This window comes from Labrenzia sp. OB1, assembly GCF_001624695.1.
Classification (GTDB): Bacteria; Pseudomonadota; Alphaproteobacteria; order Rhizobiales; family Stappiaceae; genus Roseibium.
Genome location: NZ_JSEP01000008.1, coordinates 115,344 through 230,686 on the forward strand (window position 1 = coordinate 115,344; position 115,343 = coordinate 230,686).

General features: G+C 58.6%; 99 protein-coding genes, 2 tRNA genes and 1 riboswitch (2 of these 102 cut by a window edge). Of the genes, 35 read left to right on the plus strand and 66 right to left on the minus strand.

The window, feature by feature from the left end; all coding sequences use genetic code 11:
* The 4 genes in view from OA90_RS12800 to OA90_RS12815 are tightly spaced (at most 31 nt apart) and all read right to left on the minus strand, a layout consistent with a single transcriptional unit that may run on beyond the window.
* Positions 1-126, minus strand: the 5' end (the start) of a protein-coding gene (locus OA90_RS12800; protein WP_068411872.1) for a VOC family protein. It extends 414 nt beyond the left edge of the window; the window shows 126 of its 540 coding nt (coding positions 1-126); it begins with the start codon at positions 124-126; its stop codon lies off the left edge, out of view.
* Between the two features lie 8 nt (positions 127-134).
* The gene (locus OA90_RS12805; protein WP_068411875.1) at positions 135-1,412 is read right to left on the minus strand and encodes a TRAP transporter large permease; all 1,278 of its coding nucleotides are present in this window, start codon (positions 1,410-1,412) and stop codon (positions 135-137) included.
* On the minus strand, positions 1,409-1,924 hold the full coding sequence (locus OA90_RS12810) for a TRAP transporter small permease (protein WP_068411878.1): 516 nt from the start codon (positions 1,922-1,924) through the stop codon (positions 1,409-1,411). The genes OA90_RS12805 and OA90_RS12810 overlap by 4 nt, the downstream gene beginning before the upstream one ends.
* Positions 1,925-1,955: 31 nt before the next feature.
* Positions 1,956-2,990 (minus strand): TRAP transporter substrate-binding protein, encoded by a 1,035-nt coding sequence (locus OA90_RS12815; RefSeq protein ID WP_208986111.1) that lies wholly within the window; start codon positions 2,988-2,990, stop codon positions 1,956-1,958.
* Between the two features lie 190 nt (positions 2,991-3,180).
* Between OA90_RS12815 and OA90_RS12820 the strand changes: the two genes are divergently transcribed.
* Positions 3,181-4,212: a LacI family DNA-binding transcriptional regulator gene (locus OA90_RS12820; RefSeq protein ID WP_156510478.1), complete on the plus strand. Its 1,032-nt coding sequence runs from the start codon at positions 3,181-3,183 to the stop codon at positions 4,210-4,212.
* Between the two features lie 208 nt (positions 4,213-4,420).
* Here OA90_RS12820 and OA90_RS12825 read toward each other — a convergent pair whose 3' ends face one another.
* The 4 genes from OA90_RS12825 to OA90_RS12840 all read right to left on the minus strand — a co-directional run bounded on the left by OA90_RS12825 (position 4,421) and on the right by OA90_RS12840 (position 14,647).
* Positions 4,421-11,356: an SIR2 family protein gene (locus OA90_RS12825; protein WP_068411885.1), complete on the minus strand. Its 6,936-nt coding sequence runs from the start codon at positions 11,354-11,356 to the stop codon at positions 4,421-4,423.
* A gap of 204 nt (positions 11,357-11,560) precedes the next feature.
* Complete coding sequence (locus OA90_RS12830) at positions 11,561-12,283, minus strand: GntR family transcriptional regulator (RefSeq protein WP_068411888.1); 723 nt, start codon at positions 12,281-12,283, stop codon at positions 11,561-11,563.
* Positions 12,280-13,455 (minus strand): acetylornithine deacetylase, encoded by a 1,176-nt coding sequence (gene argE, locus OA90_RS12835; RefSeq protein ID WP_068411891.1) that lies wholly within the window; start codon positions 13,453-13,455, stop codon positions 12,280-12,282. Before argE ends, OA90_RS12830 begins: the two co-directional genes overlap by 4 nt.
* Before the next feature lie 7 nt (positions 13,456-13,462).
* Positions 13,463-14,647, minus strand: a complete 1,185-nt coding sequence (locus OA90_RS12840) for a M24 family metallopeptidase (RefSeq protein ID WP_068412349.1) — start codon at positions 14,645-14,647, stop codon at positions 13,463-13,465.
* A 173-nt stretch (positions 14,648-14,820) separates the two neighbouring features.
* Between OA90_RS12840 and eutB the strand changes: the two genes are divergently transcribed.
* The 6 genes from eutB (at position 14,821) to paaK (ending at position 21,093) form a co-directional block, all read left to right on the plus strand.
* On the plus strand, positions 14,821-15,828 hold the full coding sequence (gene eutB, locus OA90_RS12845) for a hydroxyectoine utilization dehydratase EutB (protein ID WP_068411894.1): 1,008 nt from the start codon (positions 14,821-14,823) through the stop codon (positions 15,826-15,828).
* Entirely contained in the window at positions 15,818-16,813 is a 996-nt protein-coding gene (locus tag OA90_RS12850) for a cyclodeaminase (protein ID WP_068411897.1), read from the plus strand. Before eutB ends, OA90_RS12850 begins: the two co-directional genes overlap by 11 nt.
* Positions 16,814-16,854: 41 nt before the next feature.
* On the plus strand, positions 16,855-18,222 hold the full coding sequence (locus OA90_RS12855) for an aspartate aminotransferase family protein (RefSeq protein ID WP_068411900.1): 1,368 nt from the start codon (positions 16,855-16,857) through the stop codon (positions 18,220-18,222).
* Between the two features lie 280 nt (positions 18,223-18,502).
* Positions 18,503-19,297 (plus strand): 2-(1,2-epoxy-1,2-dihydrophenyl)acetyl-CoA isomerase PaaG, encoded by a 795-nt coding sequence (gene paaG / locus OA90_RS12860; RefSeq protein WP_068411903.1) that lies wholly within the window; start codon positions 18,503-18,505, stop codon positions 19,295-19,297.
* Positions 19,298-19,317: 20 nt separating this feature from the next.
* Positions 19,318-19,743: a hydroxyphenylacetyl-CoA thioesterase PaaI gene (gene paaI / locus OA90_RS12865; RefSeq protein WP_068411906.1), complete on the plus strand. Its 426-nt coding sequence runs from the start codon at positions 19,318-19,320 to the stop codon at positions 19,741-19,743.
* Positions 19,744-19,782: 39 nt separating this feature from the next.
* Complete coding sequence (gene paaK, locus OA90_RS12870; RefSeq protein ID WP_068411909.1) at positions 19,783-21,093, plus strand: phenylacetate--CoA ligase PaaK; 1,311 nt, start codon at positions 19,783-19,785, stop codon at positions 21,091-21,093.
* Between the two features lie 170 nt (positions 21,094-21,263).
* On the opposite strand, the gene OA90_RS29770 is transcribed toward paaK, so the two are convergent.
* The 9 genes from OA90_RS29770 to OA90_RS12910 all read right to left on the minus strand — a co-directional run bounded on the left by OA90_RS29770 (position 21,264) and on the right by OA90_RS12910 (position 28,769).
* Entirely contained in the window at positions 21,264-21,395 is a 132-nt protein-coding gene (locus OA90_RS29770) for a hypothetical protein (protein WP_279625813.1), read from the minus strand.
* Positions 21,396-21,475: 80 nt separating this feature from the next.
* Positions 21,476-23,530: a phenylacetic acid degradation bifunctional protein PaaZ gene (paaZ, locus tag OA90_RS12875; protein WP_068411912.1), complete on the minus strand. Its 2,055-nt coding sequence runs from the start codon at positions 23,528-23,530 to the stop codon at positions 21,476-21,478.
* A gap of 58 nt (positions 23,531-23,588) precedes the next feature.
* The gene (locus tag OA90_RS12880) at positions 23,589-24,662 is read right to left on the minus strand and encodes a ferredoxin--NADP reductase (protein WP_068411915.1); all 1,074 of its coding nucleotides are present in this window, start codon (positions 24,660-24,662) and stop codon (positions 23,589-23,591) included.
* Between the two features lie 34 nt (positions 24,663-24,696).
* Positions 24,697-25,212, minus strand: a complete 516-nt coding sequence (gene paaD, locus OA90_RS12885) for a 1,2-phenylacetyl-CoA epoxidase subunit PaaD (RefSeq protein WP_068411918.1) — start codon at positions 25,210-25,212, stop codon at positions 24,697-24,699.
* A gap of 4 nt (positions 25,213-25,216) precedes the next feature.
* Positions 25,217-25,993: a 1,2-phenylacetyl-CoA epoxidase subunit PaaC gene (paaC, locus tag OA90_RS12890; RefSeq protein WP_156510479.1), complete on the minus strand. Its 777-nt coding sequence runs from the start codon at positions 25,991-25,993 to the stop codon at positions 25,217-25,219.
* Positions 25,993-26,277: a 1,2-phenylacetyl-CoA epoxidase subunit PaaB gene (gene paaB, locus OA90_RS12895; protein WP_068411922.1), complete on the minus strand. Its 285-nt coding sequence runs from the start codon at positions 26,275-26,277 to the stop codon at positions 25,993-25,995. The genes paaC and paaB overlap by 1 nt, the downstream gene beginning before the upstream one ends.
* Before the next feature lie 23 nt (positions 26,278-26,300).
* Positions 26,301-26,780 carry a DUF3291 domain-containing protein gene (locus tag OA90_RS12900; RefSeq protein WP_068411925.1) on the minus strand — a complete coding sequence of 160 codons (480 nt, stop codon included), beginning with the start codon at positions 26,778-26,780 and terminating at the stop codon, positions 26,301-26,303.
* Between the two features lie 6 nt (positions 26,781-26,786).
* A complete protein-coding gene (gene paaA, locus OA90_RS12905) occupies positions 26,787-27,779 on the minus strand; it encodes a 1,2-phenylacetyl-CoA epoxidase subunit PaaA (RefSeq protein WP_068411928.1) in 993 nt (330 codons plus the stop codon).
* A 111-nt stretch (positions 27,780-27,890) separates the two neighbouring features.
* Positions 27,891-28,769, minus strand: a complete 879-nt coding sequence (locus OA90_RS12910; protein ID WP_068411931.1) for a PaaX family transcriptional regulator C-terminal domain-containing protein — start codon at positions 28,767-28,769, stop codon at positions 27,891-27,893.
* A gap of 182 nt (positions 28,770-28,951) precedes the next feature.
* On the opposite strand from OA90_RS12910, the gene OA90_RS12915 reads away from it, so the two are divergent.
* On the plus strand, positions 28,952-30,109 hold the full coding sequence (locus OA90_RS12915) for a zinc ABC transporter substrate-binding protein (RefSeq protein ID WP_068411934.1): 1,158 nt from the start codon (positions 28,952-28,954) through the stop codon (positions 30,107-30,109).
* Between the two features lie 54 nt (positions 30,110-30,163).
* Here OA90_RS12915 and OA90_RS12920 read toward each other — a convergent pair whose 3' ends face one another.
* Entirely contained in the window at positions 30,164-32,161 is a 1,998-nt protein-coding gene (locus tag OA90_RS12920; protein ID WP_208986112.1) for a L,D-transpeptidase family protein, read from the minus strand.
* A gap of 498 nt (positions 32,162-32,659) precedes the next feature.
* On the opposite strand from OA90_RS12920, the gene OA90_RS12925 reads away from it, so the two are divergent.
* Positions 32,660-33,136: a hypothetical protein gene (locus OA90_RS12925; protein ID WP_068411940.1), complete on the plus strand. Its 477-nt coding sequence runs from the start codon at positions 32,660-32,662 to the stop codon at positions 33,134-33,136.
* 45 nt (positions 33,137-33,181) lie between these two features.
* Here the strand turns inward: OA90_RS12925 and OA90_RS12930 are convergent, their stop codons facing one another.
* Positions 33,182-33,736 carry a single-stranded DNA-binding protein gene (locus OA90_RS12930; protein WP_068411943.1) on the minus strand — a complete coding sequence of 185 codons (555 nt, stop codon included), beginning with the start codon at positions 33,734-33,736 and terminating at the stop codon, positions 33,182-33,184.
* 739 nt (positions 33,737-34,475) lie between these two features.
* On the opposite strand from OA90_RS12930, the gene uvrA reads away from it, so the two are divergent.
* From uvrA to trmFO, 4 genes are all read left to right on the plus strand, one after another.
* Positions 34,476-37,364, plus strand: coding sequence for an excinuclease ABC subunit UvrA (gene uvrA, locus OA90_RS12940; protein ID WP_068411950.1), 2,889 nt, complete (start codon positions 34,476-34,478; stop codon positions 37,362-37,364).
* Between the two features lie 236 nt (positions 37,365-37,600).
* Positions 37,601-37,753 carry a DUF1127 domain-containing protein gene (locus OA90_RS28005; protein WP_082837017.1) on the plus strand — a complete coding sequence of 51 codons (153 nt, stop codon included), beginning with the start codon at positions 37,601-37,603 and terminating at the stop codon, positions 37,751-37,753.
* A 423-nt stretch (positions 37,754-38,176) separates the two neighbouring features.
* Entirely contained in the window at positions 38,177-38,326 is a 150-nt protein-coding gene (locus tag OA90_RS28010) for a DUF1127 domain-containing protein (protein ID WP_082837018.1), read from the plus strand.
* 362 nt (positions 38,327-38,688) lie between these two features.
* Positions 38,689-40,107, plus strand: coding sequence for a methylenetetrahydrofolate--tRNA-(uracil(54)-C(5))-methyltransferase (FADH(2)-oxidizing) TrmFO (gene trmFO, locus OA90_RS12950; protein ID WP_068411957.1), 1,419 nt, complete (start codon positions 38,689-38,691; stop codon positions 40,105-40,107).
* Positions 40,108-40,160: 53 nt separating this feature from the next.
* Here trmFO and OA90_RS12955 read toward each other — a convergent pair whose 3' ends face one another.
* The 5 genes from OA90_RS12955 to yajC all read right to left on the minus strand — a co-directional run bounded on the left by OA90_RS12955 (position 40,161) and on the right by yajC (position 44,413).
* Complete coding sequence (locus OA90_RS12955; RefSeq protein ID WP_068411960.1) at positions 40,161-41,012, minus strand: phytoene/squalene synthase family protein; 852 nt, start codon at positions 41,010-41,012, stop codon at positions 40,161-40,163.
* 27 nt (positions 41,013-41,039) lie between these two features.
* On the minus strand, positions 41,040-41,417 hold the full coding sequence (locus tag OA90_RS12960; protein ID WP_068411963.1) for an Mth938-like domain-containing protein: 378 nt from the start codon (positions 41,415-41,417) through the stop codon (positions 41,040-41,042).
* 12 nt (positions 41,418-41,429) lie between these two features.
* Positions 41,430-42,380 (minus strand): protein translocase subunit SecF, encoded by a 951-nt coding sequence (gene secF / locus OA90_RS29485; RefSeq protein ID WP_068411966.1) that lies wholly within the window; start codon positions 42,378-42,380, stop codon positions 41,430-41,432.
* Between the two features lie 16 nt (positions 42,381-42,396).
* A complete protein-coding gene (gene secD / locus OA90_RS29490) occupies positions 42,397-44,007 on the minus strand; it encodes a protein translocase subunit SecD (protein WP_068411969.1) in 1,611 nt (536 codons plus the stop codon).
* 73 nt (positions 44,008-44,080) lie between these two features.
* The gene (gene yajC, locus OA90_RS12975) at positions 44,081-44,413 is read right to left on the minus strand and encodes a preprotein translocase subunit YajC (RefSeq protein WP_068411972.1); all 333 of its coding nucleotides are present in this window, start codon (positions 44,411-44,413) and stop codon (positions 44,081-44,083) included.
* A 241-nt stretch (positions 44,414-44,654) separates the two neighbouring features.
* On the opposite strand from yajC, the gene OA90_RS12980 reads away from it, so the two are divergent.
* A complete protein-coding gene (locus tag OA90_RS12980; RefSeq protein WP_068411975.1) occupies positions 44,655-45,527 on the plus strand; it encodes an ATP-binding protein in 873 nt (290 codons plus the stop codon).
* A 74-nt stretch (positions 45,528-45,601) separates the two neighbouring features.
* Here OA90_RS12980 and OA90_RS12985 read toward each other — a convergent pair whose 3' ends face one another.
* From OA90_RS12985 to nagZ, 11 genes are all read right to left on the minus strand, one after another.
* Positions 45,602-47,014 (minus strand): M23 family metallopeptidase, encoded by a 1,413-nt coding sequence (locus tag OA90_RS12985; RefSeq protein ID WP_208986113.1) that lies wholly within the window; start codon positions 47,012-47,014, stop codon positions 45,602-45,604.
* 284 nt (positions 47,015-47,298) lie between these two features.
* Positions 47,299-47,994, minus strand: coding sequence for a protein-L-isoaspartate(D-aspartate) O-methyltransferase (locus tag OA90_RS12990; protein ID WP_082837019.1), 696 nt, complete (start codon positions 47,992-47,994; stop codon positions 47,299-47,301).
* Positions 47,995-48,014: 20 nt separating this feature from the next.
* Entirely contained in the window at positions 48,015-48,773 is a 759-nt protein-coding gene (surE, locus tag OA90_RS12995) for a 5'/3'-nucleotidase SurE (RefSeq protein ID WP_068411982.1), read from the minus strand.
* A 99-nt stretch (positions 48,774-48,872) separates the two neighbouring features.
* Positions 48,873-50,153, minus strand: a complete 1,281-nt coding sequence (serS, locus tag OA90_RS13000; RefSeq protein ID WP_068411985.1) for a serine--tRNA ligase — start codon at positions 50,151-50,153, stop codon at positions 48,873-48,875.
* A gap of 74 nt (positions 50,154-50,227) precedes the next feature.
* On the minus strand, positions 50,228-51,061 hold the full coding sequence (gene tatC / locus OA90_RS13005) for a twin-arginine translocase subunit TatC (protein WP_068411988.1): 834 nt from the start codon (positions 51,059-51,061) through the stop codon (positions 50,228-50,230).
* Positions 51,058-51,495, minus strand: coding sequence for a Sec-independent protein translocase protein TatB (tatB, locus tag OA90_RS13010; RefSeq protein ID WP_068411991.1), 438 nt, complete (start codon positions 51,493-51,495; stop codon positions 51,058-51,060). Before tatB ends, tatC begins: the two co-directional genes overlap by 4 nt.
* Before the next feature lie 41 nt (positions 51,496-51,536).
* Complete coding sequence (locus OA90_RS13015; protein ID WP_068411995.1) at positions 51,537-51,761, minus strand: twin-arginine translocase TatA/TatE family subunit; 225 nt, start codon at positions 51,759-51,761, stop codon at positions 51,537-51,539.
* A gap of 201 nt (positions 51,762-51,962) precedes the next feature.
* Complete coding sequence (locus OA90_RS13020; protein ID WP_068411998.1) at positions 51,963-53,102, minus strand: ABC transporter ATP-binding protein; 1,140 nt, start codon at positions 53,100-53,102, stop codon at positions 51,963-51,965.
* Complete coding sequence (scpB, locus tag OA90_RS13025) at positions 53,102-53,722, minus strand: SMC-Scp complex subunit ScpB (protein ID WP_244274621.1); 621 nt, start codon at positions 53,720-53,722, stop codon at positions 53,102-53,104. The genes OA90_RS13020 and scpB overlap by 1 nt, the downstream gene beginning before the upstream one ends.
* Positions 53,723-53,801: 79 nt before the next feature.
* Positions 53,802-54,641, minus strand: coding sequence for a ScpA family protein (locus OA90_RS13030; protein WP_082837027.1), 840 nt, complete (start codon positions 54,639-54,641; stop codon positions 53,802-53,804).
* Between the two features lie 81 nt (positions 54,642-54,722).
* On the minus strand, positions 54,723-55,742 hold the full coding sequence (gene nagZ, locus OA90_RS13035) for a beta-N-acetylhexosaminidase (protein WP_068412004.1): 1,020 nt from the start codon (positions 55,740-55,742) through the stop codon (positions 54,723-54,725).
* 118 nt (positions 55,743-55,860) lie between these two features.
* On the opposite strand from nagZ, the gene OA90_RS13040 reads away from it, so the two are divergent.
* Positions 55,861-56,874, plus strand: a complete 1,014-nt coding sequence (locus tag OA90_RS13040; protein ID WP_068412007.1) for an alpha/beta hydrolase-fold protein — start codon at positions 55,861-55,863, stop codon at positions 56,872-56,874.
* Here the strand turns inward: OA90_RS13040 and OA90_RS13045 are convergent.
* Together OA90_RS13045 and OA90_RS13050 are read right to left on the minus strand one after the other, a co-directional pair.
* Positions 56,823-57,788, minus strand: coding sequence for a DMT family transporter (locus OA90_RS13045; RefSeq protein ID WP_082837020.1), 966 nt, complete (start codon positions 57,786-57,788; stop codon positions 56,823-56,825). The two genes, OA90_RS13040 and OA90_RS13045, sit on opposite strands and share 52 nt — an antisense overlap.
* A 94-nt stretch (positions 57,789-57,882) precedes the next feature.
* Positions 57,883-58,425 carry a TetR/AcrR family transcriptional regulator gene (locus OA90_RS13050; protein ID WP_199823695.1) on the minus strand — a complete coding sequence of 181 codons (543 nt, stop codon included), beginning with the start codon at positions 58,423-58,425 and terminating at the stop codon, positions 57,883-57,885.
* Between the two features lie 133 nt (positions 58,426-58,558).
* Here OA90_RS13050 and OA90_RS13055 point away from each other — a divergent pair, with 133 nt between their 5' ends.
* Positions 58,559-59,326: an SDR family oxidoreductase gene (locus OA90_RS13055; protein ID WP_068412016.1), complete on the plus strand. Its 768-nt coding sequence runs from the start codon at positions 58,559-58,561 to the stop codon at positions 59,324-59,326.
* 203 nt (positions 59,327-59,529) lie between these two features.
* Here the strand turns inward: OA90_RS13055 and OA90_RS13060 are convergent, their stop codons facing one another.
* From OA90_RS13060 to OA90_RS13070, 3 genes are all read right to left on the minus strand, one after another.
* Positions 59,530-61,935, minus strand: a complete 2,406-nt coding sequence (locus OA90_RS13060) for an SPOR domain-containing protein (protein ID WP_199823696.1) — start codon at positions 61,933-61,935, stop codon at positions 59,530-59,532.
* A gap of 111 nt (positions 61,936-62,046) precedes the next feature.
* Positions 62,047-63,816 carry an arginine--tRNA ligase gene (gene argS, locus OA90_RS13065; protein WP_068412022.1) on the minus strand — a complete coding sequence of 590 codons (1,770 nt, stop codon included), beginning with the start codon at positions 63,814-63,816 and terminating at the stop codon, positions 62,047-62,049.
* Between the two features lie 102 nt (positions 63,817-63,918).
* Positions 63,919-65,136: a deoxyguanosinetriphosphate triphosphohydrolase gene (locus OA90_RS13070; RefSeq protein ID WP_068412024.1), complete on the minus strand. Its 1,218-nt coding sequence runs from the start codon at positions 65,134-65,136 to the stop codon at positions 63,919-63,921.
* 153 nt (positions 65,137-65,289) lie between these two features.
* Here OA90_RS13070 and erpA point away from each other — a divergent pair, with 153 nt between their 5' ends.
* Both erpA and xth read left to right on the plus strand, forming a co-directional pair.
* Positions 65,290-65,631 carry an iron-sulfur cluster insertion protein ErpA gene (gene erpA, locus OA90_RS13075; RefSeq protein ID WP_068412027.1) on the plus strand — a complete coding sequence of 114 codons (342 nt, stop codon included), beginning with the start codon at positions 65,290-65,292 and terminating at the stop codon, positions 65,629-65,631.
* A 65-nt stretch (positions 65,632-65,696) separates the two neighbouring features.
* Positions 65,697-66,479, plus strand: a complete 783-nt coding sequence (gene xth, locus OA90_RS13080) for an exodeoxyribonuclease III (RefSeq protein WP_068412368.1) — start codon at positions 65,697-65,699, stop codon at positions 66,477-66,479.
* A 590-nt stretch (positions 66,480-67,069) separates the two neighbouring features.
* Here the strand turns inward: xth and OA90_RS13085 are convergent.
* Positions 67,070-67,912 carry a tetratricopeptide repeat protein gene (locus OA90_RS13085; RefSeq protein WP_208986114.1) on the minus strand — a complete coding sequence of 281 codons (843 nt, stop codon included), beginning with the start codon at positions 67,910-67,912 and terminating at the stop codon, positions 67,070-67,072.
* Positions 67,913-68,620: 708 nt separating this feature from the next.
* Between OA90_RS13085 and parE the strand changes: the two genes are divergently transcribed.
* From parE to OA90_RS13105, 4 genes are all read left to right on the plus strand, one after another.
* The gene (parE, locus tag OA90_RS13090) at positions 68,621-70,666 is read left to right on the plus strand and encodes a DNA topoisomerase IV subunit B (RefSeq protein ID WP_068412030.1); all 2,046 of its coding nucleotides are present in this window, start codon (positions 68,621-68,623) and stop codon (positions 70,664-70,666) included.
* Positions 70,667-70,770: 104 nt separating this feature from the next.
* Entirely contained in the window at positions 70,771-71,502 is a 732-nt protein-coding gene (locus OA90_RS13095; protein ID WP_156510480.1) for a sulfotransferase family 2 domain-containing protein, read from the plus strand.
* Positions 71,503-71,846: 344 nt separating this feature from the next.
* Complete coding sequence (locus OA90_RS13100; protein ID WP_068412036.1) at positions 71,847-73,301, plus strand: DEAD/DEAH box helicase; 1,455 nt, start codon at positions 71,847-71,849, stop codon at positions 73,299-73,301.
* Positions 73,302-73,422: 121 nt separating this feature from the next.
* Positions 73,423-74,484: a GGDEF domain-containing protein gene (locus tag OA90_RS13105; RefSeq protein ID WP_068412039.1), complete on the plus strand. Its 1,062-nt coding sequence runs from the start codon at positions 73,423-73,425 to the stop codon at positions 74,482-74,484.
* Between the two features lie 106 nt (positions 74,485-74,590).
* On the opposite strand, the gene tenA is transcribed toward OA90_RS13105, so the two are convergent.
* The 8 genes from tenA to OA90_RS13145 all read right to left on the minus strand — a co-directional run bounded on the left by tenA (position 74,591) and on the right by OA90_RS13145 (position 82,467).
* On the minus strand, positions 74,591-75,253 hold the full coding sequence (gene tenA / locus OA90_RS13110) for a thiaminase II (protein WP_068412042.1): 663 nt from the start codon (positions 75,251-75,253) through the stop codon (positions 74,591-74,593).
* A 41-nt stretch (positions 75,254-75,294) separates the two neighbouring features.
* The gene (gene sufA, locus OA90_RS13115) at positions 75,295-75,672 is read right to left on the minus strand and encodes a Fe-S cluster assembly scaffold SufA (protein ID WP_068412045.1); all 378 of its coding nucleotides are present in this window, start codon (positions 75,670-75,672) and stop codon (positions 75,295-75,297) included.
* A 73-nt stretch (positions 75,673-75,745) separates the two neighbouring features.
* Entirely contained in the window at positions 75,746-76,141 is a 396-nt protein-coding gene (locus tag OA90_RS13120) for an SUF system Fe-S cluster assembly protein (protein WP_068412048.1), read from the minus strand.
* 13 nt (positions 76,142-76,154) lie between these two features.
* Complete coding sequence (locus OA90_RS13125) at positions 76,155-77,411, minus strand: cysteine desulfurase (protein ID WP_068412051.1); 1,257 nt, start codon at positions 77,409-77,411, stop codon at positions 76,155-76,157.
* Positions 77,412-77,559: 148 nt separating this feature from the next.
* Positions 77,560-78,879 (minus strand): Fe-S cluster assembly protein SufD, encoded by a 1,320-nt coding sequence (sufD, locus tag OA90_RS13130; protein WP_068412054.1) that lies wholly within the window; start codon positions 78,877-78,879, stop codon positions 77,560-77,562.
* A gap of 14 nt (positions 78,880-78,893) precedes the next feature.
* A complete protein-coding gene (gene sufC, locus OA90_RS13135) occupies positions 78,894-79,649 on the minus strand; it encodes a Fe-S cluster assembly ATPase SufC (RefSeq protein ID WP_068412057.1) in 756 nt (251 codons plus the stop codon).
* Between the two features lie 64 nt (positions 79,650-79,713).
* Entirely contained in the window at positions 79,714-81,186 is a 1,473-nt protein-coding gene (sufB, locus tag OA90_RS13140) for a Fe-S cluster assembly protein SufB (protein ID WP_068412060.1), read from the minus strand.
* Positions 81,187-81,297: 111 nt separating this feature from the next.
* A complete protein-coding gene (locus tag OA90_RS13145) occupies positions 81,298-82,467 on the minus strand; it encodes a cysteine desulfurase family protein (protein ID WP_068412063.1) in 1,170 nt (389 codons plus the stop codon).
* A gap of 298 nt (positions 82,468-82,765) precedes the next feature.
* On the opposite strand from OA90_RS13145, the gene OA90_RS13150 reads away from it, so the two are divergent.
* Positions 82,766-83,434, plus strand: a complete 669-nt coding sequence (locus OA90_RS13150; RefSeq protein WP_068412066.1) for an alpha/beta hydrolase — start codon at positions 82,766-82,768, stop codon at positions 83,432-83,434.
* 459 nt (positions 83,435-83,893) lie between these two features.
* On the opposite strand, the gene OA90_RS13155 is transcribed toward OA90_RS13150, so the two are convergent.
* Positions 83,894-84,409, minus strand: a complete 516-nt coding sequence (locus OA90_RS13155) for a DUF2155 domain-containing protein (protein WP_244274611.1) — start codon at positions 84,407-84,409, stop codon at positions 83,894-83,896.
* Between the two features lie 141 nt (positions 84,410-84,550).
* Complete coding sequence (locus tag OA90_RS13160) at positions 84,551-87,481, minus strand: valine--tRNA ligase (RefSeq protein ID WP_068412072.1); 2,931 nt, start codon at positions 87,479-87,481, stop codon at positions 84,551-84,553.
* Between the two features lie 248 nt (positions 87,482-87,729).
* On the opposite strand from OA90_RS13160, the gene OA90_RS13165 reads away from it, so the two are divergent.
* Complete coding sequence (locus tag OA90_RS13165) at positions 87,730-88,155, plus strand: DUF1284 domain-containing protein (RefSeq protein ID WP_068412075.1); 426 nt, start codon at positions 87,730-87,732, stop codon at positions 88,153-88,155.
* Positions 88,156-88,240: 85 nt separating this feature from the next.
* Here the strand turns inward: OA90_RS13165 and OA90_RS13170 are convergent, their stop codons facing one another.
* From OA90_RS13170 to OA90_RS13180, 3 genes are all read right to left on the minus strand, one after another.
* The gene (locus OA90_RS13170; protein ID WP_068412078.1) at positions 88,241-89,017 is read right to left on the minus strand and encodes a DUF2497 domain-containing protein; all 777 of its coding nucleotides are present in this window, start codon (positions 89,015-89,017) and stop codon (positions 88,241-88,243) included.
* 285 nt (positions 89,018-89,302) lie between these two features.
* Positions 89,303-90,694, minus strand: coding sequence for a TolC family outer membrane protein (locus OA90_RS13175; RefSeq protein WP_244274613.1), 1,392 nt, complete (start codon positions 90,692-90,694; stop codon positions 89,303-89,305).
* Positions 90,695-91,014: 320 nt separating this feature from the next.
* A complete protein-coding gene (locus OA90_RS13180; RefSeq protein WP_068412378.1) occupies positions 91,015-91,677 on the minus strand; it encodes a protein-L-isoaspartate O-methyltransferase in 663 nt (220 codons plus the stop codon).
* A gap of 249 nt (positions 91,678-91,926) precedes the next feature.
* Between OA90_RS13180 and OA90_RS13185 the strand changes: the two genes are divergently transcribed.
* Positions 91,927-92,000: transfer RNA gene (locus tag OA90_RS13185), tRNA-Cys, on the plus strand.
* A gap of 280 nt (positions 92,001-92,280) precedes the next feature.
* Positions 92,281-93,411: a carboxylate-amine ligase gene (locus OA90_RS13190; RefSeq protein ID WP_068412093.1), complete on the plus strand. Its 1,131-nt coding sequence runs from the start codon at positions 92,281-92,283 to the stop codon at positions 93,409-93,411.
* Between the two features lie 31 nt (positions 93,412-93,442).
* Here the strand turns inward: OA90_RS13190 and OA90_RS13195 are convergent, their stop codons facing one another.
* Positions 93,443-93,679 carry a hypothetical protein gene (locus OA90_RS13195; protein ID WP_068412095.1) on the minus strand — a complete coding sequence of 79 codons (237 nt, stop codon included), beginning with the start codon at positions 93,677-93,679 and terminating at the stop codon, positions 93,443-93,445.
* Positions 93,680-93,868: 189 nt separating this feature from the next.
* Here OA90_RS13195 and cobD point away from each other — a divergent pair, with 189 nt between their 5' ends.
* Positions 93,869-94,870: a threonine-phosphate decarboxylase CobD gene (gene cobD, locus OA90_RS13200; RefSeq protein ID WP_068412097.1), complete on the plus strand. Its 1,002-nt coding sequence runs from the start codon at positions 93,869-93,871 to the stop codon at positions 94,868-94,870.
* Positions 94,871-94,879: 9 nt separating this feature from the next.
* Positions 94,880-95,857 (plus strand): adenosylcobinamide-phosphate synthase CbiB, encoded by a 978-nt coding sequence (cbiB, locus tag OA90_RS13205; RefSeq protein WP_068412098.1) that lies wholly within the window; start codon positions 94,880-94,882, stop codon positions 95,855-95,857.
* Positions 95,858-95,868: 11 nt separating this feature from the next.
* Here the strand turns inward: cbiB and OA90_RS13210 are convergent, their stop codons facing one another.
* Genes OA90_RS13210 through cobU form a run of 7 tightly spaced genes read right to left on the minus strand, consistent with a single transcriptional unit; the run spans position 95,869 to position 104,233 of the window.
* Complete coding sequence (locus OA90_RS13210; RefSeq protein WP_068412100.1) at positions 95,869-97,344, minus strand: cobyric acid synthase; 1,476 nt, start codon at positions 97,342-97,344, stop codon at positions 95,869-95,871.
* Positions 97,331-97,642: a YrhK family protein gene (locus OA90_RS13215; protein WP_082837029.1), complete on the minus strand. Its 312-nt coding sequence runs from the start codon at positions 97,640-97,642 to the stop codon at positions 97,331-97,333. Before OA90_RS13215 ends, OA90_RS13210 begins: the two co-directional genes overlap by 14 nt.
* 2 nt (positions 97,643-97,644) lie before the next feature.
* Positions 97,645-98,115: a GNAT family N-acetyltransferase gene (locus OA90_RS13220; RefSeq protein WP_082837021.1), complete on the minus strand. Its 471-nt coding sequence runs from the start codon at positions 98,113-98,115 to the stop codon at positions 97,645-97,647.
* An 18-nt stretch (positions 98,116-98,133) separates the two neighbouring features.
* Positions 98,134-98,772 carry a cob(I)yrinic acid a,c-diamide adenosyltransferase gene (cobO, locus tag OA90_RS13225; protein WP_068412109.1) on the minus strand — a complete coding sequence of 213 codons (639 nt, stop codon included), beginning with the start codon at positions 98,770-98,772 and terminating at the stop codon, positions 98,134-98,136.
* On the minus strand, positions 98,769-102,527 hold the full coding sequence (gene cobN / locus OA90_RS13230; protein WP_068412112.1) for a cobaltochelatase subunit CobN: 3,759 nt from the start codon (positions 102,525-102,527) through the stop codon (positions 98,769-98,771). Before cobN ends, cobO begins: the two co-directional genes overlap by 4 nt.
* A 42-nt stretch (positions 102,528-102,569) precedes the next feature.
* The gene (cobW, locus tag OA90_RS13235) at positions 102,570-103,685 is read right to left on the minus strand and encodes a cobalamin biosynthesis protein CobW (RefSeq protein ID WP_068412114.1); all 1,116 of its coding nucleotides are present in this window, start codon (positions 103,683-103,685) and stop codon (positions 102,570-102,572) included.
* Entirely contained in the window at positions 103,682-104,233 is a 552-nt protein-coding gene (gene cobU / locus OA90_RS13240) for a bifunctional adenosylcobinamide kinase/adenosylcobinamide-phosphate guanylyltransferase (RefSeq protein WP_068412117.1), read from the minus strand. The genes cobW and cobU overlap by 4 nt, the downstream gene beginning before the upstream one ends.
* Positions 104,234-104,265: 32 nt before the next feature.
* Positions 104,266-104,478: riboswitch (cobalamin riboswitch) on the minus strand.
* Between the two features lie 267 nt (positions 104,479-104,745).
* On the opposite strand from cobU, the gene OA90_RS13245 reads away from it, so the two are divergent.
* Positions 104,746-104,821: transfer RNA gene (locus OA90_RS13245), tRNA-Asn, on the plus strand.
* A 294-nt stretch (positions 104,822-105,115) separates the two neighbouring features.
* On the opposite strand, the gene OA90_RS13250 is transcribed toward OA90_RS13245, so the two are convergent.
* From OA90_RS13250 to OA90_RS13265, 4 genes are all read right to left on the minus strand, one after another.
* Positions 105,116-105,562, minus strand: a complete 447-nt coding sequence (locus OA90_RS13250) for a GNAT family N-acetyltransferase (protein ID WP_068412121.1) — start codon at positions 105,560-105,562, stop codon at positions 105,116-105,118.
* 181 nt (positions 105,563-105,743) lie between these two features.
* Positions 105,744-106,538, minus strand: coding sequence for an ABC transporter ATP-binding protein (locus OA90_RS13255; RefSeq protein WP_068412129.1), 795 nt, complete (start codon positions 106,536-106,538; stop codon positions 105,744-105,746).
* On the minus strand, positions 106,531-107,553 hold the full coding sequence (locus OA90_RS13260) for an iron ABC transporter permease (RefSeq protein WP_068412132.1): 1,023 nt from the start codon (positions 107,551-107,553) through the stop codon (positions 106,531-106,533). The genes OA90_RS13255 and OA90_RS13260 overlap by 8 nt, the downstream gene beginning before the upstream one ends.
* The gene (locus OA90_RS13265) at positions 107,550-108,539 is read right to left on the minus strand and encodes an iron ABC transporter permease (RefSeq protein ID WP_068412135.1); all 990 of its coding nucleotides are present in this window, start codon (positions 108,537-108,539) and stop codon (positions 107,550-107,552) included. The genes OA90_RS13260 and OA90_RS13265 overlap by 4 nt, the downstream gene beginning before the upstream one ends.
* 97 nt (positions 108,540-108,636) lie before the next feature.
* Between OA90_RS13265 and OA90_RS13270 the strand changes: the two genes are divergently transcribed.
* The 6 genes from OA90_RS13270 to OA90_RS13300 form a co-directional block, all read left to right on the plus strand.
* On the plus strand, positions 108,637-109,545 hold the full coding sequence (locus OA90_RS13270; RefSeq protein ID WP_244274615.1) for an iron-siderophore ABC transporter substrate-binding protein: 909 nt from the start codon (positions 108,637-108,639) through the stop codon (positions 109,543-109,545).
* A 181-nt stretch (positions 109,546-109,726) separates the two neighbouring features.
* Complete coding sequence (gene galE / locus OA90_RS13275; RefSeq protein WP_068412141.1) at positions 109,727-110,758, plus strand: UDP-glucose 4-epimerase GalE; 1,032 nt, start codon at positions 109,727-109,729, stop codon at positions 110,756-110,758.
* Positions 110,759-111,478: 720 nt separating this feature from the next.
* The gene (locus tag OA90_RS13285; protein WP_068412147.1) at positions 111,479-112,078 is read left to right on the plus strand and encodes a hypothetical protein; all 600 of its coding nucleotides are present in this window, start codon (positions 111,479-111,481) and stop codon (positions 112,076-112,078) included.
* A gap of 262 nt (positions 112,079-112,340) precedes the next feature.
* Positions 112,341-113,639: an FAD-dependent oxidoreductase gene (locus OA90_RS13290; protein ID WP_068412153.1), complete on the plus strand. Its 1,299-nt coding sequence runs from the start codon at positions 112,341-112,343 to the stop codon at positions 113,637-113,639.
* A 2-nt stretch (positions 113,640-113,641) separates the two neighbouring features.
* Positions 113,642-114,481 (plus strand): DUF1365 domain-containing protein, encoded by an 840-nt coding sequence (locus OA90_RS13295; RefSeq protein WP_068412384.1) that lies wholly within the window; start codon positions 113,642-113,644, stop codon positions 114,479-114,481.
* 19 nt (positions 114,482-114,500) lie between these two features.
* Positions 114,501-115,343, plus strand: the 5' portion of a protein-coding gene (locus OA90_RS13300; RefSeq protein WP_068412158.1) for a cyclopropane-fatty-acyl-phospholipid synthase family protein. Its footprint extends 387 nt past the window's final position; the window shows 843 of its 1,230 coding nt (coding positions 1-843); its start codon is at positions 114,501-114,503; its stop codon lies off the right edge, out of view.

Genomic DNA, 115,343 nt, shown 5'->3' on the forward strand with positions numbered 1-115,343 from the left:
AATCGGGACTTTGGGATTGTAGTACCATGGGCCGACGCCCATGATATCGTACCAGTGGGCCATCGCGGCCTCAATGTCGTCAACCACATAGCCAAGCTGACGGATCGGTCCCAGGAACCTGCTCATCTTTGTACCTATTGCATGAAGAGTTTTGGAAGCATCGTCGAGACGGCCGGAACGGCGGAAACGACGAGCAGTGACAGAAGAAGCGGAATGAAGAACGGCAGCACGCCGCGGATGACCGAATGGACGGGCATCTTTGCAACGATCGCCACCATGTAGAGGCTCATGCCGATGGGCGGCGTCAGCAGACCGATCATCAGATTGAGCACGAAGACGATGCCGAGCTGAAGCGGGTCGACGCCGGCCGCATGCATCGCGGGTGCGACGATCGGGGCGATGATCAAGATGGCTGCGATGGATTCCAGCACCATTCCGACGACAAGCAGCAGCACGTTCAGCAAAAGCAGCAGGACGAAAGGATCATCCGACAGACCCAGCAGGAAAGCGCCCGCCTTTGCAGGCACCTGATCCAGCGTGAGGACCCAGGCGAAAAGCGCCGCCGTGGAGACAATGAAGAGTACGCCCGCCGTCGCCTCTGCCGTTTCCTTCAGGCTCTCAAGGACCGCCCGTGGGGTCAGCGTTCTGTAGACGCAAAATCCGATAAAGAGAGCATAGGCCACAGTCACCCCGGCAACTTCGGTCGGGCCGAAATAACCGCTGATCAGACCACCGATCAGAAGAATGGGTGCCAGTAGCGCCGGTATGGAGACAAGCGCCTTTCGGGCTACCGCCCGCAAGGACGGGCTGACCGTATCCCTGGGCAGGTCGTAGATCCGGGCGACGATGGCGACCTGGATCATGAGGAAAATGGTGATCAGGACAGCCGGAACGATGCCGGCGATCAGCAACTGCACAGCCGAAACATTGGCGACGCTGGCATAGATGATGATCGGGATCGACGGCGGGAAAATCGGACCGATTGTGGCTGCCGCTATGGTGATCCCGGCCGCAAAATTCTTCTTGTAGCCTTGCGCCGTCATCTGATCGATCTGGATCTTGCCGAGCGCACCGATATCGGCGAGCGCCGCACCGGACACACCGGAAAAGATCAGGCTGACGAGAATGGAAACCTGTGCGACCGCGCCGCGGAACCTGCCGACGAGCAGACGCACCAGATCGAATATATGCGTGGTCACCCCCATCGCATTCAGCAGGCTCGCCGCAAGAATGAACAACGGAACCGCCAGCAGCGGCGTGGTGTCGAGGGAATTGACGGCACGCTGAGCCAGGACGTTGATCGGCAATCCGAACGCAACGATCACCACTGACGAGGCAAGACCGAGAGCCACAGCTATCGGCACTCCGATGAGCAGACAGAAAATGAACAGAAGAACGAGAACAAGGCTCATGGTTTTTGGCTGTTTTCCCCGTCCGGTGAGTTGCCGCTGAGAAGCTCGGCAAGTCGAACGGCGGATATCATCAGGAGGAGCGCGAAGCCGATCAGGGCCGGTGCGTAGAACACCCAGTTCGGCAGACCCAGCGACGGGGTGGAGAATTTCCAGGCCCGCGACAGAAAGGACTGAAAGCCGACGAGGGTGATGATTGCGAACGCCAGGACGGCGAATTCGCTGAGGCAGTTAAGGTAGCGGCCCAGTTTTTCTGGAAGGCTCGTCGGCACGATGTCGACGGCCACATGGCGACCCTGCAGGGCCAGAACCGGCACGCCCAGGAACACGAGCGAGACACCGCAGAAACGGGCCAGTTCATCCGCCCAGGGCATCCCAATATCAAGCATGTTGCGACCGGCAACCTGTGCGACGATCAGAATGGCCATGAGTGCCAGAAGGAATACGGAAACGGTCCGGCAAAGACGTGCGGAGAGCATCAAGGCCTTTCGGCTGACTGAAAGAATGCTGCTCATGACCGCCTGCTCTTTTCCGGACCGTCTGGTCTTACTTGATCGCTCTGATCTTGTCGTAGAGCGCACCGTATTTTTCGCCGAAGCGCTCATCGACAAGTTTTTGCACCGATTCCCGGAAGGCCTCGACCTGGAGCCCATCGTCCGGTCCGATCACGGTCATGCCAAGATCACGCAGCGCCTGCGTGTCCTTTTCCTCATTTTCCTCGATCGCCTTTGTCGCGCGCTCGCGGATTTCACTGGCGGCGGCAGTGATGGCTGCCTTTTGTTCATCGGACAGTCTCTGCCATGAGTCCTCGTTCATGACGACGACTTCGGCGTTGGACATGTGCCCGGTCTGCATCAGGTGAGACTGCACTTCGTAAAGCTTGACATTGAGAACCACGTTGACCGGGTTCTCCTGGCCAGCGACCACACCGGTTGCCAAGGCTGTCGGCACTTCGGACCAGTCGACGGGAACAGCTGCCGCGCCCAGGCCCTCGACGGCCGTGGTGTAGATCGGAAACGGTACGGCGCGGATTTTTTCACCGGCGAGATCTTCAGGAGACCGAACGGCCTTGTTGGCGGTCAGGTTCCGGCGCCCGAAATAATGGGCATAGATCACCCGGATGTTCGCGGCTTCGATCAGCCCCTCGTTCAGTTCCTGCATGACCGGCGAGTTAACGTCCATGACCTTCATGAGGTGGTCGACGTCGCGGTAGAGGTAGGGCGTGTCGAGTGCCGCAAACGGCTCATACAGGGATCCGATACCGCCGGCCGTGTTGTGGGAAAAGTCAATCGTTCCCAACGATACGGCTTCCGCCAGCTCCTTCAGCTTTCCAAGCTGGGAGGAAGGAAACACCTGCACTTCGATGTCACCGCCTGAATGTTTTCCGACGGCTTCGGCGAACCAGTCTGCCTGCGCACCAGCGACACTTGCCGGCTCGTTGTTGTGGGCATAACGCAGCGAAGTCGACTGTGCCGACGCCAGACTCGGCAGCATTACAGAAGCCGAAGCAGCCATGCAGAGCGCAAGCGCCGACCTGCGGGTCATACGGCCGGTGCAGTGAGCCAGGATATTACGTTTCATCATTTCCTCCCTTGATGTTTTTTGATGGGTCTTCTCTGGCTGCTCAAACTCCTCACAGCAGAAAAACCGATGACTTGACTTGAGGCTAGGAAACCGCATGCTTCTGGTCAAACAAGATTTTTTGAGGTTTATTGAGGTGTCTTCAAAACTGCCCGGCAAAATGCGCGCGCCTTCGGAACGGGTGCCTCTCATGAACGACGTCGCGGAAATGGCCAATGTTTCGCTTGCGACCGTCGACCGGGTCCTGAACCGGCGCAAGGGCGTCAGGTCGCGCACCGTCGAACGGGTGCTTCGGGCCGCGCTTGACCTCGGCTACATGGACGCGGCGGAACTCGAACGCCTGCAGAATCCGCGCCCGCCGAATATCGCCTTCCTGATCCCCATGGGAGGCAATCCCTATTTCCGGCTTCTGGGAGAAAAGCTGAAAGAAATAGCGCAGACGACGTCCCGCGATCAGACGCAGGTACGCTGCTTTTTCATCGAGAGTTTCAACGCCGCCGCTCTGGCCGCCGCGGTCCGCCATCATGCGAAATGGGCCGACGGCATCGCCTTCATGGCCATCGACCATCCGCTGGTGCGCGAAGCGGTCGAGGAACTCGGAGCAGCGGGATGCAGGATCGTGACGATCGTTTCCGACCTGCAGCATCCCGCACGTGAAGCCTATATCGGTCTTGACAATCAGACGGCTGGACGCACGGCGGCCTATCTGCTCGGACGCTTCTGCCGATCCGACACGGGCAGTGTCGCTCTTGTCGCGGGAAGCCGGAATTACCGGGCGCATGCCGAGCGGGAAATGGGCTTTCTGGGATTGCTGGAAGAAGAATATCCGAACCTTCGCATTGTCGGCATTCGCGAAGGACGTGACGATCGCGACCGGAATTACCGCCATACGATCTCTCTTCTGGAGCAGAACCCGGATCTGGTGGGGATCTACAATGTCGGCGGCTCTTCCGATGGTATCGCCAGGGCACTGAGAGAAAAGGAAAAGTCCCAGGAAGTCATCTTCATAGGACATGGACTTACGCCCGACACGCGCAGATTGCTTATCGAAGGGTCGATGGACGCGGTCATCAATTCCGATCCCGACGCCATCATCGAAGCGGTTCTCAGGTTGCTGGGCAAACCGAAAGACGAAAACCCCGCAGGGCCTGCCTCCGTCAAGATGGAAACCATCTTCCGCGAGAACATCCCGCAGTTCAGCCGGCCCAGGGATCAGTCATGAGGTGAACCGGGCCGGCCGTAGTCCTCGACAATCACCGGCGGGAGTTCACTACTGGGCATGTTGTGCTTTTGCTTCCCTCCAGACCTTCGAAAACCTTCCGCAGGTGGACGGAGATGATGATCACGACGTGTCTCAGCAAGCCATGATGGATTCCGGTCGTTCTGCCTACATGATTGGCCTGCAGAACAGTCGCCAGAAAGAAACCCACTCATGCATCCTCGACGTCCTGCCGCTCGGCCTCATCCCACACTTCGCGAATCCGCACCACCTCACTGCTGTGGCCACTGCGCTTGGCCATAGTGAGTGACGACATCAGCAGCCTTTTCGCTGAAGCCACCCTGCGCCGTGCCAGAAGCACGCGCGAATAGTCTGTCATGATCCTGTTAAGTCGCAGGGTCATGTCGTTTCTACGCGCTATGGCCATCGCCTTGGTCATTAACCGGCCCGAACTCGAATGGTCCCCGGCGTTGTAAAGCATCATTCCCTGGGCATGCAATGTGTCGACCAGCAGCGAATCCAGTCCCATGACCTCGGCATAGCGTTGCGCCTCCCGCAGCTTGACCCGGTCAGATAGCACCCGCTCCCAGGGTTGTTCCAAGTGACGCTGAGACACCCAGACTTCGCTGACCAGTATGAGGTGGCGAACATCCTCATGCCCGCCCTTTTCGGAATAGTCCCGTGCCCTGGCCAGATAGGACCAGGCTTCGTCCGCGTCATCCGGCGCGACCAGCAGAGCCAGATGGCGCAGAAAGATTGCCAGGGCACGATCTTCCTGATCGTTCGAAAGCGCCCGAGCGACCTTCAGCAATTCGAATTTTGCCTCGCGCCGTCGGCCCTGTAGCAGGGCGATAAGCCCGAGATATCCCTTTGCCAGATGCGCCACTCTCCTTGTTCCGTTGTCTTCGGTCGAAAGAATGGCCTTCAGGCGCGCCTCGGCACTGGCAAGCCGTCCCCGCTCGTATTGAATGATCGCCAGGTTGAGCGAGAGCATGTTGTGCATGCGTCCGCCGTCCAATTGCCCCTCGATTTCGCGATTGATGAAGATCGCTTGCCGTGCATGGCCAATCGCCTCGATGAGGGCGCCCTGCACGAGGCAGGTCACGGCGACCTCGTTATAGAGCCAGACAATCTCGTCGATATAAAGCGCATTGACCCGATACTTGTCCGGATCGGCATCGTATTTCCGCAGCGCCTCTTTCCCGGCATTCTTTTCTTGCTCTCCTTTCTTTCCCTGTTCGAGTTTCCTTTCCTGCTCGGTTTTCAGATCCATGGCGTCGCTTCTGGGCTGGTCATGCACAGCCCAGGCCTTGCGAAGAATCCAGCGCAGGCGGACACGGTAGGTCTCGAAGTGCCCGCGTTTGCGGATGAAATCTCTGCCGGTCATGTCCTCGTCGAAACGGGACACCGCAGCGATGGAAAAGCAGGTGCGCGCCAGGGAAAGTCCGGCCCGGAGCGCCTGCACCCGGGTAATCACGTCGTCAGTGTTGAAAATCGGCGCGTTGCGCGCAGCATCCTTGTGGCGGATATCCGGATATTGGCTAAGCCCAAGCAACAGCCGCCGAAGGAACAGGTAGCCTTCCGAAGACAGCCGCACCACCCTCGATGGCATCGATGCATAGAGCGTCGGCGAAAAACTGTTTGCCGAAACCGGTGGGGCCGTCAGGTGACCGAGGCCATGGAAACAATAGCCCTGGATCTGGCGATGGAGAGCATATCGAAATTCGCGCTCCGCGGCCCAGCCGTCGAAAGCCTGCCGAAGCGGCTCGTAGACTTCCACCGGCATCCGGTCGCCGGCGTTCTCCGAAACTTCATGCAAGCGTGCGAGCTTGTTCAACCGGACAAGCTTCGGATGCGGTTTCAATCGAAACACCAGGCCGCGCTCGCTCATGGCAGCCAGGGCCATTGCAACCATGCGCCGCCGGCTGAGATTGGGAACAAATTGCACCTTGTTGAAATAGTCGCGAATGTCCGGCAACCGGACCAGCACGTTGGGACTGACCGGACAGCCCAGAACCGCGATATTGCGCAAAAGCAATGTGTGCAATTCCCAGTCATTGTCCGGGTCGCCAATGATGGACGTTCGTCGGCAGATCGCCATCACCGTATCCAGGACCACATCCTCCTTTGCATTGGCACTGGTATTGCGCAGATCCGAAACAATCTTTTCCAGCATCTCGTTGACGATCTCGCCGCCCCGTACGAAAGAGCGGTTCGAAAAGACCAGATGTTCGGCAGCGGCGAGCAAAATGGTCAGACAGAACCTGTTGCCCGAAAGCAGGCTGGTGAGGTCCTGCCAGTCACGGCTGTCCTCGGAGCCATCGTCTGGAACGAACTCCCCAAAGAGCCAATTTTTGAACTGTTGAAACGTGTGCTGAGTGACCGGCTGGTCGAAGTCAAAGTCGCTTTTGGTACCTGTTTTGGCCGCGAAGTCCTCGAACGCCTCCCGTGCCGCCTCAGCCACACCGATGTGAAAGTCTCTTCGCGTCCTGAGGTATTCCGTATTCACTTCCGGCGGAAAATCCCTGTCCCAGAGCCCCTGCCGGTCCTCGCGAAGTTTATCGGCCAGGCCCTTGATCGTTTTGTCCAACTCTTTGGATTTCTCATTGGTAAACGGGTCGTCTTGCGAATCCGCAGCCGTTTCCCGCTGGCGGAGTTTTCTCGCCAGCAAAAGCGCGATGGCCAGGGTCGAAAAATTGTCGACCAGAAACCTCGGAGGGTCTATGTCCCTGGCAAAATGGACGTAAGTGAGATATTTTTTTGGGCGGGTCTCTCCGTTGGAGGCCTCATCGCCTGTAGTCGGGGTTTTTCCAGTTTTCTCATCCGGCTTTTCGATCCAGTCGACCTTGCCGACCTCAGCTCTCTTGCGGATGGCATAACGAATGTCTTCAGCAAGTTCAGGTGAAGCGCTCGTTCCGCGCGGATAGGTGTCACCGCCTTTCAGGAAGCCGCCCATCTTGCCGAGATCGCCGATCGCAATCAGGTCAAACGGCAGGTCCTCCTGTTCCTCGGCCCCTAGAAACCTTAGGTAGTCGGCGATTTCACAGTTCTTGGGCTGTTTCCTGTCATCGAAGAGCAATTCGACGGCGTTTATGCAGATGAGCAGTCGCGGATTTCCGGAAACAAGGAAAATATTGCGGCCCTGCGCTTCCTCCGCGGCTTCCTTGAAGGCCCGCATCAATTGCTTGAATTTTTCGGTTCTGGGCAGTCCGGAAATCTTGTTCCGCAGCCTTTCCGTTTCCTGCGCGACGCCCGTCACATTCGGATCTTCTTCCTTGCCTTGCCACAGAACCTCCAAGGCCGCCGTGTCTTCGCGCAGAAGGTCCCTGAGACGTTGGAACCGTTCTGCGTCATTGGGTCCTTTGCCGGGCCACAAAGTTCGCCTTTTAAGAATGCCGAGCAGGTCTTTGCCAAACCGGTTCCGCAAATGCTTGTGTTTCTTGAGTTCTGACCCGAAACTCTCCAAGAGCTCGTACTTTTTATCCAATGGCCTGTCGGGGCCGCCCCCGTTGCCGGCCCCGCCTGCAAACTCTTCAAAACCCGTCCAGCTTTGCTCCTCGTTCGGCTGTTGGCTCAAGAAAGTCTGAAAAGCGAACCAGACCTCGCTCTTCTCGTGCCTCTGCCGGGTCAGAAACTCCTCGAAAGTTACTCTGGCAAATTTTTTGTTGTGAGGGTTAGCAGCCACCTTCAATTGCGCGACCGCGCGGGTCAGATGTTCGTTGAGCATGTCGAACACTGATGCCACTTCGGTGGCGAAGCTCAGGTTTATGAAGATGCTAGATGTAAATGCAGGAAGGTTTTGCGAGGGCTTCGACTTGCCGGGCTCGCCATTTTCAGGCGGAATTTCCTGCTGGTCTGTTCCATGCGCCGCGCGAATGTAACTCGAAAGGCCCAGACGGGTGGCCAGGGTTGAGAAGAAAACCCCCTTGCCCTGCCCCCGATCAGCCGCGACGGCATAAATGACACGGCCGTTTTCTGTCCGGGGGGCATGGTCGGACTGGGCTACGTCATAGATGAATTTGTCGAAGACACGTACGCCTGTCTGAAATTCAGGAGGATAGGCCGTTTCGTCCTGATGATCGACGTTGTAGTCCGGTGCCGTGAGGAAATTGCAGCGCCGCATGTCGGTGATGATGCTTTCAACTCTGTGGCGGATCACGCGTTGAGGCAGCCTGATCTCCTGACGGCGCTCCCCTTCACTCACGAGCGTTTCGCGGGCAATGCCGTTGTTGCAAACGACTTCCTTAAACGCCTCCGTGAGGGGGATTTTCTCATCGGTGATTTCTTCGAACTGGGATTCCCGCACAGGCGGGATCGTCTGCCAGTCCTTCCACCAGGCATGCCATTCCTTTTCCAGTCCCTCCAAAGACGCGTTCAGGCTGCTGGTCAGGAACGCTCCCTTCAGTCCGTTCAGCGCTTCCTTGTAGGCGTTCAGGCTGCGAAGCGCCTCGCAATAATCGGAATACTCTTGTTTTTTCACGGCCTGGCGCATCAGGGCTGAAAGTATCTGGCAATAGAATTTCGTAAATTCCGTCCCGTCGATCTTCTGATGACGGTGAGAACTGCCTTTCATCAGGCTTTGGTGCCGACGATTGGTGAAATGGCAATTCTGGATCTCAAATTGATCCACCAGTTCGTCATGTGTCACGAGAGTCTCACCGTCGGCGACCCCCTGAAACGCCTCGTCGGAAAAATCGAAGTTTTTCTTGTACTTTGGAGTGTCTGGATCGCAGTTTACGATCCTTGCCAAGAGGAATTTCAGCACAAAGACGTCCTTGGATTTGCCCTCACTTGATTTCGGCACGACCAGTTCCTTGCCGAGCTTCCCCATCTTGTCCCGAAGGGTTTTGAGTTCCAGCAGCGGCTCGTACCCCAGCGCTTTGTATTTTTGCTCGATCTCCTTGTTTGATTTTTTATCCTTTGCTTCCGGGGTTGCTTTCTGATGCTCCCGACTTTCGTCCTCCGCCCCCTCGTTTGCGATTTCTTTTAATTTTTTGAGCCTTCCTTCGGCTGCCTCTTCGAGGATCCCAATCAACTTCATGATCTCATGCAACCAGTCGATGGACTGATGACGAACGATCCTCACCTCTCCGCCATCAACTTCTCTGACCGGAACCTCTCCCCCACCGAAGAACATCGTGTGGGCGCCGTACCGCAGATAGAGACCCGCCGCCATTTTCGTCCGGCTGTCGAAATCCTTGTCCGCAGGAAGCAGCACGATCGAGCGGTAGCCGACGGACCGGTCCTGATCCGACATGAACTGGCGGAGCGGGCGCAACACATCCGCTTCCTCCATTCCGAGCCCAAGGAAAAGAATTGGCGTCGCCGCGAACGCCATGAGAATGCTTTCGTCCACCACCGACCTATCGGGGTCGTTGCGGAGATAGAGATCCATGTAGTCGCGTTCGGTCGCAACGATGCTGTCATTTCGCGTCGCCCGCCCGTGAAGGTGAAAGATGGAAACGTCCGCCCCGGTTCCTCCGGCGGAAAAGGCAAGCAGATCCGTCGCAGTCTTTCCCGCAAAGGTCTGGTCCCGCATCAGACCACCGAGACCATTTGTCCGGAAACGCTTTGGGTCGTCTGACGGAACGTCCTTGGGATCCAGCAATGCCTTGTGCGGGTCGAAGTGACGATACCCCTTGTCCTGATAAAGACGTTCGATTTCAAAGTCGTAATTGGTTGTCAGATACCGCCGGATACGAAGACCCTCGCTGATTTTTTCGAGGGGATCGAAACGTCGGGCCATGATCGACCTGCGCGACTGGAAATCCTCCGACGTCGGCAAGCCAAGATCGTCCGGTTTTTGTCTGTCACGGTCCTCCCCTGCATGGAAAAATGCCCCCGGGCTCTCAAGAAGTCTGTAGACAACCGGCAGCAGAAACCGCGAGGTGGGTGTCAGATAGATGCGATTGCTGTCGAGCAAGGCGGAACGGTTATCGTCCAAATAGTTTTCATAGAAATTGTCTATGATTTCCAGAAGACCGTGCCAGTTCTTCGGGATCTTGTCTTTGTCCTTCACTTCCTTAATCAACGTTTGGAGGCGAGCAATCTTGAACGGGGTCAGGACCTTGTAGCGGTCGGGGCTTTGCCTTATTCCATCGATGTTTCTTTTGAGATTGCTGTTTTTCGTGAAGGAAATGTCTTCGCGCAGGAGGGTGAGAATTTTTTCATCAGCCTCCGACTCCTTACGGCCGCTCCCCTTTTCGAATTCGAATGCGTGCTTCAGGAGTTCTTCGGCATGGGCGCATTCATCGACAAGCAGGTTCTTGGCCAGTTCATCGAATTCGAGAGAGGCTTCGGCGCGGCCGGCCTTGTCGTAATATTCTTTGAGGCTCTCAATGTAGGTCGCAAGCCTAGTGTCTTCGGCAGGGTCTTTTATAAAATACTTCCCTCTGATTTTCAGAAATTTAAAAAACACTTCCAGCTGATCGACCGATGCGCCTTCCGCCTTGCGTGCCACCGTACCAAAAACGATATTCGGATTGTCTACCGAAACGCCATTCGGATACGCACCTCCCCAGGCACATTCACCCTCTTCCAGAATGAACAGATACCGGTTTCTGACGAGGAGATCGTGCAGCTTCTTGGCGATTTCGAAAAGGACCGGGAGATCTTCCCCGCCAGGGAAACTACCGTTCTTGCTTGCCGACGCGACAAAGGTCGATCGCAGGTTACGCACATCCCAGGCGGCCCGCTGGATGATCTTCTGCCGGTACCTCAACCACTTCCGCGAGAGACGGATGGCGGTCAAGATCGTTTTCTTGTCTATCGTTTCACCGCCGGGCTCGAGCACCTCGACCTCTTTGGGATCAAGGTCATCTGTGTGCGTGCACAGTTCGTCCATGTAGGCAATCGAACGCTCCGCAACCTCCAGAAACTTTTCCGAGAGTATGCTAACGTGCACAAGTTGCTTGTCCTTCCATTCGTGCCAGCTCATCCGTCCGTAGGCTGCGGAAATTCCTGACCCAACGAAGGCCGTCACAGACCTGGAATTGAGTGCCTGGAACAGGAGCTGTTTGGCACGGCCCTCGATCAGCCTGCTGTCGAGCGTGTCGTCGATCTGGTGAATGGTATAGGGCCAATGGCGCAGTTCCTCGCCGATCAGGTCAAGATTGTTTACGTGCGCATCGGAGGATTTGTCAGTCATGAGCCGGCATCCAATTTCTGCTGGCCTGCCAGGAGGGCAGAAAACCGATTAAAAAAATAAATTGCCGGTTCGCATCCTCTACCGGCCTGACGTAGGCCAAGTCAAAAGTCGCGAACCGATAAGCAATCCTTACAAGTATTACGCTTTAACAATCCCGGCACAAGCTCCGGATGTACGAACAACCGGGATTTGGAGACGCCCTGATTAGTCGGCCAGCAAGCATTCGGCCTGTTGCATTTCCGTCAGGCGTTTGAAACCCATGGACAAATGCGCCCGCCGGATATGCGCGGCCGCGCCGACATCGTCCACCGTGACGGCATCTGCGATGGCGTGTATCTCATCGCTGAAGATGGAGACTTCCGCTGCAAGATCCCTGTCGGGGATCAGGGTGAGCCAGATGCGGCATGTCCGGTAGAAAAGCTTTTCGGACACGTCTCGCAGCGGCAGGTTGTCCGTCAATAACTGAAAGGCATGGAAAAAGTCGATATTCAGCCGGGCGAAGGCCTGGCGATGGGGCGTGGCGCGCAGGGTATCCGCCCTTGCCCGCATGCGGCTGAAAAGTGTTTTCAGGGTGTCGTCGGCTTTGCATGGCGCCAGTGTGCCGGTCAATTCGTTCAGTTCCATGCGCAGCTGGTAAACCTGGGCAAGCTCATCCAGATCGACATCGGTCACGAGTGTGCCGACACCCTGCTGGGAGAGCACGAGCCCGTCCGCCTCCAGGATCTGCAGCGCCTTGCGCAAGGGTGACCGGCTGATCCCGAATTCGCCTGCCAGAACTTCCTCGCTCAGCTGCGTTCCTGGCGGATAGTCGAGCATCGAAATCCGGTCGCGCAGGACCGTGTACATGATCTGGAAGCGCTCCTGCGCCGTCGCCGCCGCCTCAAGCTGACCGGCGATGTCCGGATCCTGTTTCTCGCTCCTGGTCATGCCGGGCGCACCAGGGTTCTTTCCAGACCCGAGAGCATGGAAATGCACTTATCAAGCTGCTCGAGCGATACGAATTCATCGGGCTGATGTGCCTGGGCTATGGATCCCGGCCCGCAAACGACCACAGACATGCCGAGCGCCTGAAACAGACCGGCCTCGGTCCCGAAGGCAACCACGTCACACAGATTTTCGCCAGTCAGCGCCGCGACGATGTCCCGGGCCTCGTTCTCGCTTGTCACGGCAAGGCCCGCGACCTCGCCGATGACTTCGGTAACGATATCGGCTTCGGGATAAATTTCCCGCATCTGAGGCAGCAAAACGTCTCGGCAGTAGGTTTCGAGGGCTGACTTGACCTCCCGCGCGTCGTTCTCGCGAACCGGCCGCATTTCCCACTCGACGCTGCAGTGGCGGGCAATCACGTTGCGCGCCGATCCGCCCTCGATCCTGCCTGTCTGAAGGGTCGTCCAGGGGGGATTGAACCGGGCACTGTCGGGTCCGCGCTTGCGCTTCAGATCGTCGGCAAGTTCCATCATCCTGCCGATGAAGGCCGCAGCGACGTGGATGGCATTGACACCCTTGTCCGGCTCGGATCCGTGGCCGTCGGTCCCGTGGAAAGAGGTCGTGTATTCATAACAGCCCTTGTGGCCCTCGATGACCCGCATATCCGTCGGTTCGCCGATAATGGCGACAGAAGGTCTGATATCCGTTTCCCTCAGTTCCTCGACCAGATGGCGCGCGCCGAAACAACCAACCTCCTCATCATAGGTCAGGGCGACATGCAACGGCCGCCTGATATCCAGCGCCGCATAGTCCGGCATCTTGGCGAGAACCGCTGCAATGAAGCCCTTCATGTCGCATGTGCCCCGGCCAAAGAAACACCCGTCCTCTTCGCGCAGCGCGAAAGGGTCGCCCCTCCATTGCGCATCGCCAGCCGGAACCACATCGGTGTGTCCGGAAAGCACCAGCCCGCCGGAAGTGCGCGGTCCCAGTGTTGCAAAGAGGTTGGCTTTACGGCCGCTCTCGTCATGTGAAATTTTCACATGCGCGCCGCTGTCCTCCAGAAGACCGGCGGCATAGTCGATCAGGGCCAGATTGCTGTCCGCCGATACGGTGGGAAAGGCGATCAGCCGGTCTAGAATTTCAACAGTCCGGGAAAGGTGGTCCAAGGCCATTGCCGCCTCAGGTCTTGACGAAGAGGCTGCGGGGGCGGTTGCACAGGCATTCAGCCGGTCCATCTTCGCGGATCAGGATGCTTTCGGTGATTTCCAGCCCCCAGCCGTCCATCCACAATCCAGGCATGAAATGAAAGGTCATTCCGGGTTTCAGGACCGTGGTGTCTTCTTCCCGGATGGAGACGGTGCGCTCCCCCCAATCGGGAGGATAGGAAATGCCAATCGGGTATCCGGCTCGGGCGCCGCGCTCAATGCCAGCCGCTTCCAGCGGTTTCGCCAACGCCCGGGCAATGTCGCCGGCCGTGTTGCCGGCACGCGCGGTTTCAAGTCCGGCCTCAAGGCCTGCGACAAGCGCTTTTTCCGCGTCGAGCATGTATTGCGGCGGTTTGCCGAGAAAAACGGTTCGGCACAGGGGCGCATGATAGCGGCGGAAACAGCCGGAAAGCTCGAAGAAGGTGGCCTCTCCCTCCTGCATGAACCGGCCATCCCATGTCAGGTGTGGTGCAGAGGCATCCGCTCCGCTCGGCAGCAGCGGCACGATTGCCGGATAGTCTCCCCAGGCATCGTCCAGACCCCGGATCGCGTCGGCATAGATTTCGGCGACGAGATCCGCCTTGCGCATGCCAGGCTCAACCCGCTCGAATACGCCATCCATGATCTTTTCCGATATGCGCGCCGCCTTCTGCATGAAAACCAGTTCCTCGCCGGATTTCACGCCGCGGAGCCAGTTCACCATGCCAGTTGCATCGGGGAAGTCCGCCTGCGGCAGTTCCTCACGCAATGTCAGATAAGCCTTTGCCGAAAAATAGTAGTTCTCGAGCTCCACACCGATCCGTTTTTCGGCGTAACCGCAGGCTTTGAGGAGAGCGGCAAGGTTTTGCATCGGGTGGCGGTCGGGAGACTGGATGTAGTTGTCCGCATAAGAGGCAACCTGTTCGTCATCCATCCAGACCGTACGCCGGGCTCCATTGGCATCCTGTGAGCGCCCCCACCAGATCGGGTCCTCCTCCAGGAACACCAGAACACCCTGATGGACATAAAACGACCAGCCGTCATAGCCGGTGATCCAGGACATGTTCGACGGGTCCTCGATGAAGAGGACGTCAATCCCGCGCCTGCTCATGTCGCCGCGGACAAGTTGGAGGCGTCGCTCGTATTCCGATTGGCTGAAAGGCAGATCCTGTCCGGGCATCATGTGTCCTTGAAGAGATATTTGTATACAAATAATCACAAACAGTGTTTTACGGGCAAGAAAAATCGCATCAACACCTAGTCCCTCTTGCGGCTTCTGTTTATTTGTACACAAATAGGCTTGAGGCAGCTCAAGAGCCTCAAACACGCACACGCCAGTTTTCCAGGGCTTCCATGCAAATTGCACTTGCAGACATTCTCGCCGCGCGGGAAGCGATTGACGATCAGGTCGTGCGGACTCCGCTTGTGCCGTCTGTCTTCCTTTCGCAAAAGACCGGTGTTCCCTTCCACCTGAAGATGGAAAACCTGCAGCCGACAGGTGCTTTCAAGCTGCGCGGTGCGACCAACGCCGCTCGGAACGTGCCTTGCGGGACAACCACCCTCACCTGTTGTTCCACCGGCAATCACGGCCGGGGCGTGGCTTATGCGGCACGGCAGTTGGGTCTCAAGGCAATTGTCTGCCTGTCTTCATTGGTGCCGCAGGCCAAGATCGACGGCATCAAGGCACTGGGCGCGGAAATCAGGATCACCGGCACAAGCCAGGACGATGCGCTGGCGGAGTGCCGGCGGTTGAGCCGCGAACCCGGCATCCATGAAGTTTCTCCCTTCGACGATCCCTATGTCATCGCCGGTCAGGGAACCGCGGGTCTTGAGATCCTGGAGGACCTGCCGGACCTTGCGACATTGCTTGTGCCGCTCTCCGGCGGAGGACTGGCGGCGGGAGTTGCTCTCGCCGCAAAATCCATCAATCCGGCCATTCGGGTGACCGGAGTGACGATGGATCGCGGCGCGGCGATGGATGAATCGATCAAGGCCGGCCATCCCGTGGAAATCGCGGAAGTTGGCAGCCTCGCGGATTCGCTTGGCGGCGGTATCGGGCTGGACAACAAACTCTCCTTCGGCATGTGCCGGGATCTTCTCGACGAGATCGTTCTTGTCTCCGAGGAGGAGATCTACAGGTCCATGCAGGTGCTTTATTTCGAGGAGCGCCTGGTTGCCGAAGGCGCTGCTGCCGTCGGCATCGCGGCGTGCCTTTCCGGTAAACTGCCGGATCTGGACGGACCGGTCGCCGCGATCATCACCGGACAGACTGTCGACATGACCCAGTTCACCGACATCATCTGCGGCAGGGATATCGTGCTTGGAGATAAATGTGTGAAGGGAGTGCGCTATGCCGCATGAAATCAGGCTCGTCACCGAAAAGGAACTGCGGCGGGTTGTCCAACTGGACCTGGACATCATCGACTGCATCGAAAGTGCGTTTTCCGCGCTAGCCACGCGGGACGTCGTCATGCCACCGGTGCTTTCCATGGCGCTCCCGCATGTGAATGCCGAAGTTGACGTCAAGACCGCCTATGTCCCCGGCCTTGACGGATTTGCGCTCAAGGTGTCTCCCGGCTTCTTCAACAATCCGTCGCTGGGGCTGCCGAGCCTCAACGGCCTCATGGTGCTTCTGTCGGCTCAGACGGGCCAGGTGCAGGCGGTGTATCTCGATAACGGCTATCTGACGGATGTTCGCACGGCCGCGGCAGGCGCCGTCGCCGCCCGCCATCTCGCGCCTGAAACAGTCACGACCATGGGTGTCCTTGGAACCGGTGTTCAAGCCGGATTGCAGGTCATCGCCGCGACAAAGGTCAGGCCGGTCGAAAAGGTTCTTGTCTGGGGACGCAGCCTGGAAAAAGCGAACCTGCTCGCAGCGGATTTGCGAACCACGCTCGGTGTCGATGCTCAGATGGTCCCGGATCGGCACGAACTCGTGGCCGCGTGCCAGCTTGTCGTGACCGCCACACCGGCAAGGGACGCAATTCTGGACGCGGGTTGCCTGCACCCCGGTCTGCATATCACGGCGATGGGATCCGATCAGGAAGACAAGAACGAACTTTCACCGCGGATCCTGGCGCAGGCGGACGTTCTGGTCTGTGACCGCATAAGCCAGTGCGCAACACTCGGCGAACTGCGGACCGCCCTTGAAAACGGGCTGATGACCCGGACGGGAAAAGCCGTCGAGCTTGGCGAGGTGATCGCAGGCGCCGCCGCAGGCAGAACGAGCAACGATCAGATCACCGTTTGCGACCTGACCGGGACCGGTGTCCAGGATACGGCAATCGCGACACTGACACTTGGGCGGGTAGTGAAAGCCCAGGCGGGAACAACACTCACAACCTGACCTGAAGCTTTGATTTCAGGGTCAGAAGAAAGGACCACAACATGCTCAAGAACGATCGACTGGATGCCTGGGACCGGGAAAATTTCTTCCATCCCTCCACTCACCTGGCGCAGCACGCGCGCGGTGAAAGCCCGAGCCGCATCGTCACAGGCGGCAGTGGTGTCTTTATCGAGGACCGGGACGGCACGCGCCTGCTCGACGCGTTTGCCGGGCTTTATTGTGTGAATGTCGGCTACGGGCGGACGGAAATCTCCGATGCCATCGCCGCCCAGGCCAAGGAGCTTGCCTATTACCACGCTTATGTAGGCCATGGCACAGAAGCCTCGATCACGCTGGCCAAAATGGTGATGGAGCGCGCGCCTGCACACATGTCGAAGGTCTATTTCGGCCTCGGCGGCTCCGACGCCAACGAGACCAATATCAAGTTGGTCTGGTACTACAACAACATTCTCGGCCGTCCGGAAAAGAAGAAGATCATTTCACGCTGGCGCGGCTACCACGGCTCCGGCCTGATGACCGGCTCGCTTACCGGCCTTGAGCTTTTTCACAAGAAGTTCGACCTCCCGCTCGACACGGTCCTGCATACGATCGCACCCGATTATTTCCGCCGCGAGGATCTGTCGATGTCGGAGGCGGACTTCGTCGGCTATTGCGCGGCGGAACTGGAAGCCATGATCGAACGTGAAGGTCCGGACACGATTGCCGCCTTCATCGGAGAACCGGCGCTCGGAACCGGGGGCATCGTGCCGCCGCCCGCCGGATACTGGGAAGCCATTCAGAAGGTTCTTAAGAAACACGATATCCTGCTGATCGCCGACGAAGTCGTCTCGGGCTTCGGCCGACTGGGAAGTATGTTCGGATCGGATCACTACGGGATTGAACCCGACTTCATTACCATCGCCAAGGGTCTGACATCGGCCTATGCACCGCTTTCCGGGTCGATCGTTTCAGATAAGGTCTGGAAGGTTCTGGAAGACGGTACCGATGAATTCGGCCCCATCGGCCACGGCTGGACCTATTCCGCGCACCCTATCGGAGCCGCCGCCGGTGTCGCCAATCTGGAGCTGATCGACAAGCTCGGTCTGATCCAAAACGCGAAATCCGCCGGTGCCTATTTCAAGAACGCCCTGCAGGGCGAACTCGGCGGTCACGCCAATGTGGGCGATATCCGCGGCGACGGGATGCTGTGCGCTGTTGAATTTGTCGAAGACAGGGACAGCCGGACCTTCTTCGACCCTGCACGCAAGGTCGGACCACAAGTGGCGGCCGCTCTTTTGAAGGAAGGCGTAATCGGACGGGCGATGCCCCAGGGCGATATCCTCGGGTTCGCACCGCCGCTGTGTATTACGGAAGCAGAGATCGACCAGGTCGTTGCCGCCACCGGCAAGGCAGTACGCGCGGTTCTTTAAAAGCAGTTAGGTCCCCGGAGCCCTGCGGGGGAATCGGTCCCACGTTGTCCCGGCGATGCACAGCGCTCACCGGGACAACATTCTGTTACGCTACGGATGTATCCGGCATTTTCCCGGACCGGATGTCCTGAACCATTGCGGCATGACCGCCGTTTTTCCGCTCTGCTCGACCTGTGTGAAAAAAGATGTATTCCGGCTTTGACCGGAGCCGTCCATCGTGCATTAATGTCACACAAATTTAGCACTTTCACAAAAACTTGTGACGCTTTGGGAGGAGCGAATGGCTGACACAGAAACGGTGCTGGCGGAGCGGCAGGACGGCTTTCTCCTTATAACGCTCAACCGCCCGGACCGGCTGAACGCCTTCAACGAAACCATGCATCATGAATTGCGCCAGTGCCTGGACGAGGCGCATTCGGATGATGACATTCGCGCTGTTCTGCTGACGGGTGCCGGGCGCGCCTTTTGCGCCGGTCAGGATCTCTCCGACCGGGACATGCGCGCAGGAGCCGAAGCACCGGATCTCGGGCATACGCTTGAAACCCTTTATAACCCGCTCGTGCGCCAGATACGTGCGTTGCCGAAACCGGTTGTCTGCGCCGTCAACGGCGTCGCTGCCGGAGCCGGCGCGAATATCGCGCTAGCCTGCGACATCGTCCTGGCAGCCCATTCGGCGCGTTTCATCCAGGCGTTTTCCAAAATCGGACTGGTGCCGGATTCCGGCGGGACATGGTTCCTGCCGCGGTTGATCGGCGAAGCGCGCGCCAAGGCGCTGGCAATGACGGCGGAACCACTCAGCGCCGAAATGGCGGTAAGCTGGGGCCTCATCTGGAAAGCCGTGCCCGACATGGAACTCCTCAAGGACGCAACAACACTCACCGGTCAACTCGCCGGCGGGGCAACCAAGGGCCTGGCGCTGACAAAACAGCTCATTCAGGATGCGTCGGTCCAGCCCCTCGACAGTCATCTCTATGCGGAACGCGATGCGCAACGTCAGGCCGGACGGACGTCCGATTACAGGGAGGGTGTCGCAGCCTTTCTGGAAAAACGCCAAGCCCGGTTCTCCGGTTCCTGACATATTCTTCGGAGAGTTGAATGACGCAAGAAGAACTCGCCAGGGCCTGTGCGCAACGTATGTGGTCGCAGGACACTGCATCGCAGGACCTTGGCCTCAGCCTCGACCATATTGCTCCGGGCCATTCGGTGATGTCGGTTACCGTTTCCAAAAGCATGACCAACGGGCACGGAACCTGTCACGGCGGCTATCTTTTCACCCTTGCCGACAGTGCCTTCGCCTTTGCCTGCAATACCTACAACCAGATCACGGTCGCACAGCAGTGCTCGATCACCTTTCTGGCGCCGGCCCATCTGGGCGACCGGCTGACCGCCACGGCGCGCGAACGGTCCCGGCAGGGCCGGTCCGGGCTCTACGATGTGACGATTGAAAATCAGAACGGCGATACGATTGCCGAATTCCGCGGCAATTCAAGAACAACAAAAGGCACGATATTGCCTGAGTAGGAGAGACGGACCCTTGCGTCCGGCTTTTGGGAGGACATCATGGAAGATCTGGCTCCGCGACCCGGCGATCTGGAACCTGTTGAAACGGCATCCAGGGACGAACTCTGCGCGTTGCAACTGGAGCGCCTGAAATGGTCGCTCAGCCATGCCTATGAAAACGTTCCCTTTTTCAGGGAGCGATTTGACGCCAAAGGTGTTCACCCCTCCGACCTGAAGACGCTGAGCGATCTCTCCAGGTTCCCATTCACGGCAAAGTCCGACCTCAGGGATCACTACCCTTTCGGATTGTTCGCAGTCCCGCGCGACAAGATCGTGCGGATTCATGCGTCTTCGGGAACCACCGGCAAGCCGACCGTGGTTGGATATACGGCCAACGATATCGAAATGTGGGCAAATCTCGTCGCTCGCTCGATCCGCGCTTCCGGCGGCCGCGCCGGTGACATCATCCACGTCGCTTATGGCTACGGTCTTTTCACAGGCGGTCTCGGTGCGCATTACGGCGCAGAAAAGCTGGGCTGCACCGTCATTCCCGTGTCCGGGGGAATGACCGAGCGTCAGGTCACGCTGATTCAGGATTTCAAACCCCGCATCATCATGGTGACGCCGTCCTATCTCCTGTCCATTCTGGACGAGTTCCGCCGCCAGGGGATCGATCCGAGGGAAAGCACGCTCGCCGTGGGTGTTTTCGGAGCCGAACCCTGGACAAATTCCATGCGCCTCGAAATCGAACAGGCCTTCGACATGCATGCCGTCGATATTTACGGACTGTCCGAAATTCTGGGTCCGGGCGTTGCCAACGAATGTGTGGAGACCAAGGATGGCCTGCATATCTGGGAAGACCATTTTTATCCGGAAATCATCGACCCGGAAACGGGCGAAGTCCTGCCCGACGGGGAGATAGGCGAACTCGTGTTCACCACCCTCACCAAAGAGGGGCTGCCGATGATCCGCTATCGCACCCGCGATCTGACTCGATTGCTACCGGGTACGGCCCGCAGCATGCGACGGATGGAAAAAGTCACCGGCCGCTCGGACGACATGATCATCCTGAGGGGTGTGAATGTGTTTCCGACACAGATCGAGGAGCAGATCCTGAAATGTGAGGGTCTGTCGCCGCATTTCCAGATCGAACTGAAAAAGACCGACCGCCTCGACGTCATGACGGTTCATGTTGAAGCGCTGCCCGGTGCCGCGTCGGAGGACCAGCGCGCGGGATCTACCAAAGAGCTGGCCCATCACATCAAGAGCGTCGTCGGCGTATCGGCTGCGATCAATGTTACCGAACCCGGCGCGGTTGAACGCTCAGTTGGCAAAGCCAAACGGGTGGTGGACAAGCGGCCCAAAAATTGATCAGGACAAATTATCGGTTTTAAGAGGGCTGCCGATGGAACCATCGAGCAGCTTTCTCGGTTCTGCCGCAGAAATCCAACGGGTCTCAAACTCCACCACCGCATAGAGCTTTTCGTTACGAAATGCGCTGACATTCCTTGTCGAGGTCCACAGGACGGGCTTGCTGCCCACTATCCAGGGGCCTCACGCGCCACAATGCGAGCGTCCGCCAGCGATTGCGCCCGGACGATCACTTCGCCCTGATTTTCCTCAAGATCCCAATTTGCGGCTGTGAGGGAGAGCTTGAAGATACGTGTTTTCATATGGGCTCAACCCGCCGGTGACAGAAAAGTTTACCGGAACATACAGCCGAAATCCTGTCCGCGCTCACCCCCTTCCCTGCTTACGACGCCCGGTTTCCCGTCCATTCCTTTGCAACAAGTGTCAGAACGTCGTAGTGCGCAACGGGTTCGTCCTTCTGGTTGGTCACGAGACAGTCCCATCTGACTTCGCCGTAATCAGCTGTAATCCGCGGCGAAATTTCCTTGGCCGTCAGTTGGGCCTTCAAGTCGTCCCCCGCATTCAACGGCGTGAGAAAACGCAGGTTATCGACGCCGTAATTGGCAAGGACAGGTCCTTCATCCGGATCGACAAAAAGCCCTGCGGCGAAGGAGACGATGAGATAGCCGTGCGCGACGCGGCCCTCGAAGAACGGGTTCCGCCTTGCAGCGTCTTCATCCATATGGGCATAGAAGGTGTCGCCGGTGAAAGTGGCGAAGTGTTCGATATCCTCAAGCGTCACGGTCCGGGACTTCGTTGTCAGCCGGTCACCGATCGTCAGTTCGGCAAGCGATTTGCGGAACGGATGCTGGCTGTCCGTGCGCCCCGGAGCACCTGTGACCCACCTGCCCGTCACGCTGCCCAAGAGATGCGGGGCTCCCTGAATGGCAGTGCGCTGCATGTAGTGCTTGATAGCCCGGATGCCGCCAAGTTCCTCCCCGCCTCCAGCCCTGCCGGGCCCGCCATGAACCAGCATCGGCAAGGGAGATCCGTGCCCGGTCGAGGATTTGGCGCTCTGGCGATTGCCGATCATCACGCGGCCATGGAACGGCGCCATGCCGAGAACCATTTCCTCCGCCACCGACGGGTCATCGGTAAAGACGGACGCGACAAGCGAGCCTTTGCCCTTGCGGGTCAGCTCAACCGCTTCCTCGATTTCGTCGTAGGGCATGAGTGTTGCCACCGGCCCGAAGGCCTCAATGGAATGTACCGCGTGCGAGGAAAGCGGATTTTCGCAATGGAGCAAGACAGGAGAAGCGAAAGCGCCTTCTTCCGGTAGGTCCCCGTTTCCGGGAGAAACCACTTCAGCTTCGGCCTTGAGATCCGCGACGCGTTCCAGAACCTCCTGCCGTTGGCCGAGTGAAGCCAAAGGCCCTATGGTGACGTTTTCCTGCCGGGGATCGCCGATCACCTGGCGGGAAAATCGCTGGTTAAGCACCTCCGCAACGGCGGAAACAGACGCTCTCGGAGCAATGATGCGCCGGATCGCGGTGCATTTCTGACCGGCCTTGGCGGTCATTTCCCGGGCGACTTCCTTTACGAACAGATCGAATTCCGGCTCGCCCGGTTTTGCGTCCGGGCCCAGGACGGCTGCATTCAGACTGTCGGCTTCCATGGTGAAGCGGACCGAATTGCGGACGATCGCCGGATGACCACGCAACATCTGACCGGTCGAGGCGGACCCGGTGAAGGTGACCACGTCCTGATCGCTGACATGATCGATGAGATCGCCTGCAGATCCGCAAAGCAGTTGCAGCGCTCCGTCCGGCAGTACTCCGCTTTCCTGGATATGCCGCACCATGCGTTCCGTCACATAGGCGGTCTGGCTGGCCGGCTTCACCAGACAGGGAACGCCCGCGATTAAAGCGGGCGCGATCTTTTCCAGCATGCCCCAGCAGGGAAAGTTGAACGCGTTGATATGGACGGAAATTCCGCGCAAGGGCGACAGGATGTGTTGTCCGGAAAATGTGTCGTCCCGGGAGAGCGGTTCGACCGCACCTTCCACAAAGACCCTCGTGTTCGGCATTTCCCGGCGCGCCTTGGATGAGAACGCGAAGAGCGTACCTATGCCGCCTTCGATGTCGATCCAGCTGTCCTTGCGGGTTGCACCAGTCGCAAAGCTCTCCTCATAGAAGAGTTCCTTGTTCTCCATCAGCGATTGCGCCAGCGCCTTCAGCATGAGGGCGCGCTCGTGATACGTCATCTTTCGAAGGGCCTTGCCGCCGGTCTCCCGGCCGTAGGCAAGCGCTTCGCCCAAATCGAGACCGGAGGCGTCGATGCTGGCGACAGGTTTACCGGTCGAGGCGTCGAGGAGCGCCTTGCCCTCGCCTTTTCCGGTTTGCCAGCGCCCGGCCAGCCAGCTTTCCAGAACGCGCACGTCTTTTGTGACCAAAGTCATGAAGCAAATCCAGTCTGAAGGTTGAAGGCCTCAGGGTACGGAAACCGTTCCCCTGTGTTCAGGCGTCGTAGGTGAGTACAAGGCGCTTGGTGAGCGGGCGGGACTGACAGGTCAGGATGTAACCGTCGCGGATTTCATCGTCCTCCAGCGCGTGATTGGCCGCCATTTCGACTTCCCCTTCCAGCAATCTTCCACGGCAGGTCGAACAGACACCGGCACAGCAGGAATATGGCGCATCGATATTGTTCCTGTGAGCGGCCTGGAGAATGCTCTCACCGGGCTCCATATGAATGTCCATCGTGGTGCCATCGAGAGTCAGCTTCAGGTCGGCTTCCCTGGATTTTTCATCAGCGGCAACTGCGGCCTGATTCACAGGAAGACGGCCCGGCTGGTCCGACTTGAAAAGCTCCTGTTTGATCCGGTCAGGGGCAACGCCGTGCTTTTCGAGCCCTTGGCGCACCGTTTCCATCATGCCATGCGGTCCGCACAGGAATGCATGATCGATGTCCTCGGGGTCGATGAGGGTTTCAAGCAGTTCATCGAGCTTGCGCTCGTTAACCCGGCCGGAAAACAGGTCGGTGTCCTGAGCGTCGCTCTTCAGGATATGAATGATCTGCAGGCGGCCCAGATACCTGTTCTTGAGACCTTCCAGTTCCTCGCGGAACATGATCGAGGAAACCTGGCGATTGGCGTAAATCAGCGTGAATTGACAGTTCGGCTCACGTGCCAGAACTGTTTTCAGGATCGACAGAACAGGCGTGACACCGGACCCGCCGGCAAATCCGAGATAGAACTTCGCGCTCTCCGGTTCGACCGGAGCGAAGAAACTGCCGAGCGGCGGCATCGCCTCGACTGTGTCGCCCGGTTTGAGGTTTTCATTGGCCCAGCAGGAAAACGCTCCGCCATCGACCCGTTTGATCCCCACCTTCAAGGCGCCTTCTTCGGTGCCGGCACAGATCGAATAACAGCGCCGGACCTCATGACCGTCAAAATCGCGTCGGAAAGTAAGATATTGTCCCTGGCTGAAACGGAATGCATCCGAGTCTTCCGCGCTCGGTCGCAAGGTCACGATGACGCTGTCGCGTGTGTCCGGCACCACCTCCGTGACGGTCAGGGCATGAAAGCGTGACATGTGGTTCCTCCCGGAAACAGCAGTGAACCTGCGGTTAGTGGCATTTGAAATAGTCGAAGGGTTCCAGGCAGGCCCGGCAACGGTAGGCGGCCTTGCAAGGGGTTGAACCGAACTGGCTAATCATTTCCGTGTTCTGCGATCCGCAGCGCGGACAGGCGACAACGAGGGTTCTGAGACCCGTCAGTCTGGCGACTCGCGCGTCGGTTCCCGCGCCTCTTTCATCCTGCGTCTCCGAAGGAGGAGCAATGCCGTATTCGCGCAGTTTTTCGCGCCCCTCGGCGGTCAGCCAGTCCGTCGTCCAGGCCGGACTAAGCTTCTGCTCCAGACGCAGGTCGTCGATGCCGCAGGAGCGCAGTTTGGTTTCGATGTCGAGATTGATCACCGACGTCGCCGGGCAGCCTGTATAGGTCGGCGTCACCGTGACCACGAGGGTATCCTCGTCCCAGCTGACATCGCGGATGATGCCGAGATCGGTCAGGGAAATCACGGGAATCTCCGGGTCGGGGACTTCCGAAAGCCACTGCCAGACCGTGTCCGTTGAAACCTGCATCACCTCACCACGTCGCACCGGGATAGGCCCTTTGCAGGAACTGCATCTCCGACAGGAGATGGCCGAGATGTTCCGAGTGCCGGCCGGTCAGGCCGCCCTTGTGGGCAAAATCCGATTGCGGCTGCGTCAGGGTCGCCTGCTTGAACACCGCGGCAACGGTGTGTTCCCACCCCGGCTTCAACATTTTCGGGTCGGGCGCCAAACCGGCAGCCGCCATCGCTTCGTCGACCGCATCGGCCGCGAACATTTCACCGACATAGGGCCAGAGCGTATCCAGAGCGTCCTGCATGCGCCAGTGGCTTTCAGGCGTTCCGTCTCCCAACCTGATCACCAGATCCGAGGACCGGTCGAGATGATAGGCCACTTCCTTGCCGGCCTTTACCGCGATTTCGGCGATCCGCTCGTCCGCGGAAGTCTTGAGCGCCTCCAGGAGAGCATCCTGCCAGACGTCAATCAGGAACTGCCGCATCAGGGTAGTGCCGAAATCGCCATTCGGCTGTTCGGCGAGCAGGATGTTGCGGAAGTCCCAGGTGTCGCGAAGATAGGCAAGCTCGTTTTCTCCGCGCCCCCGGTCTTCAACCTCGCCTGCATAGCCGAGCCAAAGACGCGATTGCCCGATCAGATCGAGCGCGATGTTCGCGAGCGCGATATCTTCTTCCAGGGCGGGTGAATGCCCGCACCATTCCGAGACCCGGTGGCCGAGAATGAGCGCTGTATCGCCTCTGCGCAGAAGCCATTCAAACAGAATATCGTTCGCGATATTATCGCCCTGGGTCATCATTACATTTTCCCGACTTCATCCGGAATGTCATAGAAACTCGGGTGCCGGTAGATCTTGTCCGTCGCGGGTTCGAACAGAGCGTCCCTGTTTGCGGGGTCGGACGCCGTTATCAGCGCGGAGGGAACCACCCAGATGGAAACTCCTTCCTTTCGGCGCGTATAGACATCGCGGGCATTCCTGATCGCCATTTCGGCGTCCGGGGCGTGAAGCGAGCCGACGTGCCTGTGATTGAGACCATGCTGGCCGCGAATAAACACTTCCCAGAGTGGCCATTCCTTTTTCATTGTATTTTCTCCCAGAAGGCCGGTTACGCTGCCGAAGTCTCACAGCGGGCGGAGCGCCACAGGTTGGCCGTGGGCACATGGTCCCAGCCAAAGGCCCGATCGGACGATCCGTGCGCATTCAGATAGGACAGCCTGTCCCAGGCTTCCTCCAAGGCAGGCTTGTGACCGATTTCCACCGGCCACATGACGAAATGCATCTTTTCCATCACCCCGAACCATTCGGCACGCCGTTCATAGATCCGTTTGTGGATGGTCTTGAAGACGAAATTCTCGAGACTTTCGACGTTCTCCCAGACCGAGAGATTCGGAATGATCCTCGGATCGTCGTCGACCACCACCGAATAGTCGCCAGCCTGCTCTTTCAGACGCCAGACGAAGCCTTCACTGCGCTCGGCGGCCGCATTCACCCGGTCGAGGTTGTTGACGAACCCGGCGACCTGCGGATCGTCGATGTCGTATTTGAGCCGGGCGACGTTCAATTCGGCGATATAACTTGCGGTCATCTGATCCTACTCCGCTGCCGTGCGGGCCGCAGCCCGTTTGTCCGCATGGGCCATGAGGCCGTCGCGCACCCAGGCACCGTCGTCCCAGGCCTTGATCCGGGCATCCAGCCGCTCCTTGTTGCAGGGTCCATTGCCCTTCAGAACCTCGAAAAATTCACTCCAGTCCGGCTCGGAGAAGTCGTAGCCGTCTTTTTCCTCGTTCCACTTCAGGTGATCGTCGGGAACGGTGAGGCCCAGAAATTCTGCCTGTGGCACTGTCTGATCGACGAATTTCTGACGCAGTTCGTCATTGGTGTTGATCTTGATCTTCCAGGACATGGACTGTGCGGAGTGCACGGAATCCTTGTCGGAAGGACCGAACATCATCAGTGAGGGATACCAGAACCTGTTAAGCGCATCCTGGGCCATCCTGTGCTGGGCCGGTGTGCCGTTCGCCATCTTCATCATGATGTCGAAGCCCTGGCGCTGGTGAAAACTCTCTTCCTTGCAGATCCGGACCATGGCCCGCGAATAGGGACCGAAGGAGGTTCGCTGCAGCGGCACCTGGTTCATGATCGCAGCGCCGTCCACCAGCCAGCCGACAGCGCCGATATCCGCCCAGGTGAGCGTCGGGTAGTTGAAAATGGAGGAATATTTCATCTTGCCGGCGTGCAGCAGTTCGATCAGTTCGTCCCTGGTGACCCCAAGCGTCTCAGCCGCGCAATAAAGATAGAGCCCATGCCCGGCTTCGTCCTGTACCTTGGCAAGCAGGATCGCCTTGCGTTCCAGGGTCGGGGCACGGGTAATCCAGTTGCCTTCAGGAAGCTGACCGACGATTTCCGAGTGCGCATGCTGGCCGATCTGACGGATCAGGGTCTTGCGATAACCCTCCGGCATCCAGTCGGTCGGTTCGATCTTCTCACCGCGATCGATGCGCTCCTGGAATACACGTTCCTCGTCGGACATTTCCGATATGTCGCGTACCCGGTTTGCGTCGGTAGTCACCATCTGGGCATACATGGCGCCTCCTCCCGTCATGTTGAAGATGAGGAAGGATACCGCACAAAGAATCACATAAAAAGCTATTTTATCAAATTTTTTGTGATGCTTTAAAAGGGCGCCGGATTTTGTTCACCACACAGGCTGCGGCCTGCTTCGTTTCACAAGCGAATTCAGCCGGGACTTTACGTCAGCCGTGTTCTTTGGCAGCGGACCATTGCGATTGAAAAGATGCTGACCGATGTAGTCGTCGGCGGGTGCTGACAGTCCGATATAAAGTTCTGCAAACAGGCGGTGAGCTATGGAACCCGGCCAATCCTGCCGCAAAACGGATGGCGGTAGCCGAGGGTCGTTCAGCCGTATCTCCCGATACGCATGAACCAGGGCAAGCCTGAGAAGGAGTGCCGAATGTCCGTCGAGATCCTCTTTCAGAATGTGTGCCATCGGCTGGAACTGACCGGCGAAATCCGCATAGGCCCGGGACAGTGCGTCGAGATTGAACGCGGTCGTGAGCAGCGCCTTTATTTCCGTTGAATCCGGCTGCAGAGCCGTGGAGCGAAAGGTTGCGCCGTTCTCCGGCAAGCCGGGCCGGTCGGCGGCAATATAAAAATCACCGCCGGCAGGTGCAAAACCATGGTTCATCAACTCGCTTTGCCGGGCTTCTCCCGCACAATGGGCAAGGATCCAGCCGCACTCGTCGTCGGCCGGGCCGAAAAACAACTCGGCAGCCATATGGTATTCGTCGCGTGCCCGGGGCGTCAGCGCATAGTAGCTGCGCCGCCCTTCCCTTTCCCCTTTCAACTGTCCGGTGGAGACCAGACGGGAAACCGCTGTGCGGACAAGAGATTCATTGACGCCGAATCCGGCGCACAGTGTGATGAGATCGCCCATCCAGAGGACTCCGCCGCGCGGTTCGACGATATCACCGTAAATGGTGACAATCAGCCGTGCGGCTTTGGGTGGAAACGGTCTGAGGTAGTTTTCCGTGTCGAGGTCTGTGCTGGCAGGCATGAAGCAACTGATCCGTCAGTGTTTTTATCACCTTATCCCCGCCTGCCCAACAAACCAAGACCTGCCCGGCGAACCACGTGTCGAGGTTCGGAAACAATTCGCAGATACGACCTTGCGCCTGAAAACAGAAAACGTTATACAATAACATGTTATAAAGTAACATTCCATCGGAACCCCACCCAATGAAGATCTTTTCCTTTCCCGAAGCGCCGCTGACCGTAACCAGACGCGGTCTTTTGCTGTCGAGTGTTGCGTTGTGTCTCGCCGCCACCGCGACGCCCGCCACCGCGGATGCGCCCGCCGTTGTCACGACTATCAAGCCTCTGCATTCCATCGCCTCCGCCGTAATGGAAGGGGTTGGAAAGCCGCACATCCTGATCGACGGGGCAGCATCCCCACATGGCTTCGCCCTCAAGCCTTCCCAGGCCTTTTTGCTGCAGGGCGCGGACGTGGTGTTCTGGGTCGGGCCGGATCTCGCACCATCGCTTGCCAAACCGATTTCCTCCATGGCGGAAGATGCACAGGTCGTCGAACTTATGGACGCGGCTGGCATTGAACAGCTTAAGATTCGCGAAGGCGCGAATTTCGACGCTCACGATCACGGTCATGAAGATGGCGAAGATCATCATGCGGATCATGAAGAGCACGAGGAGCATGCGGACCACGAAGGTCACGAAGACCATGAGGAGCATGCAGACCACGACGATCATGAAGACCATGAGGAGCACGCGGACCACGACGATCATGAAGACCATGAGGAGCACGCGGACCACGATGATCATGATGACCATGAGGAACATCACGCCGGACACGGCGAGGCATTCGATCCGCACATTTGGCTGAACCCGGAAAACGGCATTGCAATTGCCGGCATCATGGCCGAAACCCTTGCAGGCCTTGATCCGCAAAATGCCGACACCTACAAGAAAAATGCCGCAAGTTTCTCCAACCGCATTGAGGCGCTGGACCAAAAAATCGAAAAGCAGCTTGAGCCGCTTTCAGGCAGCAAGTTCGTCGTGTTTCACGATGCTTACCACCACTTCGAACATCACTTCGACATTGAGGCAACCGGAGCGATCACCTTGTCTCCCGAAGCACTTTCAAGCGCTGACCGGATTTCCGAAGTTCGTGAAGAAATCAAGGATCTTGGTGTGACCTGCGTATTTCAGGAACCACAATTCGATGCAAAACTTGTCGATGTGGTCCTTGAAGGCAGCACAGCGCGCAAGGCGACACTCGATCCGCTGGGAACCGACCTGACCAACGGCCCAGACCTCTATCCGGAACTGCTTGAGAATCTGTCGATGTCTCTTGCCGACTGTCTCGATAGCAAGTCCTGAAAAGAAAAAACCGCCGGACATCGTCCGGCGGTTGCCCTTAATTTGTGAAAAAGATCAGGAGGTTCTTGCCTTGGCACGCGCGGCTTCGGTTTTCTCGAGTGCCTTGAGTAGGTACCGGTCACGGTCATAGACGTCCGTGTAGTATGCTACGCCACCATCAAGTTCTGGCCATGCTGTGAAGTAGGAAACATAGACCGGGATATCGCCTGTAACCTTTTCCTGCTCGTTCTGACCCGCCGCAATCCGTGAAGTGACGTAATCCTTCGACTTTCCAAGGACCGCTGCCGCCATGGCCTTGGGGTCATGCAGGCGGATGCAGCCGTGGCTGAAAGCGCGCGCGTCCTTTTTGAACAGGCTCTTCGACGGCGTATCGTGCATATAGATGTGGTGCTTGTTCGGGAAGAGGATCTTCACCTCGCCGAGCGCGTTGGCTCTGCCGGGATACTGGCGAACATTCACCGATTGCTTTTTCGAGGCAACCGCATACCAGTCCACATTTGCAGAAGAGACCTTGCGGCCGCCCGGCGTTGAGACCTCGTAGCCGGCGCGATCGAGATAGCTCGGATCATTCGCAAGTTTCGGAAGCATCTCATTGACTATGATCGAATAGGGAACGCCCCAATAGGGGTTGTATTCGACGATCTCGATCTGGTCGTAGAAGAAGTTGGTCTGGTTGGATTTCTTGCCGACCACGACGCGCATCGACAAGGGAACTTCTCCGGGCGCCGTATATGTGGCCGTGTAGGCTGCCTGGTTGATAAAGACCTTGCGCTCTCCGAGTTCCTCTGGAATCCAGCGGCTGCGTTCCATCGCCAATTCTACCTTGGCAATCTTGGCCGCGTTGGTTTCGCCCACCATCGCCTTGATGGTGTTCTTGCCGACGATACCATCCGGCGTCAGCTTGAGTTCTTTCTGGAAAGCCTTGACCAGTTCCACCAGTTCCGTGGCGTAAAGCTCCGACCCGTCATAGGCATCCAGCGTCTCGGTATGGGCGGCCCTGAGTTCCGGAGACGCATTCTTTTCGATCGCCGCGATGATGTTCTTCATCTCCGGGCTGGTTTTCCCGGCCTTCAGAAAGGTGCCAGGCGCGATGACGATCTGGTCGGTCTCTTCGTCCTCGGCTTTCAGGAGCGCCAGTTCGACGGTCAGATTCCGGAAATGATCGTTTTGCGGCTGGGCGGTTTCAAGAACCTGCCTGGGGTTTTCGGTGGACGCGAAGCTTTCCAGCGCAGCGACCAGATCCACCTTGTGCCGTGGCAGATCGTGGTATTGCGAAATCCGGTTCGGATCGACCCGGCCCCGCTTTGCGTCGAGAACATATGTGAGTACCGCAGCGCTCAGATCCATTTCAAAGCGCATCAGCGCCACATCGCGCGCCGCCTCATCCTGACCGGCCGCCGACGGAAGCGCGACAAAATAGTCGTCCGGGTTCAATGCGTATTTGCCAGCCTCGCTCAAGCCCCTGCGGGCAGCTGCGGCCCGCGCCGTTACCTTGCCGTTTTCCACCCAGACAAAATCCGGATTTTCGCGGTAAAAGGCGACCACTGCTTCTCCCACTTCCGGCAGAACAGTCAATGTCATGTCCGCCAGCGCCGGACGCGCCTTGTCGAAGGCGGTCAGCACCACAGCCGCCGCCGGAGATGTGTCCGTGCTGACGGCGGCGGCCCCACCGGTCTCAGCCGTTTGGGCATCGGGCTGGATTTCGGCCGTTTTCTTTTCGGAAAGCTCGGAAAGGGAAACCTTCTTCCACACGTCCGCGGAATAGTTCAGGTATCGCGGAGCGGATACCTTTACCGCCGCCACCTTTTCGCGGAGCTCTCCCTGCCGTTCGCGTTCGCGCTGGCGGCGGTGTGCCTCTGGATTGAACAGGCGCTGGAACAGGCCCTGGGCGGAAACGGGTTCCACGGTCGCAATACCGAACCCGGAAGCGATCACCGTCGCCATCAGGCCCGCCTTGATGGAGTTGCCCATCACGGCCCGGGACCGCCTCGCCAAACCGCCGACGCAATTCCTGCCGGTTCCCTTACCCAGTCCCATTTCGTTCGCTCGCATTGTTTCAAACCCGCAATTTAAAAATTTGTCCGCGCCTGAAACCACACCCGGTCAGGCGGAAGTGTTCATTTTTCCGCGCTGACCAAAGGCGTCCCGGCTTCAAAGGCTACCGGGACTTGTGTCAGGTGCCGTGTCTTTTTGATGGCAAAGTTGCCGAAAACCGATTCCAGTCCCGATCATCAAATCGATTTTTACTATAACAGGCTTGCTGTGTTGGTTAAGGCTCGCGGCCATACACAGTTTTCGAAATCAAGATTGTGTGACGATTGTGCCGCGACGGATTATTCCTCCAGCACGCCAGGCCCAGTCATTTCAGGGCAGGTTGCTCAATTTTCCGCCGTAAAGTCAAGAAACCGGCGAATTGAGAAAGGCTGCGAGATGGTGACCGATATCTTTTCCTCCCGATTACGCCAAATCGTGACGCCTATCACGCGGCCGGAAGCCCGCTTCGCGTAAGTTAAGCTCACGAAAACGTGAAAGATCTCAAGGAGCGAGCGGATGCCGTTTCAATTCAACGTCGGGGATCATTCCTCGCCAATCTGGAATTACACCCGTTTCGACTCGGGTCAGTACAGCAAGCTGAAATGGGCGCGGAACAAGCTGTTCAAGATGGTGAAGACCATTCCGGGCTGCAATGCCTATTTCCGCACCCTGCCCAGGGGGCGCAGTCTGTCCGACATGATCGGCGACAGCAGTATCTGGGTAAATTACGGCCCGACCATTTCACCTCTCTACGGCGAAATTCACGTTCCAACCGGCGAAATCGCCGTAGGCGACCGGGCCTTCAACATGGGACGCTGGATGGTGCTGGCGACCATCATTCACGAGTTCGCGCACCGCAACGGCGCTCCGATCACCGGTGGCGATACCCGTGCAGAAGAAGCCGTCTATCACTGCGGCCTCGGCAATTCCAGAGAGTACTACGAAGGTGTCGACGATCCGAACACCCCCTATGACCCGAATGTGGGAGATTGAGGTCGCAGGACTGCCCGTATCGCCAGGGCGGCCCTGCATTCTCCGCTAGAATGGAATTTCGTCATCCATCGGTCCGGCGCCACCGCCGCCGGTAGGACCGCCGAAACCGCCACCGCCACCACCGGACGGACCGCCGAAGCCACCGCCACTTGATCCGCCGCCATAGCCGCCGGATCCACCAGATCCGCCACCGCCCTGTGGTTCGCTGCCGTAATCAGGCAGGCCGCCAGACTGGCCACCTCCCTCGCCACGCCCGTCGAGCATGGTCAGCGTAGAGTTGAAGCCCTGAAGCACGATTTCCGTGGAATACTTGTCCTGACCGGACTGATCCTGCCACTTGCGGGTCTGGAGCTGACCTTCGATGTAAACCTTCGCGCCTTTGCGGAGATAGTTCTCCGCAACCTTGCAAAGTCCCTCATTGAAAATCACCACCCTGTGCCATTCAGTCCGCTCGCGCCGCTCACCGGTGTTGCGGTCCTTCCAGCTTTCCGATGTCGCAATCCGCAGATTGGCGATCGGACGGCCGTCCTGCGTCCGGCGAATTTCGGGGTCGGCTCCCAGATTGCCTACCAAGATAACTTTATTGACGCTGCCCGCCATACCTTACTCCTAAGACTGTTCAGCGCGTTCCCACGCCTCAAAATTGGCCGTCACCTTACAGGATCGGCCTCTTGAGGCGCATGGATGCCCCCATAATCCACAAGGGATTTTTGTTCCTCAAATGTTCCACTTCCACGATCTCCCTGTCAAGGGCAACCGCAAACCTTGATACACAACGCAGGCGGTTGCGCACCGAAAGCTTCAGCCAAGCAGGCCCGCTCCGGTGACCCGCACGCGCCGCCAGTATGTCTCGCAGACAGAATACACTGAAATGTGCAAGGTTCCTCCGCCCATGACCGCCGGGATCGGCCATCCCACGGAATTTTCTGCGTCAAACGCAGCACATCTTCGATAATCTGCGGCTCTTCATATACCTCGCCGGCGCACAGGCCGCGATGGAACAGGAGGAAAGCCGCATGGAACAAGGAGCCTGCCCAGTTGCCTATCCTCCCGCTCGTCATGAAATCGGAACCGGCAGAACCGCGGTTGTCGAACCGGTATTTTTGGGGTAGACAGGCCTTCGTTCCTTTTTTGTTCTTTCCTGTAACCGTCGGGCGAGAGCCGGTCAAAGGAATGCACCACCCGGGATGCCGGGCAAACTCAGATGCGAGACTATACGATCGCGGGAAGCCTCGAATTTGCATAAGTTCTGCCTATATTGAAGATCGTGCCGGAGAAACGACCGGCTCCCCTACCAGGAACGCATGTGGATTGTTCACCTGCCTTGAAGCCGGACGACATGACTGATCTGAAACAAATATCAATCCGCGGTGCGCGGGAACATAACCTCAAGGGCATCGATATTGATTTGCCGCGCGACAAGCTGATCGTGATGACCGGGTTGTCAGGATCCGGAAAATCCTCGCTTGCGTTCGATACGATTTATGCTGAAGGCCAGCGCCGCTACGTGGAAAGCCTGTCGGCCTATGCACGCCAGTTCCTGGAGATGATGCAGAAACCCGATGTGGACCAGATCGACGGTCTTTCGCCGGCAATCTCCATCGAGCAGAAGACCACTTCCCGGAATCCGCGCTCCACGGTCGGCACGGTCACCGAAATCTACGACTACATGCGGCTGTTGTTCGCGCGCGTCGGCATTCCCTATTCGCCCGCCACGGGTCTGCCGATTGAAAGCCAGACGATCAGCCAGATGGTGGACCGGATTCTGGAACTGGAGGAAGGCTCTCGTCTCTACCTGCTGGCGCCGATGGTTCGCGGCCGAAAGGGCGAATATCGCAAAGAGCTGGCCGACCTCATGAAAAAGGGGTTCCAGCGCGTCAAGATCGACGGAACGTTCCATGAGATTTCCGAAGCCCCTGCCCTCGACAAGAAGTTCAAACACGACATCGATGTGGTCGTGGACCGGATTGTCGTGCGCGATGATATCGCCGGCAGGCTGGCCGACTCCCTGGAAACCGCGCTCAGGCTGGCCGATGGCATTGCAATCGCCGAATTCGCCGACAAGACCGGCGAGCAGGACGACGCAGAACGGCTGATCTTTTCGGAAAAATTCGCCTGCCCCGTTTCCGGCTTCACAATTGCGGAAATCGAGCCGCGGCTCTTCTCGTTCAACAATCCCTTTGGTGCCTGCCCGACCTGCGACGGGCTCGGCACCACACTCGCCTTCGAAGAAGACCTTGTAGTGCCCGATCACTCGCTTTCTCTGCGCGAGGGCGCCGTCCTGCCCTGGGCCAAGACCGGGTCGACGTCTCCTTATTACACACAGACCCTCGAAGCGATTTGCAGTCACTACAAGGTCACCATGGCGACGCCCTGGAAGGATTTGCCGGCGGACGTTCGAGAAGCAATCCTTCACGGAACGGGCAAAACCAAGATCGAGTTCGTCTACGACGACGGCGTGCGCAGTTACCGCACCGAGAAAACATTCGAGGGCGTGATCGGCAATATCGAGCGGCGCTGGCGTGAAACCGAATCCACCTGGGTGCGCGAAGAGCTTTCCCGGTTTCAGTCGGACCATGCCTGCCCGGCCTGCGACGGGTATCGTCTGAAACCCGAGGCCCTTGCCGTCAAGATCGCCGACAAGCATATCGGTCATGTTACGCAATATTCCATTCGCGAGGCGAGCAACTGGTTCGAACAGCTTCCGGCAAAGCTCAACACGAAACAGTCCGAAATCGCCGGACGTATCCTGAAGGAAATCCGCGAGCGGCTCAGATTTCTCAATGACGTCGGGCTTGAATATCTGACGCTGTCCAGAGCGTCCGGCACCTTGTCCGGCGGGGAAAGTCAGCGAATCCGCCTGGCGTCGCAAATCGGCTCGGGCCTGACCGGAGTTCTTTATGTTCTGGACGAACCGTCCATCGGTCTTCATCAACGCGACAATTCGCGGCTTCTTGAAACCCTGAAACACCTGCGCGACCTCGGCAATACCGTGATCGTCGTGGAGCATGACGAAGACGCGGTGCTGACCGCGGACTATGTGGTCGATGTCGGACCGGGCGCGGGTATTCACGGCGGCCAGGTGATCGCCAAGGGTACACCGGCGGAGGTCATGGCAAATCCCAATTCGCTGACGGGCGCGTATCTTTCAGGCACGAAGATGATCTCGCGCCCGGACAAACGGCGCAAGATCAACAAGAAGCGTCAAATCTCGGTGCGCGGAGCGCGCGGTAACAATCTCAAGGACATCGACGTGGACGTGCCGCTCGGCACATTCACCTGCGTTACCGGCGTATCAGGCGGCGGCAAGTCCACATTTCTGATCGATACTCTCTACAAGGCGGCCGCGCGGCGCCTGAATGGAGCGCGGGAAAATCCGGCGCCGCATGACCGTATTGAAGGCCTTGAGGTGCTGGACAAGGTGATCGACATCGACCAGTCCCCCATCGGCAGGACTCCCCGCTCCAATCCGGCCACCTACACCGGCGCGTTCACGCCGATCCGCGAATGGTTCGCAAGCATGCCCGAATCCAAGGCGCGCGGGTATCAGCCCGGGCGGTTTTCCTTCAACGTCAAGGGTGGGCGCTGCGAAGCGTGCCAGGGCGACGGCGTCATAAAAATCGAGATGCATTTCCTGCCCGATGTCTATGTTACCTGCGATGTCTGTAAAGGCAGGCGTTACAACAGGGAGACGCTGGAGGTCGAATTCAAAGGCAAGTCCATCGCAGATGTTCTCGACATGACCGTTGAGGAAGGTGCCAGTTTCTTTTCCGCGGTTCCTGCGGTCCGGGACAAAATGGAGACACTCGCACGGGTGGGCCTCGGCTATATCAAGGTCGGCCAGCAGGCGACGACTCTCTCCGGCGGGGAGGCTCAGCGCGTGAAACTCGCCAAGGAACTTTCCAAGCGGTCCACCGGGCGCACGCTCTACATCCTCGACGAACCGACCACCGGGCTGCATTTTCATGACGTCGCCAAATTGCTGGATGTGCTCCACGAACTCGTGGACCAGGGCAATACGGTTCTGGTGATCGAGCACAATCTCGAGGTCATCAAGACCGCCGACTGGATCATCGATCTTGGGCCGGAAGGCGGAGACGGTGGCGGCACGATTGTTGCGACCGGGCGTCCGGAAGATGTTGCCGAGGTCAAGGAAAGCTACACGGGGCACTTTCTCCAGGAGCTGCTGCAGCGCAGGCCGCAACGTGCTGTTGACGCCGCAGAATAGGCGTTCAAAACCGGATTCAAGAATTCAGTGTGCAATGCACACTGAATTCTATCGCAATGTTTTCATGTCTATTTCCTGAATTAGTGGCGATATCGCGCCAATTTTTTGCTGCATTGCACCAAACGCATGTCAGGCATGCAGAGATGGCACTTCTTTTATTTCACCCCCTGAATTATATCTTGGATCAACAGACGGCGTGAGGCGCTTCGGTGCCTCGCCTAATAAGGAACAAGAAAATGTTTGATACTGTGCGTCAGAAGTACAGCAACTGGGTGAGCTACCGCCGTGCGGTTGACGAATTGTCCCGCCTCTCCACCCGTGAACTGTCTGATCTTGGCATCAGCCGCAGCGACATCAAGTTCGTCGCACGCCGTTCCATGAACGGTTAAAAATTTAGAGATCGCGTCCCGAGGCATCCTCCTCCCAGCCAACGGACGTGTGACACGCAGGGCATCCTCCTCCCAGCCCTGTCACGTCGAAACGACGCCCGTCAGCACCTCCTCCCGCTGGCGGGCGTTCGTTTTTCTGGCTTGATTTCCTTTACCGCCCGATCCATCAGTCATGACAGCCCCGCGAGCACTTCTTCTCGCACATGCGAAGAACCTTGAGCCACACCCATGCAATTAACGCATGCTTATTAGCCCTCTTCAGGGTAATTAACCCCTTGTTAATATGCGATTTGTGCATATCTGCTTCGCGATTTGCCCTCTACCTCGCAGTGCACAAAACCCCTATCTTGCGATCATAAGAGATGAACGGGCCAAACGCCGATCCGCGGTGCCTTGGCCATGAGATAGCGAAAGGCCTAAACAATGCTCGATAATGTTGTTCGCAAATTCAATAACTGGAAACGCTTCCGTCAGACCTATGACGAGCTCTCCAACCTGTCCAATCGCGAATTGGACGACCTGGGCATCGCCCGCGCTGACATCGCCCGCTACGCGCGCATGTCTGCAAAATAATCAGCTTCGCAGTCTGGAGGGCTCCTCCTCCCAACCTTCAGTCTGCAAGTCTCTGCGCTTCGCGCGTGGAGTTTCAAAAAACACCTGCCGGGACCTCCTCCCTCCGGCAGGTGTTTTTTTATGGTTGAAACCGTTCAGGCGCGGATCCGCCAGAGCTTTCCCGCATTTGTTCCTCAAGACGGTTTCAAGGTCCGGCACGCCGGAATTTCGGCCGATCTCCGGCCCATGATTTATCGAATCGGTTCTGAGAAATCGTTGCGGCAGCCTGACATTGCCTGTAATCAGGTCCGCAAGGACAAGTGACCGCTGTATCTCGGCTTCAAGCCGATGCGGGCAGCGTGAAAAACTTCCAAGGACACTCCATGCCACCCATTCATGTAATAGGCGGCGGTCTCGCCGGTTCCGAAGCTGCCTGGCAGATCGCTCAAGCCGGACTGGACGTCGTCCTGCATGAGATGCGCCCTGTGCGGAAGACCGATGCTCATCAGACCGATGGACTTGCGGAACTCGTCTGTTCCAACTCCTTCCGTTCCGATGATTCCCAGCAAAACGCCGTCGGGCTGATCCATCACGAGTTGCGCCAACTCGGGTCGCTGATCATGTCTTGCGCCGACGCTCATCAGGTGCCGGCAGGCAGTGCCCTGGCAGTGGATCGTGAGGGGTTTTCCACCGCGGTTACGCAAGCACTCGAATCCCATCCAGGGATCACCATCGAACGCGGAGAAATTGCCGGGTTGCCGCCGGAGGATTGGGCCAGTGTGATTGTTGCAACCGGGCCACTCACGTCCCCCGCGCTCTCGAAAGCCATTCTGGAGAAAAGCGGCGAGGACGCCCTCGCCTTTTTCGATGCGATCGCACCGATCGTGCATTTCGAATCGGTCGATCTCTCCAAAGCATGGTTCCAGTCGCGTTATGACAAGGTGGGCCCGGGTGGAAACGGCAAAGACTACCTCAATTGTCCGTTGGACAAGGATCAGTACGACGCGTTCATCGATGCATTGATCGCCGGAGACACGGCTGATTTCAAGGAATGGGAAGCAAACACGCCGTATTTCGACGGCTGCCTGCCAATCGAGGTGATGGCGGCCCGCGGCCGGGAAACCCTGCGCCACGGCCCGATGAAACCGATGGGGCTGACCAATGCCCATAACCCGACGGTCAAGGCCTACGCCGTGGTGCAGTTGCGGCAGGACAATGCTCTTGGCACGCTTTACAACATCGTCGGGTTCCAGACGAAGCTGAAATACGGCGCTCAAGCCGAGATCTTCAAGATGATACCCGGACTTGAAAACGCCCGGTTCGCGCGGCTCGGCGGGCTGCACCGCAACACCTTCCTGAATTCTCCGAAGGTGCTCGACGGCAGTTTGCGCCTAAAGGCGGATCCACGCCTGCGCTTCGCCGGTCAGATCACCGGCTGCGAGGGCTATGTGGAATCGTCCAGCGTCGGTTGTCTGGCAGGACTTTTCGCCGTTATGGAGACGCGCGGACGGGAAATCGTTCCACCGCCTGTCACGACAGCGATGGGCGCCTTGCTGGGGCACATCACAGGCGGACACATCACCCGGGAAGACGGCGCGGGAAAACCCGGCTCTTTCCAGCCGATGAATGTCAATTTCGGGCTGTTTCCACCTGTCGAAGCGCCGACCACGGATGAAACCGGCAAACGCTTGAAGGGCAAGGACAAGACCAGAGCCAAGAAACTGGCGATGACCAACAGGGCAAAGACCGATTTCGAGGCCTGGCGGTCGAACCTGCCTGTCGTGAGAGCCGCGGCGGAATAATATTACGGCGGATTATGGCGAGCCGAGCGGCCGGGAAGACCTGTTGGGCGTGCTCAGAGCCTGCCGAAGACGTTGCCGGATGCCCGCCACAGGATCCACTGTCGACGCAACTGGGAAATCTCGGCGACCTGATGCAACGGGTCGAAACCGTCTACTTCAAGCTTTCGCAGAAACGGTTCGACAAGCAGCAGCGGCAGGAAAGCAGGCTGACAGGCCTTCAGGCCGACTTCGGCAGCCTGCCTGACGCGGGTCAGATGATGTCGGACATGGGCGCGCATTTCCGTCAAAACCGCAAGCAACTCGGGGGTCGTTTCTCCCCGAAACACGGTTTCGGGGTCGAGATTGTGGCGGGAGCGGACATCTCCCGGCAGATACATCTGCCTGCGCGCGGAATGCCAGGGCAAGGCGCGCATCAGGCCTGTCAGGCCGTAAGCGACGCCCGCATGACCGGCGATTGTTGCCGTTCCCAGATCCTCGCCGTTGGCAAGGACAAGGCAGCCAAGCTGGAAGAGGCTTGAAACCGTTTCCCCCGCATAACCTTCCAGGTCGTTCAAATCGGGCATGGGATCGTTGTAGAGATCAAAGATCCTTGCCTCCGTCATCGCAACGAGGGCCTGCCTGGGAAGATTGTAAGTATCAATCGTTCTCGAGAGAGCGCCGGCGACAGGGTTGGCTGCGGCTGCACCATGCTCCGTGCCTCCAAGCAGGTCGCGCCACCATTGCAGGCGGACCTCGCCAGGAAGCGGCTCGGACACGCTCTCCCGGATGCGGCCAATTTCTGCATTGAAGGCATAAAGCGCCATCATGGCCGGGCGGTGCGCCTCGGGCGCAAGCAGCGCACTCAGGTAGCGGTCGCGGTCGAAACGGCGCACCACTTCGGCGGCATGATCAAAATCGGTGGTCATAGGGCCTATATGGCCTTCACTTAAGGTTCAGTCCACTGCCAGAAGCGCGGCGGCCACCGCCCGGTCTTCGGAAAGCAGCACATTGTAGGTGCGTACGGCTGCCCCGGTCGACATCGGATCCGCCAAAATTCCGGCTTCCCGAAAGTCTTCCTTCAAATCCGCCGGAAGCAGTACCAGATCCGTTCCGGTCCCCACGAGCAGCACCTCTATATCGGCGATCTCCTCGAACACCTTCAGGAATGCCTGACGAGAGAACTCGGACGGATCGGTCAGGTCCCAACCGTATATCCCGCTCGGAACACATAACAATGCGCCGCGGTGGGACATCTGAGCGAACCGGAACCCGCCATCGCCATAAGCATCAAGCGGAGCCCGGCCCGGGAAATGGGCATCCCTGATTTCCATCGCGGGCTATCCTCAGACAGTCGCCTCTTCGCCGGATCCCTTTTCAGCGTCGTCACCCTTCGGTGTCAACGCGTCCGGGCGAAGGTTGAACAGAATCAGGAACGGTGCGGCAAGGAAGATCGACGAATAGGTGCCGATCACGATGCCGAAGATCATCGCCAGCGTGAAGGAGCGGATCACCTCGCCGCCGAAGGCGTAGAGCGCTATCAGTGCCAGAAGCGTGGTTACCGAAGTCATTGTCGTGCGCGACAGGGTCTCGTTGATCGACATGTCGAGCAATTCGGTCAGCGGGCGCTTCTTGTATTTGCGCAGATTTTCACGGATCCGGTCATAAACGACCACGGTATCATTGAGCGAATACCCAATAATCGTCAGGATCGCAGCGATGCTGGACAGAGAGAAATCCAGTTGCAGCAGAACGAACAGGCCGACGGTGATCACCACGTCGTTCGCCGTCGTCAGAATGGCACCGACAGCGAATTGCCATTCGAAACGGAACCATATGTAGAAAAGGATCGCCAGCAGGGACGCCGCCACCGCGATGGCGCCGGCCTGGGCCAATTCGCTGGAGACACGCGGTCCGACCACTTCCACGCGGCGGAAGTCGACATTGTCATCTTCGAAGATCGTCCGGATACGGGTGACGACCGACTGCTGCGCCAGTTCACCGCCGGGCTGTTCCTCCACACGAATGAGGATGTCGTCCGATCCGCCGAATTCCTGTACCTGGACATCGCCCAGGTCAAGCGTTGACAGACGTGAACGGATAGCGCCGATATCGGCCGGTCCGTCAGTCTTTATCTCGATGATCGTACCGCCCTTGAAGTCGATACCGTAGTTCATCCCGACCAGGAAGAACCCGGCAAGGGAAGCAATGACCAGAAGGATGGATAGGGGAAAGCTCACCTTCCGCAGCCACATGAACTTTATGTGGGTATTGTCCGGAACGAGTCTCAGCAACATTGGTTATTCTCCCGGATCAGATCGGCAACTTGGACGGACGGCGACGACGGACCCAAATGGCCACAAGCAACCGGCTGAACGTGAAGGCTGAGAAAACGGTGGTGAAGATCCCGATGGCCAGGGTCACGGCAAAGCCCCGAACAGGGCCGGAGCCGAGCTGGAACAGGATGACCGCTGCGATCAGGGTGGTGATGTTGGCGTCGAGGATGGTCCCCAGCGCCCTGCTGTAGCCGGCGTCGATCGCGGAGACAGCAGACCTGCCCGCCCTCGCCTCTTCGCGGATACGCTCAAAGATCAGCACGTTGGCATCCACGGCCATCCCGATCGTCAGCACGATACCTGCAATGCCGGGCAAGGTCAGTGTCGCCTGCAGAAAGGTCAAGGCGCCGAATATCAGGAAGAGGTTCGACATGAGCGCGAGGTCCGCGATGATGCCGAAGCGGCCGTACGCCAGAACCATGAATACGATGACCAACACGCCGCCAATGATCGATGCGAGCTTGCCGGCCTCGATGGAATCGGCACCAAGGCCCGGACCGATGGACCGCTCCTCGATCACCGTAAGCTTGGCAGGCAGTGCGCCAGCCCTGAGCAGAACCGCCAGGTCGTTGGCGCCTTCAACTGTGAAGCTGCCGGAAATCTGGCCGGATCCCCCGGTAATCGGCTCGCGGATCACCGGTGCCGAAATCACTTCGTCATCAAGGACGATCGCGAAAGGCCGGTTGACATTCTGCTGCGTTACCAGCGCGAATTTGCGTGCACCGGACTGGTTGAAGCGGAAGTTCACCACAGGTTCGTTAGAACGCTGGTCGAAACTGACCTGCGCGTCGACAAGGTCCTCACCTGACAGCAGCGGGGATTCCTCAAGAAGATAAGGGAACGGCGGATCGTCCACCGACATCATGATCACGGTGCCGACGGGCGGACGGTTCTGCATCGCCTGCTCACCGGACATGGACGTATCGACCATATGGAAGGTGAGCTGTGCCGTCTGGCCGACGAGATCCTTCAGGCGCTCGGGATCGTTCTCGCCCGGTGCCTCGACGAGGATACGGTCTGTACCCTGACGCTGAATATTCGGCTCGGTCGTGCCTATTTCGTCCACACGGCGGCGGATGACTTCGATGGACTGCTGCACGATGGCCGCCATCCGATCCTGCAGACCCTGTTCGGTATAGGAGAAGCGGACGAGACCGTCATCGGTGGCGGTCATCTCGAACTCATCGACCGGCTGACCGCCGAAAAGGTTGGAAACAAGCGGGTTGACCAGTGGCTGCAGGCGTTCTTCGGCCTCATCAAGCCGGGTCAGGTCCCTGATCCGCACCTGGGCGGCATCGCCCTGCACTCCGAGGCCCGTGTAGCCGATACGCGGTTCCTCGCGCAGGGTCGCCCGGATATCACTCACCAGCGCTTTCATGCGCTTCTGGATGTAGTCCTCCCGGTCCACTTCGTAGAGCAGATAGGCACCACCCTGAAGATCGAGACCCAGGACCATCTGGCTTTTCGGCAGAAAGTCCGGCCAGCTTTCAAGTTGCTTGGCAGAGAAGAAATTCGGCAGTGTCGAGAGGATGCCAGCGGCAACCACAAGCACGATCAGCGCGATTTTCCAGCGAGCGAAATAGAGCATGGTCAAGCCTTAAAAACTGCCAGGCCGATCGGAAACCGGCCTGGCGAACTCATCAAATCCGCGTTCTGAAGTGTTACGCGTTGTCTTTTGCAGGCTCGGTCTTGGAACGGACTTCCTGAACCATGGAGCGAACGACGCGCACCTTGACGCCTTCGCCGATCTCCACCTGAAGTTCGCCGTCATCAACGACCTTGGCAACCTTGCCGATCAGACCGCCAGTCGTCACGACGGTATCGCCGCGCCGCAAATTGGAAACCATTTCCTGATGCTGCTTTACGCGCTGGCGTTGCGGGCGAATGATCAGAAAATACATGATCGCAAAGATGGCCACGAAGGGCAGCAGCGACATGAGGAAATCCGGACCCGCGATTCCGCCGGACTGTGCATAGGCTGGGGTGATAAACATTCGTCTCTCCTAAGTGGCGCTCTTGCCGGTACGGGTCCATTTCCAGGACCTGAGGCCTAAACGCTCTAATTCTGGTGGCGGGACTATAACCACGGCGCGCCTCAATTCAAGCTTTGCAAGCTGTTTCCGGCGTACCAGTATGGGAATAACAGACGTTTTCGCGTTTCCCCGGCCGTGTTAATGCTCCAGCGACTTTCTTCAGGGCCTCACATGGGCCTTTTTGACGGGGCTTGCAAGACTAATGAGTGCACCTGACACCCTTTCCTTATTGAACGCGAAACTCGACACGCTGATCGCGTTGATCGGCCGTGCCGTCCCGGCGGCGGCGCGAAAGCCCGACTGGACCGCCGCGGATGCTTTTGTATGGGTCCCTCAGCCGGGTGAACTCCATGCAGTGCAGAAGGTCAACAGGGTCGACATCACCTTGCTGTGCGCGGTGTCGCAGGTGCGCGACCTGCTCCTCGATAACACAAGAAGATTCGCCAAGGGTCTTCCCGCGAACAACGCACTTCTGTGGGGCGCCCGGGGCATGGGTAAGTCGTCTCTCGTCAAGGCGGCGCATGCCGCGATCAATCGGGAAGATGTGCCCACGGCCCTCAAATTGATCGAGATCCACCGGGAAGATATTGAATCCCTTCCCGGGCTCATGGCAGAGATTCGCTCGGCCCCCTTCCGCTTCATCGTTTTTTGCGACGATCTCAGCTTCGACAATGACGACACGTCCTACAAATCGCTGAAAGCGGTCCTGGAGGGCGGGATCGAGGGCCGTCCGGAAAATGTGATCTTTTACGCCACGTCGAACCGCCGCCACCTTCTGCCGCGGGACATGATCGAGAACGAACGATCCACAGCCATCAACCCCGCCGAGGCGGTGGAGGAAAAAGTCTCGCTGTCCGACCGATTCGGATTGTGGCTCGGGTTCCACAAATGCAGTCAGGACGACTATCTCGAGATGGTGCGCGGCTACGCGGAGCATTTCGGACTGGATGTCCCGGCGGACGATCTGCGCGCGCAGTCCCTGGAATGGGCGACCACCCGGGGAAGCCGCTCAGGCCGTGTGGCCTATCAGTTCATTCAGGATCTGGCCGGTCGTCTGGGCAAGGTACTTTCCTAGGGCGTAAAGTCGAAAAACCCGGCGCATGGCCGGGTTTTGTCAAGTTTCCGGGAAGTTTATAGCCGCCGTCTCGATCAGCGTTGCGGCAGGTGTTTCAGGGGATCGACCGGCTTGTTGCCCTGGCGCAGCTCAAAGTGTACCTGCGGCTGGTTGACAGAACCGGTGGCGCCCGCGAGAGCGACAACATCACCACGCCGGATCTTGTCTCCGCGCTTGACCTTGAGCTCGCTGTTGTGGGCATAGGCAGTCACCCACCCCTCTCCATGACGGACCAGGATAAGGTTGCCGTAACCCTTCAGTTCGTTGCCTGAATAGATGACCGTACCGTCATCCGCTGCTTTCACGGGTGTGCCTTCGGGCACAGCCAGGTTGACGCCCTCGTTCTTGCCGCCACCCGGCTTTGCGCCGAAGTCGGAAATGATGCGTCCACGCACGGGCCAGCGGAAGGTTTCGGTGGAGACTTCCACCTCTTCCGTAACGCTTGCCACGACCGCTGGTGTCTTTATCGGCTCGCTCGGCGGCTGCTCGCGTGTCAGTGCCGGCTGCGGCAAGGCAGGAACGGCGGGTGTACCGGAGGGCGCAGCGGAAACTTTGCTTTGAACGACGGGATGACGAGGCGGTGTTGGAACCTGCGACGAAATCGAAGCTGTGGTCAGCACGCGCTCACTGCCGGCCGGCTTGCGTTTCGGCAAGGTGCTGACGCGTAACACGCGGTCTTTGTCGACCTCACCACGGCTGAGTTCCGCGAGAGTCGGTTGTTTGGCCGGACGCGGCATGGTTGCGGTGGACGTTGGCACGGCCCCGGTGACTGTAGTATCGTTACGGCTGACGGCCGGCAGCTTCACCCGGCCGGTTTCACCTTCGGTAACGCTCGTGGAAGCGTTGTTTTCCGCATAGACATAGGTGGGAACGATGATGCTCTGCCCCGGACGGACATTCTTGGGATCCTCGATGCCATTCACGGCGGCCAGTGCCTGGATCGGTACACCGTAACGGCGCGCAACGGAATTCAAATCATCTCCCTGACGGACCTGAACTCTGGTACCGCCGGCGGATGTCCAACCCTTCCAGCTTTTCGCCTGACTGGCTACCGCCACCTGTGCCGGACGGGACACTTCAGGCGCGGGCAAGGTGGCCACAGGAGCAGGCTTCAGCTGAACGGGCTTTGCGGCGACTTGCGGTCGCGCAGGCTGCGACAGCGGTACAGACTGGATAGCAGGAACTTTTTTGGAAATCGAAGCGGTCGTCACCGGCTGCGACGACGACTGCGGCAGGCCGGCAACCGACCCTCCCGGACCGTTGACGATATCCTGATAGGTGGGCTGGCTCTGGCCGCCGCTCAGGATATCACGCTGATTCTGGGTGTTTGCCGTGTAATAGGGGGATTCACCGAACCGTTCAGTCGCGCTGGAACATCCCGCAATTGACGCTGCAATCAGTGAGACAGTTGCCGCTTTTCCCAAAAGGTCCCCGCGGAGGGTACGCATCCGCTTCATCATCGCCTTAACTCTGACCGCTAACTATGGCTGTTATGGTTAAGAGTAGACGCCAGTAAGGTTTATAAAGGCTAAAGACCGGATCAGAATTCCAGGAGAAACCCGGCTGTCATAGTATTCCATCCGGTGAAAGAAACGTGCTGCGGGCTGTTTATAGTAAATTTGCAGAAGGCTGAACGTTCCCGAATCGGACCCTGCAGTGATCCGGGAATCGAAGCGTTTCCTGCGTCTTATACCTAGCTCGTCAAATAGGATCGTATTTGTTGAGCCTGGTACTACAGCTTCTTGGCAAGGCCGGGCTGTAACATCACGGTCCGCACGCTCATCAGATGCTCAGCCGTCATGACATTTTCGCTCTTGTGAAAGCGGATCAGCGACTGAGGCCGTTTCGCCTTGCCGATCGCAGCGATCAGCAAACCTCCGGGCTTGAGCGACTGCACCCAGGCGTCCGGCACCGTTTCGACCGCCGCAGTCACGACAATCCGATCGTAGGGCCCCTTCAGTTTCAGGCCTTCCAGTCCATCCATATGCCTGGCCTTGACGTTCTCGAGCCGCAGGGCCGCGAACCTGCTGGTCGCCAGATCGGTAAGCGTTGCAAAGCGGTCCAGGGTTTCCACCCGCGCCGCAAGGTGGGCCAGGATCGCAGACTGGTAACCCGATCCCGTTCCAATTTCCAAAACCGAGTGGTCCGGAGCAAGTCCGAGCGCCTGGACGGTAAAGGCAACCAGAGACGGAGCCGACACCGTCTGCCCGCATTCGATAGGCAATGCGGCATCTTCATAGGCAAGGCCATGATGACGCGCAGACAGGAACAGGCGCCTCGGCACCCGTTCGATTGCCGCAAGGACCTCTCTCGCTCCGACACCCCGCCGCCTCAAGCCAAGGACAAGCGCGGCGCGGGCCTCTGCCTCGTCCGGCAGTGGAAACGGATACGCCGGATTCTGGTCCGTGCCGGTCTTGTTGCCGGCCATTTACCGCTCCCCTTTCGGGATTATTGAAGTGCTGTTGCCAGCTGGCTTACCAGATCATGAGCTGTCAAATCTATGCGTAACGGTGAAACGGAAACATATCCATCGGCAATTGCATGAAGATCGGAGTTTTCGAGAACGGATTTACCCCGATCCTGAAACCGCAGCCAGAAATACGGATAGCCGCGGCCATCCGTGCGCTCGTCAATAGACAGTCCGGCCTGCGCATGATGGCCCTGGACCGTGACTTTCACACCCTTGACGGCATCTGCCGGACAAGGTGGAAAATTCACGTTCAGCAGCGAATAGCGCGGCAAATCGAAATCGATAAGCTGACGGAACAGTTCGGGCGCGTGTGTTTCCGCAGTGCTGTAGTCAGGCTCGGCGGACACGTCCCAGTCATAAGCCTGGGAAACTGCAATGGACCGGATGCCGAGGATAGCGCCCTCTATCGCACCGGCAACAGTGCCGGAATAGGTTACGTCCTCTGCCAGATTCTGGCCCCTGTTGATTCCGGACAGCACCAGATCCGGCGCCGCCGGCAATACCCTGTGCACTCCCATGATGACACAGTCCGTCGGCGTTCCCTTGAGTGCGAAATGCCGCTCGTCGATCTGCCGAAGCCGCAGAGGATCGCTCAAGGTCAGCGAATGCGCGACCCCGCTCTGGTCCGTCTCGGGAGCGATCACCCAGACATCGTCGGACAGAGTACGGGCAATACGTTCAAGAACCGCAAGTCCCGGCGAATGAATGCCGTCGTCATTGGTGATCAGAATGCGCATATGGAAGCGTTCCCCCGGAGTTTGAGACAGCGTCGTTTGATAACCCGCGATTTGACCGGTTCAACCCGCCTCCCCCAGTGGCGGCGGATTGACCGATCACTAGCCGATGTTGTCCAGACCACCCATATAAGGCCGTAGCACTTCGGGCACGGTGATCGTGCCGTCGCCGTTCTGGTAATTCTCCAGAACCGCGATCAGCGCCCTGCCCACGGCGATGCCGGAACCGTTCAACGTATGCACATGCAAGGGCTGTTTCGCTCCGGTCGGCCGGAAGCGTGCATTCATGCGTCTTGCCTGAAAATCCCCGCAGACGGAACACGAAGAGATTTCCCTGTAGGTGTCCTGCCCCGGCAACCAGACTTCAATGTCGTAAGTTTTGCGCGCGCTGAAACCCATATCCCCGGTGCAGAGGGTCATGACACGGTAGTGCAGACCGAGTTCCTGCAGGACCTTCTCGGCGCAGCCCAGCATGCGCTCAAGTTCATCGAGCGAATCCTCCGGCCGTGTCACCGACACCAACTCGCATTTCTGGAACTGATGCTGGCGCAGCATGCCGCGGGTATCTCGGCCAGCGGATCCGGCTTCGGACCGGAAACAATACGTCAGGGCGGAGACCCGTAACGGCAACTGGTCCTCTGTCAGGATCTCGCCTGCGACCAGATTGGTGAGAGGAACCTCGGCCGTCGGAATCAGGTAGTGATCCGTGGCGGTCTTGAAGAGGTCTTCTTCGAATTTCGGCAGTTGCCCTGTACCGTAAAGCGGATCGGAATGCACCAGAAGCGGCGGAGACACCTCGGTATAGCCATGTTCACGCGTGTGCAGATCGATCATGAACTGGCCGAGCGCCCGTTCAAGCCGGGCAATCTGTCCCTTCAACACGACAAAGCGCGAGCCGGACAGCTTTGCGGCCGTTGAGAAATCCATGCCGTTCAGGGCTTCACCAAGGTCGAAATGTTCCTTGGGAGGCTCATTGAATCTGAAAACCGGCTTTTCACCGTGCGTTCTGAGTACCACGTTTTCGGCTTCGTCCGCCCCGACCGGAACATCGTCATACGGCAGGTTCGGAATGACAGCCATCGCCGCTTCCAGAGCGGCATTGAGCTTGCGCTCTTCTTCTTCGCCCGACTGGATGAAGGCCTTGATCTGCGCGACTTCCTCGATCAGGTCCTGAGCACGTGCGTCATCGCCGGAGCCCTTGGCCTTGCCGATTTCCTTGGAGGCGGCATTGCGTCGTTCCTGGGATTCCTGAAGCTTGCCGATATGAGAGCGGCGGGATTCGTCCAGCGCGATCAGTCCGGCGGCGGAGGCTTCATGGCCCCGCTTTGCCAGGGCCTGGTCAAAGGCGGCTGCGTTTTCCCGTATCCACTTAATATCAAACATCTTCGATTCCCGAACGGCGGTCGTTATTCATGAATTCCGTCCGGCAAACGCGATACCAGCCTGGGAGGCCGGAGTTAAACCGCAGCGTCTTCCGCCTCGCTTGCGTCTTCCGCTTCGCTTGCAGCGTCCCGCTCGGCCCGTTTCCGCTCTATCAGTCTGACGGACAGAATGGAGACTTCGTAGAGAAGCAGCGTGGGCAGCGCAAGACCGATCTGTGAAATCGGATCGGGAGGTGTCAAAATTGCAGCAGCGGCGAAAGCGCCCACAATTGCATATTTGCGCTTGTGCTTGAGTGTTTCGGAACTCACCAAACCGGCGCGGCCGAGAAGCGTCAGCACAACGGGCAACTGGAAGACGAGGCCGAACGCGAAGATCAGCACCATGATCAGGCCGAGATATTCGCTCACCTTGGCCAGATGCTGGATCGCGACCTTTCCCGCACTCGCCATTTGTTCCTGGGACAGGAAAAAGCCCATCGCCATGGGCATGACGAGGAAATACACCAGACATGCCCCGATCAGGAACAAGACGGGCGTTGCGATCAGGAACGGAAGAAAGGCGCCGCGCTCGTTCTTGTAGAGACCAGGTGCGACGAACATGTAGATCTGGCTGGCGACGACAGGAAAGGCCAGGAAAAGCGCGCCGAACAAGGCCAGCTTGAGCTGGGTGAAAAACCATTCCTGCGGCGCGGTGTAAATCATCTCCACCGGATGCGCATCGCCGGCGGCACGCAGATAGGGGACGGTCAGGATGTTGTAGATATCGATGGCGAAATAAAAGCAGATCAGGAACATCACCAGGATTGCCGCGAGCGACCACATCAGCCGCTGGCGCAATTCGATAAGATGTTCGATCAGAGGTGCCTTCGAAGCATCGATTTCCGAAGCGTCGGTTTCGTCCTGGCTCATGCCTTCACATCTTCCGTCACCGGTTTTTTAGCCGGTTTTTTCCTGGTTGCGGCCTTTGGTTCCGATGACGGTTTTTCAACGGCCGTTTCGCCGGATGCCCGGAGCGATTGATCTTCGGAAACAGGTTCCGCCGCTGCGGCCTTGGGCTTGTCGGGCGGTTTTGCCGCATCCTCCTGGATGGATTTCTTGATATCGCCGAGAGGATCGAAATTGGCGGCTTTCTCGACCTGTTTCTTCATATCGGCGATATCGGCATGGCTTTCGGCTTCGCGCAGTGCGTCGTTGAACGTCGACTGGAATTCCCGCGACATGCGCCGCATCTTTCCCATCGTTTGCCCAAGCGTGCGCAGCATGCGCGGCAGATCCTTCGGCCCCACAACAATGATCGCCACGCAGGCGATCACCAAGAGTTCGGTCCACCCGATATCGAACATTTGAAGTTCCGCCCCTTAAGGAGACGCGATGCAGATTGAGATCAGCTCGCTTTGGTCTGATCTTCAGCTTTAGCGGTCGGTGCCGCTTCGCCGGTCTGATGATCGATTGTCTTCGGGGTATCGGCAGTGTCGTCTTCGGCCATGCCTTTCTTGAAGCTTTTGATTCCCTTGGCAACATCGCCCATGAGATCGGAAATCTTGCCTCGTCCGAAGAGCAGAACCACCACCACCGCGATGATCAAGATCTGCCAAATACTAATGCCCATACGCCAAACTCCTGATAAACGGCTTTAAAAGCCCTACGGCTCTTGTACAAAAAGGATTCCGCCCCTGCAACAGCGCGGCGGGAACAATCGCCGTTCTTAGACAGAATGATTAGCCGGGCGTGAGTATTCCCGGCGCAGATCCGCTTTTACGTCGTAACGCGTTCAAGCGGACTTCCTGAGTTCAACTCAACGCGACGCCCTCTAGATTTGGGATGCGGTCCTTGGAAAAACAAGCACGTCTTTCGGATCTGTGCTTACCCCCACATTCATTCCCCTCTCCCAAAGGCTTCCGGCGCGCACACGTGCGTGCAGCGGGTGCTCTAGACCTTCGACCACGATCGTCAACAGATCGACCTCGCCGACAAACCTTTTGGTGCTGATACGTCCGGAGACGCCGCACAGACCAGCCTCATGCACAAGAACACCCTGTGGACGCACGCAAACGTCGACCTTTTCGCCCCGCTCAAGTTCGGGACCGGCCAGAACACCCAGCGGTGTCTCTATGCCCGCCGATGTCACGACACCCTCAAACTGGTTCAGTTCCGAAAAGAAACGGGCCGAGAACAGATCAACCGGATCCTTGTAGAGATCCTCGGCCGTTCCGTGCTGCACCAGACGCCCGCGCCGCATCAGCGCGATGCTGTCGCCCATGCGCATCGCTTCTTCGGGGTCGTGGGTAACGATGATGCAGGTCGCGCGCGTCTCCCGGATGACCGCCAGGGTTTCGTCGCGAACGCTGTCACGAAGCCGTTTGTCGAGACCTGAAAACGGTTCATCCATCAACAGGATACCGGGTCTGGGGACAAGAGCCCTCGCCAATGCGACCCGCTGCTGCTCGCCGCCGGACAGCGAATGTGGATAGTCGGCAGAATAATCGGAAAGACCGACCCGTCCGAGCGCCGAGAGAGCAGCGGCCCGCGCTTCCTTTTTGGGCATGTTGGTGAGGCCGAACATGACGTTGGCGAGAATGGTCATATGCGGAAACAGCGCATAATCCTGGAACATAAGGCCGACGCCACGCTTTTCCGGGGGCAAGAACAGACTGTCTCCGGAGGTTTCGCGCCCGTTGATGAGCACCCGGCCGTGGCTCTGGCGTTCAACCCCGGCGGCAATGCGCATCAAGGTAGTCTTGCCGCAGCCGGAATGGCCGAGCAGGCAGAGGATTTCCCCCGGGGCGATGGACAGGCTCAAATCGCGAACTGAAGCAACGCCGTCGTAGTCGTGCGATACGCCTTCAAAAACCAGACCGGCAGCTATTGTTGCCCCGGCTGTTCCCGGCGCACCCCAATTCGTTATACGACCGCTGCCGTCGGTTCCGGTGATCTTGTGGTGTCTGGACATCAGTCTTCGGCGATCTCGTCCGCGTCTTCTTCAAACAGGGAACCTTCTTCCAGGGGATCTTCATCCTCTGTCAGCAGAATGTCGTCATTCGGCGTCGGTACAAGGAAGGTCGCCGGGACGGCGCTGTCCAGAAGTCCTGCGCCCTTCAGTTCTTCAAGCCCGGGAAGGTCCTTGACACTCTCCATGCCGAAATGGATCAGAAACTGTTCCGTGGTGCCATAAGTCACAGGGCGCCCGGGCGTTCGCCTTCGGCCGCGCATGCGAATCCATGTGGTTTCCAAAAGAACGTCCAGCGTTCCCTTGGACGTGGAGACACCGCGTATCTCCTCGATTTCCGCGCGCGTGACAGGCTGGTGGTAGGCAATGATCGCCAGCGTCTCGAGTGCCGCCCGGGAGAGCTTGCGCTGCTCCTCAACGTTCCGGTGCATCAGAAAAGCCAGGTCCTCTGCGGTCCTGAAGCACCACTTGCCGGCCACTTTGACCAGATTGACACCGCGTGCGGCGTAAATTTTCTGCAGTTCCTCCAGAAGCCCGAGCACGTCCGTGCCTTCCGGCACCCGCAAGGTAAGTTCTTCCAGGGACAATGGCTCCGAGGACGCAAAGAGCAGCGCTTCAATCATGCGCTGACCGGCAAGATCGACCGCGGGCTCACTCCCGTCCGCCTCATGCTCATGGTTCGGCAGATCCAGCAGATCGGTTTCAGATGTCATGATCCGCGTCCTTTGCAATCGAGCGGATGTAAACCGGGGAAAACGGCTCACCCTGCCGGATTTCCACCTGCCCCTCGCGGACCATTTCAAGACTGGCGGTAAAAGTGCTGGCGACGATCGTCGTCCATTCCTTTTCGTCGTAAAGATAGTCGCGCAGATAAGAATTCAGAGGCGCCCATTCGCTGACCCGGCCGACAAGCCTGGTCAGGATCTCGCGCGCTTCCTGCAGGGACCAGACAGTCCGTCGCAGGACACGCACGGAGGTGACCGACTGACGCTGGCGCTGTGTTGCATAGGCTGACAGAAGGTCATAGACCGACGCGTCCCAGATGCTCCGGTGTTGAACAGACATTGTTTCGGGAGCGCCGCGGTGAAAAACGTCCCTGCCCGCCCGGCTTCTGTTCATCAGTTTTTCCGAAACCTCGCGCATTGCTTCCAGACGGCGGAGACGGAAGGCGAGCGCGGCGGCAAGCTCTTCACCGGTCGGCTCGTCCTCGTCCTTTTGTTCCGGCAAAAGCAGCTTGGACTTCAAGAAAGCCAGCCAGGCCGCCATGACCAGATAGTCCGCAGCGAGTTCAAGACGCATCAGGCGGGCGGCAGCGACAAATTCGAGATATTGTTCGACAAGTTCCAGGATGGAAATACGCGCCAGGTCCACCTTCTGGGTGCGCGCCAGGCCGAGCAGCAGATCCAGCGGGCCTTCGAAGCCCTCAACGTCCACGACAAGCAGCGGGTCGGAAACCGCCCGCTCCTCATCTCTCGCGGCTGAACTCAAAAGATCGAAAGATCCATCGTTCGAAGCCTGAGTGTGTTCGTTCAACTCCGCCATCTCCACTCCGCCTGGACCGTCCTGCGTTCCGGTGAACACGGACTGCCGTAACATCTCAATTTCCATCGACCTTGCCGGGCGCTACATCCCCTGCCAACCGGTCAGGGACTGAAGCTCGCTCCAGGCTTCCTGCCTCCGGAACCCGGGCCGGGGCGGCTTCAATTCTCTTAGGGCGCGGTCGCACCGCCGCTTTGCGGCGCCTTCAAGCATCGGAACCGCTCTTGCAACATCGCGCATCTCGTTCATATCGCCATTACAGTGCAAAGCGATGTCACATCCAGCCTGAAGGATTTTTTGCGCCCGTTCGTCGAAATCGCCCCCAAGCGCCTTCATCGAGATGTCATCGCTCATAAGGCAGCCGTCGAAACCGATCTCGGTCCTGATTATCTCCTGAATAACCCTCTTGCTTTGCGTTCCGGGATTGGCGTCATCAATCGCCTCGTAGACAATATGGGCTGTCATGCCCAATGACACGCGGGAAAGCGCCTTGAACGGCCGGAAATCCACGCTTTCCAAAGATGATTTGCCGGCATCGACCCTGGGAAGCTCCAAATGGCTGTCGACACGCGCCCGGCCGTGTCCCGGGATGTGCTTGATCACCGGCAGCACACCGCCAGCCATCGCACCATCCACCATCGCCTGACCAAGCTTTGCGACAACATCGGGATCCGATGAAAATGCCCTGTCGCCGATTGCATCCACTGTCTCCGGGAAGCCCACATCGAGACATGGCAGGCAATCGACGGTGACGCCAATGTCATGAAGATCGGCGGCGATCAGACGGGCGCCGAGCCAGGCGGCCCGCAACGCCTGTTCCGGCCGGTTTTCGTACAGGTCGCCATAGAGTTTCGGGGCCGGATATTTCGGCCAGTTCGGAGGCTTGAGGCGCTGGACGCGCCCCCCCTCCTGATCGATCAGAACCGGTGCCTCCTGCCGGCCGACGGCAGTCCGGAAAGCTTGTGTAAGCTTCCTGACCTGATCCGGTGTTTCGATATTGCGGGCGAACAGGATCAGCCCCCAGGGGTCTTCCTCCCGGAAAAAGCTGATTTCATCGGCGGTAAGCACCGGTCCGGCGCACCCGGAAACGAAGGCCTTGGTCATGGGTCCGGCTTAGCCGCAGCGGCGGGGTCCGTCAAGAAACCCGTCGCCTCCCCTTGCGCCATCCCCGCGAACTTGCTTTCTAGGCGCCTTGTCTTTCTGCCATGATCGGAGCCTCCCAATGCGCGCGCGTCTCGATATTCCGGCCGGTACACTGCACCGGTTTTCCCACAGGTCCGAAATCCTGGGGCACAACCGGCTTGGCGACACAGCGACACGCGAAATCATCGTCTATACGCCCCATGGCCACGACGGCAACGGACTGCCTCTTCTGGTGGATATCGTCGGTTTCACCGCTGGTGGCCCCGCCCATGTCAACTGGAAGAACTTCGGCGAGAACGTTCCGGAACGCCTGGACCGGCTCATTCACGAGGGCCGGATGCCGCCGGTGGCCGTGGTGTTCCCGGACTGTTTCACGCGCCTGGGCGGGAATCAGTATATCGACAGCGACGCCATGGGTCCCTGGGGAACATGGCTGACGACGGAACTGCTGGAAGACGTCGAAGGACGCTTCAAATGCGGCGGTGACGGCAAACGCGGCCTCTTCGGCAAATCGTCCGGAGGCTATGGCGCGATCATCCACGCCATGAAACATTCAGACATCTGGTCGGCGGCCGCGTGCCACTCGGGCGACATGGCCTTCGAGCTTTGCTATCTCCCTGAAATGGCCAGCGCCCTGCGGGCCATCGCGAGGGCCGGCTCGATCGAGACATTCGTCACGGACTTCGAGAAGGGCCCGAAATACTCGGGCAGCGCCCTGCACGACCTGATGACGTTTGCCATGGCGGCAACCTACGATCCCGACCCCGATCCCGATGTGTTTTGCGGCATCCGCCTGCCCGTCGACCCCCATACCTGTGAACTCATCGAGGAGCGCTGGAACGCCTGGCTGGAATGGGATCCGGTGGTGATCGTCGACCGGCACCTTTATGCGCTCAGATCGCTCAAGGGACTTTGGATCGAGTGTGGCGAAGTGGATCAGTACAATCTGGTGTATGGCGCGCGCCGCCTGCACAAGAAGCTGGACGCGGCCGGGGTTGAGCACGTCTATCAGGAGTTCAACGACAACCATTCGTCGATTGACTACCGCCTCGACGAGAGCCTGCCTTTTCTGGCAAACAGCCTGCTGAGCTGACGGAGGCTTCCAGGCAATGGGCGCGGGAGTGTCAGAACCAACCCGCCCGCGACAATCAGACCGGCCCCGGCAACGGCCACCGGCGTCGGGACCTCGCCCCAGACCAGAAAGCCGAAGGCAGCGGACAGCACGAGAGAACCGTAATAGACTGGTGCCAGCGTCGCGGCGCCCGCACGCCGATAGGCGGAAATGTTGAGTGACTGACCGACGATCGCCAGTGGCCCCAGCCAGGCGAAGGCCAGCAAATCGGTCCAATCCAGACCTTGCGACCGGATCAACCAGATCACGGGTCCGGAGAGCAGAATGGCAGCAAACACATTTACATAGGCAAGGATCGTGACCGTGTCCTCCCGCTGGGCGATGTAGCGTATGATAAGGGCCTCGCAGGCCATGAAAACCGCCCCCGCCAGCGCCGCTGCCACGCCCGCAAGGGCAAGCTCGCCGTCATGGCTTCCAGTATCGGCCGCCCTGACGATAAGAAGGGCGCCGAGAACGCACAATCCGGCGGACACCCAATGGCGGCCGGAGATAACCTCCTTCAGGATCAGACCTGCCAGCACGATTGCGATGATGCCCTTGGTCAGTCCGATGGCGGTTGCATCCGCCAGGGGAAGCACGCTGGCGGCATAGATCACACAGCCGAGACCGCCCACACCGCAAAAGGCCCGCAAGACATGCAGTTTCCACAGAGCACTGGCGCGAAAGAATACGGGAACGCGCCTAACGGCCGCCACCGACAGAATCGTGATCGCGCCGCCCATGAACCTCAGCCAGACCAGAACCACGACCGGCAACGCACCGTCGGCGAGCTTCCCGGCTGCAAATATGGGCGTGAAGGCGGACATCCCGGCAACCGCCAGCAGCAACGCCAATGCGATGTTTTCAGGTCTGTGGTGGGCGGTTCGGAGAGACATTCGGCCGGTTACCTATAGCGTTTCAGTCACTTAAACTATTTCGCCTTGAACACTGTAGCGACCTCGGTCTGGTGACGGGTACGCCGCATGGTCGTCAGCCTTGCTCGCGCCCCCCTGGTCCTTCATCGAAATGCAATGCTGCCTCGACCAAATGGCGTAGTTGGCGTGCATAGACATCCGGTTCGACGGCCGCCATTCCGGGCAATTGCAGAGATTGTCGAACCATCGATGCACCAAGCAAGACGGCGACGAACATGGCCAGCCGGTTGGAGGCTTGCGGACCGCCTATCCGGGCCTCCAAAGGATCAAGCACTGTATGGCGCAGGGTCTGGCGAACCAACTCGCCGACCTGCGGGTCATTGGCGTTCATGACAATCATCCGGATGACCGAGGTCTGATGTGCATCGGATTCCGGGTTGGCATATTTCTCGATGACGACCTCGACGGGATCCTTGTCCGGCGAGATCAGCTCGGGCCAGTCAAAAGCTGTCGTCAACGTTGCCTTGAACAGCCCGAGCTTTCCGCCAAAATACCGCGAGATGAGTGCGACATCCACGGAGGCCACCTGTGCGATCCTTCTCAGTGATGTATTGGAATAGCCCTGTTCCCAGAACGCTTGAGTGGCTGCCGCAATCAATTTGGCGCGGGTGATATCCGAATTTCCCATATCTTCAAGCTATAAACGCACGACGAATTATCAACAAGCATTGACATTTCCAATCAGCACTCAATATAGAAGTCAACATTCATTGACTTTTTGGAGAACCCTCATGCCAAATACAGCCCTGATCACCGGCGCCTCCTCTGGAATTGGCCGGGAAATGGCCCGCTATCACGCAAGCAAGGGCGGCGACCTGATCATCACGGCACGGCGGGCTCCCGAATTGGCCCGGTTGAAAGCGGAACTGGAAGCCGATCACAAGGTCAAGGTTACAACAATTGCTTTGGATCTTGCTGCAGAGGGTGGCGCTCTCGCTCTCTATGAGGCTACCAGGGATGAAAGGATTGAAATTCTGATCAACAATGCGGGGTTCGGCGGACACGGCAAATTTCTTGACCGTGGTTTGGCGGCGGATTTAACCATGATTGATCTCAACATCCGCGCAGTGGTTGCACTGTGTCATCTGGTTGGCAAAGACATGGTCGCCAGAGGCAGCGGAAAGGTTCTGAATGTCAGTTCAACCGCTGCCTATCAACCCGGACCTCTTCAGGCGACATACTTCGCGACAAAAGCCTTTGTCAGCACCTTGTCACCAGCCCTCGATTTTGAATGGCGCCCTCACGGCGTTACTGTCACGGCACTTGAACCGGGTTTTGTGGATACGGAATTTGCAGACGTGGCGGCAATGACCGATCTGGAGATGACGAAGTTAGGTGCAACCCCTGAAAGCGTCGCCCAATTTGGCTACGAAGCCATGCTCAAGGGCAAATTGCGAGTGATCAACGATCCTAAAATGCGGTTCATGCTGAACTGGCTGGTGCCATTGCTGCCCAGGCGGATGGTTCTCAAAATGGTCAATGACATGCAGACCCGATGATCAACTTCCGGAGAATGCCGCGTTAAACTGATTTCAGGTAATTGCCCGAAGCAGCGTTTGAAATGCAAAGGCGCCCGGGCAATTCCCTTCAAGTCCTCACAACACACTCCAAGGAAAATCGAGCCGATCGGAGCGAATGCCACGACGTTCCGGCCACGCTTTCACCATGCAGAAAGACTGTGGCCGGTTCCTGTTTCATGCTGTTACGGCTGTCTGCGGACGAAACAGTCGCCCCCGGCCGCTTGCAGGCTTTCGCAAAGCGAATTTGCGTCATCACGTGAGCCTGTCGGGATCCTTGCGCGGTAGAACACACCCCTGTCGCCAAGGTCTGCGGATACGACGACCGCCTGGCGATTTCCCAGAATTGCCGGGAAACGGCGCTGCAGACTGGAATAGGCATCGCTGGCGGCTGTCGCCGTGCGCTGAGATGTAACCTGCACGATATAGGTTCCAGGAGGAATGCTGCCCGAGGTGCTCGGCGTGCTTGCAGGTGTCGCCGAAGCCGGTACCGCCTGCGCTGCCGGAGCGGGAGCGCTCGCCTGCTGGCTGAGATTGAGCGGTCCGTCTTGCGGGGCGGCAGGTGCCGGCGCGACGGCAGCCTGCGGTGCACTCGCCACCTGAACCGGTGCATTCGGTTTCTTCCTTGGCAATACGGTCGGCACCGCCGCCACAGGCGCACTTGCCTCTGTTTCAACTGCTGTTTCGCTAACAGCAACAATCGCCGGCGTCACCGGTGAGGCCGGTAGAGGTGCGGCGGCGGCATTATCCAGGGACACGACAGGCTCGATTGTAGCGGCAGATTGACCGGCCCCTGAGATCACGGGAGTGGTTGCAACGATCCTGGTTGTTTCCGTTGCGTCGGAGGATGACGGTGTGGACGGTGCCGATATCGCCGGCGCCTGAGTGGTCGCTGCAGGGTCACCATCGGAGATTATCGTTCCATCCGGCCGAACGACAAGAGTTCTCACCCGTTTCGGCGAGCCGGGCACGAGATCCGCATCGCCGTTCACGCCAGCGGGTGCCGGTGGAAGCTCTGCCGGTTCCGGAGTGTCGGGAAGGACCAGCCGGTCCGGACCGGAGGTGCCTGGTCCCTCGACACGATCGTAGATCAGCTTTCCGGACTGGCGGGTGTCTGCAGCAGCCACTTCCGGGTAAATCTTCAAGGGTTCCTGCAGACCGCTTATCACCGGCGGCGGCCCACTCGGTACTTGAACCGTGTCCCCGTCACTCAGGAAAAAGCCGGCAGCTCCGATAACCGCGATGCCGAGAATCCCGGCCGCGACAAACATGCCACGCCGAGACTTTTCCCTGGCATGTGGCATGGCGGCCTTTTCGGCGCTCGTATGCGGAGGCAGAACGCCTGCCCCACTGAGGCTCGGATCGCTTTCCTGCATCGCGCGTGCGACTGCGTCCAGGTCGTATCCTTCCGGCGGGGGCGGCGTTTCGTCTTCATCGACCTGCGGCACGGAAGCCGCGGCCGCCGGCCAGGTCATGTCATCGATTTCAGCTTCGGATACATGTGCTTCGGCTGCCGGCTCGGCCAGGGCCGGCTGAGCGCGTTTCCGGCTCTCCGGATCGGGAAAGTCGAGATCGGCAAACAGAGCGTCTATTCCAGCGGGATTTTCATCATTCCGTTCAACCGGCGCGGTTTCCTGCACTCCGGTTTCGGCCTGAGTTGAAGTCAACGCGGCGAACAGGTCGTTTTCGTCGATGGTCGGACGCTGGGTCTGCGGTCCACTGCCCGTTTCGACAGAATGTGCTGTCACACCGGCTCCGAATGCGGGTGCGACGGACGGTGCAGCGCTCCATTGCTCGCTCTGGCCGGCCTCGGCGTTTTGTGCGGTTTCAACGCCTTCGTTGAAGTCCGGCTGCGCGTAACCGGTTTCGGAATGGACTGCGTAGGTCGCGGGTTCCGCAGCATGGTGATCCACGTCCCGAGGCAAATCGACCGCTTCGGAAACATTTGCCGTCTCGTCGACTGACTGGCGCAAGGCACCGATCAGTTCATCTTCCAGTTCCGCTGTCAGATTTTGCTCAAGGTCCAGTGAAACCGAGGGCGCCAGTACGCTTCGCTCATCGGCACCCGTAACTTCCACCGGCGCAGAAGACTGCCGGTAGTCCTGATACGGATTCAAAGGGCCGGACGAATGTGGGTCGGGCGCATGCGGTTCAGCCGGCTGGTCCGCGACAGGCAAGCTTGCCCCGCCAGCCGTCCGGATGTCCGGCTGATGCGGCCAGAGTGCCGAGACATCTGCTTGTCTGTCCGTGGGCGTGCCTTCGGCTACGGGAATGTTCATCCCGTGAATTTTCGCCGGCTCCAACGGCACAGCGTCTGAATTTTCTTCGAAAACAACGTCTTCAGCGACGATACCGGTCTGCTCTTGCGCTGCCGCAGGTCCGGCGAAGGTCGGCTCGATGCGTCCCTGCTCGGCGTCTGATTGCACGGGTTGTCCCCCCGCGACTTCGTCCAGCCCCGCAAAATAGTCGGTATTCTCAACCCGACCGCTCACATTAGCGCCCGATTGCTTGTTTTTGTGGACAATCCGCGCCAGTTCCACCAGCGGGTCTTCCACAGCCGGGCGCTCATCGCCGCGAGTATTACCGGGCACCTGCGAATCCGTTCGTTTTGTCTCGTAATCTTCTGACATGAGCCTTACGAAAACCGGTCCTGTTCCATCGCCTTGACCTGACGTATCGTCAGCCCCGGCAATATGTTTAAACTAGCGCATTTCCTCAGGAGCATTGACGCCAAGAATCGCCAAACCCGAAGCGAGCACCAAAGACATTGCACGAACCAAAGCAACACGTGCCAGGGTTAATTTGGCGTTACTGCCGTCAATAAAGCGTAAATGCGGCAATTCCTTGCCTCTATTCCAGTGGCCGTGCAGAGAACTTGCCAGCTCATGCAGATAAAAAGCGATTCTATGCGGCTCATGTGTTTCGGCCGCCGCTTCCACCACTTTCGGCCATTCGGCCATTCTGGCGATCAGCTCCAGCTCACCGATGTCATCCAGCAAGGTGAAATCGGCATTCGCGAGTACGGCGTCATCCATGGCGACATCGGCAAACTCCTCAGCCGCCTGACGCAGGACGGAGCAGCAGCGGGCGTGGCCATATTGAACGTAAAAGACCGGATTGTCCTTTGATTGTTCCGTGACCTTCCTGAAGTCGAAATCCAGCGGCGCGTCGTTCTTGCGGAAAAGCATCATGAACCGGACAGGATCGGAACCGACTTCGTCCACAACCTCGCGCAAGGTGACGAAATCACCCGAGCGTTTGGACATCTTTACCGGTTCGCCGTCCCGCATGAGTTTCACCAACTGGCAGAACCGCACGATAACTTCGGTTTTTCCGTCCGATATGGCCTTTCCAACGGCCTGAAGCCGCTTGGCGTAACCGCTGTGATCTGCGCCCAGCACATAGATCACTTCCTGGAAGCCACGTTCGAACTTGTGCTGAAAGTAGGCGACATCCGCGGCAAAATAGGTATAGGAGCCGTCGGATTTTTTAAGCGCCCTGTCCGTGTCGTCGCCAAAACTGCTGGCACGAAACAGGGTCTGTTCCCTGTCTTCCCAGTCTTCCGGCAACTGGCCCTTCGGTGGCGGCAAGGTCCCCTGATAGACCAGGTCCTTGTCGCGCAGACCGTCCAGCATGTGGTCGATCTTGGACCCGTTGCTGTTGTTGCGTTCGTGAAGTGACTTCTCTGAAAAGAAAACCTCATGTTCGACGCCGAGTGCCGCCAGATCCTCGCGGATCAGGTCGAGCATCGCCGACATGGCCCTTTCCTTCACGAGTGGCAGCCACTCGCTTTCGTCCTTGTCCTTCAGGGTCGCGCCAAATTCCGTCTTGAGGCGCTCTCCGACCGGCTTGAGATAATCGCCAGGATACAGCCCGGCGGGAATTGCACCGATGTCGTCGCCGAGCGCTTCGCGATAGCGCAGAAACGCACTGCGGGCGAGAGTCTCAATCTGCGATCCCGCATCATTGATGTAATACTCCTTGACCACCTCATTGCCGGAGAATTCCAGCAGATTGGCAAGAGCATCGCCGACGACGGCACCGCGAATGTGCCCGACGTGCATCGGCCCCGTCGGGTTGGCGGACACGTATTCGACATTCACCCTGGGGGCCGGAGACTGCCGCACCGATCCGAAGGCCACTCCGTCCTGAAGGACACTGCCGAGAATGCGCTGCCAGACAAGCGGTGCGACCCGCATGTTGATGAAACCCGGCCCGGCGATGGCCAATTCGGTAATTTCCGGATCCTGACTCAGTTGCGCGACGAGCTTTTCCGCCAGATCACGCGGCTTCATGCCCAGGGGTTTGGCAAGCACCATCGCAGCATTAGTGGCAAGGTCGCCATGCGCACGATCGCGCGGAGCTTCGACAACGACGCGTGACAGATCCGGCGCCACACCAGTTGCATCTTTAAGATCAATTGCCTGGAGTGCTTTTTTGACACGCTGCGTGAAGTCCGCGAAGATATTCATTGAACACCGATCGTTTTTTATCTTTTGAACACAAAGTCCCCGCGCGCAGCGAAGGCCAAAGGCTTCGGCGTCACGGGGCTGGCCGTAAATTCGTTCCAGCGCCTACCCCAAATCGGGGGTGTCGTCAAACAATCTGCGATGTTCTTCTATCGCGTAGCGGTCCGTCATTCCGGCAATATAATCACAGACCCGCCTGGCAATGTCGGTTTCGCTCAACGAATGCAACCCCTCGTTCCAGGGGGACGGCATCAACTCCGGATCCGCGAGGAACCCGCTGAACAGGTCCTTGACGACACGGGCAACGAGCTTGCGGACTGCAAGGACATCGTGGTGACGGTACACCCGGGCGAAAAGAAATCGTTTCACCTCCTTTTCTGCGGCCGTCATCTGTTCGGAAAAGCCGACCAGACAATGGCCCGCCAAGCGAATGTCCTCGGGACTTCTGGGATCAACCTCGGAGATGTTGCGGACCGCCTCATGGATCACGTCCTCCACCATGCGGGTGATGGACCGGCGCACGATTTCATGGATACGCCGGCTTTCCTCCAGGCCGGGATACTTGCCATCCACCTCGGCGAGAATATCCGCCAGAAACGGAACGCTGCGCATGTCGTCGATGGCGAACAGTCCGGCGCGCAGGCCGTCATCCAGATCATGGGCGTCATAGGCGATGTCGTCGGCGATCGCCGCCGCCTGTGCTTCTCCACCCGGCCACGTGTTTAACAAAAGATCCTGATGTTCGGCGTATTCCCTGATGGCGAACGGCAGTTCGCCGCCCTTGAATTTTCCGAGCGGGTTTCCGCCGGGTCCGACAAGGGGCCCATTGTGCTTCACGAGACCTTCCAGAGTTTCCCAGGCAAGATTCAAACCGTCAAATTCCGCATAGCGCTGTTCCAGATGGGTCACCACCCGCAGAGACTGGGCGTTGTGATCGAACCCTCTGAAGGGTGCCATGGCTTCATGCAGGACGTCCTCCCCCTCATGACCAAAGGGCGTATGCCCCAGGTCATGTGCGAGGGCCAGACTTTCTGCGAGATCCTCATCGAGGCGCAATGCCCGCGCCAGTGACCGGGCGATCTGCGACACCTCGATCGTGTGGGTCAGCCGGGTGCGGAAATGATCGCCCTCGTGATAGACGAACACCTGGGTCTTGTGCTTCAGCCGCCGGAAAGCGGAAGAATGAATGATACGGTCTCGATCACGCTGAAAAGGTGTCCGGGTCGGGCTTTCCTGTTCCGGGAACAGTCGGCCCCGGCTGTTTACCGGGTTTTCCGCGTATACAGCGCGGGACTGCGCCCCAAAGCCTATTTCCGCTGTCATCTGCTTCCAGCCTTTGCTCACGGTGTGTGCCGTGCCTAACTTCGGTCCATCCCATGCCGCTCATTGACGGGAGCTGCATCAAACCATACTTAAACCTTAGAAATCAGGTTAAAAGCTCTGCGAGTGGGCAAGAGCACAGCGAGTCGGCGGACCATGACCGAAACACTTGAAAATCGAGTAACAGTCAGCGAGCGCGCTGCCAAGCGGATCGCGGCAATATTGTCGAAAGAACCGGCGGGCAGCATGCTCCGCGTGAGCGTGGAAGGTGGCGGCTGTTCCGGACTGCAATATAAGTACGACGTCGTCGACGGCAGCGAGGATGACGACCTTGTGCTTGAAAAGCTGGGCGCAACCGTGCTGATCGATTCCATTTCACTGCAATATATGGCCGGGTCGGAGATCGATTTTGTCGATGATCTGATCGGCCAGTCCTTCCAGATCAACAACCCGAACGCGACCGCCGGCTGCGGTTGCGGAACCAGCTTTACGATCTGACCGGAAACCCGGAAGATCCAACGGGCCGTCTGTCCCGGCTTTTTAACAATCAAGGCAACCGGCCCATGAAAATCGCGACCTGGAACATCAACGGCGTCAAGGCCCGGATCGATACGGTCATCGCGTGGCTCAAGGAGACGTCACCGGACGTCGCCTGCCTGCAGGAAATCAAGTCGATCGATGAGAATTTTCCCCGTCAGCCTTTCGAGGATCTCGGGTATAATCTCGAAACCCACGGCCAAAAGGGGTTTAACGGTGTCGCGCTTCTGTCGAAGTCGCCGCTAGAAGACGTACAGCGCGGACTTCCCGGCAATGAAAGCGACGAACAGGCCCGCTATATCGAAGCTGGCGTTTCCACGTCCAACGGAGCCATCCGCATCGGCTGCCTCTATCTTCCCAACGGCAACCCGGTCGAAACAGAAAAATTTCCTTACAAATTGGCATGGATGGATCGCCTGATCGCACATGCGGAAAAGCGACTGGCGGAAGAAACACCTTTCCTGCTTCTTGGCGATTATAATGTCATTCCCGATCCCATCGACGCGAAAAATTCCGAAAACTGGATTGGCGATGCGCTCTTTCAACCGGAGAGTCGCCGCAGGTTCCGGGCCCTGACGCATCTCGGTCTGACCGAAGCTGTCCGCTCATGCAGCGAAGCGGACGGTATCTACACTTTCTGGGATTATCAGGCAGGTGCCTGGCAGAAAAACAACGGTATTCGCATTGACCATATCCTCATGTCGGCCCAGGCAACCGACCGGATGACGGGATGCGGAATCGACAAGCATGTGCGCGGCTGGGAAAAGCCCTCCGACCATGTTCCGGTCTGGGTGCAGCTCGCCGCCTGACGGCTTTCGGATGCAATATCGTCGGCTTTCTTGCTTCCGGAGCTGTACTTCGTAACACAGCGGCGCTTTGGTGTGCGCTGGTCCCGGGCTTGCAGTCTCCCGCTTCCATGGTAAGCTTTAAGGACTATGGGATAACGCAAAGCCTCACTCCGTCCGCATTGGCTGACCGTGGACACGCCTTCCCTGCCCTGCGTGAACGGGCTCGGCAGCTATGCTTTGCTCCGCGACCGGCGATTTTTTTGGCTTTGCTGGTTGTTTTCACTGCTTTCGGCAGCACCTTTGCCAATGCACAGAGTGTTTCCTGTACGTGCAGATACCAGGGTCATGACTACAGCCTGGGGGAATCGATCTGTCTCAATGGCTCGGACGGGTCACGCATGGCAACATGCGCCATGGTTCTGAACAATACGTCCTGGCAATTCAGCAATGCCCCCTGCCCCTTGACCCGGCTACAACCGGACAGCAAACCGGGAACCGAAAAGCTGCTTCCAGCCGATCCGGGCCGGGCATCTTGAAAAATGCAATTTCCTGATAGCAGGGACCTGCCTGCAGCCGCCTGACCAACTTCGTTACAGACGGATATCCGCGCCTTATTGCGGCAGGGGAACCTGCTGCGCCGTCAAAATGTCCGGACGGTTCTGCTGTAGCCAGCCATCGGCAAGAGAACGGGCCATCTGCCTGACCGGCTCCGGCGACACGGCAAAATACTGTTCGTGCAACGAGTTGACCCAGCTCGCATCAGAACCGGATGCCTGATCCCGCGCCACTGTCATCCACATGAGTCCGCGAGCCTTTTTCTTCTCGGACGATCCGATAGAATAAAGCGTTTCGCCGAGCCTTGCCTGCGCACCGACATGTCCCTTCAAGGCCGCCAGATTATACCAGCGGACAGCCATGCGGCTGTTGGAATTCTGGTACATCCTGCCAAGTTCGTATTGCGCGTCCGCATCGCCGAAATAGGAAGCCGCGTGGGTAAATATCTGTCTGGCACGAGGTTCGTTTTTCGGCACGGCGCCTTCTATGCCGTTCAGATAATAGGACCCGAGCGCCACAAAGGCGCTGGACACGAAGGGAGCATCCGGCGCATCCGGCCGGTCCTCACCATGCTCGCGCACAATCTGGCTGTAATACTGAAACGCCTTCAGGTCGTCTTCCTGAACGCCGTCGCCCTTGGCATACATCTCGCCAAGCTTCCACGCCGCCATGGGCTGACCGTTTTCCGCGGCATATTGCAGCGAACCGAGCGCAGCGGCCTTGTCGCCGGAATAATATTGGCGGGCGCCCGCCCGAAGAGCTTCCATCGGCGAAAGATCATCCGGCCCAATCGCCCTGGTGGACGCCGGTTGACCGTCGAATGCCAAAGCCGGTCCGGTCGCTGTCATCACCGCCACCAGGCCGAGTGCAAGTCCGGCCCTGCCAAGACGTTGACGCATTGATCTGTTGTTTCGCATTCCGGTCACACTATTACCCGCCGGCCAAATCATATCAATCCGGCGGACGATCTTTCCGATCTCGTTTTTTGTCCGCGCCAAGCGCATTTTCAAGTCTCTAACACCACGCCGAGCCTTGCTCGCACGGGTTTCCCATTTTGCTGTGTCCTGCCGCATCCTCTTCAGCTGAGCGCTGGAGGCTCCGACACTTCCGGCCGTTCACCTGTTGCTTCCCTGTCAGCAAACACGAAAGCCGCTTGAACTAAAGTGGCCAATCATTTCGACCTTAATTGGGCCGTAACGCGCCCAAATAAGACCATTTGTTGATACATCTCACCCCAGCCTGGGGTTTGAACCGGAAGGTTGAACCGGCAGTGGATGAAACCATATCCCAACGGGTGACGGCCAAACATGGCCGAACGTTGGCAGCTCGATCATTCGCGGTCCTCCCGAATAACTCTGTCGGCAAGTGTTGCGGAATAGGCACATTTTCCGCACTTGCGTCCCCTCCAAGGCACCGGCTATTAGATCACTATCGGGTTGACGATATGTTTCCGGAGCCAATTTTACCTGTCCCGCTGTTGAAAACGGGGGCTTCGAGCCAAAACCCTTTGCCGTTCTATCTTTGTCCTTCAAACTGGGGACCGATTCGGTGTAGGTAACGGCGCCGAAGCTGGTAAATCATGGTCAAGGACCCATCAGGGAAACGGAATGAGCGCGAAAGACGATCTATTTGCAGGCAACGCAGCGGTTTCAGCCCCTATGACGGCAGACGATCCCGCCCCTGCGCCGCAAAAACCGCGTCCGGTCGCAGCGGTTCCCGTGCCCGATGAATATTCGGCTGCCGATATCGAGGTTCTCGAAGGACTGGAACCCGTGCGCCGCCGACCCGGCATGTACATTGGCGGCACCGATGAAAAGTCGCTGCATCACCTGTTCGCGGAAGTCATAGACAACTCCATGGACGAGGCCGTCGCCGGCCATGCGACCTGGATTGACGTGACCTTGTCCGCCGACGGATATCTTGCCGTCACCGACAACGGGCGGGGCATTCCGGTCGACCCTCATCCGAAGTTCAAGGACAAATCGGCTCTCGAAGTCATCATGACCACACTGCATGCGGGCGGTAAGTTCGACAGCAAGGTCTATGAAACATCCGGAGGTCTGCACGGCGTGGGCATTTCCGTGGTGAACGCCCTGTCGGAGGAACTCGTTGTCGAGGTCGCGCGAAGCCGCAAGCTCTACCGCCAGACGTTCCGCCGCGGTCACTCGCAGGGTCCGCTGGAATTCGCCGGCGAAACTCAGAACCGCCGCGGCACGCAGGTGCGCTTCAAGCCGGATGAACAGATCTTCGGCAAGGGCGCAAAGTTCCAGCCGGCCCGGCTTCTCAAGATGGCCCGTTCCAAGGCCTATCTTTTCGGCGGGGTTGAAATCCGCTGGCATTGCGCGCCCGAACTTCTGAGGGACAAGGACGAAACACCCGCGGAAGCCGTATTCCATTTTCCCGGCGGGCTGAAGGACTTCCTGGCGGAAAGACTAACCAAGGAACGCCGTGTCGTTGAAGAGATTTTTGCCGGACGCACCGACAAGACAGGCAAGCACGGGTCGGTCGAGTGGGCAGTGAGCTGGTTCGCTGGCGACGGTTTCGTCAATTCCTACTGCAACACGGTACCGACACCGGAAGGCGGTACCCATGAAGCCGGCTTCCGCTATGCGTTGCTGCGCGGTCTCAAGGCCTATGGTGAGCTGACCAACAACAAGAAGGCAGCCATCATCACCGGTGACGATGTCATGACCTCGGCCGGCGGCATGTTGTCCGTCTTCATCCGGGAACCGGAATTCGTTGGCCAGACCAAAGACAGGCTCGCGACGAACGAAGCCACAAAGATTGCCGAAGCCGCCGTCCGTGACGCGTTCGATCACTGGCTTACCGCGTCTCCAAACCAGGCCAACAAGATCCTGGAATGGGTGATCGACCGCGCCGAGGACCGGCTCCGGCGCAGGCAGGAAAAGGACGTCGCGCGCAAGACCGCCGTCCGCAAGCTGCGCCTTCCCGGCAAACTTGCCGATTGCTCCGCCAATCAGGCCGAGGGTACGGAACTCTTCGTCGTCGAAGGAGATTCTGCGGGCGGTTCAGCCAAACAGGCACGCAACCGTTCCAATCAGGCGATCCTTCCCCTGCGCGGCAAGATCCTCAATGTTGCCAATGCGGGCCGCGATAAGGTTGTCGCCAACCAGCAGCTTTCCGATCTCATTCAGGCCCTGGGATGCGGCACCCGCTCCCAATACAGGGAACCGGATCTGCGCTATGAGAAAATCGTCATCATGACCGATGCCGATGTCGATGGCGCGCATATCGCATCGCTTCTGATTACGTTTTTCTACCGCGAGATGCCCGAACTCATCCACGGCGGACATCTTTATCTCGCAGTTCCGCCACTTTACCGGCTCAGCCAGGGCGGGAAAACACTTTATGCGCGCGACGACGCCCATAAAGACGAGTTGATGGCAACCGTTTTCAAAGGCAAGTCAAAGGTCGAAATCGGCCGCTTCAAGGGCCTCGGCGAAATGCTCCCTTCCCAGTTGAAGGAAACGACCATGGATCCTTCGAAAAGGTCGATGCTTAAAGTCGCCGTCGAGGAACTGTCGGCGGAGGCAACCGAAGACACGGTCGAACGGCTCATGGGCAACAAACCTGAAGCCCGTTTCCAGTTTATCCAGGAAAATGCGGAATTTGCGAACGACCTTGATATCTAGGAGCAAGACCGGGTAACCTGTTTTTAAAGTTTTAGTCCCTGGAGCGCTATTTGGAGCGTTTTATCCTCGGCTCCGCTCCCAGGAATGTCTGCCGGACCAGTATTATGTTAGACCGGGTGTATACAATTTTCGACAAACGCCGCCGTCCGCTGCGTAATCACGTGTATCTGGCCTTTCCCGATCATGACATTGCATTTGCCCGGATCGCGGAGCCAGCATTTCATGCGCTTGCCCCCGTTCTCCACCACCTGGCCGGCACCGGCTTCTGCGGCACGTTCGCGGACCGGTCCGCCAATGCGATGGAGATCTCGGACCGGTCCCTGTTTCATGGCAACGTTGAACTGCTCACGGCACGGGAACTGAAACGGCGCCACCCGGACATGAAGATCGTCGCCTGGGTACAGGATCCGATGCATCGGCTCGCCTATTGTTACGACAAGATCATTGTGAACGATCTGCCGCTGCCTTCGTATTATCAGGAAAGCTATTTCGACAAGTCGATGTCGCCACAGGATTTCGTCTCGCATGTGGCCTCAATCTCGGACCTTGAGGCGGACAACCTTTTTCGCAGCCAGACGGCGGCACTGACATACAAGGGCGTGCTTACCGCGGATCTCATTCTGCTTCTGGAGCATTTCGAACACTCTCTGGAAAGGTTCCTCACAGCAGCATCCCAGAAATTCCGGCCCTCCCCGTCGTTCACCTACCGGGCGCTGGATTATGTCTCGCCGGACACTCTGCGATCATTCGAGGACGAGGACCTGTGTTATAAACTGAGGCGGCGATACAAAGCCGACTACGAATTGTTCAACGCACAGGCCGCAGTTCCAGCGTAGTCCAGCTGAACCAAATTTCCGGTATAATCTTCAGATTTCAATTATTTCGTTGAATTCGACTGCCGCTACATTACCGCTGCATCGAAATTTGAAGCGGTTGTTCCCGGACGAGGTTTATGTAACGCCTATGGAACTTCGCTGCCCATTTCATGAGCTTCACGTCCCTGTATTAACTGAGATGGCAAAAGTTGCCCGGAAATACTCGCTTTTCTTTACATTTTACCTCTTCAACGCATTGACACCCGTGCGCATGGATGTAGGGTGCGCACGTTGGCCGCCGTAGCAGACACGGTGCCGCCAAATTGAACCACGTCATCCGAAATAACATCCGGGCAAAGCGCTCCATGGCATTTGATACTCTCGGTCTTAGCGAGAAGGTCCTCGCTGCAGTTGAAGCAGCAGGTTATAAAGAACCCACGGCAATCCAGGCGGGTGCAATCCCGCTGGTCCTGGAACGGCGCGACGTGCTCGGCATCGCACAGACCGGCACCGGGAAAACCGCGAGCTTCACGCTGCCGATGCTGACGCTTCTTGAAAAAGGCAGGGCACGTGCGCGTATGCCGCGCACGCTCATCCTCGAACCCACGCGCGAACTCGCAGCGCAGGTTGAGGAAAACTTCGAGAAGTACGGCACCAACCACAAGCTCAATGTGGCCCTGCTCATAGGCGGTGTCTCGTTTTCCGAACAGGACAAAAAGCTGGACCGCGGCACGGATGTGCTCATTGCGACACCGGGTCGCCTGCTCGATCATGTCGAGCGCGGAAAACTGCTGCTGCAAGGTGTTGAAATCCTTGTCATCGATGAAGCCGACCGCATGCTTGACATGGGTTTCATTCCGGACATCGAGCGCATCTGCAAGTTGATCCCGTTCACGCGCCAGACCTTGTTTTTCTCGGCGACCATGCCTCCGGAGATCCAGAGACTCACAGAAGCTTTCCTGCAGAATCCCGCGCGGATTGAAGTCGCTCGCACGTCCTCGACGTCCGACAATGTGACCCAGTTGCTCAAAGCTTCCGGATCGAAGGATTTCGACAAGCGCGCAGCTCTGCGCGAACTGCTCGAAGGCGCAGAAGACCTGCAGAACGCCATCATCTTCTGTAACCGCAAACGGGATGTGACGACGCTGTTCCGCTCACTGGAGCGTCATGAGTACAATGTCGGCACCCTTCACGGTGACATGGACCAACGCACCCGTATGACGATGCTGGACAATTTCCGAAAGGGAAATATCAAGATCCTCGTTGCCAGCGATGTCGCCGCTCGCGGTCTGGACATTCCCGAAGTCAGCCACGTCTTCAATTACGACGTCCCGATCAATGCCGAAGACTATGTTCACAGGATCGGCCGGACTGCCCGTGCAGGCCGGAAAGGCACCGCCTACACGCTGGTGACCGAAGACGACCATAAATACCTGGCCGCCATCGAAACGCTTATCGAAAAAGCACCCGAATGGGTGGGGGAGCCTATCGACTTTGAAACCGCGGCCAAGGAACGCAAGGCCCGGCGAAGAGGCGGAAAGTCCACCAAGGATGTCAAGTCGAGCAACGACAACGAGGCTGAAAAGGCACCGGCGGCAAGCCGTAAGCGCTCGCAGTCCAAAACCCGGCAACCTGCTGCTGCAGCCGCAAGCACCACCGAAGAGCCGCAGGCAGCTCTGGCTCCCATTCCGGTGCCCAGCATTTCGGAACCCGCGGGTAGCAGGAAATCAAGAAACGAAAAGCTTGAACCGGCCTTCAGCCCAGGTGTTCACATTCCCGCATTTCTGTTGCGTGAACCTCGGCCTAAAAAAGCATCATAGCCAAAAATACCTACAGGTTTCTCTTCGGATTTAACGGGTCCTTAAACCTTACGTCAGAGTCTGAGCCTTGGTTCTTGCGGCCGTGTGGGGCGGTTCGCGGGACTTAGGCGAGAGTAATTTGATGCCGGATTCAGACGACCACCAACGGACCATCGGGTACGGTGCGTCCGCGCTCAATTACATAAAGAAGAATATGCTGCCAGCTTATCCGCGTTGCTATGAGCTGTGGTACACTTATTCTGCCGGATACAATCAGGGATTGAACCGGGCCATCAATGAATCCATCAAGGCCAACGGACGAGTCAGCACGGATGAAATGCTGACTCTTTACGGACGGTTTCTGTCTCCCATTCGTCTGGGTGACAGGCTGGACGAAGTCGGGACCAAGGTTTCCAGAGAGGTCGAGGAGCTGGTGGATTCGCTCAAATTGAGCGCGGATGCAACCTCCGACTATGGGGTTGCGCTGGAACAGGCCAGCGAAAAGATCAAGTCGGTCGACGACCCCAAGAAACTCCAGAATTACGTAACGCATCTGGTGAAATCGACCCAGAGCGCTGTCGTTTCCAACCGCAAGCTTGAAAGCCAGCTGCTGGAATCCAAGAAGCATATCGAGAACCTCCAGTCCTCCCTTGAAGCGATCCGATATGAATCGCTGACGGACGAACTGACGACACTGAGCAATCGCAAACATTTCGAGAACTCGATAGAGCGGGCCATCGAACTGGCCCAAACGGGCGAGAACGGTTTTGCGTTGCTGATGACAGATATCGATCACTTCAAGAATTTCAACGATACCTACGGCCACCAGACAGGTGATCAGGTGCTGCGTCTCGTTGCGCTTGCCGTGAAACAGAATATCAAGGCCAAGGATATCGCCTGCCGCTATGGCGGCGAGGAATTCGCGATCATTCTTCCGCATGAACACCTGGATGCGGCCATTGAAATCAGTGAGCGCATTCGCGTGGCGGTGATGTCAAAGGAACTCGTAAAGCGGTCGACCGGAGAAAATCTCGGCCGGGTCTCCATTTCCGTCGGCATTTCCACCTACCAGGACACAGACAACGTTCACTCTATCGTTTCGCGAGCGGACGAAGCGCTTTATGCAGCCAAAAACGCCGGCCGCAATCTGGTGAGGAGCGAAAAAGACCTCACAGTTTCTGTAGATCAGGTGGATGTGGCCTGAAGTCCGTTCGCCGATCAAGCGAATTTTCAAGCAGCCAACAGCTTCACGACGCTTTTGTCTTTGTACAATCTGCGCGGTCAGACTGTCGTGATAGTCCTGTCGGTGTTCAACGACGGACGTCGAGACCCATCTGCCAGAAATCGCTTTCCAGCCGACAGGCTTTTTCGAATATCGACAAAACGCGAGGATAGCGGTTTTCAGTCAACACCTGATCCGCTGTCCGGTCCAGCCAGTTTGTGAACTCTCTGGCGAGACCCTGGTAGGCGTCGCCGGCATATTCCCCGATCCACAGGCGATAAGGGTTTTCCGCATGATCCGCGCCCTCCCCGCGAAGGCGTGCCCCGATCTCCGCATAACCGATGACGCAAGGCGCAAGAGCCGCCTGCAGGTCGAGAAGATCGCCACTCATGCCCGCATCCAGCACGAACCTCGTGTACGCCATTGTCGGTGTGTCTTCGGGTGCCTTTTCGATGTCGGCCCTGGACATTCCCCAACTTCCGCACAAACCGACGTGCAGATCCAGCTCCATGTCCAGAATTGCCTTCACGCCTTCCAGCGACTGGCGCATGTCGTCAAGCGTCGGGCTCTTGTAAACGCCGAGCGCATATGCGCGCGCAAACTGGATGAGAAACAGGTAGTCCTGCACGAGATAATGCCGGAAGCAATCCTGCGGCAGGGAGGCGTTACCGAGCTGTTTTACGAAATCATGGTTCGTATAGGCGGCCCATTGCGGCGCCGCATCGGCCTTGAGCCGTTCAAACAATGTCATGAGGATCCATCGAGGTGGAATGGTGGATTGTTGAGCAGTGCTCAGCGGGCGGCGGCACTCAGGTCAGCGGCCTGAAGCGACACGGATTCGCCGCAACCACATGCGGACACTTCATTCGGGTTCTTGAATACAAATCCCGACCGGAACTTGGTGATTTCGAAGTCCATCTCGGTTCCGAGAAGGAAAAGCACAGCGGACGGATCCACAAACAGTTTTGCGCCCTTGTCCTCAATCACGTCGTCCCCCGGTTTCGCGTCCTCCACCAGATTCATCGTGTATTCCATCCCGGCGCAGCCCCCGGTCTTGATCCCGACACGCAGGCCAATCGCCTTGCCGCCGGAATTCTCGACGAGTTCCGTCACGCGCCCGGCGGCGGCGTCGGTCAGGGTCATAACCTGGAATTTTCCGGCGGAAGCCATTTCGTCCTCATTCAGTTCCGGGGTACCAAAACCTGATATAGGGTATCAGCTTATCGGATAAAAGCTTCCCAATTCAATACCAGTTGAGTGCAACCTTGGCTTCGTCGGACATCCTGTCCGGCGTCCATGGCGGATCGAAGACCATATCGACGTTGACGGGACCGACACCGGCGACGGCCGAGACGGCATTTTCCACCCACCCCGGCATTTCACCGGCGACCGGGCATCCCGGAGCGGTCAGCGTCATGTCGATATTGATCGACCGGTCATCCTCGATGTCGACCTTGTAGATCAGACCGAGCTCATAGATATCGCACGGAATTTCCGGATCGTAGACCGACTTGAGAGCGCCAACGATATCGCCTGTAAGCCTGTCGAGTTCATCGGCGGGAATGGCGCTTTTGGCCGAGACTTCTGTCTGCAGCTCTTCGCCAGTCGCGGCCGTATCAATCGTGGTAGCGTTTTCCATCCTGGGTCCGTCCTTACCCGAAAAAACTCTGCGCCTTGAGAAGCGCCTCGTAAAGCGTATCGACCTCGGCACGAGTGTTATAAAGCCCGAAGCTTGCCCGACATGTAGAGGTCACACCGTATCTTGCCAAGAGTGGCTGAGCGCAATGGGTTCCGGCACGAACCGCAACCCCTGCCCTGTCGATGATCGTCGCCACATCATGGGCATGAGCCCCCTCAATTTCGAAAGAGACTATCGCTCCCTTTCCAGGCGCATCGCCGAAGATCCTGAGGGAGTTGATTTCCCCCAGTTTCTGATGTGCATAGTCCTTCAGATCCGCCTCATGACGGGCGATATTCTCCCGGCCGAGCGCATCCATATAGTCCAGGGCCGCTCCCAACCCGATCGCCTGGACGATCGGCGGAGTTCCCGCTTCGAAGCGATGCGGAGGATCATTATAGGTGATCATGTCTTCCATGACATCAAGGATCATTTCACCGCCGCCATTGAACGGACGCATTGCCTTCAACCTGTCGGGCTTGCCCCAAAGCACGCCAATCCCGGAGGGGCCATAGACCTTGTGGCCGGTGAAAACGTAGTAGTCGCAATCGATTTCCTGCACATCGACCGGTAAATGTACAGCCGACTGACTGCCGTCGACCAGGACCGGGATGCCACGTTCATGTGCGATGCGGCAGACTTCCTTGACCGGAACCACGGTGCCCAGCACGTTGGACATATGTGTGATCGCCACCAGTCGGGTTTTGTCGCTGAGCGCATCCGCGAAGGCGTCCAGATCGAACGATCCGTCTTCGCGCACATAGACCCATTTCAGCTTTGCGCCATGGCGCTCGCGATGGAAATGCCAGGGTACGATGTTCGAATGATGCTCCATGATGGAAAGAACGATCTCTCCGCCATCTGCGAAATAGTCCGGCCCGAGACCATAGGAGACAAGGTTGATCGCTTCCGTCGTCGACCTGGTGAAGACGACCTCGTCAACGGAACGAGCATTGAGGAACCGGCGAACCTTCTCGCGAGCGGCTTCGTAATTGTCCGTTGCTGTGTTGGACAGATAGTGCAGGCCCCGGTGCACATTGGCATATTCATGCGAATAAGCCTTTGTGACCGCATCGATAACGGCCTGCGGTTTTTGCGCCGAGGCCCCGTTGTCGAGATAGACCAGCGGCTTGCCATAGACTTCGCGTGCCAGGATCGGAAAATCCTTGCGGATCGTTTCGACATCGTAACCCGGTGCCCGGGAGGTCGCGTGAGCGGTTGCAACCGACATAAGCCGCTGCTCCTTGTTTCCAGATCACCCTGTTGGCAACGCCGTGAACCGCCACGGCGTCCGCTTCGATCGTTTCCGGTCCCAACTTCCGGGAAGGACATCCGGATGAAACTCCGGACGCCTTGTCCCCGACCCGGGATCGATACCTTTAGTGGCCGGCGAGCCAGTCGCGCACCCGCGCTTCCAGACCCTCGGTCACATCGTCTTCGCCATATTCCTCGATAGCTTCGGCAAGGAAGGCGAGCACGAGAAGCGTTCTGGCCTCGTCTTCAGGTATGCCGCGGGCGCGGAGGTAGAACAGCAGATCCTCGTCAATCTGACCGCTGGTTGCGCCATGCGCGCAAATGACGTCGTCCGCGAAGATTTCAAGCTCCGGCTTGTTGGCCATTTCCGCGTCTTCGGAGAGAAGCAGCGCCTGGGTCATCATTTCGCCGTCGGTTTTCTGGGCATGCTGGGCAACGTTGATGCGGCCCTGGTAGACCCCCTTCGCACGGCCATCGAGAACCGTCTTGAAGAATTCACGGCTGTTGCAGTGAGCTACCGCATGGTCGACGATCAGTGTCTGGTCCGCCAGATCCTCATCGCGTGCCATGGTGACACCGTAAATGCCGGCATTGGAATTCTCGCCCGCGAAATTGATGAACTGCTGGTTACGTATGAACCGCGGGCCGGCAATAAATCCGAGCGATTTGAACTCGGCTTGCGCGCCGACCGTGGCAATTGAGGTGAACAGCCTGGCGGCATCCGACTGCCCGACGATCAACCGTGTCGCCACAAGCGAGGCTGTGTCGGCAACATCGTAATCGAACACCGTGTTGCTTTCGCCGTCGCCGGTTTCGCCGACGAAAGTCTCCAAAAGGCGCAGCTTCGCGCCCTTTGCGACGCTGATCTTGCTGCGGCTGACCTGCGCGCCGGCAGAAGCCGCAACGTGCACCAGTTCAACTGGCCTGGAGATTTCAGCGCCCTCTTTCACCGTCACGACAACCCCGCCCTGAACGAATGCGGTGTTGAGCGCCAGGATGCCGTCATTTGCCGCGGATTTCGGCGAGGCAAGAAGCTGCGCACCATGTGCACAGGCAAGTTCGTCGGTCAGACTGGTAACGATCACGCCTTCGCCTGCGAGCGCCTCGATATCGGAAAGCCCGGGAACAAAGGTGCCATTGGCGACGACGATCCGGAAACGCTCCAGGCCTTCAAAGGCGTCCTGACTGCCCAGAACGGTCTTGACCGCGCTTTCATCGGCAGCGGCTGCCAGCGGAGCAGCCGACTTCATGAAGGCGCGCAGGTCGGTGTATTTATATTCCTCGACACGCCGGTGCGGCAGACCCTTGTCGCGGATCTGGCTGACAGCGGCTTCCCTGAGGGCCGTAACGGCCACAGAACCGGTCAGGACACCCTTGGCGGCCTCGAAACGGTCGATCAGATCGCTCTCAGCCTGCGTGTGCTTGATTGGGACGCTTGCATTCATATCGCGTTGCTCCCTCAAGCCGCGGCGTCGACGTAGTCGGCGTAACCGTTCTTTTCCAGCTCGAGCGCCAGATCCTTGTCGCCGGTCTTGACGATCCTGCCCTTCGACAGGACATGCACGACATCGGGCACGATGTGATCCAGCAGACGCTGATAGTGGGTGATGACCACCATGGCCCGGTCCGGACCGCGCAGCTTGTTGACACCGTCAGAGACGATGCGCAGCGCATCGATGTCGAGACCGGAATCTGTTTCGTCGAGCACGCAGAGTTTCGGCTCCAGCAATGACATCTGCAGAATTTCGGCGCGCTTCTTCTCGCCGCCGGAAAAGCCGACATTGAGCGGCCGCTTCAGCATGTCCATGGACACGTTGAGATGGCCTGCCGCTTCCTTGACCCGTTTCATGAAGTCGGGAATGGAGAGCTGGGCTTCACCGCGCGCCTTGCGCTGCGCGTTCATGGCCGTTTTCAGGAATTCCATGGTGGCGACACCGGGGATCTCGATCGGATACTGAAACGCCAGGAACATGCCCGCTGCTGCGCGCTCGTCCGGCGACATGTCAAGCATGTTCTGACCGTCGAAGAGCACTTCACCCTCGGTGATCTCGTAATCGTCCTTGCCGGCGAGAACATAGGACAGGGTCGACTTGCCGGAACCGTTCGGCCCCATGATGGCATGCACTTCGCCCGCCTTGACGGTCAGATTGACGCCGCGCAGGATCTCGGTTTCGTCTTCCGCGATGCGGGCGTGCAGGTTCTTGATCTCAAGCATTGAGACATTCCTTGTAAAATCAACGGGCCCGTTCGAGCCAAATCTTGTCTTCGTTAGCCGGGCACTACCCGACGGATCCTTCCAGGCTGATCGAGATCAGCTTCTGAGCTTCGACGGCGAATTCCATCGGCAACTGCTGGATAACGTCCTTGACGAAACCGTTGACGATCAGCGCCACGGCTTCTTCCTCGGTCAGTCCACGCTGCAGGCAGTAGAACATCTGGTCGTCCGATATCTTCGAGGTGGTCGCCTCGTGTTCGAACTGGGCAGATGCGTTCTTGCTCTCGATGTAAGGCACCGTATGGGCGCCGCAATCCTGCCCGATCAGCAGAGAGTCGCACTGGGTGAAGTTACGCGCGTTCGACGCCTTGCGGTGTGCCGAAACCAGACCGCGATAGGTGTTCTGCGATTTTCCGGCGGATATGCCCTTGGAAATGATCCGGCTGGAGGAGTTCTTGCCGAGGTGGATCATCTTCGTGCCGCTGTCGATCTGCTGATAGCCGTTGGCCACCGCGATCGAATAGAATTCGCCACGGGAATTCTCGCCGCGCAAGATGCAGGACGGGTATTTCCAGGTGATCGCAGAACCGGTTTCCACCTGGGTCCAGGAGATCTTGGAATTCTTGCCGCGGCAGTCGCCCCGCTTGGTGACGAAGTTGTAGATGCCGCCCTTGCCTTCCTTGTCGCCCGGGAACCAGTTCTGGACGGTGGAATACTTGATTTCGGCATCGTCGAGGGCGACAAGTTCGACCACTGCGGCGTGGAGCTGATTTTCATCGCGCTGCGGTGCCGTGCAGCCTTCCAGGTAGGACACGTATGCGCCCTTTTCCGCGATGATCAGCGTACGTTCGAACTGGCCGGTATTCTGTTCATTGATGCGGAAGTAGGTCGACAATTCCATCGGGCAGCGCACTCCCTCGGGAACATAGACGAACGAACCGTCGGAGAAGACGGCCGAGTTCAGGGTCGCATAATAGTTGTCCGTGACCGGAACAACCGAGCCCAGATATTTCTTCACCAGGTCCGGATACTCGCGCAAGGCCTCGGAGATGGAACAGAAAATGACGCCTGCCTTCTTGAGTTCTTCCTTGAAGGTGGTCACCACGGACACGGAATCGAACACCGCATCGACCGCGACGCGGTTCTTCGGCTCCACACCCGCGAGGATTTCCTGCTCGCGAAGCGGAATACCGAGTTTCTCATAAGTCGCCAGAAGCTCCGGATCGACCTCATCGAGGCTTTTCGGGCCTTCGACGGACTTCGGTGACGCCCAGTAGTAAAGCGCGTCAAAATCGATTTTCGGATAGGAAACGCGGGCCCAGTCCGGCTCTTCCATCTGCTTGAAACGGCGCAGAGCATCCAGACGCCACTCGGTCATCCATTCCGGTTCGTTCTTCTTGGCTGACAGAAAACGGACGGTCTCTTCGGAGAGCCCCTTGGCGCCTCGTTCGGAATCGATATCCGTGACGAAGCCGTATTTATACTGGTCGACATCGATGGCTTTAACCCTGTCGATGGTTTCCTGTACAGCTGGCATACCTTGCCTCCATTCAGCGGGCGCCTTGCCCGCAACTCAAACATTCACGCAGATGTCGTGACATTCATCTGCTGTTCTTCCACCGGCGGGACCACCGCCGAATTTCGTTTTTCAGGCCGCCCTGTGGAGCGCCTGCGGATTGAGCCGCTCGACAATGCGCGGCCAGAGATCCAGTACCCTGTCGATCTCGGCCCCTGACGTGTTCCACCCCATGCTTAGGCGAAGCGCACAGCGAGCAAGGTCTTCCTCGATCCCCATTGCCGTCAGAACATGCGACACGGACACTTTTCCCGAAGAACATGCGGACCCTGACGAAAGGGATACGTTGTCGAGATCGAAAGAGATCAGCGCAGTTTCCGCCGGAACACCGGATACAGCGAAACAGCTTGTATTTTCCAGGCGATCCGCAGCTTCGCCGAAGATGACCGTTGCCGGACAAACACTTCGCAATCCGGTCTCGAGCCTGGCTTTCATCTCTGCGAGATGGCGTGTGTGTGACAGTTCGTCAAGAGCGGCCTCCGCCGCGGCGCCAAATCCGGCGATGGCCGCGACATTTTCCGTACCGCCCCGCCGCCAGTTTTCCTGTCCGCCGCCGACCATGAGGGCAGACGGGACCCGCGCAGTCGACCTGACCACAACAGCTCCGATGCCCTGGGGCCCGCCGAATTTGTGGGCCGACAAGGAGATGGCGTCCGCCTTCCAGGCCGCCATATCGATCTTCATCCTGCCTGCGGCCTGAACCGCATCGACATGAAAGAAATGGCCGTACTTCTCGGCAAGCGCCCCAATTTCCGCAAGCGGCTGAAGTACGCCGGTCTCGTTGTTGGCGGCCATGACCGAGATCAGCCCGGGATTTGCATCCTTCACGGCGTCTTCCAGTGCCTCGAGCTGAAGGCGGCCGTCCGCAGCGACGGGAACCACGACGTGGTCGGCAGTCGGGAACCGTCCTCCGGTCATAACCGAAGGATGTTCGACGGCACTGAGAAAAAGCTTGTCGAGATAAACAGGCGCGCCCCTGTCCTGCCAAACGGGAGACAATACGGTCATGTTCGCTTCTGTGCCGCCCGAAACAAATGTGACCGCCCTGCTGCCGGCGCCGCACAGACGTGCGACCTTCTCTCTCGCGGCTTCGATTCTGCCCCGTGCCTTGCGGCCGTCGCCATGCACGGAAGAGGCATTTCCGGGGTCACCAAGCGCCTCAATCATCATGTCACGCGCAGCGGTTCGCAGGGGTGCGCCCGCGTTGTAGTCGAGGTAGATCGGATCGAAACGGCGCTGCATGACACCTTTTAAGCCTGGAACGGTGCTAGGTTAGGGTCAAAAATTCGCTTATACATCAGACACATGTTCGAAAAACTTGAAATTTTTCGCTGTGATGACGATAACAGCCCCCAACCGGTCGAACCGAGTGTCGTCTGCAACTGAGTTGGCGGCGCGAACTTTCGAATAATTCTAAACAAGGTTCTAGAAACTCGGAACCAAAGAGTCAAGTTTAGTCTTACGGGAAATCACGTAACAAGACTCTGAAAATCCAGCGCCGGAAACCCGACGCGATAATTTGACAAGGACATAACGCTTCATGCCCGAAGTGATCTTCAACGGTCCCGCCGGCCGGCTCGAGGGCCGGTTCCATCCTGCTAAGAAACGCAACGCCCCTATCGCCCTGGTTCTGCACCTGCATCCCCAGTTCGGCGGCACGATGAACAACCAGATTGTTTATCAGATGTACTACATGTTCGCCCGGCGCGGGTTTGCCGTTTTGCGTTTCAATTTCCGCGGTGTCGGCCGTTCCCAGGGAACTTTCGATCACGGTCAGGGCGAATTGTCAGATGCGGCTGCCGCTCTCGACTGGGTACAGACCGTTCACACGGACGCGCGCGCCTGCTGGATCGCCGGATTTTCCTTCGGTGCCTGGATCGGCATGCAGCTGCTCATGCGCCGCCCGGAAGTGGAAGGCTTCATTTCGGTAGCCCCGCCGGCGAATCTGCATGATTTCTCCTTCCTGGCCCCCTGCCCGTCCTCCGGCCTGATCATCCACGGCGACAACGACAAGGTTGTGCCGCAGAAGGATGTCCAGACACTGGTCGACAAGCTGAAGACGCAAAAGGGTATCGTGATCGATCACGAGACTATCCCCGGCGCAAACCACTTCTTTGAGAACGATCTGGATGACCTGATGGAGCGTTGCGGAACCTATGTCGATGGGCGGCTCGGCTTGACCCCGGCGGATTACCTGAACATCGACTGATTTCCCAAGACCGCCAAGCCCGCTGTTTCAGCGGGCTTCAGACCGAAAATATGCGTTTGGTTCGTCTTCCCGGGCGCAGCGAAGCGGAGACCCGGGGCGCACTCGCAGTGCCGCTTGCTGAAGTAACTTCGATTGTTCATCGGCGGTCGCTACCTGCTTCGGGCCTGCGCGCCGTATTGTCTGTCCCGGGGGCTGTGTGTGAAGCGGCCCTGGAGACCCCCAGCAGAGCCTCTGCGAACGAGTAGGCCCCGGCTCAGCACTGCGCTTGGCGGGGTGACAGCCGAGGACGGCACTCAGCGTTTCAGTTCACTCAACAGAGTTGATGACGACCGAGAGAGATGGACTTTATCAAAAGTCTGAGCCCGCTTTTTAGGCGGGCTTTTTCTGGTCCTAGAAATGGTGGCAGGCTCGGAACTTTCCATCCTTAAATGAATGCAGAAACCGTTCAGATCTGCCGCTCTAACCCTGGAAGGGCTTCGCTCTGGGTATCCCGGGCCCGCTGTTGATCCCGTCGTCCGGACCAGCCAGTGGATCTTCCCCTTCCGCGACAACACCCTTGATCGGCGGACCACTGTAGTCTTCCGGCGGCGGTACGGTTGAGGCGAGTTTGCAGTTGGTCAGCCAGATGTCGTAGACGGGATGTTCCACCGCATGAAGCCCCGGGCTCGCAGCATACATCCAGCCGGAAAAGATGCGCCGGACTTCATTGTTAAGCGTGATTTCGTCTACCTGAACAAAGCCGGTCGTCAGTGGAGATTCGGTTTGGGGACGCGTGTGGCAGACCCGCGGCGTCACCTGCAGAGCACCGAACTGGACCGTTTCACCGATATAGACATCAAAGGAAATGATGCGGCCGGTGATCTTGTCGAGACCGGAAAAGACGGCAACGGGATTTTCGATTTTTTCCGCATATGCGGTCGCGGTCACCGTCATCACGGCAGCCGCCGCGAAACCCAGCCTCTTCAGAATGCGCATTGCCGCTTTCATTGTCTCACACAAGTCAGCCATCAACCTCATACAGATTCGATGCCGCCAGAGCACATCGAAGTTCCCGCTAGCACCGAAATGCGGCCCGGAAAAGACAAGTTCTCATTTCCCGGACCGCCTGGTTCTCGTTCAGCCGATTTCGGCGAGCCGCTTCTGGGCGATCCGGACCTTGTCCAGTTTTTCGCCTGCCTCGGCCGCCTTTTCGCGCTCGCCCTCGACAACCTCGTCCGGAGCCTTTTCGACGAACTTGGGGTTGGAGAGCTTTTTCTCGATCCTGGAGATCTCGGACTCCAGCTTACCGGCTTCCTTGTCGAGACGCGCCTTTTCCGCACCGAGGTCGATCACGCCGGCCAGGGGCAGGCATACCGTCGCCTCGCCGACGATCAGCTGTGCCGAACCGGCCGGGGCGGCGTCCGCAAGGTCAACGGTTTCGGCGCGCGCAAGGCGCAGGATGGCCGACTTGTGCGTATCCAGGCGGGCCCGGGTCTGGTCGTTCGCTCCGACGACAACGACGGACACCTTGGCGCCGGCCGGAACGTTCATCTCGGCGCGGACAGACCTGATCTCGGAAATCAGGGAGACCAGCCAGTTGATCTCGGCGGCGGCCACTTCGTCGGAAATCCGCGCTTCCGGCCAGGAACTGAGCATCAGCAATTTGCCGGCACCGGAACCGCCCTCGCCGAGCCGTTCCCAGAGTTCTTCCGTCAGGAACGGCATGAACGGGTGCAGGACCTTGAGGATTTCGTCCATGGCCCAGGCAGCCGTCGCCCTGGTTTCCGCCTTCGCGGCCTCGTCCTCTCCGTTGAAGACCGGCTTGGCGAGTTCCAGGAACCAGTCGCAGAATGTGTTCCAGGTGAACCGGTAGACGGCGCCGGCCGCGTCGTTGAAGCGGTAGTCCGAAAGCGCAGCGGTCACCTCGGAGATGCATCTCCCGGTTTCCGTGGCGATCCAGCGGTTCAGCGTGTGCGCCGTCGTGGCGGGATCGAAGCCTTCCACACGGGCGCAGCCGTTCATTTCGGCGAAGCGGGCCGCATTCCAGAGCTTGGTGGCGAAGCGCTGGCCGCCTTCGGCCGCCTGATCGGACATCCGCAACGTCCGGCGCGACTGGACCTCCTGGCTGGCAAGCGCAAACCGGGTTGCATCGGCGCCGTAGCTGTCGATCAGGTCGAGCGGGTCGAGAACGTTGCCGAGAGATTTCGACATCTTCTTCCCGTTCTTGTCGACCACGATCGAGTTGATGTAGACGGTGTGGAACGGCACCTCGTGCATGAAGTGGATGCCCTGCATCATCATGCGGGCAACCCAGAAGAAGATGATGTCGAATCCCGTGATCAGGACATCGGTCTTGTAATAGCGCTCCAGCTCCGGCGTCTTGTTCGGCCAGCCGAGGGTTGAAAACGGCCAGAGCGCGGACGAAAACCAGGTGTCCAGGACATCCTCGTCCCTGGTCAGGGCCTTGCCTCCGGCCTTCGCAATCGCCTCTTCCTCGGTCTGCGCGCAATATTCGTTGCCGTCTTCGTCATACCAGACCGGGATCTGGTGCCCCCACCAGAGCTGGCGCGAGATGCACCAGGGCTGGATGTCGTTCAGCCAGTTGTAATAGGTCTTGTCCCAGTTGCCCGGTACGAATTTGGTGTCGCCGTCCTGAACCGCCTTCAGGGCCGGTGCAGCGAGCGTCTTGGCATCGACGAACCACTGGTCGGTCAGCATGGGTTCGATGACAACCTTCGAACGGTCGCCATAGGGCTGCATGATCTTCTTGGATTCGACCAGCGGCAGCTCGGACGGGGCCTCGGCATCGTCCTCGAGCGGCCGGACGATCGCCCGGCCAAGGGGATGCCATTCCGGCGCCTGCCCCTTCATCCAGGCCACCTCCGGATGGTCGGCCGGGACCATGACCGCGAGACCTTCGGCGGTGATCTGCTCGATGACGCGCTTGCGTGCCTCATAGCGGTCCAGGCCGCGCAGGTCGTCCGGCACGATGTTGATGAGGTCGATCTCGTTGATCGTCATCTCGGCGCCGTCAAGGATCGTCTGCGCCTTGCCGGCTTCCTCCTCATAGGGCGCACCGTCCGCGCGCAACGCTCCCGTCGTATCCATCAGACGATACATCGGAATCTTGTTACGCTGCGCGACGCCATAATCGTTGAAGTCATGCGCACCGGTAATCTTGACCGCGCCGGAACCGAATTCCGGATCGGGATATTCATCGGTGATGATCGGGATCAGGCGCCGCTGGGCCTTCGGGCCGACCGGGATCTCGCACAGCTTGCCGATGATCGACCGGTAGCGCTCGTCACCCGGATGAACGGCGACCGCGCCATCGCCGAGCATGGTCTCCGGGCGTGTCGTGGCGATGGAGATATAGTCGCGGGTCTCGCGCAGGATGACGTTTCCGTCCTCGTCCTTCTCGACATATTCGTAGGTTTCGCCGCCGGCCAGCGGATACTTGAAGTGCCACATGTGACCGTCGGTCTCGATATTCTCGACTTCCAGGTCCGAAATCGCGGTCTCGAACTTCGGGTCCCAGTTCACGAGTCGCTTGGACTTGTAGATCAGGCCTTCATTGTAGAGATCGACGAAAACCTTCAGGACCGCAGCCGAAAGGTTTGGCGACATGGTGAACTCGGTCCGGCTCCAGTCGCAGGAGGCCCCGAGACGCTTCAGCTGGCCGAGGATCGTCCCCTCGGATTTGCGCTTCTGCTCCCAGACCCGCTCGACGAAAGCCTCGCGTCCCATCTCGCGGCGTCCGGGCTGCTGGTTTTCCATCAGTTCGCGCTCGACGACCATTTGCGTCGCGATGCCCGCGTGATCGGTCCCCGGCTGCCACAGAACGTCAAAGCCCTGCATGCGCTTCCAGCGGATCAGGATGTCCTGAAGCGTGTTGTTGAGAGCGTGCCCCATGTGAAGCGAGCCGGTCACGTTCGGCGGCGGAATTACGATGGTGAAGGCGGGTGCCCCCTCCTTTGCACCGGCCCCGGCCTTGAAGGCTTCGGCCTTTTCCCAGGTTTCGTAAATCCGCGGCTCAACGCTGGCCGCATCGTAGGTCTTATCCAGCATCAGGGTCACTCAATGGGAGGATGAATCTCGGTATTCGTGAGCCATCGTGTAAATCGGATGCGTCGGCGCAAGTCAACCGGGTAAACCCGTGAAACCATCGGTGAAGCCTCACTGCACGCCGCGAAAGTGGCTGTTTGCATGTCCGGGCGGGTGTCCGGCATGGTCCGGCAAGGCTCAGTTCGCGTGAATTCCTGTCCCGAGGCAACTCCCGGCTTGGGTAGCGTTCAGTTTCCTGCAATAAGGTCCCCATGAGTATCTCGCTGCGCCCGCATCACCTTCTCTGTCTGCTGACTTATCTCGGCAAAGGTTACACGGTGGATTTCGTGCGCAACTACGACCGGATCGTGGAGAGGCTGAACGCAGGGGAGCCGTTGCGTCTCGTCAGCGGTCCGGATGACATCTGCCAGCCGATGCTCAAGGAAGAGACCTGTCACTGCAACAATAGCAGCGTTGTGGAGCGAGACCGGCTTGCGGCAGCCGAGATCTCCGATGTTCTGGGTTGCGATCTTGAAACCGCCGGGAGCCTGTCGCTGAACAGGAAGCGGGTTCGCGATCTCAGGGAAGCCTTTCAGGCCGGGGCGATCCGCTCCGCCTGCGCCGGTTGCGAATGGCACCTGCTTTGCAGCGCTATTTCACGGGACGGCTTCAAGGACTGCCGGCTTGCAGCTCCCTGATCGAAAAATTCCACATCAGAACGCAAACGCCGAATGACTTCGGATTTTCTGAAAGTGCTGGAGATCCCTAACCAGCTGCCGAAATCTAGCGGCGGCGTGTGACGCGCTGAATTTCCTTCTGAATCATCTGCTCCACCATCGGAGGCAGATTCTGGTCCAGCCAGGCTTTCAACATCGGACGCAACATGTCCTTGACGAGCTCTTCTACGGTCTGCGCCTGCGAGCCGACAAACATGTTGGTCAGATTGTCGAACGCCGCGTGAACAGCATCTCCGGTATTGTCCGATGTCAGTGGGGCTTCATCCGCAACGACCGGCAGGTCGTCCGGTATCGGCATTGTCGCAATCACCGGAGCTGGTTCGGGCGCAGCCTCTGGTTCGGGCTCCGGCTCGGGTTCAGGCTCGGCAAACGACACGTCGCTTTCCGGGCTGTCGAAATCCTCCGCAAGACCCTCCACCATTTCCAACGGTTCTTCGTCGGGAACCGCGAGCTCTTCCGTCAGTTCAAGGACATCTTCATCAATCTCATCCGGAACGGGGTCGGGGTCGGGGTCGGCTTCTGCTTCCGCTTCTGCCTCAGCGTCGGCTTCCATGGCCGCGGCCATGTCGTCCAGATCTTCATCTTCAGCAATATCTTCAACGTCGCCGTCCATGTCGAACAGCTTGTCGAGATCATCCTGGGACATTTCGGAGGCATCGCCCATATCGTTAGCCGCCTCTTCTGCAACCGGTGTTTCATTTTCTTTGCTGACTTCGGCTTCGCCTGCGTCAGCACCCTGGGAGTCCTCGTCGGATATGATCCGGCGGATCGATGCGAGGATCTCCTCCATCGACGGCTCTTCAGCCTTTTTCGCCTGTGCCATGACTTCCCCCGTACTTTTCGGCTACGCGACGGAACACCCAGTTTTATCTGAATGATTCGTTAACCGGAATTATGCGGGTCAACCATAAACGCGCAAAGCGAGCGGACTGCCAACAAGCGTCTTTTCCCCTTTTTAGTCGGAAAATACTCGCCTGCAGTGGAACCATGCTGTTCGTTTCAGGTCAACATGAGCCAAATTACCGATATTTTCATCAGCAAAGCAAAAAAGCAGCCACAGAATATCGTTCTGTGACTGCCATAATGCAGTAGAGAGGTTACTTTGATCTTACCTACCGTCAGGCGTGCGCCAGCCGTACCACTGGTCGCGGACCGCCCTGTAGTGTTTGGATGGATCGTAACGCGCGACACTGAGGCTGAGGGATTCAGCATCGAGACGGCCGACTGCGGCAACCAGCTGATAACCGCCAATGATGCGGTTTCTCTGCGCAGTTACCAGATTGGACTGCTGGCTCACCAGTTCCCGCTGTGCATCGAGAACGTCCAGGGTCGTCCTCTGACCGACGCGCTGTTCCTCAATTACCCCTTCAAGAGCAAGTTGCTGTGCCTCGACGGCAGCCTGCGCGGCGACAATCGAAGCTTCGGCGGCCTGATAGTTCCCCCAAGCGGAAATAACATTGGCGCGGACCTGATCGCGGGTCACATCCAGCAACAGCCGGGTCTGACCCAGATCTTCCTTCGCCTGACGGATCTGCGATGACACACTGCCGCCCTGATAAAGGGGAATGGTGACGTTTCCGAAAATCTGCGCGTTGTCGCTGAGGTCCGTGCTCGAGGACGGGTTCCAAGTGCGGGTAAAGCTGCCATCCAGAGTGACCTGGGGCATCAAATCGCCTTCGATCGTCTTGATGTTGAAAACCGCCGCGTCGACCTGATGCTGCGCCTGACGGATCAGCGGCTGCCTGGTTTCGCTGGCCTGGAGCGCTTCTTCAAGAGAAGTTGGGACATAACGGCTGATTGTCGTGTTCGCGGACAATCTGTTGGCCTCGATACCGATGACCTGCCGATATACGGCGCGGCTGGTGTTCAGATTCGCAAGCGCGGTGTTCAGGCTTGCACGGGCTTCGGCGGCCCGGGCTTCTGCCTGACTGACATCGGTGCGGGTGCCTTCACCCACATCAAACCGGTCCCTGGCGGCACGGACCTGCTCCTGAAGGAATTTCAGGTCGCTGCGCTGAAGCGATACAAGCGCGGTGTCACGGATCACATCGACGTAGGCACTGGCCGCGTCAAGGAGCGTGTCCTGCTCGGTCGCCATCAGGCTTTCACGTTGCGCACGGACAAGCGATTCCGCCTGACGGGTTGAGTTGACCGTCCTGAAGCCGTTGAAAACAATCTGGCTGATCGACAACGAAATCGACGAATTGTTGTAATAGGAACTGGAGCCGTCAACGTCGGAAGCTATCCGCCCGGCCGAACCGGACGCCGAGACCGTCGGACGCCAGCCGGACAACGCCTGCGGAACGCCTTCGTCAACGCTGCGCAGCTGCGCGCGGGCGGCATTCAGGGATGGGTTGTTGGTGTAAGCCAGCGCCAGAGCATCTGAAATGGATTCAGCATACGCAGTCGAATAGGCCGCCCCGGTCAATGCGCTGGCGGAGACGCCCCCCAACAGGACCAACGCGATGGCCACAATTTTAAAAGTTGAACGACCAGACACTCCACACTCCTTCCGGACCAACCATCTTGATTAAGTTGAGTAAACTGATGAGTGTTTTTCTTCAACCGTTTGAACCGGATAAATTTGGAAAATACGCAAGTGCGGCTTCTGGGCAACAAGTTTCTGCCCGATGCGGGGCGTGCGGATGATTTGCAATCAAATTGCCCAGCTGAAAGCACCCGGGACCAATCCGCTTTCCAAAGAGATCACAGACAGCCGAAAAAGATTTTTCATTGTCAATTCAGTGCAGTCGCGCATATCGGCCGCACTCGTTGAAGCACAATGAGTGTCCCAATCGCACCGTAGGCCGCAGTGTCGCCTCAGAAGACGAAATCTTCGGCTTTCTCGAAACCCGGCAAAGGGCTGACGGCGGCGTTGAAGCCGAAACGGCTGCTGACCGCATTACCGGATCTCTGGTAAAGCTTTGCAGCCCCGGCGCCGCCACGGCCTTCGATAACCGCAAGGCGGCCATCAGGCTTCAACTGGTCCGTCAGGGCTGCAGGCAGAACGTCGACGGCGCCGTCCACAAGGATCACGTCGTACGGACCTTCACCGGCAAAGCCTTTCACCAGCGAACCTTCCACAACAACAGCGTTTTCGATCCCCAGATCGACAAGAACTTCTGTGGCGGTCTTGGCAAGATCGGCGTTTTCTTCCAACGCAACAACGGAGGCCGCAAGTCTCGATACCACCGCGGCGCTGTAACCGGTTCCGGCCCCGACGACCAGCACAACATCGTTTTCACGTATATCGGCGAGTTGCACGAGCTTGCCGAAGATATGCGGTTTCATGAGCACCCTGCCCGTTTCGCCGCTGCCAATGGGAAGGTCTTCGTCAATATAGGCGACGACCTTTTTGGAGGCCGGCACGAAGCGCTCCCGGGGGATAAGCTCCATCGCATCAAGGATCCGGTGATCGGTCACATCATTGGTGCGCAGCTGGTTGTCCACCATCTTGCGGCGGGACTGGCTAAAGTCCGTCATATCGGCCCTCACTTTGACTTGCCGGGTATCCGGCGCCTCTTGAGAAACGTTCATTAACGAGGCAGAAGCTGCCTGACAAGCATCTCCTGCATCGCTTTGGCGGAAGTCCCCGGTTTCTGCCGGGTTTTCGTTACCGGTAGACTGAAATTCGGCAATCCCTCCTTGCAGTGGTGGAAATCCGTAATGCCCCTAATTCAGGACTTGACCAAATCGTGCAACTGTTTGATAAGGCGCGACACACCACCCTGGGGCCCTGTGGCGGAGTGGTTACGCAGTGGATTGCAAATCCATGCACACCGGTTCGATTCCGGTCGGGGCCTCCATTTTCCCGCCTTTTTGATCTCCCTACCGCCTGTGTTCCCGACAACGGGGCAGTCACTGTACCGTCAGGGAGTGTGGCCGTTTCCTCATCCTCACGATAGCGTCTCCGGTGTTGGTTCGACAGCGGGGAATATTTACGAGCACCACAGGTGGAAAGCGCATATTGGACATGCGTGTCCACGCAACGAACCGTGAGCGGACAGTAGCGAGTGATGGGCCTTTGACCCCATCCGCATTTCTCCTGCCTTGACGCGGCGCGCGCGAAACCGGGATGCTCATCTGATGAACGAGCCCAGTTTCAGCATCGGTGTCGAAGAGGAATATCTTCTTGTCGACACGGCAACGCGCGATTTGGCGAGGTCCCCGCCGGCGGAGTTGTTCACGGCGTGTGAAACGGCGCTGAAGGATCAGGTCAGCCCCGAATTCCTGAAGTGCCAGATCGAGGTCGGCACACCGGTCTGCGAGACCCTGGCTGAAGTGCGCGGCGAACTGGCCGGTTTTCGCAGGACTGTCGCCAGCGAAGCAGCCGTCTTCGGCCTGGCCCCAATCGCCGCCTCCACGCATCCCTTTGCCGAATGGACTGACCAGGCGCATACCGACAAGGAGCGCTACAATGAAATTGCCAAAAGCCTGCAGGTCGTCGCCAAGCGCATGGTGATCTGCGGCATGCATGTGCATGTGGGGATAGAAGACGAGGAATTGCGGATCGAGCTGTTCAACCAGCTTGCATATTTCCTGCCCCATCTTCTGGCCCTGAGCACTTCCTCCCCCTTCTGGCGCGGCCGCAAGACAGGACTGAAGTCCTACCGGCTATCGGTTTTCAACGAGATGCCCCGGACCGGTTTGCCTCCCGCATTCGAGAGCCATTCCAACTACCGGCATACGGTCGATATCCTCACCCGTGCCGGTGTCCTCGAGGATGCAACCAAGATCTGGTGGGATTTACGGCCTTCGGACCGTTTTCCCACACTTGAAATGCGGATCACGGATGTCTGCCCGCTGCTGGACGATGCCGTTGCTATCGCTGCTCTCTACCGGTGCCTGTGCCGAATGCTCTATCGGCTACGCAGGGCCAATCTCAGCTGGCGGCGCTATTCCCGTTTCCTGCTGGCGGAAAACCGCTGGCAGGCCCAAAGATACGGTACGGCGGCCAGGCTGATCGATTTCGGCCGCAACGAAACCTCTCCCTTCAAGGACATGGTCGGCGAGCTTGTCGAACTGGTGATGCCGGATGCGGTCCACTTCGGTTGCGAGCAGGAATTGGACCATATCCGCGCCATCACTTCCAGAGGCACATCCGCGGACAGACAGCTGGCTCTGGCGGAAGGCGTCGCGGAAGATGCCGCCGTTCCGAAGGACAGGCTCGACAGGATCGTCGATCATCTGGTGCGCGAAACCCAATCGTGCCTTTGACAGTTCAGCGCTCACGCCAAACCAGGCCATATCAGGACTGACGTCCGGGTGTTCCATGCGCCTTCAGGTGAAAGTAGTCCTGCGCGCCCGTCAGTACGAGCCCGAATTCATCGATTTCGCAAATCAGCGCATCGGCGGATCGCGACAGCCCGGACCTGGGCCGCAGGCACCGCTTCGCCTCGATAAGCGTGCCCCTCGCCTCACCCAATACCGCCAGGACCGCAGCCCTGTCGAAATCGTTCGGCGATCGGCTGCGGCCAGCGGTCATTTTAAACTCCAAGAATGGTTAGAGGCTCTTTGTTCCTATTTTGTTCTTTTCTGATTTCAAGCCGGTTCTGTCAATCGGCAGATCTGACAAGACGGTGTCGTTTCCGGCGGTGACCTTGCCTGCCAAATCGGATAAGCCTCTCGAAAAGATTACTCCGTTTGCCTGTGAAGGCCATGAAAGGACAAATCCATGGAGCATGGCGGGGATCTGACCCTGGCAATGGAACGTTTTGGTGGCATGCGGGAGGACTGGCTGGACCTGTCGGCCGGCATCAATCCGTACAGTTATCCGCTGCCGCAGACCATTTCCTCCGGCGCCTGGACGGCTCTGCCCGAGAAAGCCTCGGAGGAACGGCTGATCGCAGCTGCCCGCCAAGCCTACATGGTGCCGGAGCATCTGGGCCTTGTTGCCGCGCCGGGCACGCAGATCCTGCTTTCGCTGCTCCCCCTGACATTGCCGGATGGCCCCGTCGCCCTCGTCTCGCCGACCTATTCCAGCCACAAGGCCGTGTGGACGCGCGAGAACCGGTCGCCAGTCGAGATCTCAAGCATCCACGCCGTCCCGGCGAACGCGAAGATCGCCGTGCTGGTCAACCCGAACAATCCGGACGGGCGCCTGGTCGATGTCAGGAGCTTGCTGGACATCGCCCGCACCCTTACGGAACGCGGGGGATATCTGGTCATCGACGAAGCATTCGCGGACGTCGTGCCGGGTGGAAGCATCCTGCCGCATCTTGGCGATGAGAACATCCTGGTTCTCAGATCCTTCGGCAAATTCTTCGGTCTCGCGGGTCTGCGGCTCGGTTTTCTCGGCGGCAACAAAGCGATTACCGGCAAGGTGGCCGAGCGGCTGGAAAGCTGGTGCCTCAGCGGACCGGCGCTGGAAATCGGCGCTGCGGCACTTCGGGACGACACCTTTCGGCAGAACATGACACGCCGGCTTGCCGATGAGATGGCCGACCTCACCCTGTCGCTCTCCGAAGCCGGCTTGAGCGTCTTTGGTGGCACGACACTCTTCGCGCTTGCCGGTCTCAGGGATGCGAAGGCGCTGCACGAGGCCCTGGCCCGCCGCCACATCTGGACACGGGTCTTCGACTATGCGCCGACCTGGATCCGCTTCGGCCTGCCCGGCGGCCCCGCGAATCTCGTGCGCCTCTCGCAAGCTCTTGCCGATGCGCAAAAAGACCTCTAACCAGCAATCATGTTGATTTATGAAAACGCGCTCTGGGTGTTGCTGGCAGCGTTGTTGCTCGATGCGGTGATCGGCGATCCGGGCTGGCTGTGGAAGCGGCTGCCCCACCCCGTCGTGTGGATCGGCAAGCTGATTTCAGTCTGCGACCGGCACTTCAACAAGACAGCCCACGATCCCTTCATCCGCAAGCTCGGTGGTGCCCTGACCCTGTTTCTTCTGGTGACAGGCAGTCTCCTGATCGGAGCCGTAATCCATGCTTTGGCCGCGAGCCTGCCGCTCGGGGAAGTCTTCACCGCGGTGATCGCTGCGGTTTTCATGGCGCTCAACAGCCTCTACCGGCATGTGGCGGCTGTGCGCGACGGACTGCAGACCGCTGGCCTTGAAGGCGGACGAAAAGCCGTTTCGATGATTGTCGGGCGGGATCCGAAACAGCTCGACGAGGCCGGTGTCTCGCGGGCGGCCATCGAATCCTGTGCGGAAAATTTCTCCGACGGTGTGGTCGCGCCGGTATTCTGGTTCGCCCTGCTCGGACTGCCGGGCCTGATCGCTTACAAGGCGGTCAACACCGCCGACAGCATGATCGGCCACAAGAACGAGGCTTACGCGGATTTCGGCTGGGCCTCCGCAAGGTTCGACGACCTGATCAATCTGCCGGCGTCCCGGCTTTCCGCCCTATTCATCGCGTTGGTTGCGCCGCTTGCACGTGGATCGATCCGCGCGAGTGTCCGGTGTACGCTGGACGATGCCGGAAAACACCGCTCTCCCAATGCCGGCTGGCCGGAAGCGGCGATGGCCGGAGCGCTGAACCTGTCCCTCGCAGGCCCGAGGATCTACCCCGGCTATACGGTCAACGACCGCTTCCTGAATGCAGCCGGACGCAGAGATGCATCGGCGGCCGATATTTCCAGTGCACTGACGATCATGCTCGGCGCATTCGCGTTGCAAACGGTTTTCGTGGCGGTTCTTGCGATTGTTTTCACGCTATAGAAAGCAGCCGGCTATCCCGCCCGCGCAATCTGCAGTATTTTCTCCACATCCAGCGCCTGTTCCAGGTGGGCCGCCAGATCGTCGAGGATCAGGTCGATGCTGCGGTCGTAGGCGACACTCGAGCTTGCACCGAAGTCCGACAGGTAGGCCGCGCGAAAGGCATCATTCGTGAAGAGGCCGTGGACATAGGTTCCCGACACAAGGCCATCGGCGGAGACAGCGCCGTCCGGACTGTTTCCCGCAAGCTTCATCATCGGCCTGCCGCAGTCCGGTCCCGCTGTGCGTCCGACATGGATCTCGTAGCCCGAGACCGGCGCGCCGCTGGCCACATGCGTGCCGGTTGCCGCCACCGTGGATTTCTCCGGTGTCAATACGGTCTCCACGTTCAAGAAGCCGAGCCCCTCGACCGTACCAGGCGCACCTTCGATGCCATCGGGGTCTGAAATCGTCCTGCCGAGCATCTGGAAACCGCCGCAAATGCCAAGAATATGGCCGCCTCTCCGGTGATGGGCCCTCAGATCGATATCCCATCCCTGGGCGCGGAAAAACGCCAGATCGCCAATGGTCGACTTCGATCCGGGCAGCAACACGACATCCGCATCGCCCGGCAAAGGATTCCCCGGCTGGATCAACTCGAGCACGACACCCGGTTCCAGGCGCAAGGGATCAAGGTCATCGAAGTTGGCGATCCGGGAGATTACCGGCACAACGATCTTCATGCCGTCACGGCCGAACCCGTCAGCCAGACCGAGCGCATCTTCGGCCGGAAGTCTGGCGGCATCGGCAAACCAGGGAACCACGCCCAGTCCCGGCCAGCCGGTGCGCGCCTCGATCTCCCGCATGCCCTCCTCGAACAGGTTGGGGTCCCCGCGAAAGCGGTTGATGAAAAATCCCCGAATGCGCTGCTGCTCCGCTGGCTCCAGAACCGCGTGGGTACCGACAACGGATGCGATCACGCCGCCACGGTCGATATCGGCACACAGCAGAACCGGCAGACCGGCGGCTTCGGCGAAGCCCATGTTGGCGATATCACCGGCTCTCAGATTGATTTCCGCCGGACTGCCGGCACCTTCCACAATCACCAGTTCCGCTTCTGAGGATGTGATTGAAAAACTCTCTATAACTTTCGGAAGAAGTTCTGCTTTCTGCCTACCGTATTCCCGAGCCCGCAAAGTACCGAAACGTTTTCCCTGAACGATAACCTGGGCGCCTGTGTCCGTTTCCGGCTTCAGCAGAACCGGATTCATGTGGACGGACATTTCCGCACGGCATCCCAACGCCTGAAGCGCCTGTGCCCGGCCGATCTCTCCCCCATCCGCGGTCACCGCCGCGTTGTTGGACATATTCTGCGGCTTGAACGGGCGCACCACGAGGCCGCGATCGGCGAACAGACGGCACAGGCCTGCCACGATCAGGCTCTTGCCCACATTGGAGCCCGTGCCCTGGATCATGACCGCCGGTGCTCTCACCAGCTTACCCGTCACCATGGACACTTTTGTCCCGGGCAGCTCCATAAGGGCGGAACTCCTCCGGCACCGGCAGATTGGCCAGACGCAGTTCGAGCAGCAGGCGAATGGAAGGGCGGACGGCGAAAAGAACCGAACCGACAAGAAACAGCCAGGTTCCCGCGTAAATCAGACTTTCGTAAAAAAAGAAGACGCTGCCGACGATAAACGCCAGCGCTGCCAGAAACTCGACAAGCGTTCGATAAAGCTCAAACCGGCGGACGATTTCCGCGTGATCTTTTGTTGCCGTTCGGCGGCTGGTATCAAAAAGTCCGCTCATATTCATTCCAACACCTTTTCGAATCTCCGGAAGGTCATTCCCCTGCGAGTCTCAATCTCGTCCGTCTCGGAATATCCAAGCGAATGGTAGAACCTTCGCGCCGTTTCCGTGCTCGTCAGCCGAGCCCTTTCCAGGCCACGGTCGCGGAAATAGTCCTCCAGTGTCCGCATAAGCATCTTGCTGATCCCCGTGCAGCGGACATCGGGCAGGACATAATTCAAGAGCACTTCCCCATCCGGCGATCCCATTGCCACCCCAAGCACCTTGCGGTGCGGGTCGACAGCGGTGAAAACACCGCCCTGCCCGTGTATCCAGTTTTCAATATTTGCCGCGGTCTTGTTCTTGAGCCAGGGCTCGTATTTTTTCGGGTTGTTGTCGTGATCGTCCGAACAGAGTTCCATAATCGAGCGGCGGAGCACAATTGCTATTTCATGAGAGTCCGCGCTGCTCGCGGCGATAATCGTAAAAGGCATATGTCCTCGGTTTGGCGATTAGAATTCAATGCCTTCCTGCGGTTTCACACCGGAGCGGAAGGGGTGCTTGATCTGCGTCATGTCGGTAACGAGATCCGCGATTTCGATCAGTTCGTCCTTGGCGTTCCGGCCGGTGATGACGACATGCACATCCTCCGGTTTTTCATTTTCCAGAAACGCTACGACTTCGGCGATATCGAGATAATCGTAGCGTAGAACGATGTTGAGCTCGTCGCACAGAACCAGCCGGTAGTCGCCGGATGTGATCATCTCCTTGGCGGCGTCCCAGGCCTGCTGCGCCGCGTCGATATCGCGCTGTCTGTCCTGGGTTTCCCAGGTAAATCCCTCACCCATGCGCTTCACGGTCACCAGATCGGAAAACCTCTCCAGCGCCATGCGTTCCCCCGTCTCGATACGTCCCTTGACGAATTGGACCACACCCACCTTGTGACCGTGCCCGAGCGAGCGGAACACCATGCCGAAGCCTGCTGTCGATTTGCCCTTTCCCTTGCCGGTATGAACGATCAGCAGGCCCTTCTCGATGGTCTTTGTGGCCATGATCTTGTCGCGCGCGGCTTTCTTCTTGCGCATCTTTTCCGCATGGCGGGCGTTCAGTTCCTCGTCGGACAGTTCCGGTTTGTCGTTATCGGCGGTCACGGCGTTTCGATCCCTTCCAGTGTTGTTTTCAGCTCGTTGAGTGCAGCATGGGTGGAATTGCGCCTCGGCGTCCAGAGGCCGCGTTCGATTGCTTCGTGAAATCTCGCCAGCATTTCCCTCAAGCCGGCCGGATTGGCCTCCTTGAGAAAATCGCGCACGGTTTCATCGTCCAGATAAGCCTCATAGAGCTGATCGAAATGATGATCGCCGACAGCACGCGTGGTGGCGGCAAAGGCAAAGAGATAGTCGAGGGTCGCCACCATCTCGAATGCGCCTTTGTAACCGTGGCGCATGACACCGGCGATCCACTTCGGATTGGCCGCCCGTCCGCGCACCACACGGCCGATCTCCTCCGACAAGGAGCGCACCACAGGGCGCTCCGGACGCGAATGGTCGTTATGATAAACCTTCGGGGCCGCGCCTTTCAGCGTTTCCACCGTTGCCGCCAATCCACCTTCGAACTGATAATAATCGTCGCTGTCGAGCAGGTCATGCTCGCGATTGTCCTGGTTGTGCAGCACCGCGTCGACCGATGTCAGGCGCGTTTCCAGCGCGGTTCTTGCCGGAGCCCCCTCGCCGCCGCCGCCATAGGCATAGCCGCCCCAGGTGAGGAAAGCCTCGGCGAAGTCGCCCCGTTCGGCCCAGATGCCTTCGTCGATCAGCGCCTGCAGTCCGGCACCGTAGGCACCCGGCCTTGAGCCGAAGATCCGATATCCTGCGCTCTGCCTGGCCTCCTGAGCATTCGCTCCGCTTTTCTCCAGCTCCCTTGCGTCCGCTTTCATGCGCGCGGCGACCGGATTGGCCGATTCAGGCTCTTCCAGCGCCCCGACGGCACGGGCGGCGCTGTCAAAGAGATCCATCTGGTGCGGAAAGGCGTCACGGAAGAAACCGGAAACACGCAGGGTGACGTCAATGCGCGGCCGCCCGAGTTCGGAGAGCTTCAGGATCTCGAACCCGGTGACCCGGCCCGATCCCTGTTCCCAGACAGGACGCGCGCCGATGAGCGCCAGAGCCTGGGCGATGTCATCGCCGCCGGTGCGCATGTTCGCCGTGCCCCAACAGGTCAGCACCAGCGACGCCGGCCATGCGCCTTCTTCCTGGAAATAGCGCTCGGCCACCAGATTCGCCGATTGCTGCCCCAGCCGCCATGCAGTCTCGGTCGGCACGGCGCGGACATCGACGGAGTAGAAATTCCTGCCGGTCGGGAGAACATCGGGACGTCCGCGTGAAGGCGCGCCGGATGGGCCCGGTTCGATAAATCCGCCCTCGAGCGCCGTCAGAACAGCGGCGGTCTCCGCGTTTCCCGATCCTGTCACCGCCGGGCGCAGGTGTTCGGCGATCTCCTTCAGGACGGCATGAACTCTCTGCCACTCCGCAGGTGCCGTCCTGTCGCCCGCGATCAGATCGCGCGCCAACAACTCAAGGCGTTCCACCGTATCCCCATTGGAGCGCCAGGGAGCGTCGGTCATCGCCAGCAACAGATCCGGCGTCGGTCCTTTCCAGCCTTCGGAAAAATCGCAATCGAGGGGATCGAAAGCTCCAAAGCCGAGATCATTCGCAAGCGCCCGCTGAAGACTTTCCTGCGGCAGCGCCTTGCCTCTTGGAACGCGCACCAGCGCAGCCAGAAGATCCGTCAGCAGGTCGCCATCCGGGCTTGACCCGAGAATGTGCAGGCCGTCGCGGATCTGGAGTTCCTTCAGGTCGCACAGATGAGCGTCGAGCCGCGCCAGACGGGTCTCCTCGTCCATCGCCTCGTCGAGACCGATATCCTTGTCGAGCCCGTGCCGGACGGCGGCATCGAGAATTTCCCGCGTCAACGCCTTCAGGCGGCGCGGGTCGACGCCGCTTGCCAGATAATATTCGTCCAGCAAGGTCTCCAGCTCTTCCGCCGCACCATGACTTTCGGCCCGGGTGAGCGGCGGGGTGAGATGGTCGACAATGACAGCTGAGGTTCGGCGTTTCGCCTGTGCGCCCTCGCCCGGATCATTGACGATGAAGGGATAGATGTTGGGAACGGGCCCAAGGACCGCTTCCGGAAAACAGGCTTCGGACAGCGCCAGAGCCTTGCCCGGCAGCCATTCCAGATTGCCGTGCTTGCCCAGATGAACAACCGCATGTACGCCGAATTGATCCTTCAGCCAGATGTAGAAGGCGAAATAGTGATGCGGCGGCACCAAAGCCGGGTCGTGATAGGTTTCTTTCGGGTCGATATTGTAGCCGCGCGCAGGCTGAATGCCGACCATCTGCCCGCCGAAGCGGTGCAGCGCCAGGCGGAATTCCCCGCCCGTAACATGAGGATCGTCTTCAGGCTCGCCCCAGCGCTCCTGAACCGCGGATTTCACTTTCTCCGGCAATCTCGCGAACGCTTGCCGGTAATCGTCCATCGGCAGAGCCTGAAAGCAGTCTCTCGTCTCGCGGCCGTCCATCGCATTGGTTACACCGGACGTCAGGATGTCCATGAGTGCGGCGGATGTTTCCGGCGCGTTGCCGACGTCGTAGCCGGCGCCCCCCATAGCCGCCAGAAGCGACACGCAAGAAGCGGGTGTGTCCAGTCCGACGCCGTTGGCAAGACGCCCGTCCCGGTTGGGGTAATTGGCCAGGATCAGCGCTGTTTTCTTGTCTCCGGCACCCAGATGTCCCAGCTTCGCCCAGCCTGAGGCCAGATCCGCGACAAAGCGTATTCGATCCGGAACCGGCGTGAACTTCACCGGTGTGGACTGGGTCGCAGCGTCGAAAACGCCTTCTTCCTTGAAGGAGACCGCCCGCGTCAGGATGCGGCCGTCGATCTCCGGCAGGACAACATGCATGGCAAGATCGCGGATCGACAGACCCTGGTCGCTGTCCTCCCAGCCCTCGCGGGACGATGAGGAAAACACCACCTGCAGCACTGGTTTTCCGGGCCGGTCCAGCGGTGTCGGTTGATGGGCTATCCCCGCTTTTGAGACAGCGAAAGCTGTGCCGTTCAGAACAACATCCGGCGGCGCACCCTCAAACAGGCTTTCCAGCACGGCGATGGATTCGGCTTCCTTGAGGCTGGAGACGAAGACCGGAAGCGCGTTGACGCCGGCCCGGTCCAGTTCCTCGACAAGTGCGTCGATGGGCGCCGTTTGCGCTCCCTGCACGAGGGCGCGGTAAAAGGTGATCGCCGCAACGGGCCGCACCGGATCGCGCCAGGTGGCCTTCAGCGCCGTCAGATCAGGAGCCGCATGGCCGGGCAAATGGATGCCGGCGCGTGGCAAAGGCACGGGATGAGCAGGCTCGTCGGTCTTTTCCAGCAGGAAAGCCGCGAACCGCAACGCATTGGCGTAGTTTTCCGCCCCGCCCTCGACGCAATAGCGCCAGAACCGGTGCACCACTTCCGCCGGACGCGTCGACCGGCCGGTCAGTTCCTCGTCCCATTTGTCGTCACCGGGGATGACGATCAGGTCGATGCCGTTCGCGCGGACCTCCTCCTCAATGCGTTCCAGACCGTAGCGCCAATATTCCACGCCACCCAGAATGCGCAGGATGACCAGTTTCGAGCCGCGCACGGTCTGTTCGGCATAGAGATCGACCGAATAGGGGTGCGACAGGGCCATCAGGTTCGCAAGCCGCAGTCCGGCCCGCTCCTCATTCAGCCCCGCGTGAGCTGCGGCGAAGCTGCCGAGTTCCGTATCGGCAGCGGACAAGAACAGGACATCGGCCGGCGACTGGCCGAGATCGACCGCGTCGCCGCCGTCATCGATACGGCGCGTCTGGCTGGCGAGAATGTGCATCTAGGCTTTCACGCGATCCATGAGTGCGTCAGGCATCATCGTTCAGGCCGCCGCTTTCAGACCGCCCAGCAGACCGCGCACAGCCTCCAGGTCCAACCCCTTGAGGCCGATCACGACGAGTTTTCCGGAGCTTTCCGCGCCTGCGGCGAACCAGGTTTCCACACGCGGGCCGACCGCCTGCACCATAGCCGCAGCCGCCTTGCCGTCGATCAGCACTGCCCCCTTGATCCGCAGCACCCCATTCAACGCCATCGCCTCCAGCACCCTGGCTTCCGCCGTCTTCAGGCTGTCGAAAGCAGCGACTTCCAGAACATGGCTTTCGAAATCGTCGTGATGGTGATGGTCGTGATGATCGTGGTGGTGGTCATCATGGTTATGATCGTCATGATCATGATCGTGGTCGTCATCGTGGTGATGGTGATGCTCGTGACGCGACGCCATATCGTCCTCGGCGGCGGAGCCGCGGCCGAGCAGCACTTCGATCGGCAAGGTGCCCTTTTCCGAAGCCACGATATGCACCGCCGGGCGCACGTCGGCGGCGATCTTTTCCTGCACGTCTTTCAGCGCCTCGGCCGACACCAGGTCGGCCTTGTTGAGAACGACCAGATCCGCGCAGCGCAACTGGTCCTGGAAAAGCTCCTCCACCGGGCTTTCGTGATCCAGTGCATCGTCTGCGGCGCGCTGGGCCTCCAGGGCCGCCTGGTCGAGCACGATCCGGCCTTCGGCAAGAGCAGCCGCATCCAGGACGGTCACCACACCATCGACGGTCACCTTCGATTTGACGCTCGGCCAGGAAAAGGCCCTGACAAGCGGCTGCGGAAGCGCGAGACCGGAGGTTTCGATGACGATATGCTCGGGCGGCGTGTCGCGGGACAGCAGCATTTCCATAGTCGGCAGAAAATCGTCGGCAACCGTGCAGCAGATGCAGCCGTTTGTGAGTTCCACCACCTCCTCAGCCGCACAATCCGGATCGGCGCAGCCGTTCATCAGCGAACCGTCGAAGCCCATGTCTCCGAATTCATTGACGATCAGCGCGATTCGCCGGCCGTCGGCGTTCTGCAACAGGTTGCGGATCAGCGTTGTCTTGCCCGCCCCCAGGAACCCGGTGACGATGGTTGCCGGGATCTTGCGGCCCGGCTGCATGGACGAAGTGGTCATAATCGAATTTCCGGTTGAAGGTTGGGTTTCAAAAGGGTCGGCAGGCCGGCGGCGACAAACACCACCTGCCGGCAAACCTGCGCCATATCCTGGTTGAGGCGTCCCTGCGCATCGCGGAACGACCTTGAAAGACGGTTCTCCGGCACAATGCCCATGCCGACCTCGTTCGACACGAAGACGCACGGCCCTTGAAGGTCTGCGACGGTCTGGCAGAGTTCGGCGGTTTCGGCGGCGATGTCTTTTTCGGCGAAGGTCAGATTGGACAGCCACAGGGTCAGACAGTCCACAAGAACGACCCTGCCCGGTTGGCATTCCCGCAGGAGGACGTTTTTCAGATCAAGCTGTTCTTCGAAAGTGGTCCAGGCAGGCCCGCGCCGGGTGCGGTGATCGCCAATCCGCTCCGCCATCTCCGAATCGAAGGCGGCAGCCGTTGCGACATAGATCTTCTCAAGGCCGGATTTTTCCGCCAGGTCTTCCGCGAACCGGCTTTTTCCGGAGCGGGCGCCGCCAAGAACGAGCGTGGCACCAGGGCCGTCTGCTTGCGTCATACAGTCTCCCCGCCGTCCGCCCGACAGCGCCACTGGGTTGCTTTTCCGACGGCCGGTCTCCTGGCTTGCGGCTCACTGCGTCAAACACCCCTTCCCGGCCATTCCGGCCAGTGGTCATCGTGCAGACGCTTACCGCTCACAGTTGCGGGGGCAGCTCCGGTTTAAGGCCGCATGGGCCGCACCGGATTCCCGTTTCATCCGGATCGGGCAAAGCCCTTTCCGGAACCGTCATTGCCTTCCTATCCACATATTGCAAAGGAAACAAGCAGGGTCCCGCCCCGCAGGCGCTTTTCCCGCGCTCGCCAAAGGCCTTCCGGCGTTCCCGGACCGCCGGTTTTCCAACCCACCTGCTCCGGTTAGCTTTCTGAAAAATATACCGGTTTCCACATGCCGGATAAAAAAGTGAGGGCTTGATGAAAAAAACAGCGCCGGGGGCTTGGCAAACGGATCACGCCTTTGATATACGCATCTCCATCGACGGGGCGGCTTACAGCCTGTCCTGTACGTGGTGTTCCCCAGTAGCTCAGTTGGTAGAGCAAGCGACTGTTAATCGCTGGGTCGCTGGTTCGAGTCCGGCCTGGGGAGCCATCACCACCTTGAATTTCCAGATATCGCTGACTGCAATCCGTCATGACGGCTGCCATTTTCGAATGTGACCAGCTTTGCAATTCGAGTCGTTACGCTCTTCAAGAATTGAAATGACCGTCCGGGCGCTCAAGCTCCGGTTTTCGGCCTTCTCGTCTTATAGTCCTTGCCTGGTGAGCTTCCCATGCTCCGTGTCTCAGTCGCCACCTACCTGCTGCTATCGTGGCGGAGAGCAAGCCGCCGGTAAGGGCCGCAATAATTTTATTGCATTCTCCAGTTTGCGGCCCCTAGAGACAGTTAAATTTTCTTGCTCATCTGGACGCAATTGCTGGCGAGGCCGACGAGTTCATTCGCATCCCAAATTGCCTGTTTCCAATCCATCTTTTCGTAGTAGCCAACGGCTCCCGGTGCGGCATTCACACGTAGCGTCTCTACGCCATGCTTCTTTGCCTCAGCTTCGATCATGGCATTCAATTGTCTGCCGTGCCCGTTTCCTTGCTCGGTCGCGGCAATGGCAACCAGTCTGACGACTGCAACACTGCCCTTGTAGTCGATACGGACAACACCAAACGCCCGGTCGTCCAAATCCAGCAAATAGGGGATGTTTCCGTCTTTCCGATCTTCAGGATGGTTCTCGTTGTACTCAACCGAGTGGCGACCGGGCGCGAAGAGCACGGTGCGTCTGATGTCATGTAAACGAGACCAGTCTTTCTCTGATGCGACTGCGTGGAATTTGTAATTCAATTGATTGACCTTCTCTCAATAGGCAAAAATTCTTCGCGATCATGCCCCCATTGCGCCTCGTCATGATGCTGGCGCCGATGCAGTATTTTGTGGCTGCCAGTATCAGGGCAACAGTTTTCGAATCTGGTCAGGGGCGATTCCGCGATGCAGGTTGGCAATTGTGCCTGGCGCTTGAGCATGTTCAGCCCCTTTTCTTTCCCCATGACACGATAACCGGACGATCCAGACCGTCCAGCTGCAGGATCCTGCAGGAGATACCGAAGACGCTGGAGACGGCGTCTTCCGTCAATACGTCCTGCGTCGGGCCACTTGCGGTTACCGCGCCCTGCTTGAACAGGACGACATGATCGGCATAGCGCATGGCCATGTTGAGGTCGTGCAGCACGATGACGAAGCTGCGGTTTTCCGCCCGGCTCAGGTGTCTGATCAGATCCAGCAGTTCGAAGGCATGGGCCACATCCAGGTGATTGGTCGGCTCGTCGAGAAAGATACGCGGCGCGTTCTGCGCCAGCGTCATGGCGACCCAGGCCCGCTGCAACTGGCCGCCGGAGAGCTGGGCGATTGAGCGATGCTTCAATTCGGTCATTTCGGTGATCTGCAACGCCGCGCCGCAGGCTGCGACGTCTTCCGCCGACGGGCCGGAAAAGCGGCCACGATGCGCAAAGCGCCCCATCATGACGAGGTCCTCCACCGTCAGGTCGGAGGGCGCCTGAGGCGACTGTGAGAGCATCGCCACCTGCCGCGCGAGATCCTTTGGCGACCAGTCCGCCAGGGCCCTGCCCGCGACTGAGATCTCGCCGCTTTCAACCGTGTGCAGACCGCGCATGACACGCAGCGCCGTCGACTTGCCGCTGCCGTTCGGACCACAGAAAGCAACGATCCTGTTGTCGGGCAAGTCCAGGGAAATACCGCTGAGTGCGGGCGTACCGTCATAGGCCGCCGTCACGTCGCTCAGACGCGCCATGAATTCAGGCATGATATCGCCGTCCTTTGATCAGCAGGTAGAGAAAGAGCGGAGCGCCGACCAGGGCAGTCAATGCGCCGGTGGGCAATTCCAGAGGTGGCGCGATGGTGCGGGCCAGAAGATCGGCGCTCAAAACGATGAGGCTGCCGGTCAGGGCGGTGGACAAGAGATAAAAGCTGCGGAACTGGCCGTGCATGACACGGGCGATATGGGGTGCGACCAGTCCGACAAATCCGATCGCGCCGACATGCGCCGTGGCAACTGCGGTAAGCGCAACCGCCGCCGCCAGCAGGATGAATTGCGCACGTTCGAGCGGAACGCCGGTGGTCGCGGCGCTTTCCGGATCCAGCACCAGTTGCCGCAGCACCAGTCTTTGCGATGCCAGGAAGGGTGCTGCAAGGGCAAGGCCCAGAGCCAACGTGAGGACATCGTCCCAATGGGCGGCGCCGACTGACCCGGTCAGCCATGTCAGCGCCTGGCTGGCCCTGTAGACCGGGCCGAGAATGATCAGCAGTGTCACCACCGCTTTGGCGAGCGCGGCGAGTGCTATTCCATAAAGAATGATTTTCAACGACCTGTTGCCGCCTCTGTCCGCCAGGGCCAGAGCCATAACCAACCCGCCGAACGTGCTTGCCCCCAGGATGGCCGCGAGAGGTTGCCAGTGGACGGAGACGGTCAGGTTGTTCCCCTGATCGGAGAACATCCACAAAAACAAAAGAATACCGACCGCGGCGCCGTCGGATATTCCCAGAACCGAGGGCGACGCCATCGGATTGCGGACAACACGCTGCAGCAGCGCTCCGGCCAGTGCCAAGGCCGCCCCGGCCAGAACCGCCAGAAGGACGCGCGGCAGTCGCAGCTTCCAGACGATGACTTCGTCCATTCGAGGCCCCTGCCCGATGAGTGCACTCACCACGCGCTCCGGCGGCATGAAACTGGACCCGATGCCTATCGCGGCGATGGTTACCAGGACGAGCAGCCCCAGGACGGGAGCCAGCCTGACAGCGGACGGAATGGCCGGCGTCATAGGGAGACCGCCTTCCTGCGCCGGAGCAGATGCACCAGCAGCGGCACGCCGACCAGGGCCAGAACCGCGCTTATCGGAGCTTCGCCCGGGGCAACAACGATCCGGGCAAGAATGTCGGCAACAACCGCGATCAGCGCTCCTGTCAGCATCGACAGGACAATCAGCGCCCGCGTGGAAGGAAGCGTGTCGCCCATCAGACGGCGTGCCAGATGCGGTGCGGCAAGCCCCAGAAACAGCACAGGCCCCGCCATCGCCACGGCCCCGGCAGCCAGCAACGCCGCGAAGGCGAGCGCTGCGATGCGCACAAACATAACATTCACACCGACCGTGCGGGCGCTTGCATCGTCCAGCCGCAAGGCATCCAGGGATGAAGCGAAAAAGAAGCTTCCCGCGCATCCGGCAACGAGCAGTGGCAGGCCGAGAAAAAGCAGGTTCAGCGCCCGGTCGGCGAAACTTCCCGACAACCAGAAAAGCAACGTCTCGAGCGCCGTTTCGTCAATCAGCAGAAGCGTTTGGGTAAAGGAGGCAAGCAGCGCTGCGACGGTGACACCGGCAAGCAGCGTCGTGGCCGGATTGTCCGCCCCTCTCGCGGAGACAGACAAAAGAAAGACCAGCGCCGTCGTCGCCACGGCTCCCAGCATGGCCGCGGTCCCAATACCGGCAAGACCCGAAAACCCCAGAACCGTCGCGCCGAGCGTCACGAAAAGGGCCGCACCCGCGTTCACGCCCAGAAGTCCGGGTTCAGCAAGAGGATTGCGGGTGACCGACTGCATCAGAAGACCGGAGAGACCCAGCGCGGCACCGGTGCAAACCCCTATCAGGGTTCTCGGCAGGCGCAAGGTGGTGACGATCAGCGCATCCGTTCCCTCGCCTCCGGCAAGCGCGGAAATGACCGTCGCCGGGTCAAAGAAAGTCAGCCCGGCATGCAGGCTCAAGATGCAGGCCGATAAAAGCATCAGGCATAATCCGATCACAAGCCGGGTCACGCGCGCCGCTCTCCTCTCCGATTGACAAACCAATGGGTTCGTCACATACACATTTCTGATAGTTGAGGCAAATACTCATATTTTTGGAGTCCATCTGGTGAATATCCGCCGCTTTTTTCTGCACATCTTTCCGCTTTGCGCAGCGCTGGTGACGGGTCCGGCCCTCGCCCGCGATATCACCGACGCCATGGGCACGGTCACTGTGCCCGATGCGCCCAAACGCATTGTCGTTTTGACGAATGAAGGCACGGAAGCCTTGTTGGCCCTCGGGGTCACGCCGGTCGGTGCCGCAAATTCCTGGAATGGCACCCCGTGGTGGGATCACATTTCAGAAGCAATGGAAGGCGCCGAACCGGTCGGCAAGGAAAGCGCAGTCAATCTGGAGATGATCGCGGCACTCGAACCGGATCTGATCCTTGCCAACAAACAGCGTCACGAAGAGATCTATCCGCAATTGACCGCGATAGCGCCGACGGTGGTCTCCGAGAGACTGCGTGGCAACTGGAAGGTCAATTTTCGCCTCTATGCCGAAGCCCTCGGCAGGTCCGACGAAGGGGAAGCTGCCATCGCAAACTATGACGCGGCGGTCGTCTCGCTGCGGGAGAAACTCGGCGATGCCCTGAAGGAGAAGGTTTCCGTCATCCGGTTTCTGCCCGGCCAGATCCGCATCTACCAGCTCGACAGTTTTTCAGGCGTGCTGTTGAAGGACATCGGTTTCGACCGGCCGGCCAACCAGAATGTCGAGGATTTCGCCATCCGCACCGGCAAGGAGAGCATTCCGGACATGGATGGCGACCGGATCTTCTATTTCACCTGGGACCAGGGTGACGGCAAGGGCATGGCGGCCGAAGAAGACATCCTGGCCGATCCGCTGTGGCAGTCTCTCTCCGCCGTCGAGGCGGGCAAGGTTCACCGTGTCAGCGACGCCATCTGGAATACCGCCGGCGGTATTCTGGCGGCACAACTGATGATCGAGGATCTCGCCGCGATTTACGGTGTGAAATAAGCGGCAAGCCAATGTGTTCGGGGTATCCTGCAGTTACGAGAACGCAGGGTACCTCGCAATCATTGGATACGACACCCCTGATAAACGCGGATATTCCTGCCGTTTACGGACAATAAGCCTGTTAAGATCGCCTGTTTTCGCATAAGTCTTTCCGGACGACCCACGATGATTTGGCGGACGTATGACTGTACTCATTACCGGCGGCGCCGGATATATCGGCTCGCACTGCTGCGTGGCTTTCCTGCAGGCCGGACATGACATTGTCGTCCTGGACAATCTTTCCAATTCCAACAGCGCAAGCCTTGATCGGGTTGCCGAGATCACCGGCCGAAAAGTCGCTTACGAACAGGCAGATATCCGCGACCAGGCGCGGCTGGAAGACGTCCTGAGACAGTATCGCTGTACGGCCGTGGTGCATTTCGCCGGACTGAAGGCGGTGGGCGAATCCAACGCGATGCCCCTAGCCTATTACGACAACAACGTGATCGGCACGCACCGTCTTCTTTCCGCAATGGACAGATGCGGCGTGAAACAGATGATCTTTTCGTCTTCCGCCACCGTCTACGGCGAGCCCCGATTCCTGCCGCTGACAGAGGATCACCCGACAGGCGCGGTCAATCCGTACGGTCGCACCAAGCTCGTTATCGAGGACATGCTGCGTGACGTTGCCGCCAGCGATCCGTCCTGGCGCTTCGGCATCTTGCGGTATTTCAATCCGGTCGGCGCGCATGACAGTGGCCTTATCGGCGAAAACCCTCTCGGGGTTCCCAATAATCTGATGCCGTTCATCACCCAGGTGGCCGACGGCCGTCGCGAGCGGCTTTCGGTTTACGGCAACGACTATGAGACCAGGGACGGCACCGGGGTACGCGACTACATTCATGTTGTCGATCTCGTTGAAGGGCACCTGCGCGCCCATGAGATCCTGGCCTCCGGTTCAGCGCCGTCCAACTGCTTTGCCGTCAACCTTGGAACCGGGACCGGCTATAGCGTTCTGGAGATGGTACGCGCGTTCGAGCGTGCCTCAAACAAGGAAATCCATTACGCCTTTGCCCCGCGCCGCGAAGGCGACGTCGCCGAATGTTACGCTGATACGGGGCTGGCCGAGAAGCTGCTCGGCTGGAAGGCCGAACGTGAACTGGACCACATGTGCAAGGATACATGGAACTGGGTCTGCAAGAACCCGCGCGGATATGAAACCGGCTCCGAATAGCGGAACGTCCGGTCCCGGAACCGGATTGCAGCCGAACTCCACAAGAGGTGGATCAGCCAGGGCACGTGGCGTCAAATTGAATTTAGAAATTCGCCCGAACGCATCTGCAATGCAAACGCTGCCTCGAGCGTCTTAAGGACCCCGTGAAGCCGCTTGAACGCGACACGCTGCAGGCAAAACATCTCGTTCAAACATCCTTCTTTAACCGGGAATAGCTGGCCGAGTGACATCGGACCTTCGCCGCATCGCCTGCCGATGGTTGAAAAAACGTTCATTTCCTGTAAGATGTGCCTTCCGGAAGCACGATTATTCCATCTGCTTTTTGCAGTCGGGAGCATGTGCTGAGGGAATGTTTTTTTGTTTATTTTGAAACTTTTTTCTCGATTGAACGTTTATCCAACAAGCCACAGTCAATGACCGAAAGCTTTTTTATTGACAGTCCTGACAGGGTCAGGATCTCACTTTGCGGTGATTAGTCTTGAAAACTGCCACTGAAACCACAGTTATTAACAAATAGTAACTAAAATTGTACGTAATTGTGATTTCAATTACACCCGAAAAGCAGATTGTGGTGTGATAATGTCCAAATCGTGGCAATGCAGTTGGGGTGCATTTTCACAAGGCCACGACACGATACCGGTCAAACTGCAAAAGAGTCCAAAAGGACCAGCGTAACCCCAAACTCGGTGAAAAAGGTTGTATTAGCCCTGGGAGGCGTACATGCAACGGAATAACAGAACAGGAAGTCTTGCGCTCGGTCTCATCCTCGCCCTCGTGGCGGGAAGCGCAATCGCGGCCCCTCTTCCCCAGGAAACCATCACGATTCCGGAGGATCGGCTTGCCGTGACTGTCGCCTCGGCGACACAGGAACAGGCCGACCCGCTTGAAAGCGAACTCACGATCTGGGTCGGCGAGATCGAACTGGACGGCCGAAAAACCGTCTGGGTCGAGTTGATCGATTCCTATGGCGAAGTCATTTACGATTCCGAAGTGAACACCAACGAAACGCATCTTTTACCGGACGGTCGTGCTGTTGTCGTCAGTTCGATGGATCAGGATATGCTTGTCGCCGACAAGGATGAATCCCGTCTGTCAACGGAAGCAACCCTGATGGTCACCCGCCGGGTGGTCAATGACGGAGCAGACGCCACAACGGTCGAATTGATCGAAACGCAGGACGTTTCCCTCAAGCGCGGCCCCATGCTGCAAGTGGCCGATTTCGGCGAGACAGTCTGGGACAAGATTGTATCGTTCTTCGACACTGCAAAAACACGCGTTCAGGTCGCCTGGAACTGGATTGTCGGGACCCCGAAGGCCTGATCTGGGGAATGCACCCGTCAGTTACGGAAAAAAAACCATGAATGCCACCGGTTGGTGTAAGCTCGCGCAGACTGTATTGTCTGCGCGAGAGCGTGTGCATATACAGGTGCAGGCGCGCTCGCCGGAAGAAAATTTGTTTTAATTTCATTCAATTGCGTGATCCGCCTTGCTCCCCTTCCCGTAAGCACTCCGGGAATAAAAATGGAACAAGTTCACCGTCGGACGTCCTAGGGACCAGCCGCGGGATATCAAAGGATCAGACATGCGGATTGCCGTCATCGGCTCCGGAATTTCCGGAAACAGCGCAGCTTGGGCACTCAGCCACTCTCATGACGTCGTCTTGTACGAAAAGCGAATGCGGCCCGGAGGACATAGTGCGACCGCCGATATCGACTATGACGGAACCGAGCTGAGCGTCGATACCGGTTTTATTGTCTATAACGAACTCAACTATCCCAATTTCACGGCTCTTCTCGATCATCTCGGCGTGGCGAATGAAACCAGCGATATGAGCTTCGCGCTTTCTGCCGACAATGGGGCGCTCGAATGGTCCGGTCACAATCTGAACGGGGTGTTCGCGCAACGCAAGAACCTCGTTTCGCCGAAATTCCTGCGCATGTTGCGCGATATTTTCCGCTTCAACAAACGGGCCGTTGAGGACCTGAAATCCGGATCGCTCCGCGGCCAGTCGCTCGGTGGCTATCTGGCGAAAGAGGGGTATTCACGCGGTTTCATCAACGACTACCTGCTGGCCATGGGAGCCGCCATCTGGTCGACCCCGATCGCGGAAATGCATGCCTATCCTGCGGAGAGTTTTGTTGCCTTTTTCGAGAACCACCGTCTGCTTTCCTTCGACAGACCGCGTTGGCGGACTGTTTCCGGGGGGAGCAGGCACTATGTCGACCGGCTTCTCGCCCCGCTGAAGGACCGTATACGGCTCGCGACACCGGTTGTCGAAATCCTTCGCCAGGACGGCAAGGTGATCGTTTGCGATACTTCCGGCAACAGGGACGTATTCGATCATGTCGTGCTCGCGGGCCACACTGATCAGAGCCTGGCCATGCTGGGAGATCCGAGCGACACGGAACGCGAGATCCTTGGGTCCATCCGCTACCGGCCGAATGAGGTCTACCTGCACCGGGACGAGAACCTCATGCCGAGAAGCAAAAGGGTCTGGGCGTCCTGGAATTACCTCTCCGACAGGGAAGCCGGCGAGACCCGGGACGTCACGGTCAGCTACTGGATGAACCGGCTGCAGAACATCGATCCCGGAAAGCCGGTCTTCGTCACCCTCAACCCGTTCAAGGCGCCGCGCGAAGACAGGACCTTCGCAAAATACGTTTACGATCACCCGCAGTTCGATGCGTCCGCACTGGCCGCGCAAAAGCGCCTGTCTGACATTCAGGGGATCGGCAATACCTGGTTCTGCGGGGCCTGGACCGGCAACGGATTTCACGAAGACGGTCTCAAATCCGGGCTGGCCGTCGCCAGGGCCCTTGGCGCTCGGGTACCCTGGGAAGAACCGGAAGCGCCATGCCGCTATCTGGACGCCGCCGAATGAACATGAAATCACGTTCAAACCGGTTGAGAGACAATGGCCCTGTCCCGGCCGTTGCGGCGGCCCTCTACAGTGGTTCGATCATGCACGCGCGCATGAAACCGAAGGAACACCGGTTCGCTTATTCGGTTTTTTCGCTCCTAGTCGATCTGGACCGTCTCGACGAGGCGGAACACTCAACCCGGTTGTTCTCTCTCAACCGATTCAATCTTCTCTCCTTTCACGAAAAGGACCATGGTCCGAGAGACGGGTCCGATCTGCGAAAGCATATCGAAGGTCTTCTGGACGACCAGGGTCTTGCCGCGCCGGCCCGCATCCTTCTCCTCGCCTATCCAAGGGTGCTTGGATACGGCTTCAATCCGCTTAGCGTCTATTATGCCTATGCCGCAGACGGACATCTGATCGCCCTTGTCTATGAAGTACGCAACACGTTCGGGGGCATGCATACCTATGTGGCTCCGGTCGAGCCCGGCCAGATGAGCGACGCCGGAGTGCGCCAGGAGCAAGGGAAGGAATTTCACGTCTCGCCCTTTATCAGCATGGACCAGCGGTATTACTTCCGCATGCTGCCTCCGGGCGACGTGGTCAGGGTGCGTATTTTAGAAAAAGATGCAGAGGGCCCATTGCTCTCCGCGACATTTTCCGGAGCAAAGGAACCTTTCACAAGCCGAAACATTCTCCGTCAGTGCCTGCGCATACCGTTTCTGACCTTAAAAGTTGTTTGCGCCATTCACTGGGAAGCGTTTAAAATCTGGCGCAAGCGTGTACCATTTCATTCCGGACCCAAGAATAATCACGGGTCCAAAGAACATTCCCGCCATGCGTCGCTGGCTTCGAAGATCTGACATTTCAAGAGGTTCTGCCATGAATGAGCCGATTGTCCTGACACCAGACAATTTCCGTAACACATTAAAAGGGACCTCGCGGCTTGTACGAATGGCTTCCGGCCTGGCGCTCAAGATCCGTTATGGCTCTCTGGACGTCACCTTTCCGGACGACAGAACATTCCTCATAAAAGGGACTGAAGACGGTCCGCGCGGCGTCCTTAAAATCCATGACTGGCGCTTTTTCCGAATGGTGGTCCAGGCGGGAGATGTTGGTGTCGGCGAAGCTTTCATGGCCGGATACTGGTCCTCGCCGGATGTGACGACTTTTCTGGAAGTCTTCTGTATCAATCAGGAATCGATGATGGAGGTGCTGCAAGGCCGCCCCTTCACGCGCATCCTGCTTTCGGTCCGCCACTGGCTGAACGCCAACACCAAGCGCGGCTCCAGGCGAAATATTTCCGCGCACTACGATCTCGGGAACGCTTTCTACAAGGAGTGGCTCGACCCTTCGATGACCTATTCCTCGGCGATCTACAGCAACGAGACCAACAATCTTGAACAGGCCCAGGCTGAAAAATACAGCTCCCTGATCCGCCAGACCGGCATCGAACCCGGACACAAGGTTCTTGAGATCGGCTGCGGCTGGGGTGGGTTTGCCGAACATGTCGCAAAGACCGTCGGCGCCCATGTCCGCGCTCTGACCATTTCCCGGGAACAGTTCGACTATGCGAAAGAGCGGATCTTCAAGGCGGGTCTGAGTGAAAAGGTCGATGTGGTCTTTCAGGACTACCGGGATGAACAGGGCATTTTCGATCGCATAGCCTCAATCGAGATGTTCGAGGCGGTGGGCGAGAAATACTGGCCGACCTATTTCGGCCAG

Coding starts and splice junctions, on each gene's coding strand:
- OA90_RS12805 (WP_068411875.1), bottom strand. CDS start 1,412: ATGAGCCTTGTTCTCGTTCTTCTGTTCATTTTCTGTCTGCTCATCGGA.
- OA90_RS12810 (WP_068411878.1), bottom strand. CDS start 1,924: ATGAGCAGCATTCTTTCAGTCAGCCGAAAGGCCTTGATGCTCTCCGCA.
- OA90_RS12815 (WP_208986111.1), bottom strand. CDS start 2,990: ATGAAACGTAATATCCTGGCTCACTGCACCGGCCGTATGACCCGCAGG.
- OA90_RS12820 (WP_156510478.1), top strand. CDS start 3,181: ATGAACGACGTCGCGGAAATGGCCAATGTTTCGCTTGCGACCGTCGAC.
- OA90_RS12825 (WP_068411885.1), bottom strand. CDS start 11,356: ATGACTGACAAATCCTCCGATGCGCACGTAAACAATCTTGACCTGATC.
- OA90_RS12830 (WP_068411888.1), bottom strand. CDS start 12,283: ATGACCAGGAGCGAGAAACAGGATCCGGACATCGCCGGTCAGCTTGAG.
- argE (WP_068411891.1), bottom strand. CDS start 13,455: ATGGCCTTGGACCACCTTTCCCGGACTGTTGAAATTCTAGACCGGCTG.
- OA90_RS12840 (WP_068412349.1), bottom strand. CDS start 14,647: ATGCCCGGACAGGATCTGCCTTTCAGCCAATCGGAATACGAGCGACGC.
- eutB (WP_068411894.1), top strand. CDS start 14,821: ATGCAAATTGCACTTGCAGACATTCTCGCCGCGCGGGAAGCGATTGAC.
- OA90_RS12850 (WP_068411897.1), top strand. CDS start 15,818: ATGCCGCATGAAATCAGGCTCGTCACCGAAAAGGAACTGCGGCGGGTT.
- OA90_RS12855 (WP_068411900.1), top strand. CDS start 16,855: ATGCTCAAGAACGATCGACTGGATGCCTGGGACCGGGAAAATTTCTTC.
- paaG (WP_068411903.1), top strand. CDS start 18,503: ATGGCTGACACAGAAACGGTGCTGGCGGAGCGGCAGGACGGCTTTCTC.
- paaI (WP_068411906.1), top strand. CDS start 19,318: ATGACGCAAGAAGAACTCGCCAGGGCCTGTGCGCAACGTATGTGGTCG.
- paaK (WP_068411909.1), top strand. CDS start 19,783: ATGGAAGATCTGGCTCCGCGACCCGGCGATCTGGAACCTGTTGAAACG.
- OA90_RS29770 (WP_279625813.1), bottom strand. CDS start 21,395: ATGAAAACACGTATCTTCAAGCTCTCCCTCACAGCCGCAAATTGGGAT.
- paaZ (WP_068411912.1), bottom strand. CDS start 23,530: ATGACTTTGGTCACAAAAGACGTGCGCGTTCTGGAAAGCTGGCTGGCC.
- OA90_RS12880 (WP_068411915.1), bottom strand. CDS start 24,662: ATGTCACGCTTTCATGCCCTGACCGTCACGGAGGTGGTGCCGGACACA.
- paaD (WP_068411918.1), bottom strand. CDS start 25,212: ATGCAGGTTTCAACGGACACGGTCTGGCAGTGGCTTTCGGAAGTCCCC.
- paaC (WP_156510479.1), bottom strand. CDS start 25,993: ATGATGACCCAGGGCGATAATATCGCGAACGATATTCTGTTTGAATGG.
- paaB (WP_068411922.1), bottom strand. CDS start 26,277: ATGAAAAAGGAATGGCCACTCTGGGAAGTGTTTATTCGCGGCCAGCAT.
- OA90_RS12900 (WP_068411925.1), bottom strand. CDS start 26,780: ATGACCGCAAGTTATATCGCCGAATTGAACGTCGCCCGGCTCAAATAC.
- paaA (WP_068411928.1), bottom strand. CDS start 27,779: ATGTATGCCCAGATGGTGACTACCGACGCAAACCGGGTACGCGACATA.
- OA90_RS12910 (WP_068411931.1), bottom strand. CDS start 28,769: ATGCCTGCCAGCACAGACCTCGACACGGAAAACTACCTCAGACCGTTT.
- OA90_RS12915 (WP_068411934.1), top strand. CDS start 28,952: ATGAAGATCTTTTCCTTTCCCGAAGCGCCGCTGACCGTAACCAGACGC.
- OA90_RS12920 (WP_208986112.1), bottom strand. CDS start 32,161: ATGCGAGCGAACGAAATGGGACTGGGTAAGGGAACCGGCAGGAATTGC.
- OA90_RS12925 (WP_068411940.1), top strand. CDS start 32,660: ATGCCGTTTCAATTCAACGTCGGGGATCATTCCTCGCCAATCTGGAAT.
- OA90_RS12930 (WP_068411943.1), bottom strand. CDS start 33,736: ATGGCGGGCAGCGTCAATAAAGTTATCTTGGTAGGCAATCTGGGAGCC.
- uvrA (WP_068411950.1), top strand. CDS start 34,476: ATGACTGATCTGAAACAAATATCAATCCGCGGTGCGCGGGAACATAAC.
- OA90_RS28005 (WP_082837017.1), top strand. CDS start 37,601: ATGTTTGATACTGTGCGTCAGAAGTACAGCAACTGGGTGAGCTACCGC.
- OA90_RS28010 (WP_082837018.1), top strand. CDS start 38,177: ATGCTCGATAATGTTGTTCGCAAATTCAATAACTGGAAACGCTTCCGT.
- trmFO (WP_068411957.1), top strand. CDS start 38,689: ATGCCACCCATTCATGTAATAGGCGGCGGTCTCGCCGGTTCCGAAGCT.
- OA90_RS12955 (WP_068411960.1), bottom strand. CDS start 41,012: ATGACCACCGATTTTGATCATGCCGCCGAAGTGGTGCGCCGTTTCGAC.
- OA90_RS12960 (WP_068411963.1), bottom strand. CDS start 41,417: ATGGAAATCAGGGATGCCCATTTCCCGGGCCGGGCTCCGCTTGATGCT.
- secF (WP_068411966.1), bottom strand. CDS start 42,380: ATGTTGCTGAGACTCGTTCCGGACAATACCCACATAAAGTTCATGTGG.
- secD (WP_068411969.1), bottom strand. CDS start 44,007: ATGCTCTATTTCGCTCGCTGGAAAATCGCGCTGATCGTGCTTGTGGTT.
- yajC (WP_068411972.1), bottom strand. CDS start 44,413: ATGTTTATCACCCCAGCCTATGCACAGTCCGGCGGAATCGCGGGTCCG.
- OA90_RS12980 (WP_068411975.1), top strand. CDS start 44,655: ATGAGTGCACCTGACACCCTTTCCTTATTGAACGCGAAACTCGACACG.
- OA90_RS12985 (WP_208986113.1), bottom strand. CDS start 47,014: ATGCGTACCCTCCGCGGGGACCTTTTGGGAAAAGCGGCAACTGTCTCA.
- OA90_RS12990 (WP_082837019.1), bottom strand. CDS start 47,994: ATGGCCGGCAACAAGACCGGCACGGACCAGAATCCGGCGTATCCGTTT.
- surE (WP_068411982.1), bottom strand. CDS start 48,773: ATGCGCATTCTGATCACCAATGACGACGGCATTCATTCGCCGGGACTT.
- serS (WP_068411985.1), bottom strand. CDS start 50,153: ATGTTTGATATTAAGTGGATACGGGAAAACGCAGCCGCCTTTGACCAG.
- tatC (WP_068411988.1), bottom strand. CDS start 51,061: ATGAGCCAGGACGAAACCGACGCTTCGGAAATCGATGCTTCGAAGGCA.
- tatB (WP_068411991.1), bottom strand. CDS start 51,495: ATGTTCGATATCGGGTGGACCGAACTCTTGGTGATCGCCTGCGTGGCG.
- OA90_RS13015 (WP_068411995.1), bottom strand. CDS start 51,761: ATGGGCATTAGTATTTGGCAGATCTTGATCATCGCGGTGGTGGTGGTT.
- OA90_RS13020 (WP_068411998.1), bottom strand. CDS start 53,102: ATGTCCAGACACCACAAGATCACCGGAACCGACGGCAGCGGTCGTATA.
- scpB (WP_244274621.1), bottom strand. CDS start 53,722: ATGATTGAAGCGCTGCTCTTTGCGTCCTCGGAGCCATTGTCCCTGGAA.
- OA90_RS13030 (WP_082837027.1), bottom strand. CDS start 54,641: ATGGCGGAGTTGAACGAACACACTCAGGCTTCGAACGATGGATCTTTC.
- nagZ (WP_068412004.1), bottom strand. CDS start 55,742: ATGACCAAGGCCTTCGTTTCCGGGTGCGCCGGACCGGTGCTTACCGCC.
- OA90_RS13040 (WP_068412007.1), top strand. CDS start 55,861: ATGCGCGCGCGTCTCGATATTCCGGCCGGTACACTGCACCGGTTTTCC.
- OA90_RS13045 (WP_082837020.1), bottom strand. CDS start 57,788: ATGTCTCTCCGAACCGCCCACCACAGACCTGAAAACATCGCATTGGCG.
- OA90_RS13055 (WP_068412016.1), top strand. CDS start 58,559: ATGCCAAATACAGCCCTGATCACCGGCGCCTCCTCTGGAATTGGCCGG.
- argS (WP_068412022.1), bottom strand. CDS start 63,816: ATGAATATCTTCGCGGACTTCACGCAGCGTGTCAAAAAAGCACTCCAG.
- OA90_RS13070 (WP_068412024.1), bottom strand. CDS start 65,136: ATGACAGCGGAAATAGGCTTTGGGGCGCAGTCCCGCGCTGTATACGCG.
- erpA (WP_068412027.1), top strand. CDS start 65,290: ATGACCGAAACACTTGAAAATCGAGTAACAGTCAGCGAGCGCGCTGCC.
- xth (WP_068412368.1), top strand. CDS start 65,697: ATGAAAATCGCGACCTGGAACATCAACGGCGTCAAGGCCCGGATCGAT.
- OA90_RS13085 (WP_208986114.1), bottom strand. CDS start 67,912: ATGCGTCAACGTCTTGGCAGGGCCGGACTTGCACTCGGCCTGGTGGCG.
- parE (WP_068412030.1), top strand. CDS start 68,621: ATGAGCGCGAAAGACGATCTATTTGCAGGCAACGCAGCGGTTTCAGCC.
- OA90_RS13095 (WP_156510480.1), top strand. CDS start 70,771: ATGTTAGACCGGGTGTATACAATTTTCGACAAACGCCGCCGTCCGCTG.
- OA90_RS13100 (WP_068412036.1), top strand. CDS start 71,847: ATGGCATTTGATACTCTCGGTCTTAGCGAGAAGGTCCTCGCTGCAGTT.
- OA90_RS13105 (WP_068412039.1), top strand. CDS start 73,423: ATGCCGGATTCAGACGACCACCAACGGACCATCGGGTACGGTGCGTCC.
- tenA (WP_068412042.1), bottom strand. CDS start 75,253: ATGACATTGTTTGAACGGCTCAAGGCCGATGCGGCGCCGCAATGGGCC.
- sufA (WP_068412045.1), bottom strand. CDS start 75,672: ATGGCTTCCGCCGGAAAATTCCAGGTTATGACCCTGACCGACGCCGCC.
- OA90_RS13120 (WP_068412048.1), bottom strand. CDS start 76,141: ATGGAAAACGCTACCACGATTGATACGGCCGCGACTGGCGAAGAGCTG.
- OA90_RS13125 (WP_068412051.1), bottom strand. CDS start 77,411: ATGTCGGTTGCAACCGCTCACGCGACCTCCCGGGCACCGGGTTACGAT.
- sufD (WP_068412054.1), bottom strand. CDS start 78,879: ATGAATGCAAGCGTCCCAATCAAGCACACGCAGGCTGAGAGCGATCTG.
- sufC (WP_068412057.1), bottom strand. CDS start 79,649: ATGCTTGAGATCAAGAACCTGCACGCCCGCATCGCGGAAGACGAAACC.
- sufB (WP_068412060.1), bottom strand. CDS start 81,186: ATGCCAGCTGTACAGGAAACCATCGACAGGGTTAAAGCCATCGATGTC.
- OA90_RS13145 (WP_068412063.1), bottom strand. CDS start 82,467: ATGCAGCGCCGTTTCGATCCGATCTACCTCGACTACAACGCGGGCGCA.
- OA90_RS13150 (WP_068412066.1), top strand. CDS start 82,766: ATGCCCGAAGTGATCTTCAACGGTCCCGCCGGCCGGCTCGAGGGCCGG.
- OA90_RS13155 (WP_244274611.1), bottom strand. CDS start 84,409: ATGCGCATTCTGAAGAGGCTGGGTTTCGCGGCGGCTGCCGTGATGACG.
- OA90_RS13160 (WP_068412072.1), bottom strand. CDS start 87,481: ATGCTGGATAAGACCTACGATGCGGCCAGCGTTGAGCCGCGGATTTAC.
- OA90_RS13165 (WP_068412075.1), top strand. CDS start 87,730: ATGAGTATCTCGCTGCGCCCGCATCACCTTCTCTGTCTGCTGACTTAT.
- OA90_RS13170 (WP_068412078.1), bottom strand. CDS start 89,017: ATGGCACAGGCGAAAAAGGCTGAAGAGCCGTCGATGGAGGAGATCCTC.
- OA90_RS13180 (WP_068412378.1), bottom strand. CDS start 91,677: ATGACGGACTTTAGCCAGTCCCGCCGCAAGATGGTGGACAACCAGCTG.
- OA90_RS13190 (WP_068412093.1), top strand. CDS start 92,281: ATGAACGAGCCCAGTTTCAGCATCGGTGTCGAAGAGGAATATCTTCTT.
- OA90_RS13195 (WP_068412095.1), bottom strand. CDS start 93,679: ATGACCGCTGGCCGCAGCCGATCGCCGAACGATTTCGACAGGGCTGCG.
- cobD (WP_068412097.1), top strand. CDS start 93,869: ATGGAGCATGGCGGGGATCTGACCCTGGCAATGGAACGTTTTGGTGGC.
- cbiB (WP_068412098.1), top strand. CDS start 94,880: ATGTTGATTTATGAAAACGCGCTCTGGGTGTTGCTGGCAGCGTTGTTG.
- OA90_RS13210 (WP_068412100.1), bottom strand. CDS start 97,344: ATGGTGACGGGTAAGCTGGTGAGAGCACCGGCGGTCATGATCCAGGGC.
- OA90_RS13215 (WP_082837029.1), bottom strand. CDS start 97,642: ATGAGCGGACTTTTTGATACCAGCCGCCGAACGGCAACAAAAGATCAC.
- OA90_RS13220 (WP_082837021.1), bottom strand. CDS start 98,115: ATGCCTTTTACGATTATCGCCGCGAGCAGCGCGGACTCTCATGAAATA.
- cobN (WP_068412112.1), bottom strand. CDS start 102,527: ATGCACATTCTCGCCAGCCAGACGCGCCGTATCGATGACGGCGGCGAC.
- cobW (WP_068412114.1), bottom strand. CDS start 103,685: ATGACCACTTCGTCCATGCAGCCGGGCCGCAAGATCCCGGCAACCATC.
- cobU (WP_068412117.1), bottom strand. CDS start 104,233: ATGACGCAAGCAGACGGCCCTGGTGCCACGCTCGTTCTTGGCGGCGCC.
- OA90_RS13255 (WP_068412129.1), bottom strand. CDS start 106,538: ATGCCTGAATTCATGGCGCGTCTGAGCGACGTGACGGCGGCCTATGAC.
- OA90_RS13260 (WP_068412132.1), bottom strand. CDS start 107,553: ATGACGCCGGCCATTCCGTCCGCTGTCAGGCTGGCTCCCGTCCTGGGG.
- galE (WP_068412141.1), top strand. CDS start 109,727: ATGACTGTACTCATTACCGGCGGCGCCGGATATATCGGCTCGCACTGC.
- OA90_RS13285 (WP_068412147.1), top strand. CDS start 111,479: ATGCAACGGAATAACAGAACAGGAAGTCTTGCGCTCGGTCTCATCCTC.
- OA90_RS13290 (WP_068412153.1), top strand. CDS start 112,341: ATGCGGATTGCCGTCATCGGCTCCGGAATTTCCGGAAACAGCGCAGCT.
- OA90_RS13295 (WP_068412384.1), top strand. CDS start 113,642: ATGAAATCACGTTCAAACCGGTTGAGAGACAATGGCCCTGTCCCGGCC.